Origin of the sequence: Brachybacterium sp., from assembly GCF_052095815.1 — a bacterium.
In the GTDB taxonomy this organism is placed as follows: Bacteria; Actinomycetota; Actinomycetes; order Actinomycetales; family Dermabacteraceae; genus Brachybacterium.
Genome location: NZ_JBQDLF010000001.1, coordinates 112132 through 201690 on the forward strand (window position 1 = coordinate 112132; position 89559 = coordinate 201690).

83 protein-coding genes, 1 tRNA gene and 1 riboswitch (1 of these 85 only partly in view) are annotated in these 89559 nt (G+C 70.1%); of the genes, 57 read left to right on the forward strand and 27 right to left on the reverse strand.

The features are described from left to right. From ACTH43_RS00545 to ACTH43_RS00570, 6 genes are all read left to right on the forward strand, one after another. Window positions 1-2434: the 3' portion of a bifunctional [glutamine synthetase] adenylyltransferase/[glutamine synthetase]-adenylyl-L-tyrosine phosphorylase gene (locus ACTH43_RS00545; RefSeq protein ID WP_441442976.1), read on the forward strand. The gene continues 677 nt to the left of window position 1, outside the view; the window shows 2434 of its 3111 coding nt (coding positions 678-3111); the start codon falls outside the window, past its left edge; it ends in the stop codon at window positions 2432-2434. A 138-nt stretch (window positions 2435-2572) separates the two neighbouring features. Beyond that, window positions 2573-3490 (forward strand): PD-(D/E)XK nuclease family protein, encoded by a 918-nt coding sequence (locus ACTH43_RS00550; RefSeq protein WP_441442977.1) that lies wholly within the window; start codon window positions 2573-2575, stop codon window positions 3488-3490. A 168-nt stretch (window positions 3491-3658) separates the two neighbouring features. Further along, window positions 3659-4321 carry a TetR family transcriptional regulator gene (locus tag ACTH43_RS00555; RefSeq protein ID WP_441442978.1) on the forward strand — a complete coding sequence of 221 codons (663 nt, stop codon included), beginning with the start codon at window positions 3659-3661 and terminating at the stop codon, window positions 4319-4321. Continuing rightward, window positions 4318-5364: an ABC transporter ATP-binding protein gene (locus ACTH43_RS00560; protein ID WP_441442979.1), complete on the forward strand. Its 1047-nt coding sequence runs from the start codon at window positions 4318-4320 to the stop codon at window positions 5362-5364. Before ACTH43_RS00555 ends, ACTH43_RS00560 begins: the two co-directional genes overlap by 4 nt. After that, window positions 5361-7016, forward strand: coding sequence for an ABC transporter permease (locus tag ACTH43_RS00565; protein WP_441442980.1), 1656 nt, complete (start codon window positions 5361-5363; stop codon window positions 7014-7016). The genes ACTH43_RS00560 and ACTH43_RS00565 overlap by 4 nt, the downstream gene beginning before the upstream one ends. Window positions 7017-7105: 89 nt before the next feature. Continuing rightward, a complete protein-coding gene (locus ACTH43_RS00570; RefSeq protein ID WP_441442981.1) occupies window positions 7106-7447 on the forward strand; it encodes a YciI family protein in 342 nt (113 codons plus the stop codon). A 99-nt stretch (window positions 7448-7546) separates the two neighbouring features. Here the strand turns inward: ACTH43_RS00570 and ACTH43_RS00575 are convergent, their stop codons facing one another. Both ACTH43_RS00575 and glnA read right to left on the reverse strand, forming a co-directional pair. Continuing rightward, window positions 7547-7873: a 2Fe-2S iron-sulfur cluster-binding protein gene (locus ACTH43_RS00575; protein ID WP_441442982.1), complete on the reverse strand. Its 327-nt coding sequence runs from the start codon at window positions 7871-7873 to the stop codon at window positions 7547-7549. Between the two features lie 158 nt (window positions 7874-8031). After that, window positions 8032-9462, reverse strand: coding sequence for a type I glutamate--ammonia ligase (gene glnA / locus ACTH43_RS00580; RefSeq protein ID WP_441442983.1), 1431 nt, complete (start codon window positions 9460-9462; stop codon window positions 8032-8034). A gap of 175 nt (window positions 9463-9637) precedes the next feature. Between glnA and ACTH43_RS00585 the strand changes: the two genes are divergently transcribed. Beyond that, window positions 9638-10072 carry an RDD family protein gene (locus ACTH43_RS00585; RefSeq protein ID WP_441442984.1) on the forward strand — a complete coding sequence of 145 codons (435 nt, stop codon included), beginning with the start codon at window positions 9638-9640 and terminating at the stop codon, window positions 10070-10072. Between the two features lie 406 nt (window positions 10073-10478). Here the strand turns inward: ACTH43_RS00585 and ACTH43_RS00590 are convergent, their stop codons facing one another. The 3 genes from ACTH43_RS00590 to lipB all read right to left on the reverse strand — a co-directional run bounded on the left by ACTH43_RS00590 (window position 10479) and on the right by lipB (window position 13038). Then, on the reverse strand, window positions 10479-11222 hold the full coding sequence (locus ACTH43_RS00590; RefSeq protein WP_441442985.1) for a DUF4191 domain-containing protein: 744 nt from the start codon (window positions 11220-11222) through the stop codon (window positions 10479-10481). A 32-nt stretch (window positions 11223-11254) separates the two neighbouring features. Beyond that, the gene (lipA, locus tag ACTH43_RS00595) at window positions 11255-12277 is read right to left on the reverse strand and encodes a lipoyl synthase (RefSeq protein WP_441442986.1); all 1023 of its coding nucleotides are present in this window, start codon (window positions 12275-12277) and stop codon (window positions 11255-11257) included. Between the two features lie 62 nt (window positions 12278-12339). Then, a complete protein-coding gene (gene lipB, locus ACTH43_RS00600; protein ID WP_441442987.1) occupies window positions 12340-13038 on the reverse strand; it encodes a lipoyl(octanoyl) transferase LipB in 699 nt (232 codons plus the stop codon). Window positions 13039-13118: 80 nt separating this feature from the next. On the opposite strand from lipB, the gene ACTH43_RS00605 reads away from it, so the two are divergent. Further along, the gene (locus ACTH43_RS00605) at window positions 13119-14663 is read left to right on the forward strand and encodes a hypothetical protein (RefSeq protein ID WP_441442988.1); all 1545 of its coding nucleotides are present in this window, start codon (window positions 13119-13121) and stop codon (window positions 14661-14663) included. A 124-nt stretch (window positions 14664-14787) separates the two neighbouring features. Here ACTH43_RS00605 and sucB read toward each other — a convergent pair whose 3' ends face one another. The 3 genes from sucB to ACTH43_RS00620 form a co-directional block, all read right to left on the reverse strand. Then, window positions 14788-16623: a 2-oxoglutarate dehydrogenase, E2 component, dihydrolipoamide succinyltransferase gene (gene sucB, locus ACTH43_RS00610; protein ID WP_441442989.1), complete on the reverse strand. Its 1836-nt coding sequence runs from the start codon at window positions 16621-16623 to the stop codon at window positions 14788-14790. A 23-nt stretch (window positions 16624-16646) separates the two neighbouring features. Beyond that, window positions 16647-18050: a dihydrolipoyl dehydrogenase gene (lpdA, locus tag ACTH43_RS00615; protein ID WP_441442990.1), complete on the reverse strand. Its 1404-nt coding sequence runs from the start codon at window positions 18048-18050 to the stop codon at window positions 16647-16649. A 147-nt stretch (window positions 18051-18197) separates the two neighbouring features. Further along, complete coding sequence (locus ACTH43_RS00620) at window positions 18198-19688, reverse strand: leucyl aminopeptidase (protein ID WP_441442991.1); 1491 nt, start codon at window positions 19686-19688, stop codon at window positions 18198-18200. Window positions 19689-19752: 64 nt separating this feature from the next. Between ACTH43_RS00620 and ACTH43_RS00625 the strand changes: the two genes are divergently transcribed. The 13 genes from ACTH43_RS00625 to ACTH43_RS00685 all read left to right on the forward strand — a co-directional run bounded on the left by ACTH43_RS00625 (window position 19753) and on the right by ACTH43_RS00685 (window position 31685). Then, entirely contained in the window at window positions 19753-20115 is a 363-nt protein-coding gene (locus ACTH43_RS00625) for a hypothetical protein (protein WP_441442992.1), read from the forward strand. Then, window positions 20112-20603: a hypothetical protein gene (locus tag ACTH43_RS00630; protein ID WP_441442993.1), complete on the forward strand. Its 492-nt coding sequence runs from the start codon at window positions 20112-20114 to the stop codon at window positions 20601-20603. The genes ACTH43_RS00625 and ACTH43_RS00630 overlap by 4 nt, the downstream gene beginning before the upstream one ends. Before the next feature lie 33 nt (window positions 20604-20636). After that, window positions 20637-21743 (forward strand): quinone-dependent dihydroorotate dehydrogenase, encoded by a 1107-nt coding sequence (locus ACTH43_RS00635; RefSeq protein ID WP_441442994.1) that lies wholly within the window; start codon window positions 20637-20639, stop codon window positions 21741-21743. A gap of 43 nt (window positions 21744-21786) precedes the next feature. Next, window positions 21787-23148 carry a replication-associated recombination protein A gene (locus ACTH43_RS00640; protein ID WP_441442995.1) on the forward strand — a complete coding sequence of 454 codons (1362 nt, stop codon included), beginning with the start codon at window positions 21787-21789 and terminating at the stop codon, window positions 23146-23148. 277 nt (window positions 23149-23425) lie between these two features. Then, window positions 23426-24052 (forward strand): 30S ribosomal protein S4, encoded by a 627-nt coding sequence (rpsD, locus tag ACTH43_RS00645; RefSeq protein ID WP_299305334.1) that lies wholly within the window; start codon window positions 23426-23428, stop codon window positions 24050-24052. A 134-nt stretch (window positions 24053-24186) separates the two neighbouring features. Next, window positions 24187-26895, forward strand: coding sequence for an alanine--tRNA ligase (alaS, locus tag ACTH43_RS00650; protein ID WP_441442996.1), 2709 nt, complete (start codon window positions 24187-24189; stop codon window positions 26893-26895). Next, window positions 26892-27422, forward strand: coding sequence for a Holliday junction resolvase RuvX (gene ruvX / locus ACTH43_RS00655; protein WP_441442997.1), 531 nt, complete (start codon window positions 26892-26894; stop codon window positions 27420-27422). The genes alaS and ruvX overlap by 4 nt, the downstream gene beginning before the upstream one ends. Next, on the forward strand, window positions 27419-28606 hold the full coding sequence (gene mltG / locus ACTH43_RS00660) for an endolytic transglycosylase MltG (RefSeq protein ID WP_441442998.1): 1188 nt from the start codon (window positions 27419-27421) through the stop codon (window positions 28604-28606). The genes ruvX and mltG overlap by 4 nt, the downstream gene beginning before the upstream one ends. After that, window positions 28585-29460 carry a shikimate dehydrogenase gene (locus ACTH43_RS00665; protein WP_441442999.1) on the forward strand — a complete coding sequence of 292 codons (876 nt, stop codon included), beginning with the start codon at window positions 28585-28587 and terminating at the stop codon, window positions 29458-29460. The genes mltG and ACTH43_RS00665 overlap by 22 nt, the downstream gene beginning before the upstream one ends. Before the next feature lie 172 nt (window positions 29461-29632). Beyond that, window positions 29633-30064, forward strand: coding sequence for a hypothetical protein (locus ACTH43_RS00670; RefSeq protein WP_441443000.1), 432 nt, complete (start codon window positions 29633-29635; stop codon window positions 30062-30064). A 92-nt stretch (window positions 30065-30156) separates the two neighbouring features. Then, a tRNA-Leu gene (locus ACTH43_RS00675) sits at window positions 30157-30242 on the forward strand. A 91-nt stretch (window positions 30243-30333) separates the two neighbouring features. Continuing rightward, window positions 30334-30801 (forward strand): tRNA (cytidine(34)-2'-O)-methyltransferase, encoded by a 468-nt coding sequence (locus ACTH43_RS00680; RefSeq protein WP_441443001.1) that lies wholly within the window; start codon window positions 30334-30336, stop codon window positions 30799-30801. After that, on the forward strand, window positions 30798-31685 hold the full coding sequence (locus ACTH43_RS00685) for an RNA methyltransferase (protein ID WP_441443002.1): 888 nt from the start codon (window positions 30798-30800) through the stop codon (window positions 31683-31685). Before ACTH43_RS00680 ends, ACTH43_RS00685 begins: the two co-directional genes overlap by 4 nt. Window positions 31686-31817: 132 nt before the next feature. On the opposite strand, the gene ACTH43_RS00690 is transcribed toward ACTH43_RS00685, so the two are convergent. Then, complete coding sequence (locus ACTH43_RS00690; RefSeq protein ID WP_441443056.1) at window positions 31818-32315, reverse strand: hypothetical protein; 498 nt, start codon at window positions 32313-32315, stop codon at window positions 31818-31820. Window positions 32316-32387: 72 nt separating this feature from the next. Then, complete coding sequence (locus tag ACTH43_RS00695) at window positions 32388-32666, reverse strand: DUF5703 family protein (protein WP_441443003.1); 279 nt, start codon at window positions 32664-32666, stop codon at window positions 32388-32390. Between the two features lie 132 nt (window positions 32667-32798). Here ACTH43_RS00695 and ACTH43_RS00700 point away from each other — a divergent pair, with 132 nt between their 5' ends. From ACTH43_RS00700 to mshC, 3 genes are all read left to right on the forward strand, one after another. Further along, complete coding sequence (locus ACTH43_RS00700; protein WP_441443004.1) at window positions 32799-33140, forward strand: DNA primase; 342 nt, start codon at window positions 32799-32801, stop codon at window positions 33138-33140. A 163-nt stretch (window positions 33141-33303) separates the two neighbouring features. Next, on the forward strand, window positions 33304-34176 hold the full coding sequence (locus tag ACTH43_RS00705; protein WP_441443005.1) for an undecaprenyl-diphosphate phosphatase: 873 nt from the start codon (window positions 33304-33306) through the stop codon (window positions 34174-34176). A 34-nt stretch (window positions 34177-34210) separates the two neighbouring features. Then, window positions 34211-35461, forward strand: a complete 1251-nt coding sequence (gene mshC, locus ACTH43_RS00710) for a cysteine--1-D-myo-inosityl 2-amino-2-deoxy-alpha-D-glucopyranoside ligase (RefSeq protein ID WP_441443006.1) — start codon at window positions 34211-34213, stop codon at window positions 35459-35461. An 81-nt stretch (window positions 35462-35542) separates the two neighbouring features. On the opposite strand, the gene ACTH43_RS00715 is transcribed toward mshC, so the two are convergent. Then, window positions 35543-36352 carry a PAC2 family protein gene (locus tag ACTH43_RS00715; RefSeq protein ID WP_441443007.1) on the reverse strand — a complete coding sequence of 270 codons (810 nt, stop codon included), beginning with the start codon at window positions 36350-36352 and terminating at the stop codon, window positions 35543-35545. 106 nt (window positions 36353-36458) lie between these two features. Here ACTH43_RS00715 and ACTH43_RS00720 point away from each other — a divergent pair, with 106 nt between their 5' ends. From ACTH43_RS00720 to ACTH43_RS00800, 17 genes are all read left to right on the forward strand, one after another. Next, window positions 36459-37574 carry a site-2 protease family protein gene (locus ACTH43_RS00720; RefSeq protein WP_441443008.1) on the forward strand — a complete coding sequence of 372 codons (1116 nt, stop codon included), beginning with the start codon at window positions 36459-36461 and terminating at the stop codon, window positions 37572-37574. Between the two features lie 43 nt (window positions 37575-37617). Further along, a complete protein-coding gene (locus ACTH43_RS00725) occupies window positions 37618-38685 on the forward strand; it encodes a tRNA (adenine-N1)-methyltransferase (RefSeq protein WP_441443009.1) in 1068 nt (355 codons plus the stop codon). A gap of 30 nt (window positions 38686-38715) precedes the next feature. Continuing rightward, the gene (gene arc, locus ACTH43_RS00730; protein WP_441443057.1) at window positions 38716-40302 is read left to right on the forward strand and encodes a proteasome ATPase; all 1587 of its coding nucleotides are present in this window, start codon (window positions 38716-38718) and stop codon (window positions 40300-40302) included. Then, window positions 40299-41996, forward strand: a complete 1698-nt coding sequence (gene dop / locus ACTH43_RS00735; protein WP_441443010.1) for a depupylase/deamidase Dop — start codon at window positions 40299-40301, stop codon at window positions 41994-41996. The genes arc and dop overlap by 4 nt, the downstream gene beginning before the upstream one ends. 12 nt (window positions 41997-42008) lie before the next feature. Continuing rightward, window positions 42009-42200, forward strand: coding sequence for a ubiquitin-like protein Pup (locus ACTH43_RS00740; protein ID WP_441443011.1), 192 nt, complete (start codon window positions 42009-42011; stop codon window positions 42198-42200). A gap of 4 nt (window positions 42201-42204) precedes the next feature. Then, window positions 42205-43647, forward strand: a complete 1443-nt coding sequence (pafA, locus tag ACTH43_RS00745; RefSeq protein ID WP_441443012.1) for a Pup--protein ligase — start codon at window positions 42205-42207, stop codon at window positions 43645-43647. A 93-nt stretch (window positions 43648-43740) separates the two neighbouring features. After that, window positions 43741-44679, forward strand: coding sequence for an FKBP-type peptidyl-prolyl cis-trans isomerase (locus ACTH43_RS00750; RefSeq protein WP_441443013.1), 939 nt, complete (start codon window positions 43741-43743; stop codon window positions 44677-44679). 64 nt (window positions 44680-44743) lie between these two features. Further along, window positions 44744-45127 carry an FKBP-type peptidyl-prolyl cis-trans isomerase gene (locus ACTH43_RS00755; RefSeq protein WP_299305276.1) on the forward strand — a complete coding sequence of 128 codons (384 nt, stop codon included), beginning with the start codon at window positions 44744-44746 and terminating at the stop codon, window positions 45125-45127. Window positions 45128-45297: 170 nt separating this feature from the next. Beyond that, entirely contained in the window at window positions 45298-47283 is a 1986-nt protein-coding gene (locus ACTH43_RS00760) for a primosomal protein N' (protein WP_441443014.1), read from the forward strand. 76 nt (window positions 47284-47359) lie between these two features. Then, on the forward strand, window positions 47360-48985 hold the full coding sequence (locus tag ACTH43_RS00765; protein WP_441443015.1) for an SLC13 family permease: 1626 nt from the start codon (window positions 47360-47362) through the stop codon (window positions 48983-48985). Between the two features lie 58 nt (window positions 48986-49043). Continuing rightward, the gene (gene fmt / locus ACTH43_RS00770) at window positions 49044-49997 is read left to right on the forward strand and encodes a methionyl-tRNA formyltransferase (protein WP_441443016.1); all 954 of its coding nucleotides are present in this window, start codon (window positions 49044-49046) and stop codon (window positions 49995-49997) included. Next, the gene (locus tag ACTH43_RS00775) at window positions 49994-51583 is read left to right on the forward strand and encodes a transcription antitermination factor NusB (protein WP_441443017.1); all 1590 of its coding nucleotides are present in this window, start codon (window positions 49994-49996) and stop codon (window positions 51581-51583) included. Before fmt ends, ACTH43_RS00775 begins: the two co-directional genes overlap by 4 nt. Beyond that, window positions 51580-52266 carry a ribulose-phosphate 3-epimerase gene (gene rpe, locus ACTH43_RS00780; protein WP_441443018.1) on the forward strand — a complete coding sequence of 229 codons (687 nt, stop codon included), beginning with the start codon at window positions 51580-51582 and terminating at the stop codon, window positions 52264-52266. Before ACTH43_RS00775 ends, rpe begins: the two co-directional genes overlap by 4 nt. A 169-nt stretch (window positions 52267-52435) precedes the next feature. Beyond that, window positions 52436-52553: riboswitch (FMN riboswitch) on the forward strand. A 92-nt stretch (window positions 52554-52645) separates the two neighbouring features. Further along, entirely contained in the window at window positions 52646-53353 is a 708-nt protein-coding gene (pnuC, locus tag ACTH43_RS00785) for a nicotinamide riboside transporter PnuC (RefSeq protein WP_441443019.1), read from the forward strand. Window positions 53354-53414: 61 nt separating this feature from the next. Then, complete coding sequence (locus ACTH43_RS00790) at window positions 53415-53678, forward strand: phosphoribosyl-ATP diphosphatase (RefSeq protein ID WP_441443020.1); 264 nt, start codon at window positions 53415-53417, stop codon at window positions 53676-53678. A 190-nt stretch (window positions 53679-53868) separates the two neighbouring features. Then, complete coding sequence (gene hisG / locus ACTH43_RS00795; protein ID WP_441443021.1) at window positions 53869-54726, forward strand: ATP phosphoribosyltransferase; 858 nt, start codon at window positions 53869-53871, stop codon at window positions 54724-54726. 7 nt (window positions 54727-54733) lie between these two features. Beyond that, window positions 54734-55198 carry a PH domain-containing protein gene (locus ACTH43_RS00800; protein WP_441443022.1) on the forward strand — a complete coding sequence of 155 codons (465 nt, stop codon included), beginning with the start codon at window positions 54734-54736 and terminating at the stop codon, window positions 55196-55198. A 103-nt stretch (window positions 55199-55301) separates the two neighbouring features. Here the strand turns inward: ACTH43_RS00800 and ACTH43_RS00805 are convergent, their stop codons facing one another. Further along, the gene (locus ACTH43_RS00805; RefSeq protein WP_441443023.1) at window positions 55302-56417 is read right to left on the reverse strand and encodes a DUF3866 family protein; all 1116 of its coding nucleotides are present in this window, start codon (window positions 56415-56417) and stop codon (window positions 55302-55304) included. Between the two features lie 67 nt (window positions 56418-56484). On the opposite strand from ACTH43_RS00805, the gene ACTH43_RS00810 reads away from it, so the two are divergent. The 9 genes from ACTH43_RS00810 to ACTH43_RS00850 all read left to right on the forward strand — a co-directional run bounded on the left by ACTH43_RS00810 (window position 56485) and on the right by ACTH43_RS00850 (window position 67836). Further along, window positions 56485-58476: a WYL domain-containing protein gene (locus ACTH43_RS00810; RefSeq protein ID WP_441443024.1), complete on the forward strand. Its 1992-nt coding sequence runs from the start codon at window positions 56485-56487 to the stop codon at window positions 58474-58476. A gap of 132 nt (window positions 58477-58608) precedes the next feature. Further along, window positions 58609-58935 carry a Sec-independent protein translocase subunit TatA gene (tatA, locus tag ACTH43_RS00815; protein WP_441443025.1) on the forward strand — a complete coding sequence of 109 codons (327 nt, stop codon included), beginning with the start codon at window positions 58609-58611 and terminating at the stop codon, window positions 58933-58935. A 161-nt stretch (window positions 58936-59096) separates the two neighbouring features. Continuing rightward, on the forward strand, window positions 59097-59930 hold the full coding sequence (gene tatC / locus ACTH43_RS00820; protein WP_441443026.1) for a twin-arginine translocase subunit TatC: 834 nt from the start codon (window positions 59097-59099) through the stop codon (window positions 59928-59930). Continuing rightward, window positions 59927-60892: a diacylglycerol/lipid kinase family protein gene (locus tag ACTH43_RS00825; RefSeq protein ID WP_441443027.1), complete on the forward strand. Its 966-nt coding sequence runs from the start codon at window positions 59927-59929 to the stop codon at window positions 60890-60892. Before tatC ends, ACTH43_RS00825 begins: the two co-directional genes overlap by 4 nt. After that, a complete protein-coding gene (locus ACTH43_RS00830; RefSeq protein WP_441443028.1) occupies window positions 60889-63906 on the forward strand; it encodes a DEAD/DEAH box helicase in 3018 nt (1005 codons plus the stop codon). The genes ACTH43_RS00825 and ACTH43_RS00830 overlap by 4 nt, the downstream gene beginning before the upstream one ends. A gap of 35 nt (window positions 63907-63941) precedes the next feature. Beyond that, complete coding sequence (locus ACTH43_RS00835) at window positions 63942-64718, forward strand: hypothetical protein (protein WP_441443029.1); 777 nt, start codon at window positions 63942-63944, stop codon at window positions 64716-64718. Continuing rightward, a complete protein-coding gene (gene lnt / locus ACTH43_RS00840; RefSeq protein ID WP_441443030.1) occupies window positions 64715-66436 on the forward strand; it encodes an apolipoprotein N-acyltransferase in 1722 nt (573 codons plus the stop codon). Before ACTH43_RS00835 ends, lnt begins: the two co-directional genes overlap by 4 nt. Before the next feature lie 2 nt (window positions 66437-66438). Beyond that, on the forward strand, window positions 66439-67194 hold the full coding sequence (locus ACTH43_RS00845; RefSeq protein WP_441443031.1) for a polyprenol monophosphomannose synthase: 756 nt from the start codon (window positions 66439-66441) through the stop codon (window positions 67192-67194). A 36-nt stretch (window positions 67195-67230) separates the two neighbouring features. Next, entirely contained in the window at window positions 67231-67836 is a 606-nt protein-coding gene (locus ACTH43_RS00850; protein ID WP_441443032.1) for an FxsA family protein, read from the forward strand. Between the two features lie 449 nt (window positions 67837-68285). Here ACTH43_RS00850 and ACTH43_RS00855 read toward each other — a convergent pair whose 3' ends face one another. The 5 genes from ACTH43_RS00855 to ACTH43_RS00875 form a co-directional block, all read right to left on the reverse strand. Next, complete coding sequence (locus ACTH43_RS00855) at window positions 68286-68636, reverse strand: RNA polymerase-binding protein RbpA (RefSeq protein WP_299305221.1); 351 nt, start codon at window positions 68634-68636, stop codon at window positions 68286-68288. Window positions 68637-68792: 156 nt separating this feature from the next. Next, the gene (locus tag ACTH43_RS00860) at window positions 68793-69617 is read right to left on the reverse strand and encodes a glycerophosphodiester phosphodiesterase family protein (RefSeq protein ID WP_441443033.1); all 825 of its coding nucleotides are present in this window, start codon (window positions 69615-69617) and stop codon (window positions 68793-68795) included. Next, the gene (locus ACTH43_RS00865) at window positions 69589-70581 is read right to left on the reverse strand and encodes an SURF1 family cytochrome oxidase biogenesis protein (RefSeq protein WP_441443034.1); all 993 of its coding nucleotides are present in this window, start codon (window positions 70579-70581) and stop codon (window positions 69589-69591) included. Before ACTH43_RS00865 ends, ACTH43_RS00860 begins: the two co-directional genes overlap by 29 nt. Then, the gene (locus ACTH43_RS00870) at window positions 70578-71096 is read right to left on the reverse strand and encodes a hypothetical protein (RefSeq protein ID WP_441443035.1); all 519 of its coding nucleotides are present in this window, start codon (window positions 71094-71096) and stop codon (window positions 70578-70580) included. Before ACTH43_RS00870 ends, ACTH43_RS00865 begins: the two co-directional genes overlap by 4 nt. Then, window positions 71093-73072, reverse strand: a complete 1980-nt coding sequence (locus ACTH43_RS00875) for a hypothetical protein (protein WP_441443036.1) — start codon at window positions 73070-73072, stop codon at window positions 71093-71095. The genes ACTH43_RS00870 and ACTH43_RS00875 overlap by 4 nt, the downstream gene beginning before the upstream one ends. 170 nt (window positions 73073-73242) lie before the next feature. On the opposite strand from ACTH43_RS00875, the gene ACTH43_RS00880 reads away from it, so the two are divergent. After that, the gene (locus ACTH43_RS00880) at window positions 73243-73968 is read left to right on the forward strand and encodes a beta-ketoacyl-ACP reductase (RefSeq protein WP_441443037.1); all 726 of its coding nucleotides are present in this window, start codon (window positions 73243-73245) and stop codon (window positions 73966-73968) included. A 45-nt stretch (window positions 73969-74013) separates the two neighbouring features. Further along, a complete protein-coding gene (locus ACTH43_RS00885) occupies window positions 74014-74541 on the forward strand; it encodes a SixA phosphatase family protein (protein ID WP_441443038.1) in 528 nt (175 codons plus the stop codon). Window positions 74542-74670: 129 nt separating this feature from the next. On the opposite strand, the gene serB is transcribed toward ACTH43_RS00885, so the two are convergent. Together serB and glgC are read right to left on the reverse strand one after the other, a co-directional pair. Then, a complete protein-coding gene (gene serB / locus ACTH43_RS00890; RefSeq protein ID WP_441443039.1) occupies window positions 74671-75363 on the reverse strand; it encodes a phosphoserine phosphatase SerB in 693 nt (230 codons plus the stop codon). Next, a complete protein-coding gene (gene glgC, locus ACTH43_RS00895) occupies window positions 75360-76601 on the reverse strand; it encodes a glucose-1-phosphate adenylyltransferase (protein WP_441443040.1) in 1242 nt (413 codons plus the stop codon). The genes serB and glgC overlap by 4 nt, the downstream gene beginning before the upstream one ends. A 134-nt stretch (window positions 76602-76735) precedes the next feature. Here glgC and glgA point away from each other — a divergent pair, with 134 nt between their 5' ends. Next, window positions 76736-77929, forward strand: coding sequence for a glycogen synthase (gene glgA / locus ACTH43_RS00900; RefSeq protein WP_441443041.1), 1194 nt, complete (start codon window positions 76736-76738; stop codon window positions 77927-77929). A 19-nt stretch (window positions 77930-77948) separates the two neighbouring features. Here glgA and ACTH43_RS00905 read toward each other — a convergent pair whose 3' ends face one another. Both ACTH43_RS00905 and ACTH43_RS00910 read right to left on the reverse strand, forming a co-directional pair. Further along, a complete protein-coding gene (locus ACTH43_RS00905) occupies window positions 77949-78734 on the reverse strand; it encodes a hypothetical protein (RefSeq protein WP_441443042.1) in 786 nt (261 codons plus the stop codon). After that, window positions 78731-80311: an RNB domain-containing ribonuclease gene (locus ACTH43_RS00910; protein WP_441443043.1), complete on the reverse strand. Its 1581-nt coding sequence runs from the start codon at window positions 80309-80311 to the stop codon at window positions 78731-78733. Before ACTH43_RS00910 ends, ACTH43_RS00905 begins: the two co-directional genes overlap by 4 nt. Before the next feature lie 100 nt (window positions 80312-80411). On the opposite strand from ACTH43_RS00910, the gene ACTH43_RS00915 reads away from it, so the two are divergent. Both ACTH43_RS00915 and ACTH43_RS00920 read left to right on the forward strand, forming a co-directional pair. After that, window positions 80412-81206, forward strand: coding sequence for an ABC transporter ATP-binding protein (locus ACTH43_RS00915; RefSeq protein WP_441443044.1), 795 nt, complete (start codon window positions 80412-80414; stop codon window positions 81204-81206). Between the two features lie 73 nt (window positions 81207-81279). Continuing rightward, window positions 81280-82059 (forward strand): TrmH family RNA methyltransferase, encoded by a 780-nt coding sequence (locus ACTH43_RS00920; protein ID WP_441443058.1) that lies wholly within the window; start codon window positions 81280-81282, stop codon window positions 82057-82059. Here the strand turns inward: ACTH43_RS00920 and ACTH43_RS00925 are convergent. The 5 genes from ACTH43_RS00925 to ACTH43_RS00945 form a co-directional block, all read right to left on the reverse strand. Next, entirely contained in the window at window positions 82031-82777 is a 747-nt protein-coding gene (locus tag ACTH43_RS00925; protein ID WP_441443045.1) for a class I SAM-dependent methyltransferase, read from the reverse strand. The genes ACTH43_RS00920 and ACTH43_RS00925 overlap by 29 nt on opposite strands. A 190-nt stretch (window positions 82778-82967) precedes the next feature. After that, a complete protein-coding gene (locus tag ACTH43_RS00930; RefSeq protein WP_441443046.1) occupies window positions 82968-84002 on the reverse strand; it encodes an ATP-grasp domain-containing protein in 1035 nt (344 codons plus the stop codon). Between the two features lie 85 nt (window positions 84003-84087). Beyond that, entirely contained in the window at window positions 84088-84312 is a 225-nt protein-coding gene (locus tag ACTH43_RS00935; protein ID WP_441443047.1) for an HAD-IA family hydrolase, read from the reverse strand. A 253-nt stretch (window positions 84313-84565) separates the two neighbouring features. After that, window positions 84566-84730, reverse strand: coding sequence for a hypothetical protein (locus ACTH43_RS00940; RefSeq protein ID WP_441443048.1), 165 nt, complete (start codon window positions 84728-84730; stop codon window positions 84566-84568). Next, window positions 84730-85761, reverse strand: a complete 1032-nt coding sequence (locus tag ACTH43_RS00945; RefSeq protein WP_441443049.1) for an NAD(P)-dependent alcohol dehydrogenase — start codon at window positions 85759-85761, stop codon at window positions 84730-84732. The genes ACTH43_RS00940 and ACTH43_RS00945 overlap by 1 nt, the downstream gene beginning before the upstream one ends. A 201-nt stretch (window positions 85762-85962) precedes the next feature. Between ACTH43_RS00945 and ACTH43_RS00950 the strand changes: the two genes are divergently transcribed. Then, the gene (locus ACTH43_RS00950; protein ID WP_441443050.1) at window positions 85963-86220 is read left to right on the forward strand and encodes a metal-sensitive transcriptional regulator; all 258 of its coding nucleotides are present in this window, start codon (window positions 85963-85965) and stop codon (window positions 86218-86220) included. Between the two features lie 97 nt (window positions 86221-86317). Then, window positions 86318-87748 carry an MBL fold metallo-hydrolase gene (locus ACTH43_RS00955; RefSeq protein WP_441443051.1) on the forward strand — a complete coding sequence of 477 codons (1431 nt, stop codon included), beginning with the start codon at window positions 86318-86320 and terminating at the stop codon, window positions 87746-87748. Window positions 87749-87767: 19 nt separating this feature from the next. Here ACTH43_RS00955 and ACTH43_RS00960 read toward each other — a convergent pair whose 3' ends face one another. Next, window positions 87768-89009 carry an MFS transporter gene (locus tag ACTH43_RS00960; protein ID WP_441443052.1) on the reverse strand — a complete coding sequence of 414 codons (1242 nt, stop codon included), beginning with the start codon at window positions 89007-89009 and terminating at the stop codon, window positions 87768-87770. Between the last annotated feature and the right edge of the window lie 550 nt (window positions 89010-89559).

Here is an 89559-nt window from a genome sequence, read left to right on the forward strand (position 1 = left end):
CCGCGAGCTCAACTACATCTCCGACGTCGACGTCATGCATGTCGTCGCCCCCGCACAGCGCCCTGAGGACGGTGATGAGGGGGAGGGAGACGTCATCGCGATCGGCGCGGCCCTGGCCCGCGAGCTCGCCCGGGCCTGCTCCGAGCGCACCGGTGAGGGCTCGCTGTGGCAGGTCGATGCGAACCTCCGCCCCGAGGGGAAGGACGGACCCCTCGTGCGCACCGTCCCCTCCTACCGCCGCTATTACACCGAGTGGGCGAAGTCCTGGGAGTTCCAGGCGCTGCTGAAAGCACGCGCGGCCGCCGGGGACCACGCGCTCGGGCTCGAGTTCGAGGCGATGGTCGAGCCCTGGGTGTGGCAGGCCTCCACCCGGGACGGCTTCGTCGAGGATGCCCGCGCGATGCGACGGCGGGTGGTGGCCCACATCCCGCGCGCCGAGGTCGAGCGGAATCTCAAGCTCGGACCGGGCGGATTGCGGGATGTGGAGTTCACCGTGCAGCTGCTGCAGATGGTGCATGGCCGCGCCGACGAGGTGCTCCAGGGCCGCTCCACCCTCGATGCCCTCGCCCGGCTCGGAGAGGGCGGCTACATCTCGCGGGACCACGTCGCGGAGATGGACGAGGCCTACCGCTTCCTGCGCTGCGTCGAGCACCGCCTCCAGCTGCACCGCCTGCGCCGCACCCAGGTGCTACCCACCGCAGCCTCCGATCTGCGCCGTCTCGCCCGCAGCCTGGGCCTGTCCACCGATGAGTTCCATCAGCGCTACCAGCGCACACGGCGCCGGGTGCGGCAGCTGCACGAGGAGATCTTCTACCGGCCGCTGCTGCTGACCGCCTCGCAGCTCAGCGACGGGCAGATCCGACTGAGCCAGGAGGACGCCGCCGCCCGCCTCTCGGCGATCGGCTACCGCGACCCCTCCCGGGCGCTCGACCACATCTCCGCGCTCACCGAGGGCATCTCCCGCCGCGCGAAGATCCAGCGTCAGCTGCTGCCCGCCATGCTCGAATGGTTCGCTGACGGCGTCGACCCGGACCTCGGCCTGCTGGGCTTCCGCCGGCTCTCGGACACGATCGGCTCCGCACATTGGTACCTGGGCCTGCTGCGCGACTCCGGCCTCGCCGCCAAACGACTCACCCGGGTGCTCGCCTCCGGCCGCTACGTCGGCGAGCAGCTCGAGCGGATCCCCGAAGGGGTCCGCTGGCTCGCCCGCGACGAACAGCTGCGCCCCCTCGCCCGCGACGTGCTGGGGCGGGAGTTCCTCGCCGTCATCTCCCGGGTCGATGACGCGGAGGTGGCCCGTGATGTGCTGCGCCGCACCCGCAACCGCGAACTGCTGCGCATCGCCCTCGCCCACCTCACCGGCGTGGCGAGCCCGGCCGTGGTCGCTCGGGCCCTGACCGACCTCGCCGAGGCGGTGCTCGAGGCCGGAATGCTGGTCGCCCTGCACGTCGTGGCCCGGCACCGGGAGGTGGTGGGGGAGGACGCCGAGACCCTCGACAGCGAGCCGGAGGTGGATGTCGAGACCGCACTGCGCCTGCGCGAGAAGCGCTCCGACCCGGCACGGGCGCTGGGGATCGAGATGGCGATCATCGCAATGGGCAGCTTCGGAGCCCGCGAGATGGGGTACTCCTCCGACGCCGATGTCCAGTTCGTCGTGATCGACCGCGGCGCCGGCAAGTCTGCGGTCGAGATCGCCGGTGCGGTCGCCGCCCAGATCCAGAAGATCCTCAACGCCCCGACCGCACGCTCAGACATGCGGGTCAGCGCGGACCTCCGCCCCGAGGGGAAGGTGGGTCCGCTCGCCCGCAGCCTCGACTCCTGGAGCGACTACTACCGCCGCGACGCGGAGACCTGGGAGAAGCAGGCCCTGCTGCGGGCACGGCCCGTGGTCGCCTCCGAAGCGGTCGCCGAGCAGCTGCGCGAGGAGATGGACCGCTACCGCTATCCCGAGGGCGGGCTGCCGGAGTCGGCCCGCCGTGAGATCACCCGGATGAAGGCGCGGGTGGAGTCCGAGCGGCTGCCCCGCAACACGGATCCCTCTCTCCATGTGAAGCTCGGCCGGGGCGGGATGACGGACGTGGAATGGTCCGCCCAGATCCTGGCGCTTGAGCACGGCCACGAGGTCGAGGGGCTGCGCACGCCCCGCACCCTCGACCAGCTCACGGCCGCCGCGGAAGCGGGCCTGCTCACCGCCCGCGAGGCCCAGGAGCTCACCGATGCCTGGACCCTGGCCTGGCAGATCCGGCGCGGACTGTTCCTGTGGAAGGGCCGCGAGGGGGATGTGCTGCCCACTGACCGTCACGACCTGCGCGCCCTGGCGCTGTTGATCGATGGCGAGGATGGTTCCGCCTCCGAGCTCGAAGAGCGCTACTTCCGCCTGACCCGTCGGGCCAGGATCATCGCCGAGCGGCTCATCTTCGGTGAGGAGGAATGAGCGGCTCGCGTGTGATCCGGGGAGCGGCCCGGCGCGTCCGCGCACCGGCTGGGCTCACCTGTGCGCGCCGCGGCGTACGGTGGGCGTCGTCCATCATCCTCGTCGCCCTGGCGACGCCAGTTCCCCTCCTGAGGACTCATGACCACGCCCTCTCTCAGCGCTGACACCCCGCGCGGCCGCATGTACCGACTCGAGCCCGACGGGCCGCTCATGTACCCCTCGATCACCACGGTCGCGGGAGCGCGTGCGAAGGACTTCCTGCAGGGCTGGTACGCGACGATGGCCTCCAAGCGGGCGCTGGACATGTATGCCTGGCTGGACCGGAACCCGCAGCGTGCCTCCGCAGAGATCTCCCGGGTGACCCGTGACCGCTGGGGAACGCAGAAGCGCATCGCGGCGGCCGCCCCGGAGTACACCCGCTCCGCCGCAGACTTCGGCACCCTCGTGCACACCGCCTGCGAGGACTGGGGCACCAGCGGCGCCCGTCCCGATGCCGCCCACCTCGGAGCGCTCATCGACCAGATGCGCACCGCACACGGCAGCTTCGCCGACGAGAAGGATCCCCAGGCCCTCATCTCCCGCGCCGAGGTGCGCCTGGACGGCTATGGCCGCTTCCTCGAGGACTATCAGCCCGAGTTCCTCGAGATCGAGCAGACCGTCGTGAACCACACCGTGGGCTACGCCGGCACCACCGATGCGATCGTGAAGATCGGCAACACCGTGCTCAGCGCAGACATCAAGACCTCGAAGAAGGTGCGCGGAGACTACGCCCTGCAGGGGGTCGCCGTGTGCCGCGCCGAGCTGCTGCTGGACGACGACGGCACCACGCGCGAGATGCCCGAGCTGACCGGCGCGTTCATCATCCACCTGCCCGAAGCCGGTGGCTACAAGGCGGTGCCGCTGCGCACCGGGGACGCCGAGTTCGAGGTGTTCCGCTCCCTGCGCGCGGCCTGGTCCTTCGAGCCCGACGAGTGTGCGCTCGAGCCGGCCGACGGGCCCAAGGATCTGCTGCTCTCGCTGCTGCGCAGCAAGGGCGGGCTCGACACCCTGGGCTGACGCCTTGCGGGAGGCCCTCCCTGCCCGTTCCCCGCGCCAGTCCGCGGCGGGCACGCTGTGCACGTTCTGTGATTCCCCCTTGCTCCGCATTGAACACGCGTATAGGGTGTTGAACGACAGTTCAATGGAGCCTCTGTTCGAGGCTCGAAGCGAGCCGAGGGAGCGCCCATGGAACCCACCCCACCTGCCGAGGAGCGCATCCTTCGCGCCGCTCTGCAGCGCTTCGCCGTCGACGGGCTCAGCGCGCCACTGCGTGCCGTCGCCCAGGACGCCGGGGTCAGCGCGGGTCTGATCATCCACCACTACGGCTCTCGTGAGCGCCTCCTCGAGGCGTGCGACCGACGGGCGCTCGAGGTGACCCACGAGAACAAGCTCGACGTCTTCACCGGCGGCTCCGGGGTGATGCTCGCCCAGCTCGCCGAGACCGAACGCTACGCCCCGGTGGTCGGCTACGTGCTGCGCCGGCTCCAGGCCGGCGGACCCCTGGCACAGCAGCTGGTCGCGGACTTCGTCGTCGACGCCACCGACTACTTCGAGCAGGGCGTGCACGCCGGGCTGATCAGCCCCAGCCGCGATCCTGTGGCCCGCGCCCGCGTGCTCACGGAGATGGCACTCGGCGCGCTGCTGCTCCAGCTGCCCGCCCAGCGGGACCATCTCGATCTCGCCGACCTCCCCACCTGGCTGCGCAGCTACACCGACTCGCTGATGCTCCCGATGCTCGAGCTCTTCACGACGCCCCTGCTGCAGGACAGCTCGCTGCTGGATGCCTATCGCACTGCCGCAGCGAGCGGCGACCACACCCCGACAACCACCGAAGGGAACACCTCATGAACACTGCCCATGCCCCCGACCCCGACCCCGCCGCCGGCCGCACCGGGTCAGCTCCGGCGACCACCGATGCGCCGCCGACCACCGATGCTCCGGCCCCCACCGATGCGCCGCCGACCACCGATGCCGCCGTCGTGGTCCGAGGTCTCACCAAGACCTTCGGCACCACCCGAGCCCTGGACGGTTTCGACCTCACCGTGCCCCGCGGCCAGGTCACCGGCTTCCTCGGACCCAACGGCGCCGGGAAGTCCACCGCCATCCGCGTCCTGCTGGGACTGCTGCGGGCCAGCTCGGGCACCGCCGAGGTGCTCGGCATGGATCCGTGGTCCCATGCCGTGCAGATTCATCACCGACTCGCCTACGTGCCGGGAGATACGAACCTCTGGCCGAACCTCACCGGGGGAGAGGCGATCGACGTGCTCACCCGCGGCGAGAAGGGCGCCGCCCACCAGCGTCGCCGGAGCGAGCTCATCGAGCGCTTCGAGCTCGATCCCACCAAACGCTCCCGCACCTACTCCAAGGGGAACCGGCAGAAGGTCTCCCTGGTCGCAGCGCTGTCGCGGGACGTGGACCTGTACATCATGGACGAGCCCACCTCGGGCCTGGACCCCCTGATGGAGGCGATCTTCACCGACGAGGTCGCCCGCCTGCGGGCCGATGGCCGCACCGTGCTGCTGTCCAGCCACATCCTCGCCGAGGTCGAGAAGCTCTGCGACACGGTGACGATCATCCGCGCCGGCAAGGACGTCGAATCCGGGACCCTCGCCCAGCTGCGGCACCTGACCCGCTCGACCGTCGCGGCCACCTCGAGCGCGGAGCCCGCCCGGCTCGCCGCCCTGGACGGCGTCCACGACCTCGTGGTCGACGGCGATCGGCTCCGCTTCGACGTCGACGACGCCGCTATGCACGACGTCCTGCCGACGCTGACCCGGATGGACGTCACCGCGTTGACGATCACCCCGCCCTCGCTCGAGGACCTCTTCCTGCGCCACTACGGAGATGACCTCACCGCAGGGCCCCGCGGAACCGGGACGGAGGAGTCATGAGCGCCGTGACCGGCACGCCCGCACTGCACACGCATCGGGCCCCACCGGTGGCGGGATCGCCGCTGACGGGTCTGGGCTCCCTGGTGCGGCTCTACGGGCGGATCTCACGCCGCGCGATCATCGTCTGGACGCTCGCCCTGCTCGTCCTCGTGCCCGCCTCGATCTACGCGATGCAGGAAACCTACCCCGATCAAGGGGCGCTCGATGCGCGGGCGATGCTGCTGGACAACCCGTCGGCCGTCATGATGACCGGGCCGTTCTTCGCCACCGAGCAGTACACCTTCTGGGCCATGGTGGCCAATGAGCTCTTCCTCTACATACTGATCCCGGCCGCGATCATGAGCGTGCTGCTGACCGTGCGCCACACCCGCGCAGAGGAGGAGGCCGGGCGCCTGGAGATGATCCGGGCGCTGCCCACCGGCAGGCTCGCCCCCGCCGTGGCCGCGCTCCTCATCGTCACCGCCGCGAACCTCGCACTCGGCGCGGCCATCACTATCGGCACCCTTGCCATGGGCGGAGAGGTCGCGGGGTCTGTTGCGCTCGGCCTCGCGACAGCGCTGACCGGGATGGTCTTCGCCGCGATCACAGCTGTCGCCGCGCAGGTCACCGAGCATGCCGGCACCGCCTCCGGGATGGCGCTCGGGCTGCTGGCCCTCGCGTTCATGGTGCGCGGCATCGGCGACGTGATCGACCGGCAGGGCTCCTGGCTCTCCTGGCTCTCGCCGCTGACCTGGGCTCAGCAGACCCGCGTCTTCGTGGATCTGCGCTGGTGGCCGCTGCTGGTCTCCCTCGCGGCGGTGATCGCCCTGCTGGTGCTCGCCGGGGCGCTGTCCCGCCGCCGTGATGTGGGCGCCGGGCTGCGAGCTGCCTCGGGCGGGCCGCGCCGCGCGTCATCCGCACTGCTGGCTCCCGGCGGTCTCGCCCGGCGTCTGGTGAGCGGGTCGATGCTCGCCTGGGGCATCGGACTGTTCCTGTTCTCCCTCGCCTTCGGCTCCCTCGCCTCCTCGCTCACGGACCTCGTCGAGGAGATGCCGACGATCCAGGAGTTCGCTCCCATCTCGCTGGATGACCTCACCGGCTCGTTCTCCGCCTTCGTGCTGATGATGCTCGCGATCGGGCCCGCCGCCCTCATCGTCTCCGGGGTGCTGCGGATGCGCACCGAGGAGGTCGCCGGCCGTCTGGCCGGGGTGCTGGTGGCGGGGACCTCCCGCGTGCGCCTGGCCGTGATGTGGTTCCTGGTCGTGCTGGTCGAGGTCGCGCTGATGCAGGTGCTGCTCGGCTTCGGGGTGGGGATCGGCGTGTGGGCCGCGACCGATGACATCTCCTGGATCGGGGACATGACCTTCGCCGCTCTCGCGTACCTGCCCGCGATCGCGCTCTACGGTGCCTTCGCCCTCGCCTCTTACGGACTGCATCTGCGCGCCACGGGCCTCGCCTGGCTGCTGGTCGTCTTCACCGCGCTGGTCACCTTCCTCGGCGACATGCTGGGACTGCCCGACGGGGTGAAGGACCTCTCCCCGCTGAGCCACGTCCCGCTGCTGCCGTCGGCGGAGTTCGAGAGCCTGCCGCTGCTGGTGATGGGCGGACTGGCAGCTGTGCTCGTGGTGGCGGGGCTGCTGCTCCTGCGGCGACGGGATCTCGCAGCGGGCTAGCGGCGCTCGCGCGCGGGGAGGAGACTGCCCGGACGCAGGCACGTGACCCCGCGGGACGAATACTCCGCGGCCGACGAGAGGCGGACCCGATGTCGAAGTACCTGATCTCCTTCCCCAGCAGTGCGATGACCGTGCGAGGACCCGACCTGCAGGCAGCCGCAGACGCCTCCCACGCCGTGGTGCGCGAGGCGAAGGCGGCTGGCGTGTGGGTGTTCGGAGGCGGAATCGACGAGAGCGTGCCGCCCGTCATGGTCGACGGCACCGGCACGGTGCTCGAGAGCACCTACGCCGAGACCCGCCACATCGAGGGCGGCTATGCCGTACTCGAGCTGGCCAACCGGGAGGAAGCGCTGGACTGGGCCCAGAAGCTTGCCGTCGCCTGCCGCTGCGCCCAGGAGGTGCGGGTGTTCGGGGACGATCCGGAGAGCTGAACCTCAGTGGCCGTGGTGGGTGCGGACCGGGGCGGGAGCACCCGCGGCCCGGCACCGACGGTGACTCAGAGCCAGCTGAGGTTCACCGGGAGCCAAGGATCAGAACGGGCCGATCCGCACCACTGCACCCGCGAGATCCATGTCCCAGGCGATCTGACAGGTCAGCCGGGAGGTGGGTTCGCGCTCCGCCTCGGTCAGGCTGTCCAGCACATCGGCCTCGTCCTCATCGATCTCGCCTGCGGTCTCGAAGGAGACCTGGTCGAGGAAGGAGTGGCAGGTGGAACAGGAGGCGTTCCCTCCGCAGATCGCGAGGATCGGGAAGCTGTTGCGGACCAGGCATTCCATGAGGGACTCGTCGTCCTCCCATTCGACGCCGGGGTTTTCGACGCCTTCGCGGTCGATGACGGTGATCTCGATACTGCTCATGCCCCTATTCCACACCCTCCGAGGCTCTGGGGCCAGTCGGGTCCAGGAGGGCTGGCCCACGACGCGGTGAACGAGGGCTGTGAACGAGTGCGGTGAACGAGAAGGGCCCCCGGCCCGCGGCGACGCGGAGCAGGGGCCCATCCTCAGACGAGTCGAACTCAGATGTCGTAGTAGAGCTCGAATTCGTGCGGGTGCGGGCGGTAGCGGAACGGATCGATCTCTGTGGTGCGCTTGAGCTCGATCCAGGTCGAGATGAGATCGGCCGGGAAGACGTCACCCTCGGTGAGGTAGTCGTTGTCGGCCTCGAGGGCATCGAGTGCTGCTCCGAGGGACTCGGGCAGCTGCTTGATCTGCTTGTGCTCCTCCGGCGGCAGCTCGTACAGATCCTTGTCGATCGGCTCCGGCGGCTCGATGCGGTTGCGGATGCCGTCGATGCCGGCCATCAGCTGCGCGGCGAAGGCCAGGTACGGGTTCGCCGAGGGGTCCGGCGCACGGAACTCGACGCGCTTGGCCTTGGGCGAGGAACCGGTGACCGGGATGCGGATCGCGGCGGAACGGTTGCGAGCCGAGTAGACCATGTTCACCGGCGCCTCGAAGCCGGGCACCAGGCGCTTGAAGGAGTTCACCGTGGGGTTGGTGAAGGCCGTCAGCGAGGGGGAGTGCTCGATGATCCCGCCGATGTACCAGCGGGCGATGTCGGAGAGTCCGCCGTAGCCGCGCTCGTCGTAGAACAGCGGCTCGCCGTCCTTCCACAGCGACTGGTGGGTATGCATCCCCGAACCGTTGTCGCCGAACAGGGGCTTGGGCATGAAGGTCGCCGTCTTGCCGGCATCCCACACGCAGCTCTTGACGACGTACTTGAACTTCATGACGTCATCCGCTGCCTGCAGCAGGGTGTTGAAGCGGTAGTTGATCTCCTGCTGGCCTGCGGTGCCGACCTCATGATGGGCCCGCTCGACCTGCAGGCCGGTCTCCTCCAGCACAGCGCAGATCTCATCGCGCAGATCCGCCATCTGATCGTTCGGCGGGACCGGGAAGTAGCCGCCCTTCAGGCGCGTCTTGTAGCCCTGGTTGCCGCCGAACTCGGACTCGTCGCGGTCGGTGTTCCAGACCGCCTCGTCGGAGTCGATGCTGTAGAAGCCGGAGTTCACCGTCGTCTTGAAGCGCACATCGTCGAAGATGTAGAACTCGGCCTCCGCGGCGAACAGCGCAGTGTCGGCGATGCCGGTCGACTTCAGGTACTCCTCGGCCTTCGACGCCACGGTGCGGGGGTCGCGGGAGTACGGCTCATCCGTGAACGGGTCCACGATCGAGAAGTTGATGATGAGGGTCTTGCGCTCGCGGAAGGGATCGAGATAGGCGGTCTCCAGATCCGGGACGAGCTTCATGTCGGACTCGTGGATCGCCTGGAATCCGCGGATCGAGGAGCCGTCGAAGAGCTGGCCGGTCGCGATGGCCTCCGCGTCGAAGGTGCTCGCGGGGATGTTGAAGTGCTGCATGACGCCGGGAAGGTCGCAGAACCGGATGTCGATGAACTCGACACCCTCTTCTTCGACGTACTTCACGACCTCGCTGGGATTGTTGAACACATGCCCTCCATTCGCGCCCGTGGCGCGTGTTGTGCTGTCTGACCCCGATGGGCGTCACCTGATGAGCTCCGTCGGCCCCCAAGGGACCTGAGCTCGGGTGCGCCCAATCCTAATGCTGTGTCCCGCAGCACTCCGGGAACCGGCGCTCCCAGATCGGCGCACTATGGTCGTGCTCGTGATCGAACGCAAGGACCTCGGTGCCTGGCTCGAAGGCGCCCCCCACGAGACCGGCTACGTCAAGGGCTCCTCCATCGGGCTGCCCGCGGAAGGGCCCGGTTCCGTGGCGCCGTTCTGGCGCCGGCCGCTGTCGGTGGTGATCGATTGGGGGCTGTGCATGCTGGCCTCGGCGCTCGTGTTCGACGGTGATGCGCTGGCGAACCTGGTGCTCTTCGTGGCGATGAACGTGCTGTTCCTGACGCTTTTCGGGGCAACCGTGGGACAGTTCGTGCTGAAGCTGCGAGTGCGGCCCGTCCGCGGGCGCAGCCCGATGCTGCTGAGGTCCATGATCCGCACGGGGATGATCCTGCTGCTGCTCCCGACGGTGGTCTGGAACAAGGACGCGCAGCCGCTGCACGACGTGGCCGCGGGTACGGCTGTCGTCACCGTCTGAGCTGTCCATCCCCGTCTGAGGCGCGACAGCTGGCCTCCGAGGTGCCCGATCCGCGGCCGCTGTGCGCTCCGACCCTTCATGGACATCGCCCCTCCTCAAGCCGCTGACCTGCGACGATAGTCAATGTCACGAAAAGATCACGGAGGTAACGGGACGGTAACGGCGTGGTGGCCGGCGGGCGGCGCCAGCAGGAGAGCCGCGTCAGCTTGATGGCAGCGCCGACGGGAGGCCCGTGCCGATGGGAGGCCCGCGCCGACAGGAGAGCCGAGCCCGCAGGAGGGTCAGTGCGCGCAGGTGGGGCCGCGCCCGCACGTGGAGCGGCCCAGCAGGAGGCCTCGCCCGACTGGGCACGACGAAGCCCCCGTCTGGAACTCCAGGCGGGGGCTTCACAGCAGGGGAGAGGGGCTCAGCGGCCTCGCATCGCCTTGCGATTGGGGCGGGCGCGCATCGGGTCGACGCCCTTAGGGATTGACTGCCGCAGCGAGCGGCGCAGAGCGTTCAGCCGCTTCGTGACCTGGGCGGCCTCATCCTTGGTGAGCTGCTTCTTCATCCGCTGCATGTGGCTGGGCAGCTTGTGCAGCGGGACCTCGCCATCGCCGTCGCCGACCACGATCTGATGGACCGGGACGTTGTCGTGCTGGAGCACGCGACGGATGCTGCGACGCTCCTTCTCAAGCAGCTTCATGGAGGTCGCAGAGGAGTCCTCAGCGACCACCGCGATACCCGCCCGGCCCGAGGCGCGGAAGAGCATCTTCTGGCTGCGGGGGTCGATCTGGACCGGCTCCTCGTCGATGTTCCAGCCGCGACGGATCGACTGCATCGCCGCGAGCGCCGCCCCCGGCTGACCCTTGATGCGGCCGAAGGCGGCACGCTCCGCCTTGCGGGCCAGGATCATCATCGCGACCAGCACACCGATGGCCAGGCCCATGAAGATGCCGTACCAGGGGCTGTTCAGCACCAGCCAGCTCACCAGGACACCCAGCGCGATCGCACCGAGGATCGCACCGATCATCCACGGCAAGGTGGTGCGATCGATCTCCTGGGTGTACTTGTACACCTCGATGATCTGCTTGATCCGACCCTGCTTCTTGGAGCCGTCGGCGTTCATCTTCGTGCCCTTCTCGGGCTTGGTCTCGGACTTGCGAGCCATGTGCGGTGGGTCCTCTCGGGGCCGGGCGGGCGTCAGCTCGCGACGGCCTGCTGGGTGCGGGCGACGACGCTCGCAGCTTCCTGACGGGCGGGCTGGTTCGAATCGAGGTGGCGGAGGTTCTCCGGGATCTCGCGGCCGAGCTTCCGCATCGACTGCGCCCAGAGCTTGCCGGCGCGGTAGGAGGAGCGGACCATCGGCCCGGCCATCACCGCGAGGAAGCCCATCTCCTCAGCAGCCTGGGACAGCTCGACGAACTGCTGGGGCTTGACCCAGCGGTCGATCGGGTGATGCAGCTTCGACGGGCGCATGTACTGCGTGATGGTGATGATGTCGCAGCCGGCATCGTGAAGACGCTGCAGCGACTCGAGGATCTCCTCATCCGTCTCACCCATCCCGAGGATGAGGTTGGACTTGGTGATCATCCCGGCCTCCTTCCCCATCGAGATCACGTCGAGGGAGCGCTCGTAGCGGAACGCGGGACGGATCTGCTTGAAGATGCGCGGGACGGTTTCGAGGTTGTGCGCGAACACCTCGGGCTTGGCCTCGAAGACCTGCTGCAGGTGCTGGCCGTTGCCCTTGATGTCATCGATCAGCAGCTCGACACCGGTGCCCGGGTTCATCGCATGGATCTGCTCGCAGGTGCGGGCGAACAGACCGGCCGCCCCATCTTCGAGATCATCGCGGGCCACACCCGTGATGGTCGAGTAGCGAAGACCCATCTCCTTGACGGACTGGGCGACCTTGAAGGGCTCCATCGGATCGACGGCCATCGGCTTGCCGGTGGCGATGTTGCAGAAGTCGCAGCGCCGCGTGCAGGTGTCACCGCCGATGAGGAAGGTCGCCTCGCGGTCCTCCCAGCATTCGAAGATGTTCGGACAGCCGGCTTCCTCGCAGACCGTATGGAGACCCTGACCATGCACGCGCTTCTTCATCGCGGTGTACTCCGGGCCCATCACGGCCCGGGTCTTGATCCATTCGGGCTTGCGCTCGATCGGGACCTCGGCGTTGCGAGCCTCGACGCGCAGCATGCGTCGGCCTTCGGGGGCGAATGTCACCCTGATGCCTCCTCATCTCGACGTTCCCTGGAGTCTATCGACCTGGCCAGGTCCCAGGGCACTCAGCCCACGCGGGGCGAGGTGCGGTGCGCCACGAGCTCGGTCATGGCCGTCGCGGCGATGTCCACCACGTCGGCAACCGCGATCCGGTGCCCGGCCTCTCGGCTGAGGCTGGTCACTCCGGCATCATCGATCCCACAGGGGATCACATTCGCGGCCCAGGAGAGATCATTCGCGCAGTTCAGCGCGAAACCGTGCATCGTGGCACGCTTCGAGACCCGCATGCCGATCGCACACACCTTGCGCGACTCCTCGCCCTCCGGCGCGACCCAGACGCCGCTGCGACCGGCCACCGGCATCGTCGCCACGCCGACGGCGGCGCAGACGTCGATCAGGGTCCGCTCGAGATCACGGACGAAGCCCACCACATCGATCGGGATCGGAAGCTTCACCAGCGGGTAGCCGACGAGCTGCTGCGGGCCGTGCCAGGTGAGCTTCCCGCCGCGGTCGATGTCCACGACCTCAGCACCATCACGGGGGCGCTCGTGGTCCTCGGTGAGCTTGCCTGCTGTGTAGACCGCCTGATGCTCGAGCAGCAGCAGCGTGTCGGGACGGCTGCCCGAGACCACCTCGGCGTGGAGTTCGCGCTGCAGCGCCCAGGCGGCTCGGTACTCGACCGGGCCCGGGGGCAGGCCGAACTCCTCATGGCGGTCCCCACCGGGGACGGGTTCGCTGAAACCGAGACGGATCACGTCGAGCATCGACCCAGGCTACTCCGCCTCCCACCTGCGCGTTGTGGATGAATCGCGGAGAGCTCACTGCGATGCGGTTCACTGCTGTCATGGACGAGAACGACGAGGAGAGCTCCCGCCGGGGCCCCGGCACGTTCGGACCGGGCGTGAGCCCGCCTCGCGCCGGAACGGCGCGGCAGGAGAGGCAGCGAGAATCTGCCGGGCACGGCCAGCAGGTGGAGGTCAAGGGGCTGGATGAAGACGCCCGCCACAGCATCCGCGATGAGCTCCAGCTGCTGGCGACGCTCGAGGTCGCGGGGATCACGGCGGCACCGAACGTGCTCGAGATCGAGGACGACGGATACCTTCGCGAAGCCGCACCTCCTCTGCGGCGTCGTTCCGGCCGGCGGGCTGCCGAGGACTGCGCCCCACCTACCGCTGAGCGTCTCGCCCTCGCGCGGGCCCGGGACGATCTCGATGATCTGATCGATGCGGTCCATCAGCGGGGATGGGTGCTGGGAGCGGGACCGGGGCAGGGGCTCGGTGTCCGTCCAGACGGGAGTGTGGTGGCCCTCGACCTGGCCGGGCTGCGGCGGGATGAGACGCTCTCCGCCCGGCAGGCTGACCGCCGCTGGGTCGACTCGGTGCTCGGGGACCAGGAGCGGACCCTGCGCCGACGGATCGATCTCGTGGCCCCCTCCTGGCCGCTTCAGGAACGCTCGCTGCCCGGTCCCGGCCCTGCTGCCGAAGTGCTAATGGAGCCGGCCGCACAAGCGGCGTCCGGACAGGAGGCCGAGGCGGAGCTGGAGGGGCCGGACGGGGTGGAGGGTCCGGAGGTGGAGCACGCGGGTGCGGCTCTGCCGCGACCCCGCCGGCTCCGGCGGCGGGAGCGGGGCGGGTTTGCAGCGGTGGGCGTGCACGGACGCCGCACGCCGCGCCCCGCTGGCCTTCGGACCTTGGTCGGCCCGCTGACGGGGACCGGGAGACGCGGGTTGTCAGCGATCCGTCAGGTGCTGAGTCAGCCTCCGCTGCGACGAGTTGCCGTCGGGAGTGCCCTCGTGGTTCTGCTGCTGGGATCCACTGCGGCGATGGGTGCGTGGTGGGCCAGTGAGCGTCCCGCGCAGGCTCCCGGCCATGAACAGCTTCCCGTCGCGACGCCAGCACCGCCCAGCGGGGCGCCCCGGATCGAGGATCCCTGGGCCCTGGTCGCAGACGTCGCCGGAGCCCGGCACGCCTACATCTCCGGAGTATCCGCGCAGCCGGTGGCTGTGCCGGGGAGTGAGGCGTTCACGGCTGACGAGGAGACCCGCCTCGCATACCAGGGCCATCAGGTCCGAGGCGGTGGGCCGGTGGTCCATGAGGCGGAGCTGCTCGCGGGACCGGACGGCGACGGCACCGTGGTGCTGCGCGCGGTCACCTCGACCGCAGAGCATGAGCTCGAGGACCGCGCCGGGCAGCTCACGCACGTTCCCGCGACTGCCCCGCGCGAAGTCCGGCTGACCCTCCACTGGAATGGCGAGCGATGGCTCGTCGAGGCGGTCGAAGCGGTCGAAGAGGTCGAGGCGGTGGAGCCGGACGAGCCAGTGCAGCCGGGTGAGCCAGTGGAACCGGACCAGCTAGCGGAGCCAGCGCCGGGGGATACCGGAGCGAGCTGATCGTCCCCATGCAGCCGCACCTCCACCGGGCACGCCGAAGGGCCCCGACACCAGAGAACTGATATCGGGGCCCTTCAACATCGCTCAGTGCGCGGGACGCGCCCAGACGAGGAAGCTCAGGACCTCACAGGCCCAGCTCTGCCTCGAACGCGCCCTCCTCGAGCCGCTTCTTCATGAAGGTGAGGAAGCGTGCGGCGTCGCCGCCGTCGACCATGCGGTGGTCGTAGGAGAGGAACAGGTACATCATCGAGCGGATGGCGATGGTGTCGTCACCCTCGGCGTTCTGCACGACCGCCGGACGCTTGGTGATGGTGCCGGTGCCCAGGATGCCGACCTGCGGCGCGGGGACGATGGGGGTGTCCCACAGCGCACCGCCGGAACCGGTGTTGGTGATGGTGAACGTGGCACCGGCGAGATCGTCCGGAACCAGCTTGTTGCCCTTGGCACGGCCACCCAGATCGCCGATCTGACGAGCCAGGCCCGCCAGGTTCAGATCGCCGGCATTGCGGATCACAGGAACCACGAGACCGCGTTCGGTGTCCGCCGCCATGCCGATGTTCTCGGAGCCGTGGTAGACGATCTTGTCGCCCTCGATGCTGGAGTTCAGCTGCGGGTAGGTCTTCAGACCCTCCACCGCTGCCATCATCAGGAACGGGAGGAAGGTGAGCTTCGCACCCTCACGGGCGGCGAAGTCCTCCTTGGCGCGGGCGCGCAGCTTCGCGATACGGGTCAGATCGACCTCGACCGCGGTGGTCAGCTGGGCCATCCCGTGCAGCGACTCCGTCATCCGCTGGCCGATGACCTTGCGGATGCGCGGCATCTTCTCCTCGGTGCCACGCTTCGAGGAGACCTCGACCTTGGGGGCTGCCGGGGCGGCTGCGGGCGCTGCGGCGGCGGCAGGAGCCGAAGCGGCGGCCTTCTGCGCATCGATCGCCTGCTGCACATCCTGCTTGCGGATGCGTCCGCCCAGGCCGGAGCCCTTGACGTTCGACAGGTCGACGCCGGCCTCGGCCGCCATCTTCCGCACCAGCGGAGTGACATAGCCGGAGGACTCCGCACCGGAGACGGCATCGGAGGCCTTCGGCGCCGCCGCAGCTGCCTCTGCCTTGGGGGCCTCAGCCTTCGCGGGCTCTGCCTTCGGAGCCTCAGCCTTCTCAGCCTTGGGTGCCTCGGCAGGCTTCTCCTCGGCCTCGGGAGCCTCAGCAGGCTTCTCCTCAGCCTTGGGCGCCGGGGCGGAGGGCTGCTCTGCGGGAGCAGAGGCCGCAGCACCGGAGCCGACCACTGCCAGCACGGCGCCGACCTCTGCGTCCTCGTCCTCCTGGACCTTGATCTCCAGCAGGGTGCCCGCGACAGGGGAGGGGATCTCGGTGTCGACCTTGTCGGTGGAGACCTCGAGCAGCGGCTCGTCGATCTCGACGGTGTCGCCGACCTCCTTGAGCCAGCGGGTGACGGTGCCCTCGGTGACGGACTCGCCGAGCGCGGGCATCGTCACCTCCTCACCGGAGGCGGCGCCGCCGGAGGTGCCGGAATCGGCATCGCCGGAAGCCTCGGCAGGCTTCTCGTCCTCGCCGGCCGGAGCCTCCTCATCGGTGGACGGGGCGACGGTCTCGTCGGAGGCGAGATCCTCGCCCTCGGCGGGAGCGTCCTCCGACTCGGCGGGGGCCTCCTCCTCGGAAGCGGCCTCAGCACCGGAATCATCCGACCCGGCAGCATCGGAGCCGGAACCATCGCCGATGACGACGAGATCGGCGCCGACCTCGGCGTCCTCGTCCTCCTCGACCAGGATCTTCTCGATGGTACCCGCGACGGGCGAGGGGATCTCGGTGTCGACCTTGTCGGTCGAGACCTCCAGCAGCGGCTCGTCGACCTCGACGGTGTCGCCCACGGCCTTGAGCCAGCGGGTGACGGTGCCCTCGGTGACAGACTCGCCGAGTGCCGGCATCTTCACGGTTTCAGACATGGGGGTTTCTCCTCCTGGAAGATTCAGGCGTGGGCGTGCAGCGGCTTGCCGGCGAGGGCGAGCGCAGCTTCGCCCAGGGCCTCGTGCTGCGAGGGGTGGCCGTGGATGAGGGAGGCGACATCCTCGGGGTAGGCCTCCCAGTTGACGATGAGCAGCGCCTCGCCCATGAGCTCGGAGGTGCGCGAGCCGATCATGTGGACGCCGATGATGGGCCCGTCCTTCTCGCGGACGAGCTTGATGAAGCCGGTGGTGCCGAGGATCTGGGACTTGCCGTTGCCACCGAGGTTGTACTCGTAGACCTCGACGGCGTCCTCGCCCAGCTGCTCCTTGGCCTGCTTCTCGGACAGACCCACGGAACCGAGCTCGGGCTCGCAATAGGTGATCCGCTCGATGCCGGACTCGACGATCGGTGCCGGGTTCAGGCCGCCGATCCGCTCGGCCACGAAGATGCCCTGGGCGAAGCCGCGGTGCGCGAGCTGCAGGCCGGGGACGATGTCACCCACGGCGTAGACGCCGGGGACGTTGGTCTCGAGGGTCTCGTTGTTCGCGAGCACGAAGCCGCGATCCATCTCGATGCCCTGCTCCTCGTAGCCGAGCCCTGAGGTGTTCGGGCCACGACCCACAGCGACCAGCAGGTAGTCGCCCTCGAAGACCTTGCCGTCGGCGAGGGTGACCTTCACCCCGGACTCGGTCTGCTCGGCCTTCTCGGTGAAGATGCCCAGCGAGAACTTGATCCCGCGCTTCTTGTACGCGCGCTCGAGTGCCTTGGACAGCGCCTCGTCCTCGTTGGCGACCAGGTGGGGGAGGCCTTCGATGATGGTCACGGACTCCGCGCCGAGCGACTTCCAGATCGAGGCGAACTCGACCCCGATCACGCCGCCGCCCAGGATGATGGGGTTCTTGGGGATCTCGGGCAGCTGCAACGCGGCCTCGGAGTCGAGGAAGCGGCCGCCGAGGTCGATGCCCGGAAGGGTCTTCGAGTACGAGCCGGAGGCCAGGATGATGTTCTTGCCGGTCAGGGTGCGGGTGCCGGACTCGGTCTCGACCGAGACGGTGTTCGGTCCCGTGAGCGTGCCGAAGCCCTCGACGTACTCGACCTTGCGCGACTTCACCAGGCCCTGCAGGCCCTTGTAGAGCCGGCCGATGATCTTGTCCTTGAAGCCGAGCACCTTCGCGGCATCGATGCCGTTCAGAGTGAGGTCGACGCCGGCATCAGCGGCCTCGGACGGGGCGTCGGCGAGCTCGCCGACGTGCAGCAGCGCCTTGGTCGGGACACAGCCGCGGTGCAGGCAGGTGCCACCGAGCTTGTCCTTCTCCACGAGCGCGATCTTCTGGCCGAGCTGGGCTCCGCGCAGCGCGGCCGCATAGCCGCCGCTGCCACCGCCCAGGATCACGACGTCGAACTGGTCAGTGGTTGTCTCCGCCACCTGTGTGCTCCTCGGTGTATACGTCACTCCGCGACCCGCCCGGACCTGGATGGCCGACGGCGCCGCCTGCGTGTCCCATGCTAGGCCACCAGGCGGCGCCGGGCCGACTGCTTCGCGCGATCTCTCAGTGCTGTGGTGCGGTGCGCATCACGGTGCGGGGCGTGAGGCGACGTCCGCGAGGATCTGCAGCACGGTGCGGGTGCTCATCCCGGTGGCGCCCTTGCCCATGTAGCCCAGGGGCGAGGAGGCGTAGCCCGGTCCCGCGATGTCCAGATGCGCCCACTGGGTATCGCCCACGAACTCGGCCAGGAAGATGCCCGCCGAGAGCGCACCGCCCGGTCGGTCCCCGATGTTGCGCAAATCAGCGACGCGGCCGGTGAGATCGGCACGCAGCTCGCTGGGGAAGGGGAGCGGCCAGAACGGCTCGCCGGTGGTCTCAGAGGCCGCCATCACGAGGTCGCGGCCCTCGGAGGTGCCCATCACGCCGGCGGTGCGCTTGCCCAGCGCCACCACCGCCGCACCGGTGAGGGTGGCGACGTCGACCACCAGATCGGGGTTCTCGGCGACCGCATCGACCAGCGCGTCGGCCATCACCATCCGCCCCTCCGCATCGGTGTTGAGCACCTCGACAGTCCTCCCATTGCGCATGGTGACCACGTCACCGGGGCGCTGAGCCCCACCGCCGGGCATGTTCTCGGCCAGGGCGAGGTAGGTGGTGACCTTGACCTCGAGGCCGAGGCGGGCGGCACCGACAGCTGCCGCCAGCACGGTGGCGGCGCCGGTCATGTCGGAGGTCATGTCGTCCATGCCGGCCGCGGGCTTGAGCGAGATGCCGCCGGTGTCGAAGGTGATGCCCTTGCCGACCAGGGCGACAGAGCTGGTGGCCTTCGCGGGGGCGTACTCCAGGCGCACCAGGCGCGGCGGGCGAGTCGATCCCTGGCCGACGCCGACGATGCCGCCGTAGCCGCCCTCGGCAAGCTGCTTCTCGTCCAGGACGGTCACCGTGATCGGCAGCTCGGCGACGAGCTCCTCGGCGCGGCGGGCGAACTCGGCGGGATGGAGCAGGTTCGGGGGCGTGTTGACGAGGTCGCGCACGATGCCGACGATCTCGGCGAGCACGCCGGAGCGGTCGACCGCGGTCTGGGCGGCGTCGGCGTCGCCCTCGGTGATCAGGGTGAGGGCCGCGAGGGCGGCCTTCGGTGCACCGGCACCGGTGCCGGTCTTGTAGGTGGTGAAGGTGTAGGCGCCGAGCGCGGCGCCCTCGAGGGCTGCGGCGCGCTGCTGCGTGGTGGCGGTGGGCACGGCGATCGCGGCGTTCTCGACCCCGGCGAGCGAGCGGGTGGCCGCGCCGAAGGCGAGCCGGAGGTCCTCGTCCTCGACCTTGGCGAGATCCTCGTCACCGAGGCCGACCAGCAGCAGCGAGGTTGCGGAGGCCAGTCCGTAGGAGGGGATCCGGTGGAGATCGCCTCGGGCGGAGGAGGCATCGAGACCCGAGATGGCCTCGGAGATCTCCGGTGCGCCGGGCACCGTCGCGGGGGCGCCGTCGGCGCCCGCGAGGAGGGGGAGGATGAGGACGTCGGCAGCGACGTCGCGCAGAGATGCATCGGTGATGGTGATGGTGATGGTGATGGTGGGCATGGCTCTATCGTAGGGGCGGGCCGGACACGATGTCGGCGTACCACGGAGGAGGGCGGAGAAGCAGATGACGGTGCTGAGCATCGTGGTCTTGGTGCTGGGCGGGCTGACCGCCCTGCTCGGGATCTACTACACAGCGCGTGACCTGAACGCCGATCTGGTGCTGCTGGGCGCGTGCGCCCTGCTGGCCGCGTCCTGGGCCGTGCTGGGCATCGCCCTGGGGCTCAAGGACCTCGCCGGCGGGAACCCTCCCGAGCGGGTCACGCTCTACGGCTATCTCCTCACGGCTCTGCTGATGGCGGTCGGCGGCGGCTGGATGGGACTGTTCGAACGCAGCCGCTGGGGAAGCCTCGTCATCGCCGTCTGCGCGGCGGTCTCCATGGTGCTGCTGATGCGGTTGGAGCAGATCTGGCCGGGAGGCTTCGCATGAACGTCGAGAACGTCGAGAACGTCAAGAACGTCAAGGGCGCTGAGCACGGCAAGGGCGCGGCGGCGGCGTCGCCGGGTCGCCCCGAGCGCGCCGGGCGCGGCTTCGAGATCGTGCTGATCGCGGTGTACGGCATCTTCGCGCTGTCGGCGACCGCGCGCAGCCTGGTGCAGGTGCTGCGTGACTTCTCCTTCGCACCGGTCGCGTACAGCCTCTCCCTGCTCGCCGCCGTGACCTACATCGCCGTCACCATCGCTCTGGTGCGTCGCGGCCGCGGCTCCCCGGTGGCGAGGGCGCTGTGCATCGCGGAACTCGCGGGGGTGCTCATCGTCGGCACCCTCACCCTGCTCGATCCGGCGCTGTTCCCGGATGGGACGGTCTGGGGCGTCTACGGCAAGGACTACGGCTTCGTCCCCCTGCTGTTGCCCGTGCTCGCCCTGTTCTACCTGTCGCGAGCACCGCGAGTATGCCGTTCGGGACCTGTGGACTGAGATCCGCGACCAGGAACGCGTACGGTATCCCTCGTGACCCCTGACGACGCCCCTCGACGTGGGCCCTATGACGTGCTCTTCCGCCGCGTGCTGAGCCGGCTCGACCCGGAACAGGCTCATCGGCTCACGGTGCGGGCGCTCGCAAACGCTCATCGCCTGCCGGGAGGCCCGCAGCTGCTGCGGGCCCTGTTCGGCGGCACGGACCCGCTGCGGGACACCGGGCCCACCCGCCGGGTGCTCGGCGCCGAGCACCGCAGCCCGGTGGGCTTGGCCGCAGGCTTCGACAAGGACGGCGAGGTGCCGCTGGCACTGCTCGATCTCGGCTTCGGCCATGTCGAGGTGGGCACCGTGACCGCCAAGGCACAGCCCGGGAACCCCCGGCCGCGATCCTTCCGGCTGATCGAGGACCGGGCCCTGATCAACCGTATGGGCTTCAACAACCACGGAGCTCAGGCGCTGGCGCGTCGGCTGGCCAGAGCGCGCCGCACCGAACGTGGCCAGCGCGCCGTGATCGGCGTGAACATCGGCAAGTCCAAGGTGACCGCCCTCGAGGACGCCGCTGAGGACTACCGCTTCTCCGCCCGGCTGCTCGCCCCCTACGCCAGCTATCTCGCCATCAACGTCTCCAGCCCGAACACCCCCGGACTGCGGGATCTCCAGAGCGTCGAGATGCTCCGACCGATCCTCGAGGCGGTGGTCCAGGAAGCTGTTGCGGTACGGACCCGGCTGCGTCGGGAGGTGCCGGTGCTGGTCAAGATCGCCCCTGATCTGCATGACGGCGATGTGCAGGCGGTCGCCCGGCTCGCCGCCGAGGTGGGGCTGGCGGGCGTGATCGCGACCAACACCACCATCGCCCGCCCGGACTCACTGGCGACCGCGCGCTCTCGGGTCGAGCAGATCGGTGCCGGCGGGCTCTCCGGGCCGATTCTCGCCGACCGCTCGATGCAGGTGCTGCAGCTGCTGCGCACCACCCTTCCGCAGGACGCGGTGATCATCAGCTGCGGCGGCGTGACCAGCGCCCAGGACGTGCGCGACCGCCTCGATGCCGGCGCAGATCTGGTCCAGGGCTACACCGCGATGATCTACGAGGGCCCCGCGTGGCCCGGACGGCTCTCCCGTGAGCTCGATCCCCGCCGCTGAGCCCCGGCGCGCCCGCGTCGCCACCTCGGCCTAGGCTGGGGGGATGGACGAGGACCTCTTCTCGCTGAGCGGCGATGAACCCGCACCGCGCACGCTCTCGGATCGCAACCGCGACCACCGCGCACCGCTCGCGGTGCGAATGCGCCCGCGCTCCCTCGAGGAGGTGGTGGGGCAGCGCGACGCGCTCAAGCCGGGCAGCCCCCTGCGGCGCCTGGTCGGAGCCGACGACTCCCGCACCGCGCCCAGCTCCCTGATCCTGTGGGGCCCGCCCGGCACCGGCAAGACCACCCTGGCCTACGTCGTCGCACAGTCCGGCGATCGCGAGTTCGTCGAGGTCTCCGCCGTCCTCGCCGGCGTCAAGGACATCCGTGAGGTCGTGGACCAGGCCCGCTCCCGGCTGCGGACGATCGGTCGCGAGACGGTGCTGTTCGTCGACGAGGTGCACCGCTTCTCCAAATCCCAGCAGGACGCCCTGCTGCCGAGCGTCGAGAACCGCTGGGTCACGCTGATCGCCGCGACCACGGAGAACCCTTACTTCTCGGTCATCTCGCCGCTGCTCTCCCGCTCGATCGTGCTCACTCTCGAGTCGCTGGAGCAGGAGGACCTCGACGCGCTCGTCGATCGTGCGCTCGAGGACGAGCGCGGCCTGGCGGGCTCCGTGACCCTGACCGACGACGCTCGCGAGGCGCTGCTGCGGCTCGGCGGCGGGGACGCCCGCAAGATCCTCACATCCCTCGAGGCGGCCGCGGCGGCGGCGCTGATGAAGGAGACCCCGGAGATCGATGCTGCGGTGCTCTCCCAGGCCGTCAACCGAGCCGCCGTGCGCTACGACCGGGCCGGGGACCAGCATTATGACGTCACCAGCGCCTTCATCAAGTCGATGCGCGGCAGCGATGTCGACGCAGCCCTGCACTACCTGGCGCGGATGATCGAGGTGGGGGAAGACCCCCGCTTCATCGCCCGCCGAGTGGTGATCGCCGCCGGGGAGGAGGTCGGCATGGCCGATCCGAGCGCCCTCCAGGTCGCCGTCGCCGCGATGCAGGCGGTGCAGATGCTCGGCATGCCCGAAGGGAGGATCCCGCTCGCACAGGCCGTGGTCCATATCGCCACCGCGCCCAAGTCCAACGCCTCCTACCAGGCACTCGATGCGGCCATCGCCGATGTCCGGGCGGGGAAGGGCCAGGGCATCCCGGCGCACCTGCGCGATGCGCACTACTCCGGCGCGAAGAAGCTCGGGCACGGCACCGAGTACCGGTACGCGCATGACGCCCCGCACGGGGTGGTGGCCCAGCAGTACGCACCCGATGACCTGGTGGGCGTGGACTACTACCACCCCAAGGGCCACGGGAACGAGGAGCGCACCCGGAGCCGGGTCGAGGCGCTGCGACGGATCCTGCGCTCGTGACCTCGAGCTGAGGTGGCGCTGCGATAGCGGAGGTGGCGCTGCGATGCTGAAATGCACGGACGCCGATGAGCTGCTGCGCGGGGCGATGCGCGGGGGCGCTGAGGCGCCGCACCAGGCACGCCGCCCCGGCCGGGAGCCGGCGTGAGGCACTCCACAGGAAGCAAGGCGTGACCAGCGTCGTCGATCGTGGACCTCGAGGAGTTGCTGCGGTAATGTGGGTCGCTGAATCCGCGGCTGCAAGACTGGATTCAACACACGCGAACAAGAGGTATACCTCGTGACCAACGTCACCCGTGCGCGCCGCCAGGCGCGCCTCTCTCGAGCCCTTGGGCTCCCGCTCACCCCGAAGTCCGTCAAGTACTTCGAGAAGCGCCCGTACCCCCCGGGCGAGCACGGTCGTGCTCGCCGCCGCACCGAGTCGGACTACGCAGTGCGACTCAAGGAGAAGCAGCGTCTGCGCGCGCAGTACGGAATCCGCGAGAAGCAGATGCACCGCGCCTACCTGGACGCCAAGAAGGAGCCCGGTCTGACGGGTGAGAGCATGGTCGAGCTGCTGGAGATGCGCCTGGACGCGCTCGTCCTGCGCTCCGGCTTCGCCCGCACCACCCTCCAGGCCCGCCAGGCCGTGGTGCACCGCCACATCCTGGTCGACGGCAAGCTGGTGGACCGTCCCTCGTACCGCGTCTCCCCGGGCCAGACCATCCAGGTCAAGCCCAAGTCACAGGCGATGGAGTCGTTCCAGATCGCTGCTGAGGGCGGCAACTCCGACGTCCTCGCCAAGACCCCCTCGTACCTCTCGGTCGAGCTTCCCGAGCTGAAGGCCCAGCTCGTCGCGCGCCCCAAGCGCGCTGAGGTCCCCGTGACCTGTGAGGTCCAGATGGTCGTCGAGTACTACGCTCGCTGACCTTTCTTCACCGCGGCGCGACAGGCCCCGGCGGGTGTACTCCGGTTCCCTGACCGGGGCCTTCGTGTCCGCAGAAGCACCTCGCCCGCAGAGCGGGCCCACCCCGGCTGTTCCAGGAAGGACACCTCCCGACCATGCGCACCTCCGAGATCCGTCATCGCTGGCTCGATTTCTTCGCGAAGAAGAACCACGAGATCGTGCCCAGCAGCTCGCTGGTGTCCTCCGACCCGTCGATCCTGTTCACGATCGCCGGGATGGTCCCCTTCATCCCGTACATCGTCGGGACGGAGAAGGCTCCCTACCCCCGCGCGGCGAGCGTCCAGAAGTGCATCCGCACCAATGACATCGAGAACGTCGGCCGCACCACGCGCCACGGCACCTTCTTCCAGATGGCCGGGAACTTCTCCTTCGGCGACTACTTCAAGACCGGAGCGATCGACTTCTCCTGGGAGCTGCTGACCACCTCCCAGGACGATGGCGGCTTCGGGTTCGACCCCGAGCGCCTCTGGTTCACCGTCTGGGAGCAGGACGAGGAGTCCTACCGCCACGTCACGGAGGTCGTGGGCCTGGACCCGCAGCGCGTGGTGCGCCTGCCGCGCGAGGAGATCTTCTGGGACACCGGCCAGCCCGGTCCCGCCGGTCCGTGCGGCGAGTGGCACTACGACCGCGGCCCCGAGTACGGACCCGACGCCGTCACCGGCACCGTCCCCGAATGGCCCGGAGACGAGAAGGGCGAGGACCGCTACATCGAGATCTGGAATCTGGTCTTCGACCAGTACCTGCGCGGCGAGGGCAAGGGCAAGGACTACCCCCTCCTCGGCGAGCTGGACCAGAAGTCCATCGACACCGGTCTCGGCGTCGAGCGCGTCGCCTACCTGCTGCAGGGCAAGCAGAACATGTACGAGATCGACCAGATCTTCCCGGTCATCGAGAAGGCGCAGGAGCTCTCGGGCCGTGCCTACGGCGGGGACGAGGAGGACGACGTCCACCTGCGGATCATCGGCGACCATGTGCGCAGCGCGCTGATGCTGGTCTCCGACGGGGTGCGCCCGGGCAACGAGGGACGCGGCTACGTGCTGCGCCGGCTGATCCGGCGGGCGGTGCGCTCGATGCGGCTGCTCGGCTACGCGCAGCCGTCGATGCCCGCGCTGCTGCCGATCTCGAAGTCCCTGATGGTCGAGTCCTATCCCGAGCTCGAGGCGGACTTCCCGCGGATCAGCGAGATCGTCTACGCCGAGGAGGAGGCGTTCCGTCGCACCCTGGAGACGGGCACCTCCATCTTCGAGCAGCTCGCGGGCGAGGTGAAGAACGGCGGCGGCCGGGTCCTGGCCGGCGACGACGCCTTCCGCCTCCATGACACCTACGGCTTCCCCATCGACCTCACCATGGAGATGGCGCAGGAGGTCGGGCTGCAGGTCGACGCGGACGCCTTCCGCGGAGCGATGCAGGAGCAGCGCGAGCGCGCGCGTGCCGACGCCGCCGCGAAGAAGTCCGGACACACCGACACCGCGATCTACAACCGGCTGCTCACCGAGCGCGGCGGCGAGGTGCCCTTCCTGGGATACACCGAGGACACCGTCGCCACCACGGTCGAGTCGGTGCTGGTGGACGGCAAGCTGGTCACCGCCGTCGAGGCCCCGGCCCAGGTCGAGGTCGTCCTCGCCTCCACCCCCTTCTACGCGGAGTCCGGCGGCCAGCTCGCCGATCAGGGCCGCATCACGCTCACCGGCGGCGGCCTGATCGAGGTCGACGACGTGCAGAAGCCCGTGCGCGGACTGATCGTCCATCGCGGGCGCCTCGTCGAGGGCTCTCTCGCGCAGGGCGCCTCCGCGATCGCGACCATCGACGGCGAACGACGCGGCGCCATCGCCCGCGCCCACACCGCCACCCACATGGTCCACGAGTCCCTGCGCGAGGAACTCGGCCACAGCGCCACCCAGGCCGGCTCCGAGAACTCCCCGGGCAGGATGCGCTTCGACTTCCGCTACGGCCAGGCCGTGCCGAAGTCGGTGCTCGAGCAGATCGAGGGCCGCGTGAACACGCTCCTGCAGGACGAGCTGACCGTCACCGACCAGCAGATGTCCTTGGACGAGGCCAAGTCCCTCGGCGCGCAGGCGCTGTTCGGCGAGAAGTACGGGGAGGTCGTGCGCGTGGTCTCCATCGGCGGTGACTGGTCCCGTGAGCTGTGCGGCGGCACCCATGTCTCCAGCACCGGCGCGATCGGCACCGTGCAGCTGATGGGCGAGGCGTCCATCGGCAGCGGGGTGCGGCGCGTCGACGCGCTAGTGGGGCTCTCCGCCTACCGCCACCAGGCCAAGGAGCACGCACTGGTCTCCCAGCTGTCCGAGCTGCTGAAGGTCGGCGCCGCCGAGGAGCTGCCCGAGCGGGTGCGCGTCCTCACCCAGCGGATGAAGGACATGGAGAAGCAGCTCGCGGCGCTGCGCGGCCAGCAGCTGCAGGCTGAGGCCGGGCGACTCGTGGACTCCACCACCGAGGTCGCCGGCATCCGGGTGCTGACGCACGATGCCGGTGAAGGTGTCGCCGCAGGAGATCTGCGCACCCTCGCCCTCGACCTCCGCTCCCGGCTCGGCGAGGACTCGCCGGTGACGGTCGCGGTCGCCGGCCACGAGAGCGGTCGGGCGGCCCTGGTGATCGCCACCAACGCCGCCGCGCGCGAGCGTGGCCTCGCCGCGGGCTCCCTGCTGCGCATCGCGGCCGAGGCGATGGGTGGCCGTGGCGGTGGCAAGCCGGACATGGCGCAGGGCGGCGGCGGCGAGCCCGCCCAGGTGCCTGCGGCACTGGCCGCTGTGCACGCGGCGATCGAGGCGGCTCAGGACGCATGAGCCCGGGCAACGGCGAGGAGTCCCGACAGCAGCCCCCGTCGCTGCCCCGCGGGGTCAGGCTCGGGGTCGACGTCGGTGATGTGCGGGTCGGTCTGGCACGCAGCGACCTCGACGGGATGATCGCCACTCCGGTCGAGACCCTCGCCCGTGACACGGCGGTGGGGCGAGTGCTGGCAGAGGCTGCGGAGCTCGACGCGCATGTCATCATGGTGGGGCTCCCACGGTCGTTGAACGGCACTGAAGGCGTCGCGGCACAGAAGGCGCGAACCTTCGCCGTGGAGCTCGCCGCAGGCTCTCCGGAGCTCGAGGTCAGGCTCATCGACGAACGGCTGACGACCGTCTCCGCGCACAAGGCGCTCCACAGCTCCGGCAGGAAGGGCCGCAAGCACCGCCAGGTCGTCGACCAGGTGGCCGCAGTGATGATCCTCCAGCAGGCGCTGGACATCGAACGGTCCACCGCGGCGCGCGCTGGTGAGCGGGTGCCCGCCACCGCCATCCCGCCATCGACCGAGGAGGACACCCTGTGAACGACGAGGAGCTCTCCTTCGTCGACCTGGCGGATTCTCAGGGCGGCGAGCCCGCAGCGGCGGGTCGGGATGGCGCACGCGGACGTCGCAGAGGGCCCAAGCGGTCGCGTCGACGCCACGGATTCCTGCGGGGGGTGCTGCCGGTGCTGCTGGTGCTGCTGGTGGTGGGCGGGCTCATCGTCGGCGGGATCCAGGGGTACCGCTGGATCACGTCCAACGTCAGCCTCGAGCAGGAGGCCGCAGACTATCCGGGGCCCGGCAGCGGCGAGGCGGTGGTCGAGGTGGCCGAAGGCGACACCGGTACCGACATCGCCGGCACGCTCGTGGAGATGGGAGTGATCAAGAGCGCCGGCCCATTCGTCAACCTCTTCTCCAACACTCCCGAGGCCGCTCGCATCGAGCCCGGCATCTACCGCCTGAAGCTGGAGATGACCTCCGCGGATGCGCTGGAGGCACTGCTGGATCCGTCGAACCTCGCCGGCCAGAGGGTGATCATCCCCGAGGGGAAGCGGCTGACCCAGATCTGGGAGCAGCTGGCTGCGGAGACGGATATCCCGGTCGAGGATTTCACCGCTGCGGCCGAGGACTACACCAGCTACGGGATCCCCGAGAACGCTGCCGGATCGCTCGAGGGCTACCTCTGGCCCGGCCGCTATGACATCTACGAGGATGCCACCGCCGAGGATGTCATCCAGATGATGTGGGATCGGATGGAGAAGGAGCTGACCGCTCGTGACATCCCGCAGGAGCAGTGGCACGAGTCGCTGACCATCGCCTCCCTCGCGGAGATGGAGGTGCGCAAACCCGAGGACTACGGCAAGGTCGTGCGGACCATCGAGAACCGTCTGGAGGGGGCCGGCGAGGCCAAGGGGAAGCCGATGAAGCTCCAGTTCGACTCCACCGTCCACTACGTGACCGGGAAGTCCGCGAGCGTGGGGACCTCCGATGCGGAGCGCGCCACGGACAGCCCCTACAACACGTACAAGTACCAGGGGCTGCCGCCTGGACCGATCGCCGCGCCCGGGGCCAATGCGCTGGATGCCGTCGACGCGCCGCCTGAAGGTGACTGGCTGTACTTCGTCAGCGTGAACACCGACACCGGGGAGACGAAGTTCGCGGCCACCTGGGCCGAGCACGAGGAGAACGTCAAGGAGTGGCAGGAATGGGCGGACGCGAAGGGATGAGCCCGCGCCGGTTCGCGGTGGTCGGCTCGCCGGTCGAGCACTCCCTCTCGCCCATCCTCCACCGCACCGCCTATGAGGCGCTCGGCATCACGGACGCCGTCTACGAACGTCATCAGGTGCGCGCCGGGGAGCTCGCGCAGTTCCTCCGCCAGGGTCCCGGGCGGGGGCTGCAGGGCCTCAGCGTGACCATGCCGGGGAAGCCCGAGGCTTTCTCGCTGGGTTCCGAGGCCGACGAGACGTCCCGCCAGCTCGGCATCTCCAACACCCTGATCCGCACCGGCCAGGGATGGCGCGCCGAGAACCACGACGTCCACGGCATCGTCGCCGCACTGCAGGACCACGGTGCCGCCGCTCCGGAGACCGGTGCCGTGCTCGGCTCGGGTGCCACCGCCCTGAGCGCCCTCGCCGCCCTGGCGGAGCTCGGTGTGCAGAGGGTGCTGCTCTCGGCCCGCAGCGCGCACAAGCTCGCATCGCTCGAGGAGTATGCCGCCATCCGTGGGGTGGCCGTGGAGCAGATCCCCTGGGAGCGGCATCACGAGGTGCTCGCCGCAGATGTGGTGGTCAGCGCCTTGGCCATCGAGGGGGCCCGTGCGGTCGCCGAGCAATGGCGGGCTCAGTCCGATCTCGCCGTGCCCGGGGTGGTCCTCGACGTGCTCTACGACCCATGGCCCGCGCCGATCGCCGAGGTGATCCAGAGCTGCGGGGGCGAGGTGGCGGACGGACTCGAGATGCTGGCGCACCAGGCCGATATGCAGCTCCGTTCCATGCTCGCGATCCCGGCCGCGCCGGTGCGGGAGATGCTCGCTGCAGCGCGCACGGAACTGGCCCGGCGCAGGTCCGTCACCGAGGTCTGAGCGAGCATCTCGGCTCCGCCCCAGCAGGCCTGGTCACCCGGCAGGCTCCAGCTCTCATCAGGCCTCGTCTTCCAGCTGGTAAAGACCCTTGTCTCCACAGGTAAAGCATGGGTAAAGTCATGGACGACGGACAGGCCCGACGGGCCCGGGGAGAGCACGAGGGAAGTGACTCATGGAGCTGGAGCGCGAAGCGGGCGAACAGATCGATGCGGTGGCCCAGGTCGGCCTCGGCCAGCCTTCCTCGAGGGGAGATCGGCGAGGGGCTGCGGCGGAACCCGACAGGGTCCCCATCGATGCCGACGAGTCGGTCGCGGTGCTGCGGCGCTGCACGGCGCTCGCGGCCCGAGCCCGGGTGGAGCTGCTCACCGAGAGTCGGCGCACCGCGACCGATGAGCTCTCCGCACTGCTGAGCTCCATGGGGGAGTGGTCTGCGCACCTCATGGAGACGCCCGACGCAACGATGACCGTGCTCTGTGCGGCCGCCCTCCAAGACCTCGCCGCACGGCTACCGAACCCCGATGGGCTGCTGGCAGCCCGCGTCGAGGCGGTCCTGGTGCTGCTCCACTCCATGATGGCGGAAGGCCGCGTCGGAGCCCCGGCGTGATTGTCTTCACGTTCGCCCTGGCAGTGCCGCTTTCGGGTGCGAACCATCCGCAGGTGCGTGCTAATCTGCTCTAGTCGCTACGGCGATCACCCGTCCGGGTGGCGGAATTGGTAGACGCGCTAGCTTGAGGTGCTAGTGCCCTTTATCGGGCGTGGGGGTTCAAGTCCCCCTCCGGACACGCGAATAGAGCCCCGCTCCACACTGTGGAGAGGGGCTCTTCGCATTCCCGGATCCATCGCCGTCAACGGTGGCGTGGAAGAATCTGCGGCATGGTCCACGTCTTCCTCCACGAACCCGCGATCGCCGGGAACACCGGCAATGCGATCCGGCTGTCCGCCGTCACTGGCGCGCACCTGCACCTGATCGAGCCGCTCGGCTTCGATCTCGAGGACGCGAAGCTGCGCCGCGCAGGTCTCGACTATCACGACCTCGCCGATGTCAGCATCCATCCCGGCATCGAGCAGGCCTTCGCCGCGGTCCCCGGCGCGCGGGTGTTCGCCTTCACCTCGGGCACGGACGTGAGCTTCGAGAGCATCGAGTACACCCGGGAGGATGTGCTCCTCTTCGGGACCGAGCCGACCGGCCTGCCCCAGGACGTCATGGATCATCCGCGCATCACCTCCCGCGTCCGGATCCCGATGCTCCCTGCCCGGCGCTCGCTGAACCTGGCCAATGCGGTCTCGATCGCGGTCTACGAGGCCTGGCGACAGCTCGGCTACGACGGAGCCGGAGCATGAACCGGCACTCCGCCTCTGCCTCCGCCTCCGCGCCCGGAGCCCGCAGGGGCGCACCGCGCCTGCCCTCCCGACTGGACCGGCGCAACGCACTGTTCCAGCAATGGCAGGCGCTGCTGGGCAACCGCACCAAACGTTCTCGCGCCGGCGAGATGATCATCCAGGGCGTGCGTCCGATCTCGCAGGCCATCGCCCATGGCATCGAGATCCGGACGCTGCTGACCGACGGCAGGGAGCATCCGTCCCAGTGGGCGCAGGAGCTGCTGCAGAGCAGCCCGGCGCCGGTGGTGGTGCTCGCCCCGGAGCTGATGGCAGAGCTGGGGGAGCGCGAGGACGGCACCCCGGAGCTGCTGGCGATCGCGGCGCTGCCCGCAGATGACCTGGAGAGGCTGCGCCCTGGGCGCTCGGACGTGCTGGTCGTCTTCGACCGCCCCGCCGGCCCCGGCAACATCGGCTCACTGGCCCGCTCCGTCGACGCCCTCGGCGGGACCGGCCTGCTGATCACCGGGCACTCCGCCGATGCGTGGGACCCGGCCGCGATACGTGCCAGCACCGGAAGCCTGTTCGCGATGCCGGTGCTGCGCCTGCCCTCCCATCGCGAGGTGATGGCGTGGATCGATGAGCGTCGGGCCCTGGGGGAGCCGTGGACCGTGATCGGGCTCGACGAGGCCGGCGGCCACCAGCTGGCGGACACGGACCTCTCCGGCCCCACGCTCCTGGTCGTCGGGAACGAGACCATCGGGATGAGCGCCGGCTGGCGGGAGGCCTGCGATGTGGTCGCGGAGATCCCGATGACCGGCAGCGCCTCCTCCTTGAACGCGTCGGTCGCCGGATCCATCGCGCTCTACGAGGTCCGGCGCCAGCGGCGGGCCGCGCCCTCCGTCTGAGATATGGAGGTGCCTGACCGGCTCACCGGCCGCTCAGTTCAAGGGGTCAGCCGGTCCGAGCGATCAATCGGTCCGAGGGAGCAGCCGGTCCGCGGGGTCAGCCGGTCCGCGGGGGCAGTCGGTCCGAGGTGGTCAGCCGGTGCCGAGGGCGGCGCGCACCAGCGGAGCCCCCAGCAGGCCCAGGAACGGCCCGGCCAGCAGCACCGGTCCCAGCGCGAACCGCACCCCGGCGCGGCGGGTCACGCCGAGCACCACCATTCCGATCACGCCTCCCACCAGAGCGATCCCGAGGAGCGCCCCGATCAGGACTTCGCCGCCGAGGGCCGCTGACATCAGCACTACCACCGGCAGCGTCTTGGCATCGCCCATGCCCAGCAGCGGGGGAGCCAGCAGCGCCACCAGGATCGCTCCGAGCCCCAGCACCAGAGCGAGCACCGCGGCCGTGGCCAGGCCCGGGCGCATCGTCGGCACCAAGAGGGCGAGGACCGCCAGCGCAAGGGTCACCGCGCCGGTCAGCAGCCCGACCCAGCGGTTAGGCAGTCGGCGCTCTCGCCCGTCGACCCAGGCCAGCGCGAGTGCGGGCGGCAGGTAGATCACCAGCAGCACGGCGCACAGCAGCAGGAAGCTCATGGACACCAGGCCATTGCACCAGATGCTGAGGAGCTCTGCCGCCTGCTCCTGCCGGCTGTGGACAGACCCGGGCTAGAGCGTCGACTCCACCCGGATGATCCGTCGGCGCATCCAGACCTTCTTCCCGCCCCCGAGGTAGAGGCGGGTGCGGGCGTGCTCCCACCGGCCGTACTCCGCCTGCTCGGTCAGCTCAGCGCGCACCTGGCCGAAGGAGGTGCCCCGCGGCACCGTGATGATCTGGAACTCGTAGTCCGCTGCGCGCCGTCCGCGCTCGACGGGCAGGTCGCGCCATCCGCGCGGATCGCTCACGTGCTGAACGCCGGCGACGAGAGGGGTGCGGGGTCGGATCAACGGTTTTCCTCCTGTGGTCGATGACCTGCGACAGCAGTGGTCGATTGCGCTGCTGGGACTGCGGCGGATTCGTGACCAATGCGTGCACGCTTCCACTGTTCATTCTGCCGCTCGAGGATGTACGGTCCAACCATGAACACGGATCCTCGCTCCGCTCTTGCTGCGCTGATCGCTGCCCTCGAACGCCACTACGAAGCCGCCGCCGGCTCGCGGGGGGAAGACGATCCCGCGCTGGAGTCCGCCACCGAGCGGCTCGCCAACGCCTTCGACACCTACGACGATGCACTCTTCGACGCCTATGACGTCGCCACCCCCCTGATCGTGTTCGACGAGGACGACGACGATGAGGACGACGATGACGACTTCGACGATCTCGACGACTTCGAGGACGATGACGAGGACGACGATGACGAGGACGACGACGACGATGACGACTACGAGGACGAAGATGACGAGGACGACGCGCCGCGCTGAGCGCTGAGCGCCTCCGGTCACACGTCCCAGGACCTCTACGTAGTCTTCACCACTGCTCCGCTGCGCGGCGCCGGGCTCACCGCTCGGCGCCGCGTACTCTGTCCGGGTCCGGCACCGATGCTCGCCGGCACCGCAGGCCCGCAGAACCCATCGAGGAGTGTCCATGTCGTTCATCGAGGCGGTGATCCTGGGCCTGGTCCAGGCATTGACCGAGTTCCTCCCCGTCTCCTCGAGCGCCCACGTGCGCGTGGTCGGGGAGCTGATGGACCCCGGTCAGGATCCGGGCGCCGCATTCACGGCGATCATCCAGCTGGGCACCGAGGCTGCGGTGCTGATCTACTTCTGGAAAGACATCACTCGCATCATCGGCAAGTGGTTCAAGGCACTGGCGGGGAAGATCCCGCACTCCGATCCCGACGTGCGCATGGGCTGGCTGGTGATCCTCGGCTCGATCCCGATCGGGGTGCTGGGCCTGCTCTTCGAGAACCAGATCGACCACAGCCTGCGGAACCTCTACATCACTGCGACGATGCTGATCGTCTTCGGTCTGCTGCTGGGGCTCGCGGACCGCATCGCCCCGCAGCGGAAGGAGCTCAAGGAGCTCACCGTGCGCGACGGCATCATCTTCGGCCTGGCGCAGGCTCTCGCGCTGATCCCCGGCGTCTCCCGTTCCGGTGGCACCATCACCGCCGGGCTGCTGATGGGCTACACCCGCCAGGCCGCCGCCCGCTACGCCTTTCTGCTCGCGATCCCGGCCGTGTTCGCCTCGGGGCTGTACAAGGCGGCCAAAGAGGTCCCGGTGCTGCTGACGGCCGACGGTCGCGCCGCCGCCGCAGCCGCCGGTGAGCCGTCACTGCTGGCGATGGTGGTCGCCACCGTCGTGGCCTTCGCCGTGGGCTACGCGGTGATCGTCTGGTTCATGCGCCTGATCGAGAATCGTTCGTATCTGATCTTCGTCATCTACCGGATCGTCGCCGGTCTGGTGCTGCTGGCGCTGCTCGGCACGGGGCTGGTCGACCCCCTGGGCGGGGCCTGAACCGCGGGAGGCCGACGGATCGTATGATCACGTAGTGCAATCCTGGACTTCCCCCTCTCTCAGCCCGCTTCCCGCTTCCGGCAGGCCGCTGCGCCTGTACGACTCGCGCACCGGCAGGGTCGCACCGATCACTCCGCTGGTCTCGGGACGGGCACGGCTGTACGTCTGCGGGATCACCCCCTATGACTCCACCCACCTCGGTCACGCGTCGACCTACCACGCCGCGGATCTGATGCGCCGGGCCCTGCACGATTCGGGGCTCGAGGTCGAGACGGCGCAGAACATCACCGACGTCGACGACCCGCTGCTCGAACGCGCGGACCGCGACGGGGTGGACTGGCAGGAGCTCGCCGCGTCCCAGGTCGAGCTGTTCTCCGAGGACATGGCCGCGCTGCGGATCATCGCCCCGGAGACCTATCGCTCGGTGAGCGAGGCGATGGACGAGATCATCGCCGTGGTCCTCGCTCTGCACGCACGGGGCCGGGCCTATCCGGTCGCGGCGAACGATGCCGAGGGGCCGGACTGGTATCTGGATCTCGCCGTGGACGGCGCCCTGGGCGACGTCTCGGGCTGGTCCGAGTCGCAGATGCTCGAGGTGTTCGCCGAACGCGGGGGAGACCCCGAGCGGGAGGGCAAGCGCGGTCCCTTCGATCCGCTGCTCTGGCGTGCCGAGCGACCGGGCGAGCCTGCCTGGGATGCCGGGGTGCTCGGCCGTGGCCGTCCCGGGTGGCACGTCGAATGCGTCTGTATCGCGCAGGAGGCGTTGGATCTCCCCTTCGACATCCAGGCGGGCGGGAGCGATCTGATCTTCCCCCACCATGACCTCAGCGCCGCCCACTCGGTGGCCCTCGGCCGACCGTTCGCGACGACCTACGCGCACAGCGGGATGGTCGCCTATGACGGCGAGAAGATGAGCAAGTCGCTAGGGAACCTCGTCTTCGTGCACCGCCTGGTGCGGGACGGCGTGGACCCGATGGCCATCCGGCTGGTGCTGATGGCCCACCACTACCGCTCGGACTGGGAGTGGTCCGCGCAGGAGCTCGAGCTGGCCGATACCCGCCTTGCCCGCTATCGCACCGCAGCCCAGCGCGGCGGGCACTGTCCGGCGACGGTCCAGGCCCTGCGCGCGGCGCTGCGCGACGACCTCGACACCGCCTCCGCCCTCGAGGCCCTGGACAGCTGGGCCGACGGTGGGACCTCAGCGCGCTCCGATGATCCGAGCGAGGGCCCCGGAGACGTCGCGGCGGCGGTCGATGCCCTCTTCGGGATCGCGCTCCTGAGCTGAGCTGAGTTGAGAGCCGAGCTGAGCTGAGCCGGGCTGAGCCGGGCTGACTGGCTGGCTGGCCTTGGGTGAGCGGAGCTGAGCTCAGCCCTGCTCGCGCCGGCGGCGCAGGAACTGCTCGAACTCCTCGGCGATCGCCTCGCCGCTGGCCTCCGGCAGGCTGGCGGCGTCCTGGGCACGCTCCAGTCGGCGCACGTAGTCCGCGACGTCCTCATCGGTGCGGGCGAGCTCATCCACACCGCGCTCCCAGGCTTCCGCGTCCTCGACCAGCTCATCGAGCGGGATCGTGGCGCTGACCACCTTCTGCACCTCCCGCATCAGCCCCAGCACGGCCTTCGGGGACGAGTTCTGGGAGACGTAGTGAGGGACCTGCACCCATGCGCTGGTGGTCCGCAGCCCGGCGGCGGCGGTGCGGCGGGCCAGGATCGTGGGCACCCCGACCGGTCCCGAGTAGCGCTCGGCCGAGTCGACGGCCTGGGCGGGAAGCACCTCGACCTCGGCGCTGACCGGCAGCGGGCGGCTGTGCGGTGAATCCGCGAGCAGAGCGCCCAGCGACACCACTTCGCTGACGTCCAGGATCTGGAGCTGCTCGAGCACCTCGTCGCAGAACCGCTTCCAGTGCAGGGACGGTTCGGGGCCCATGACGGTGACCAGCTCGGGACCGCTCGGAGGCGTCACCAGCCGCAGCTGGGTGTCCGGCCAGTCGATGACCCTCAGCCCGTCCTCGTCCGTGCGGATCTCGGGACGGTTGACCTGGAAGTCGATGAACTCCTCGGCATCCACCGCACCGACGGGCCGAGAGGGCCAGACCTCGAGCAGATGCTCGATCACCCCGGTGGCGGCATCGCCGGCATCGTTCCATCCGCTGAAAGCCGTGATGGCGATTCGACTCATCCCTCCATCATAGGCACCGGGGGACTCCGAGCTGGGGCGCAGGGGGAACGGTTATCCTCAGCCTGCCCAGAGGGAGCCGCCGCCCCGGTGGCGGAGGAGATGGATCATGAGAAGCCCCACGCTGCGCCTCGGCGCGCTGCCTCCGATCAAGGTGAGCCCCGGAACGCTCGTCACCGTGCTGCTGCTCGCGGTGCTGATGTACCCGGCGCTGAGCCGGGGCGGTGCGGAGCCGGGCGCGGTGGTGCTGCTGGCCATCGGGATCGGACTGTTCATGATCGTCTCGGTCCTCGCGCACGAGGCGGCGCACGCCGTGATCGCCCGCGCTTTCGGGGCCACCGTCGACCACATCGCACTGACCCTCTGGGGCGGGCACACGCAATATCGCGCCCGGCAGATGTCCGCATTCGGCTCAGTGCTCGTCTCCCTCTCCGGCCCGGCCGCGAACGCGGTGCTGGCCGCGCTCATGTCGGTCGCCGCGCAGGTGGCGGGCGAGGGCACCACGCTCGCGGTGTTCTTCTCCGTCAGCGCCTGGTTGAACCTGGTGCTGGCCCTGTTCAACCTGCTGCCCGGACTGCCGATGGACGGCGGGAGGGCGCTCGAATCGCTGCTGGGCGCGGTGCTGAAGAACCCGGTGCTCGCCACCAGGATCACCGCCTGGCTGGGCCGCGGCATCGCCGTGGCGGTGGTGGCCTACCCGCTGGTCCAGATCATGCGCACCGGCGGGGCCGGGAGCCTCTCCCTGCTCACCCTGGTGTGGGCGATGCTGATCGCGGGGATGCTGTGGCAGGGCGCCACCCGCGCCCTGGACGGCGCAGCCCTGCAGCACCGTATCCGCACCCTCGATGCCGGGACCCTCGCCGTCCCGCTGCGCATCGTCCCCCCGCACGCCGCGCTCGCCGCGCTCGGCACTCCCGAGGAGCTCGACCAGGTGCTGCTCCTCGAGCGTGACAGCACGCTCCCCGGCGGTGTCGGTCGGGGATACCGGATCGACCCCGATGCCGCCGCGTCGGTGCCAGCCGAGCACCGGGGCTCCACCCCGGCCCGCGCCGTGGCCTCCTCCGTCGGGCCCCTCGGCACGCTCCCTCTCTCCCTGCAGGGAGATGCGCTGATCGAGGCGATGCTGTCCCAACCCGCCCCCGCGTACCTGGTCCTCGACGAGGACCGCACCGTCCACGGGGTGCTCATGAGCGCAGAGGTCAACGCACTCCTGCGCCGGCGGTGAACATCACGGCCAGGGCCCCCACCCGAGCCATATGCTGGAACCCATGACTGATCAGCCGCAGCCCGCCGCCCACCCCGGGGCGCAGGAGCCCGCCCCCCGGGCCCCCAAGCGCGGTCTGGACCGCACCGGACCCTTCGCCCTGGGCGACAAGGTGCAGCTCGCGGACTCCAAGAACCGCCTGCACACCATCACCCTGAAGCCCGGCGGAGAGTTCCACTCCCATCGCGGCGTGCTCCACCACGATCAGCTGATCGGCGCGGAGGATGGGACGGTCGTGGAGAACACTCACGGCATCCGGTACCAGGCGCTGCGTCCGCTGTACGCGGACTACATGCTCGCGATGCCGCGCGGCGCCGCGATCATCTACCCCAAGGACTCCGCCCAGATCCTGATGTGGGGGGACATCTTCCCCGGCGCCCGGGTGCTCGAGGCCGGCGTGGGCTCCGGCGGTCTGACCACCGCGCTGCTGCGCGCCGTCGGCCCCGAGGGCTCCGTGCACTCCATCGAGCGCCGCGAGGACTTCGCCGAGGTGGCCCGCGAGAACGTCGAGACGTTCTTCGGCGGCCCGCACCCCGCCTGGGAGCTGTCCATCGGCGACTTCCAGGATGTCGCCCCGACCCTCGCCCCCGACGAGCCCGCCGTGGACCGCGTGGTGCTGGACATGCTCGCCCCCTGGGAGTGCGTGGACTCCGCCGCGGAGGTGCTCGTCTCCGGCGGCGTCTTCCTCTGCTACGTCGCCACCGTCACCCAGCTCTCCCGCACCGCCGAGGCCCTGCGCGACCACGGCGAGTTCACCGAGCCCTACGCCTGGGAGTCCTTCGTACGGCCCTGGCACCTCGAGGGCCTCGCCGTGCGGCCCGAGCACCGGATGAACGCCCACACCGGGTTCCTGCTCACCGCCCGCCGCACCGCGCACGGCCAGCAGGCGCTCACCCGCGTGACCCGCCCGGCGCCCGGATCCCGGCTCGAGGAGGAGCTGAACCACCCCGACAACGAGGGCTTCGGCGGCTCGGGCGGCGAATGGGGACCGCAGGACATCGGGGAGCGCGGCGTGGCTCCGCGCAAGCTCAAGCGGGCCCTGCGCGATATCCGACAGGGCCGCGATCGCTGATCGCGCCCGGGAAGGGGATGTGTGATGACGATGAAGACGTACGCCGAGATGACCGCAGAGCTCGAGAAGCTCGCGACCCACAACGAGCGACTGGTCGGCGGGCTCCGCGCCGCCCGTGAACAGATCGTCCAGCTCAAAAGCGATCTGGAGCGGGTGGGCGATCCGCCGAACTCCTACGCCACCTTCCTGCGCCGCTGCGAGGGCAGCACCATCGACGTGCTGCACAACGGCCGTCGGCTGCGAGTCGCGACCGCTGCGAGCCTCGACCTGGACGCGCTGCTGCCGGGCACCGAGCTGCGGCTGAACGAAGCCCTGGCCGCCGTCGACGCGGTCCCCGCGAGCGATGCCGGCAACGTGGTGCCCGTCGTGGAATCCCTCGCCGATTCCCGCATCCTCGTCGCCGTCGCGCCCGACGACACCCGGGTGCTGCGTCGTGCCGGCACCCTCACCGACGAGCAGCTGCACCCCGGCGATCACGTGCTGGTGGACCTCAAGAGCCAGCTGGTGCTCGAGCGCATCGACCGAGCGGAGATCACGGACCTCGTGCTCGAGCAGGTGCCGGAGGTGTCCTTCGAGCAGATCGGCGGGCTGGGCGAGCAGATCGAGGCGATCCGTGACGCCGTCGAGCTGCCCTTCCTCCAGCAGGACCTCTACCGCACCTACGGGCTGCGGCCCCCGCAGGGCGTGCTGCTCTACGGACCTCCCGGCTGCGGCAAGACGATGATCGCAAAAGCGGTGGCTCACGAACTGGTGCTGCGCAGCGCCGAGGTGCGCGGGGTGAGCGTGGCCGAGGCGCTCGAGAACTCCGCCTTCCTCAACGTCAAGGGCCCGGAGCTGCTGAACAAGTACGTCGGCGAGACGGAGCGCTCCATCCGCCTGGTCTTCGAGCGGGCTCGCGAGAAGGCCGCCGCGGACCACCCGGTCGTGATCTTCTTCGACGAGATGGAGGCGCTGTTCCGCACCCGCGGCACCGGCCTGTCGAGCGACGTCGAGACCACGATCGTGCCGCAGCTGCTCGCCGAGATCGACGGCGTCGAGGGGCTCGACAACGTGATCGTGATCGGCGCCTCGAACCGCGAGGACATGATCGATCCCGCGATCCTGCGCCCCGGCCGCCTGGACGTGAAGATCCGCGTGCGCCGCCCCGGTGCGCGCGCAGGACGGGAGATCCTCGGCCTCTATCTCGACGAGTCGGTCCCGCTGCGTGAGGACCGCGAGCAGCTGCTGGACCTCGCGATGCACGAGATCTACGACGAGAGCCCGGCCTCGGCCTTCGTGCGGGTCGAGTACTCCGACGGCGGCCAGGACACCCTCCACTTCCGCGACTTCGTCTCCGGCGCGACCCTGCGCAACATCGTGGATCGGGCGAAGAAGCTCGCCGTCAAGGACCAGCTCGCCACCGGGCAGATCGGCGTCGGCGCCCAGCACCTGCAGGACGCGATCACCGCTGAGTTCGTCGAGAACGAGGACATGCCCTCCGCCGCCCACCCCGAGGACTGGGCCCGGGTCTCGGGCCTGCCCGGCAGCGGCCGCCGCCGGGTCGACGCGGTCATCCCGCTGCAGGGACGCACCCGCGGCGTCCCGGCCGCCGCGATCGCGGAGGAGGTGCCCTCATGAGCAGCACGAAGAGCGGGACCACCGGGCAGCATCCGGGGGCCGGGCTCACCACTGAGCGGGTGATGGGCATCGAGACCGAGTTCGGGGTGACCCACGCCGATCTCGAGGACCGCACCCGCGCCGGCGCCGGCAGCTCGATCCTGCTCTCCCACCTCGTGGTCGGCGCCTACGCCCTGCTCGACCCGCAAGAGGGCGAGCGCGGGCGCCGGGTGCGCTGGGACTACGGGGACGAGACCCCGCTGCGGGATGCCCGCGGCTTCGAGCTGCAGCGCGCCGCCGCCCACCCCTCCCAGCTCACCGACGAGGTGCGCGACGCCCACGTGCCGAGCGTCGAGATGGACATCCCGCTCAGCGGCCCCGAGATCGCCCCCGAGGGGGATGACGCCGAGGTGCTGACCTGGGCGACCCAGCGCTCGATCGGGAACGCGGTGCTCAGCAACGGCGCCCGCTGGTACGTGGACCACGCCCATCCCGAGTACGCCGCCCCCGAGGTGCTGCGCGCCCGCGAAGCCGTGGTCGCCGATCGGGCCGGCGAGGAGATCGCCCGCCGCGCCATGGCGCTCCTGGCCGCGGCCGACGGCATCCCCGAGGTCGCGCTCTACAAGAACAACACCGACGGCAAGGGCGCCTCCTATGGCACCCACGAGAACTACCTGGTGGACCGCGCCGTCCCCTTCGAGCGCGTGGTCGCCGCGATGCTCCCCTTCCTGGCGACCCGCCAGGTGATCGTCGGCGCCGGACGCGTGGGGCGGGGCACCCGCGGCCAGGAACCCGGCTACCAGCTCTCCTCCCGGGCCGACTTCATGGAGGCCGAGGTGGGTCTCGAGACCACCCTGAACCGGCCCATCGTCAACACCCGCGACGAACCGCACTCCGACCCCACCCGCTTCCGGCGCCTGCACGTGATCATCGGGGACGCAAACCTGCTCGAGGAGTCCACCTTCCTCAAGCTCGGCTCCACCTCTCTGGTGCTCGCCGCGCTCGAGGCCGAGCATCGCACCGGGACCGCGATCCTGCCGGACCTCCGCCTCGCGGATCCGGTGGCAGCGGTGCGCGCCATCAGCCATGACCCGTCGCTGCGCACCACGGTGCCGCTGGCTGACGGCCGTGAGCTCACCGCGCTGCAGATCCAGCGCGCCCACCTCGACGCCCTGGCCGCGGTCGCCGACCCCTCGGACGAGGAGACGACCACGCTGCTGCGCTCCTGGAGCGAGATCCTCACGCTGCTCGAGCAGGGTCCGATGCTCGCCGCCGAACGGGTGGAGTGGGTCGCCAAGCTCCAGCTGCTGGAGCGCTACCGCGCACGGCACGGCCTGGAGTGGGACGATGCACGGCTGGTCATGATCGACCTGCAGTACTCCGATCTGCGCCCGGGTCGGGGGTTGTTCGGCAAGCTCCGTGCCGCCGGCGCAGTGCCCGCGCTGGTGAGCCAGGACGAGGTCGACGCCGCGATGCGCATCGCCCCCACCAGCACCCGCGCCCACCTGCGTGGCGGGCTGATCACCGCGCACCGCGGGAACGTACCCTCCGCCGGCTGGGATGCGATCACCCTGGCCGATCCCGAGGGCGGCCACCGGCTGCGCCTGGCCGATCCGCGCCTGGGCTCCGCCGCCTGGTGCGCGCTGCACGGCGTGAACCCCACCGATGACACCGCGACGATCCTCGACGCCCTGCGCCGAGCCGTCACCGACTGAGAAGGAGCACCCATGTCCCAGCAGTCCCTGAATGCGCCCGGCAACGGCCCCGAGGAGCCCGGCGACGGCTCCGAGATCGTGACCGGCGGCCAGACCTTCGCCTCGACGCAGGCGGCCGATGATCTGCTCGACGAGATCGACTCGGTGCTCGAGTCCAACGCCGAGACCTTCGTGCGCGCCTTCGTCCAGAAGGGCGGCCAGTGACCCGATGAAGCGTCGAGTCGGAGGTCTGGAGACCGAATTCGGGCTGGTGTGCGTGCGAGCCGACGGCTCTCGGGCGCTCGAGCCCGAGGCCGCCGCGCGTGAGCTGTTCCGCCCGGTGGTGGCCATGGGCCGCTCCTCGAACGTGTTCCTCAGCAACGCCGCACGCCTGTACCTGGACGTCGGCTCGCACCCGGAGTACGCCACCGCCGAATGCGACGACTGGTGGGAGCTGGTCGCCCAGGACCGCGCCGGTGAGCGGATCTTCGCGGACCTCACCGCCCAGGCCAATGAGCGCCTCGCCGCTGACGGCCAGGACGCCCGCATCCACCTGCTGAAGAACAACGTCGATTCCGCCGGCAACGCCTTCGGCTCGCACGAGAACTTCCTGGTGGACCGCCGCGGCGAGTTCACCCGCCTGCCCCGCTACCTGCTCCCGTTCCTGGTCACCCGCCAGATCATCACCGGGGCCGGGGGAGTGGTGCGCCCGCAGCCCGGGGGCGCCGCGCCTGCCGCCGCCGACACGGCACCGGAGCCAGCGCAGTTCGTCTTCTCGCGCCGCAGCGATCACATGTGGGAGGCCGTCTCCTCGGCCACCACCCGCACCCGCCCCATCATCAACACCCGCGATGAGCCCCACGGCGATCCCACGCGGTTCCGGCGCCTGCATGTCATCGTCGGCGACTCCACGATGAGCGAGGTCTCCACCCACCTCCGCTTCGCCACCACCGATCTGGTGCTGCGGGCGATCGAATCCGGGCGCGCCCTGCCCGAGCTCAGCCTCCACGACGACATCTCTGCGATCCGGGCTGTCGCCCGGGACCTCAGCGGTGCGGTACCGATCCCGCTCGCGCATGGTGGGACCACGACCGCGATAGAGGTGCAGCAGCGCTGGCTCGACCACGTCACGCAGTTCGCCGACGAGAGCGAGCAGCAGGTGCTCGAGACCTGGCAGAAGGGGATCGACGCGGTCCGCACGGGAGACCGGAGCTGGGCCGCCACGCACCTGGACTGGGCGATCAAGGAGCGATTGTTCCAGCAGGTCACGGAGCGTCGCGGAATCGATCTGGGGGACCCCGCGATCGAACGGCTCGACCTCGCGTATCACGACATCGACCCGGCCCACGGGATCTTCCACACCCTGCAGCGCCGAGGCCTGGCCCCGTCGACGCTGCCCGAGGAGCGGATCGAAGCGGCCAGGACCACCGCCCCCACCACCACCCGCGCGCACCTGCGTGGGCAGGTGGTCACCACCGCCCAGCAGCACGGCGTGGACCACGTGGTGGACTGGACCACGATGCGGCTCACCCGCCCCGGCTCGATGCCGGTGCAGGTCCTGGACCCCTTCACCACCACGCTGCCCGCGGTCGACGATCTGCTCGCCCAGATCCGCGAGCTGGGCACCGGGCCCGGCACCGGCAGAGGCCCCGATCCGGCTCCCTTCGCCTGAGCGCTGGACCACACCCCAGCTCGCTGTCATCCGCCGGCCCGTACCCTGGTGCCTGCCCCCTCCCGCGGGGCCGCCGATCCGAAAGGTCCTGACTTGATCCGCCGCCGCACGCTGCTCACCACCGCCCTCGCCGCGACCGCCGCCATCGGCCTCGCCGCCTGCACCGACGAGGGCTCCAACGGTGCGTCCGACGGTGGCGGCTCCGACGGCGGCGGCGACGTCCTGGCCGGGGTCACCGTGAGCGACGATCTGGGCGCCGAGCCCGTCGTCGAGTTCACCGCCCCGCTCGAGATCACCGCCGCCGATGCGGAGATCATCACCCCCGGGGACGGCGCCATGATCGCTGAGGGGGACACCGTGATCTGGCGCAGCCACTTCGTCGACGCGAGCACCGGGGAGACCCTCTCGTCCTGGTGGCAGGGCGCCCCCGCCGGAGGCATGCAGGTGACCCCCGACGGAGCGGGCGAGGTCGCGTTCTCGTTCCTCACCACCGTGCCCGTCGGCTCCCGCTTCGTGATGGCGGGCTGGCAGCAGGGAAACGACGGCCAGGCCTATTCGCTGCTCCAGGTCGCGGACGTCGACCGCGTCGTCTCCCCGCTGCGCGCCGAGGGCGAGCCCGCAGATCCCTCCGGCAGCTTCCCCACCGTCACCCTGGCCGAGAACGGTGCTCCCGCGCTGGACGCCCCGCCCGAGGGCGAGCCGCCCGCTCAGACCACCCGCGAGGAGCTCATCGTCGGGACCGGGGACACCACCCGCGCCAGCGACTACCTCACCATGCACTACACCGGCTGGAAGTGGTCCGACGGCTCCCAGTTCGACTCCTCCTGGGATCGCGGGGCCCCTTTCGCCTTCATCCAGGGCCAGGGCATGGTGATCCAGGGCTGGGACGAGAACCTGCTGGACCTGCCGGTCGGCAGCCAGGTGATGCTGGTGATCCCTGCCGCGGAGGCCTACCGCGACCAGGGCGAGCTCGCCGGTGAGACCCTGGTCTTCGTGATCGACATCCTCGATGCCGCCCACACCAACGCCTGACACAGGCGCCTGTCCTGACCATCCAGACTGTCCTTGACCATCCATCACCACAGGAGGAAACCGCATGACCGATCGCACCAAGCCCGAGGTCGAGTTCCCCGAGGGCGACGCCCCCACCGAGCTGATAAGCACCGACGAGATCATCGGTGACGGTGAGGAGGCCGGCCGCGGCGACGTCGTCGACGTGCACTACGTGGGCGTCTCCCACTCCACCGGCGAGCAGTTCGACGCCTCCTGGGACCGCGGCGAGCCGCTGCGCTTCCAGCTCGGCGTGGGACAGGTCATCTCCGGCTGGGACCAGGGCGTCCAGGGCATGAAGGTCGGCGGCCGCCGCCGTCTCGACATCCCCGCCTCCCTCGGCTACGGCGCCCAGGGCGCTCCGCCGGTGATCGCCCCGAACGAGTCGCTCATCTTCGTCTGCGACCTGGTCGCGGTGCACAAGCGCTGAGCAGCACCGCCGACGGTGCGGCGGGGGAGCATGCGGGAGGGCAGGAGTCCCTCTTCGCGGCCCCCGCCGTTCCTGTTCCCGATCCCTCGCCGCCGGCCGCCGCGCCGAGCGACCCGGGCCGCCCCGCCGCGGCCCGGGCTTCGGGGCTGCGCACCACGGCAGGGTTCGAGGTGGCCTCGGAGCTCCCGGTGGCGAGCGTGCGCCTGGTGGGGGTGCTTCCCCATCTGGACCGGCCCTTCGAGTACGCGGTCACCCCGGCGACGGCGGCCGCGCGGCCGGGCATGCGCGTGCGGGTGCGGTTCTCCGGCAAGGACACCGAGGGGATCGTGCTCGGCCGCCACCCCGCGCCGACCACCGATCGGGCACTGGCGCCCGTGCACCGCCTGGTCTCCGAGGACGTGGTGGTCCCGCCCGCGCTGATGCGCGTCTGCGAGGAGGTCGCCGAGCGCTGCGCCGGCACCGTCGGCGATGTGCTGCGCCTGGCCCTGCCGCCGCGCCATGCCCGCGCCGAGAAGGCCGATCGCGCCGCGGAGGAGAAGGAGCGCGAGACGCTCCCGGCTCCGGACTCCGGAGCCGCACCGCCCGAGGAGCCCATGCGCGCCCGGCCCGGCGACCGCTATCCGGGACTGGCCGCGCTGCTCGCCCGGTCAGGCAGTCCCGAGGGTCCGGTGCCCCGTGCGAGCCTCACCCTCGATGCCGTCGACAGCTGGACCGACGTCGCCGCCGACGCGATCGGGGACCTCGATCCGGCCAAGGGGGCGCTTGTGATCGCCCCCGATCAGCGAGATGTCGCACGGCTCTCCCGGGTGCTCACCGAGCGCGGCATCGAGCACGAGATCCTCGCCGGCACCGAAGGACCGGAGAAGCGCTACCGCACCTTCCGGCGCATCCTGCGGGGCGCCACCAGGGTGGTGCTCGGGAACCGCTCCGCGGCGTTCGCCCCGGTGCAGGATCTCGCTCTGGTGATCTGCTGGGATGAGGCGGACGATCTGCTCGAGGAGCCGCGGGCCCCGTATCCCCACACCCGCACCGTGCTCCAGTGCCGCTCCGCCGAGGAGCGCTGCGCGCTGCTGTTCCTCAGCCCGAGCGAGTCCGTGACCCTGCGGGCGCTCGCGGATCTCAGCTATCTCGCGCGCCTGGAGCCGCTGCCCGGCCCGGTCACGGCCGTCCGCCCGCGGATCGTGGCGATGGATGAGTACTTGCGGGAACGTGAAGGCCCCTCCGGCCGTTCTCGCCTGCCGCAGGAAGCGATGCGCGTGATCCGGCGCGGGCTGGAGCGGGGCTCGGTGCTGGTGCAGGTGCCGCGTTCCGGCTATGCCCCGGCGATCGCGTGCACCTTCTGCCGCACCCGCGCCCAGTGCCCGCACTGCTCGGCGCCGCTGTCCCAGAGCGGTCGCGGCGGACCCCTGCACTGCCGCGTCTGCGGCCGTCGGGAGGACGGCTACCGCTGTCCCGAATGCGACCGCACCCAAGTGCGGGCCATGGTCATCGGCTCGACCCGCACCGCAGAGGAGCTGCACCGTGCCTTCCCCGAGGCGACGTTGAAGGTGGCGGGCGGCGCGCACGGAGCGCTCGCGGACGATGCCGTCCCGGACCACGCGATCATCGTCGCCACCCCCGGGGCGGAGCCGGCCCCCCGGTCCCGGTACGCCGCCTGCCTGCTGCTGGATGCGGACGCACTGCTGGGCCGCGCCGCCTTCGATGCGGACGTCGAGGCGGTGCGGCGCTGGCGGGGCGCCATCGCACTGGTGCGCTGCGCCGACGACGGGGGAGAGGTGCTGATCGTCGGCACCTCCACCCTCCCCGCGATCCGCGACCTGGTCGCCCACCGCTCCTCGTTCTTCCTGGACCGGGTGCTCGAGGACCGTCACGAGCTGGACCTGCCTCCCTTCCGTCGGGTCGCCGAGATCGTGGGCGACCGGGAGGCGTGCCGTGGATTCCTCGAGACCGTCGAGCTCCCGGACGGCACCGATGTCTTCGGCCCGGTCGATCTCGAGGGACCCGACGCCGCCGGCCGGGCCCGCGCGGTGGTGCGCATCGAGCCGGGCCGCTCCCGTGAGCTCGCCCTCGCCCTGCGTGCCGGCATCGCCGCCCGGAGTGCCCGCAAGGCCCGGGGCTCCCTGCGCGTGCGACTGGATCCGCCTGACGTGTTCTGAGTGTTCCTCCCCGGCGGAGAACACGCTCGCCGTAGGGTGATCGGCGTCACTGGATTGCCGAGACGGAAGGACGACGATGACCTCCGCCCCTGATCAGGACTCGACCGCCACCGCGGAGGAGGACCGGCCCGACCTCTCCGAGGGGGAACGGGCCCCCGCCGCCAGCGCCCGCAGCCTGCGGGTGCGTCGCCTCGGCCTGGTCCTCGGCCTCCTCGTCGCAGTGCTCATCTACTTCCTGATGCCCGCCGACGTTCCCCACGGTGCGAAGCTCACCGCCGCGACCGCGGTGCTGATGGCCGCGTGGTGGATGACCGAGGCGCTGCCGATCCCCGCCACCGCTCTGGTCCCGCTGGTCGTCTTCCCGGTGCTCAACAGCGAGGTCGGCGTCGACGACGTCGGCGCGTCCTACGGCAACAACGTCATCTTCCTGTTCATGGGCGGGTTCATGCTGGCGCTCGGCATGCAGCGCTGGAACCTGCACAAGCGCATCGCCCTCGCGATCGTCGGGACGATCGGCACCAGCCCCTCGCTGCTGATCCTCGGCTTCATGGTCGCCACCGGATTCATCTCCATGTGGGTCTCCAACACCGCGACCGCGGTGATGATGCTGCCCATCGGCCTGTCGGTGCTGATGCTCGTGAACAAGCTGCGGCTCGAGGACGCCGTCGCGAAGGGGGAGGAACCCGGCGAAGGAGTGGATCCCGATCCCGAGGGCGGCTCACGTGACGGCGAGGTCGCCCCCGTCACCTCGAAGTTCGGCACCGCGATGATGCTCGGCATCGCCTACGCCGCCTCCATCGGCTCCCTGGCCACGATCATCGGCACCCCTCCCAACGCCCTGCTCGCGGCGCACATGAGCCAGGAATTCGGGGTCACGATCGGCTTCGGACGCTGGATGATGGTGGGCGGGCCGCTCGCGATCGTCTTCATGGTCATCGCCTGGCTGCTGCTGACGAAAGTCCTGTACAAGCCCGAGATCACCGAGATCCCCGGCGGCACCGAGCTGATCCGTCAGGAACGCAGCAAGCTCGGCCGCATCTCCGCGGGGGAGACCAGGGTGCTGGCAGTCTTCGTGCTGGCCGCACTCTCGTGGGTGTTCATCCCGCTGCTCTCCGATGCGCTCGGCCGGGAGGATCCGTGGATCTCGGACGCCGGCATCGCGATGGTGGTGGGACTGGTGCTGTTCCTCCTGCCAGCCGGTGCGGCACGGGGCGTGAGGCTGCTCGACTGGGAATCCGCCGCGAAGCTGCCCTGGGGCGTGCTGCTGCTGTTCGGCGGCGGCCTCGCCCTGTCCGCACAGTTCAGCTCCTCAGGCCTGACCGAATGGATCGGCGAGGTCACCGAGGGCGTCGGCGGACTGCCCGTGGTGCTGATCGTGGCGGTCGTCGCCGCCGGCGTCCTCTTCCTGACCGAGCTGACCTCGAACACTGCCACCGCCGCGACCTTCCTGCCGCTCGCCACGGCCGTGGCCGTCGGCACCGGGATCGACCCGATGCTGCTCGCGATCCCCGTCGCGATCGCCGCGACCTGCGCCTTCATGCTCCCTGTCGCGACGCCCCCGAACGCGATCGCCTACGGCTCCGGTTATGTCACGATCCCGCAGATGGCCAAGGCCGGGCTGTGGCTGAACCTGATCGGGATCGTGCTGGTGACCGCCACCACGATGGGCCTGGCGGTATGGGTGTTCGGGCTCGTCTACTGACGCCCCCGGAGAGCTCTCGCGACAGCCATCAGCGGTGCCACCGTAGACTCGACCCATCATGCGACTGCTCTTCGCCGGCACCCCAGAGGCCGCACTTCCTTCCCTGCGCACCCTGCTCGACTCGCACCATGAGGTCGTCGGGGTGCTCACCCGACCCGACGCACCCTCCGGTCGCGGCCGCAGGCTCACCCCCTCACCGGTGAAGACCCTCGCCCTCGAGGCGGGCGTCCCAGTGCTCGAGCCGACCACGCTGCGCGACGAGACGGTCCAGCAGCAGATCCGCGAGCTCGCCCCTGACGCCGCGCCCGTGGTCGCCTACGGGAACCTGGTCCCGCAGGCCGCTCTCGACATCCCCCGCCACGGGTGGGTGAACCTCCACTTCTCATTGTTGCCGTCCTGGCGCGGCGCGGCGCCCGCCCAGCGCGCGGTGCTCTCCGGCCGGCAGGAGACCGGCATGAGCGTGTTCCGCCTCGAGAAGGGACTGGACACGGGGGATCTGATCGCCACGGCACCCACCCTGATCGGTGAGTTCGAGACCTCCGGCGAGCTGCTGGAGCGGATGGCGATCGACGGCGCCCCCGTGCTGCTGAGCGCACTGGACGCGCTCGAGGCCGGCACCGCGGTGCTCACACCCCAGGACCATGCACTGGCCACCCACGCCGCGAAGCTCACCACCGCCGAAGCCGAGATCGACTGGACGGTCCCCGCCGAACGAGTCGAGGCCCACATCCGGGGGATGAGCCCGCAGCCCGGCGCATGGACGTTGCTGGACGGCGCCCGCACGAAGATCCTGGGCGTCGAACGCGCCCCGGAGCACCCTCCGCTGCCACCCGGACAGATCGCGGCCACCAAGCGCCAGATGCTTGTGGGCACCGGCACCGGGGTGATCGCCCTGGCGACCCTCGCCCCGGCCGGCAAGCGGCCGATGCGGGCCGCGGACTGGGCCCGCGGTGCGGGCCTCGCCCCCGATGCCCGATTCACCAGCCAGTCGCAGGACGGAGTCACCGCATGAACCAGGACCGACGCAGCAATCAGGACCGCGGCCGACGCGACGAGAACCCGCAGCGAGACCAGCGCGACCAGCACGGCCGTTCCCGCTCCGGCTCGCGCGGGCAGGGAGGCCCCCGCCGCGGCTATTCCGAGTCACGGCCGGCCGAGCGGGCACGCCGCTCCACCCCCTCCCGCCAGGTCGCCTTCGAAGGGCTGCGGATGGTGCGCGAGGAGGACTCCTACGCGAACCTGGTGCTGCCCCGGCTGCTGCGCAGCCACCACGTCTCCGGCCGCGACGCCGCCTTCACCACCGAGCTGTTCTACGGCTCCCTGCGCGCACAGGGACGGCTCGACGCGGTCATCACCGCCTGCGTGGATCGCCCACTGGCCAAGATCGACCCGCCGCTGCTGGACGTCATCCGGCTCGGCGCCTACCAGCTGCTGGACATGAGCGTCGCCCCACACGCGGCGACCTCCGAGACCGTGGCCCTGGCCCGTTCCGTGGTCGGCGCCGGTGCGGCGAGCTTCGCCAACGCCGTGCTGCGCCGGGTGGGGGAGAAGGACCTCGAGCAGTGGCTGCTCGAGGTCGCCCCCGACCGCGAGCAGGATCCCACCGGGCACCTCGCCGTGGTGCACTCCCATCCGCGCTGGGTGGTCCGCGCCCTGAGCGACGCGCTGGCCGGCCACGGCCGCTCGCGCGACGAGATCGATGAACTGCTGGCCGCCCAGAACGCGGCGCCGGCGGTCTCCCTCGTGATGCGACCGGGCCTCACCGATCTCGACGAGCTGATCGACCACGGCGCGAGCCAGGGCCGGCTGAGCATCTTCGCGGCCTCCTGGCCCTCCGGCGACCCCGGCGGCATGGACCCGGTCAAGGAGGGCCGCGTCGCCGTGCAGGACGAGGGCAGCCAGCTCGCCGCCCTCGCCCTCGCGCTCGGCGCCGACGACCTGGTCCTCGCCGAGGACCACCACTGGCTGGACCTCTGCGCAGGCCCCGGCGGCAAGGCCGCGCTGCTGGGCGGGCTGACCGTCGGCCATGACGCGGACCTGCTGGCGGTCGAGCTCCAGGAGCATCGCACCGAGCTCGTCAACCGGGCCGTGGCGACGCTGCAGGAGGCCGGCTGCGAGATCACCACCCGCACCGCCGACGGCACCACCATCGGCAGCGAGCTGCCCGGCCGCTTCTCCCGCGTCCTCGCCGACGTCCCCTGCTCCGGGCTCGGTGCCCTGCGGCGCCGCCCCGAAGCCCGCTGGCGCCGCACCCCCGCCGACATCGGCCAGCTGGGCGGGATCCAGCGCGGGCTGCTCACCTCGGCCCTGGACGCCGCCGCGCCCGGGGGAGTGGTGGCCTATGTGACCTGCTCCCCGCACCTGGCCGAGACCCGCCTGATCGTCGCCGACGTGCTCAAGCGGCGCGACGACATCGAGCAGCTCGACGCGCGCGACGCGGTGCGCGCCGGGATGCTCCCCGCAGTCCGGCAGGACGTCGAGCTGGGCGAGGGCCCCGCGGTCCAGCTGTGGCCCCACGTCCACGGCACCGATGCGATGTACATCCACCTGCTGCGCAAGCAGCCCGCCCCCACCGAGGAAGGACTCCCGACGGCATGATCACCCCGTACTCGACCGACGGCCACTACATCCACCCCAGCATCCTCAACGCCGACTTCATGAGCATCGGCAGCGAGCTCGACAAGATCTCCAGCGCCGACAGCGTCCACGTCGATGTGATGGACAACCATTTCGTGCCGAACCTGACCTTCGGTCCCTCGATGGTCGAGCAGATCGTCGAGCGCAGCACGATCCCGGTCGATGCGCACCTGATGATCGCCGACGCCGACACCGAGGCTCCCGCCTATGCGGAGGCCGGTGCCGCGTCCGTCACCTTCCACCTGGAGGCCGCCCGGGCCCCGGTCAAGCTCGCCCGTGACCTGCGCAGGAAGAACGTGCAGGTCGGCGTCGGCCTTCGACCTGCTTCCGCGGTCGAGCCGATCCTCGACATCATCGGCGAGTTCGACATGCTGCTGATCATGACCGTCGAGCCCGGCTTCGGCGGCCAGAGCTTCCTGGACACCATGCTCCCCAAGATCCGTCGGGCGCGCGCGGCGATCAGCGGGGCCAACCTCGAGGTGTCGATCCAGGTCGACGGCGGGGTCAGCCGGGAGACCATCGAGCGCTGCGCGGAGGCCGGGGCGAACGTCTTCGTGGCGGGGTCTGCGATCTATCGGGCCCAGGATGCGGCCGCTGAGATCTCTGCCCTGCGCGAACTTGCCCGGGGCCACGCCGCCCATTGACCTGCGGCTGCGCCGCCCCCTGACCTGCGCCACGCCGCCCACTGACCTGCGGCTGCGCCTCCTGCTGATCAGCGCGGTCGCCTCCACCGTGTCCCCCGCCCCGTCACCTGCGTTCATGCGCTCTCCGGTGGCGGGGCCGACGGTCTAGGATGATCTGGTCACGACCAGTGACGTGCTCCGGGGTCGGTGAAATTCCGAGCCGGCGGTGATAGTCCGCGACCCGCTTCGGCGGTGGAGCCGGTGAAATTCCGGCGCCGACAGTACAGCCTGGATGAGAGGCGCACGTCCTGCATGTCCCAGGGCGCCCTCGGCGCGCGCTGGCGCCATGCCGGAACCCTTTTCCCCCGGAGCCACTGCATCCGACGGCGAAAGGACCGACATGGATTTTCTGCAGTGGCTCTTCGACGCGCGAATCGATTTCGCGGGCGGACAGTTCCTACTCCTGCGAGAGGTGCTCGGCAACGTCTTCGGACTGCTCAGCGCCCTCGGCGGCATGCGACGGAAGGTATGGGCCTGGCCCATCGGCATCGTCGGCAATGTGCTGCTGCTGACGGTGTTCATGGGCTCGGTGTTCGGCAACCCGAACTCCGTGGACCTGCTGGGGCAGGCCGGACGCCAGGTGATGTTCATCGCCACCAGCATCTACGGCTGGCAGCGGTGGCGGCAGGCGAAGCACGACGGCGGCACCGCAGTGGAGCCCGAGTGGGCCTCCTGGGGGACTCGCGTCCTGCTGCTGGTCGCGCTGGTGGGCGGCACCGCAGCGCTGACCCCCCTGTTCCGGATGCTCGGCTCCTATGAGCCGGTCTGGGCTGACGCCTGGATCTTCATGGGCAGCCTGCTGGCGACCTTCGGGATGGCCAAGGGCTGGGTCGAGTTCTGGCTGATCTGGGTCGCGGTCGACATCGTCGGCGTCCCGCTGCTGCTCGATGCCGGGTACTACGCGAGCGCATTCATGTATCTCTTCTACGGAGCCTTCACCCTGACGGGGTTCTTCGTCTGGTGGGGTGTGCGCAGCCGCCGCCAGGTGGAGGAGACGCGGGTGACGGTGGAGACCGCCCATCTCGATCCCACGGTGCGCAAGGAGTGACTCGCCTTCCAGCAGGTGGTCCTCTGAACGGGCCACCTGCCGGAACGCGTATCCTGTCGGCGTGAAGGATTTCGAGGCACTGTTCGCCGAGCTGACTGAGAAGGCCCGTACCCGACCTGAGGGGTCGGGCACCGTCCGCGAACTCGATGGCGGGGTCCATCAGATCGGCAAGAAGATCGTCGAAGAGGCCGCCGAGGTGTGGATGGCCTGCGAGCACGAGACCCATGAGGACGCCGCCATGGAGATCAGCCAGCTGCTCTATCACGTGCAGGTGATGATGATCGCCAAGGGCATCTCGCTCGAAGACGTCTACCGACAGCTCTGACCCGCCAGCTCTGACCCACCAGCTCCGACCCGCGCCGGTCTGCGGTCGAAGGTTCGCACCCGGTCCCGCGGTCTCCGGCTCTTCCGCCGTTGCCTCCGCATCCTCCGGGCTTGCAGCGTCTCGCCGCCTCCATCCTGTTCCTCTCCGTCCCACCCCCACTCGTGGCCGCCGCGGCGGCCGAGGAGGATCCGTGCTCCGCATCGCCGTCCCCAACAAGGGCGCCCTGTCCGATCCCGCCGCCGATCTGCTCCAGGAGGCCGGCTACCGGCGCCGCGGCACGGCCAAGGAGCTCGTCGTGGTCGACGAGGAGAACGGCGTCGAGCTGTTCCACCTGCGCCCGCGGGACATCGCGGTGTACGTGGGCTCCGGCACGGTGGACGTCGGCATCACCGGCCAGGACATGCTGCTGGACTCCCGCACCCCGGCCGATGAGATCCTGCCGCTGGGCTTCGCGCGGTCGACCTTCCGCTTCGCCGCGCCAGCGGGAACCCGCCGCGACGCCTCGGAGCTGCAGGGCGCCCGCATCGCCACCAGCTACGAGAACCTCGTCGAGGACTACCTCGCCGAGCGCGGCGTCACCGCCGAGGTGGTGCACCTCGACGGGGCCGTCGAATCCTCGATCCGGCTCGGGGTCGCGGATGTGATCGCCGATGTCGTCGAGACCGGCAGCACGCTCCGCCAGGCGGGCCTCGAGCCCTTCGGCGAGGCGATCATGACCAGCGAAGCGGTCCTCTTCTCCCGCCCCGGGCTCGAGCTCGACGAGGACGGCACCCACTCCCTCGAGGTCCTCGCGCGACGCATCCGCGGGGTGCTGGTGGCGCGCGAGTACGTGATGCTCGACTACGACATCCCCACGGCCCTGCTCGAGCGCGCCGTCGAGATCACCCCCGGCCTGCAGTCTCCGACGGTCTCCCCGCTGCACGGCGGGGAGTGGTCCGCGGTGCGCGCGATGGTGGACACCCGCTCCGCCCACCGCATGATGGATGACCTCTACGACGCCGGGGCCCGCGCGATCCTGGTCACCGCGATCCAGGCCTGCCGCATCTGAGACGCCGATGAGCACCCCCGCAGCGGATCAGCAGCCGGGGGAGAGCCGTGCCTCGATCGTGCTGCGTCCCCGGGCGGTACGGGTGGCCGCCTACCTCAGCGCCACCATCGTGATGGCGGGGATGATCGGCGGCGCGGTGATGATCACCAGCTTCCAATGGGGTGGACGGCTCGGACTGGTCGCCGTCGGCGTGCTGGTCTTCATCTTCTGCCATCTCGAGGCCTCGGTGACGGTCACCGCCCGCCCCGAGGTGCTGGTCGTGCGCAACCTGATGAGCACCCGCACCCTGGAGTGGGCCGAGGTGATCGGGATCAGCTTCCCGATGGGCGACCCCTGGGCGCACCTGGACCTGGCCGACGGCTCGACCCTCGCCCTGCACGCGATACAGCGCTACGACGGCGATCGGGCGATCGCCGCTGCGCATCTGCTGCTGGGGCTGGTGCAGGAACGGGGCGAAGCGGTCGGCGACTGAGCTCGATCGTCGTCACGAGGCTCTCGGGGCCTGAGATCGGTCCTCGCAACGAGGCTCTCAGGGCCTGAGCTCGGTCGTCGGGCTGGGGGCTCAGGGACCGGCGTCAGGCCCGCGGCGCGAGGGACGCGGCGCAGCGTCCCGCGAGCGCCGCGTACTGGAACGCCCAGGGATCCTCCGCCAGAGTGCGACCCATCGTGGTCATCCGCACCGGCATGTCCTCCAGCGCATCCCGCAGGCCCTTGGCATCGACCTCGGTGAGCTGGTGCCGCACTCCGCGCTTCTCCGCCGGCTTGAGGATCGTGGTTTTCACCTGTTTCCGTACAGACTCATGAAATGCGTTGTACCGGCTGTCGTTGCGGGGGAGCACGGGCAGGTGGACAGGGGCGAGCAGCGCACGGCCATAGGTGGTCGAAGAATGATGGGACAGGCCCCGATGTCGCTTGCGCTCATCGGCACCGGAGACCCGCAGCGTCGCGACGGGGCGGCCGCCGAGCACCGAGGCGGCATGGACCGCCTCGGCCGCCTGCACTCCGGAGAATCCCCAGCCGGTTCCGGTGCCCAGATTGCCGGGCCCCTGGATCACGATCGCGACGTCGGCGCCGACCACGTGCTTCGCCCCGAGCAGCGCCGAGTGCACGGTCACTGCTTCGAGGTCGCCGCCGAAGGACTGCCCGGCGCTGATCACCGAGGCCAACAGATCCGCTTCCCGCAGCCGGGCCGCGATGCGGGAGTAGGCCGCCGGCAGCGCGGCGGCGTCGGTGTGCACGTAGGCGATCTTCGCGGTGCGCCGCTCGGCCCGGATGCCCGCAATGATGGCGGGCAGCGAGGAGTGGAGATCCGCGACCACCACCGGCATCCCGTCGATGCTCTTCGCGGCGCGGACCGTCTCGTAGTGCTCCCCGTCGGGATCGTCGAGCGCGTCGACCATGGTCTGCATCGGGGTGTACCTGGCCTTGACCATGTGGCCGCTGGTCTCCGTCGCCTCGGGAAGCACATCGAGGCGGGCCACCACCATGGCGTCCCCGCCGGTGCCCAGCTCGCGGCGCAGGGCATTGGTGTTCAGCAGCACCCGTTCGCCCAGCTGGGGCTGACCGGTCAGCTCTCGGAAGGCGATCGCGGTGATCGTCCCCGCATCGTCATCGAGCTCGATCTCGAACCGATCCACACCGTGCCAGGAGCTCAGTGCGTCCTTCACGGTTCCCCGTTCCCATCGCAGCATGAGCACAGCCTAGAGCCGCGGCGCGGAAGCGGCCCATTCGGCCGGTCCGGACGGATAGTCTGACCGGGTGGCTTCGAAGAATGTGGAGAGACTCCTCAACGTCATCATGACGATCGGCTCACGGCGACGGATCGATCGCGCCAAGCTCTTCTCCGTCATCCCCGATTACGCGAATGCGGTCTCCGACCAGGCCGCGGAGCGGATGTTCGAGCGCGACAAGGCCGCCATCCTCGAGCTCGGCCTGCCCCTGGCGACCGAGCGCGATGTGCTCGACGAGAACACGGTGTACTACCGGATCGAGACGGCACGCTCCGGAGCGGTGCTGGATCTCACCACGGAGGAGTACACGGTGCTGCTCGCGGCGAGCCGTGCCTGGGATGCGGCAGCAGCCGGCGGAGCGGCCCGCCGGGTCCGCTCCAAGCTGCTGAGCCTCGGGCATGACGCCGACCCCGATCTGCTGCGACGCACCCCGCGCGGTGCGGTCGAGTCGCTGCCCGTGCTCTCGCCGCTGCTGGACTCGGTCGTGGGCGGCAGGTCCGTCCGCTTCACCTATCGCGCCACCCACGGAGCCCCGGCGGAGCGCCGGGTCGAGCCCTGGGTCGTCGGGGTGCACGAGGGCCACTGGTACATCTACGGCTGGGACCTGGATCGTTCTGCGCCACGCCTCTTCCGTGCCTCGCGCATCGAATCCTTCCCGGCTGACCTCGCTGCGGCTCAGCAGCCCCGGCCCGAGGACACGGATCTCTCCGGAGTCCTCGGGCGCATGCTCGACAGTGACGACCGGGATTCCGCGGTGCTGCGCGCAGCACCGTACAAGGCACTGTCGCTGCGCGACCGGGCGGGGGCGCCGCTCGAGGCTGAGCGCCTCACGCTGCCGAGCCTCCCGCGTCCCGCCGCTCGTCGCCTGCTGCTGGGCGATATCCGCTGGGTCGAGCTGCTCGAGCCGCAGCCCTGGCGGGAGGAGCTCGCCCAGGTGCTGAGCTCGATCGCGGACCTGCATGCGCAGGAGCCGCAGCTCTCGGAGCTCCAGGAGGCGACCGGCCGCCCGACGCCCAGGATCCGGCTCACCCCGCAGAGCGGCGACCACCTCTCACGGCTGATCTCCGCCGCGTCCTATGTGCTCAGCCGTGGCGAGGCTGATCTGGCGGAGCTGGCCGAAGCCCTCGACATCACTGAGAAGCAGCTGGTGACAGATCTGCAGGTGCTGTTCGTCTGCGGCGATATGGGTGACGGCTGGGAGGACCTGATCGAGGCGGAGTGGGAGCACGGAACGGTGCGGGTGCGCAACGCCGAGCCGCTCCGTCGTGCCCTGAGCCTCAGCGCAGTGGAGATCACCGCGCTGCTAGCAGGGCTGGCAGCTCTCGAGCCCGTCGCAGGCCAGGCCGAGCAGACAGTGGCCGCGGCACGAGCGAAGCTGCTGGCCGGTGTGACCGGCAGCCCCGACGACTCCGCGCAGGTGCCCACTCGATCCGACCTGGCCGACGCGATCACCGCCGACGAGATGGCCGCCCGCACCGCGGACCGCGCGGAGACGGTCCTCGCCGCTGTGCATGGCGCGCTGCGCGCGCAGCCCGGCGCGGAGGACGGACAGCTCGTGATCCGCTATTCCTCCTCCGACCGGCCCGGCACCAGCGTGCGCAGGATCCGGCCGCTGCGCATCGAGAGCGATGGCGTGCGCTCCTACCTGCTCGCCGACTGCGAGCTCGCCGGGGCCCAGCGCCGGTTCCGCCTGGACCGCGTGGTCGAGATCCTGCCCGCCGGCACCGCCATTAGCCGCGCCGACGCGGGGGAGCAGCAGGCCCTGGCCGGGCGCGTCGAGGGGGAGGTCTGGCTCCGGCTCGAACCTGCCGGGCATTGGATCGCCGAGTCGTTCGGGGCCGCCGAGATGCGGGACGGCGGGGACGGCGAGGCCTTCGCCCGGCTGGACTCGCCGCTGCTGGCGCCGCTGGTGGATGCGGTGCTGGAATCCGCCGGTGCGGCCGAGGTGCTCTCGCCGTGTGATCTCAGAGACACGATCGTGACCGTTGCAAGAGATGGCGCGGTACGTCACACCTCGTAGGAGCCGTTACGCTGGGACGACCCGCCGTGCGGTGGGCCGAGTCGCCACCGTGGCGACCCGTCCGGCGCCCAGTCCGCTGTGGGATGATAGGTGCGCCCGCGCCGTCTCGTGGCGCTGTTGAAAGGGACTTCCATGAACTTCTTCCGCAACCCCTGGGCGATCGTCCTGCTGATCGTGCTGGTGATCCTTCTGTTCGGGGCCAACAAGCTCCCGGGTCTCGCCCGCAACATGGGCAAGTCGATGCGCATCTTCAAGAGTGAGGTCGAGGAGCTCCGCGGCGAGGAGAAGCCCGCCGACGAGGACGAGGAGGACGATCGTCCGGCCCGCTCCACGCGCCCGCGTGAGGACCGCGACAGCCGTTCCCACGACGACCGCGAGTACAACCCTCGCGATGACGCGGACCGCGGCCGCGAGCCGATCCGCGCCCACGACGACGACGATTCCTACCGTCGCGACTGAGCATCTCGGCGCAGAGCGCGCCGTCGACAGCGGGCCCGGGTGGGAGACCGTCCGGACCCGGAGCGCTGGGAGGAAGCAGACCCGTGGCGAGTGATACGCAGGGACGCGAGCAGACCGAATCGGAGCCCGCGAATAAGTCACGCAGGGACCCCGAAGGACGGATGTCGCTCGGCGAGCATCTCGTCGAGCTGCGCAACAGGCTGATGATCAGCGCGATCACCGTCCTGCTGCTCTCCATCGTGGGCTGGTTCCTGTTCCCGTGGGTCTTCGACGCCGTCAAGGCGCCGATCGAGGCAGCCAGCGAGGACTCCGAGCTCCAGTCGCTGATCAACTTCCAGGGCGTGGGCCAGGGCCTGAACGTCAAGCTGCAGATGGCCGCGTACATCGGCCTGATCCTGTCCTCACCGATGATCATCGCCCAGATCTGGCTGTTCGTGATGCCGGGCCTGCACAAGAACGAGCGCAAGTACGCCATCGGCTTCTTCGGCAGCGCGATCCCGCTGTTCTTCGTCGGCTGCGTGGCCGGTTACTGGGCCGTCAGCCAGCTGGTGCCGGTGCTGATGAGCTTCACGCCCACCGAGGGCTCGGTCTCGCAGATCATCCCCTACGACCAGTACCTCGCGCTGCTGATCAAGACCATGCTCGCCTTCGGCATCGCCTTCGTGATGCCGGTGGTGATGGTCCTGCTGAACTTCATGGGGCTGGTCAGCGGCAAGGCGATGCTCAAGGCGTGGCGCTGGATCATCTTCCTGAGCTTCGCCTTCACCGCCGTCATGGTCCCCACCCCGGAGCCGATCACGCTGATCGCGATGTCCGCAGCGATCGCCAGCCTCTTCTTCGGTGCGATCGTCATCTCGCTGATCCACGATCGGCGCAAGGCGCGCAGGTCCGGTGACGAGGACCTCGACGATGACCAGGCCAGCAGCATCGACGACGAGGTGGAGAAGATCGACGGCCCGTCCCGCCTGGACGACGCCGACGGGGACGGGCGGTGAGCAGGCTCCGTGTGGGTCTGCTCGCGAATCCCACCGCTGCACAGGGAGCCGCTCACCGGGTCGGCCGCCAGGTCGGCCATCTGCTGCGGCTGGCCGGGATCTCCGTGGTGGACCTCTCCGCCACCTCCGCCCACCTCGCCCGGGCCCGCGCCGAGGAGATCCGCGACTCCCTGACCGCATTGGTGGTCGTCGGCGGTGACGGCACCGTCTCGCTCGGCGCCGAGATCGTGGCCGGCTCCCCGGTGCGGCTCGGGATCGTCCCTGCCGGCAGCGGCAATGACTTCGCGCGCGCCCTCGGGCTGACGATCAACGATCCGGAGGAGTCCACCCGGGCCCTCCTCCACGCCCTGTCGCGCCCGGTGGTGACGATCGACGCGATCGAGATCATCGCCGCCGGCGAGCATGCGCTGCCGCATCGCTCGCTCGCCCTGGGCAACGTGAACCTGGGCTTCGATGCCCTGGTCAACGCACGTGCCAACAGCTCTCGGGCCCGCCACACGGTCCGCTATACGACGGCCCTGATGCGCGAGCTGCCCGCCTTCACCCCCCTGCCCTACTGGCTCGAGATCGACGGGGGCGAGCGGATCGAGCTGGACGCCACGATCCTGACCCTGTGCAGCTCCGGGATCTTCGGCGGCGGGATGAAGATCGTCCCCGAGTCGCGGATCGATGACGGCATGCTCGAGCTGGTCACCGTCGCCGGGCTGGGCCGCAGCCAGCTGCTGCGCTTCTTCCCGCGCGTCTACCGGGGCACGCACACCACCCTGGACGCGGTGAAGATCCAGCCCGTGCGCGAGGTGACCGTCGGCCTGCGCCACGGCCGGGCACTGCGCGCCTACGCGGATGGCGAGCCCCGCTCGCTGCTGCCGCTGACAGCACGGGTGCTGCCCGGAGCGGTGCGGCTGCTCGCCGAGCTGCCCGCCGCGGCGGAGACCGCCGACGGCAGCGAGGGAGCCCAGTGACCTCTCCCTCCGAGCGCTACGCCCAGTGGAAGCAGGAGCAGCAGCAGGAGCAGTCCTCCCGCGAGCTCACCGCCTTCACCGCCCGCTACCCCTTCGATCTCGACGAGTTCCAGCTGGCGGGCGGGCGGGCGCTCGAGGGCGGCAGCTCGGTCCTGGTCGCCGCCCCCACCGGCGCCGGCAAGACCGTGGTGGGGGAGTTCGCGGTGCATCTCGCACTGGCCCGGGGCCACAAGGTCTTCTACACCGCGCCGATCAAGGCGCTGTCCAATCAGAAGTTCGGCGAGCTGGTGGACTGGCTGGGCGCCGAACGTGTGGGTCTGCTGACCGGCGACACCTCGATCCGCCCCGATGCCGAGGTGGTCGTGATGACCACCGAGGTGCTGCGCAACATGCTGTACGCGGACTCCGACCTCCTGCAGGGACTGGGGTTCGTGGTGATGGACGAGGTGCACTATCTCGCCGATCGCCTGCGCGGGCCGGTGTGGGAAGAGGTCATCATCCACCTCGACCGCTCGGTGCAGCTGGTCTCGCTCTCGGCGACGGTCTCCAATGCGGAAGAGTTCGGTGCCTGGCTGCAGGAGGTCCGCGGGAGCACCGAGATCATCGTCTCCGAGACTCGCCCGGTGCCGCTGTGGCAGCACGTGATCGTGGGCGATGAACTCCTGGACCTCTTCGTCGATGCCGACGGGGAAGCTGTGGTGTCACAGGGTCCGGGCGCCCGCAGCGACCGTCAGGTGAACCCCGAGATCGAACGCATCACCTCGTTCTCCCTTCCCGTCGACGAGCGGACCGGCGGCGCGCGCGGCAAGGACTACCGGGGGAGGAAGGGCACCGGCGGGCGCCACCGGCCCCGCGGCTCCGGACAGCACCGCCCTCCCCACAAGCGCAGGGGGCGTGGCCCCGGCGCCTACGACGGCAGCGGCTACGGCGGCAACCGGAGCGGTGACAGCAGGAGCAGCGACAGTAGGAGCCACGGCGGTCAGGCCCCCGGACTGCCGCAGCGCACGATGCGGCGTCCCGAGGTCGTAGCCCTGCTGGACCAGGCAGAATTGCTGCCCGCGATCGTGTTCATCTTCTCCCGCGCCGGGTGCGAGGGCGCCGTGCAGCAGTGTGCACGGGCGCGCCTGCACCTCACCGATGACCGGGAGCGACGTGAGATCCGCGCAGTGCTCGACGAGCAGCTTGCCGGGATCGGCGCCGAGGACGAGGAGGTCCTCGGCATCGCCTCCTTCCGCCGCGCGGTGCTCGACGGCTTTGCCGCCCACCACGCCGGGATGCTGCCGCTGCTGAAGACGGTGGTCGAGCAGCTCTTCGCCCGGGGGCTGATCAAGGTCGTCTTCGCCACCGAGACCCTCGCGCTGGGCATCAACATGCCAGCCCGGTCGGTGGTGCTCGAGAAGCTCGTGAAGTTCAACGGTGTCGAGCACGCGGACCTCACACCGGGAGAGTTCACTCAGCTCACGGGACGCGCAGGCCGCCGCGGTATCGACACCGAGGGCCATGCTGTGGTCGTCGCGGGGCCCCGGTTCGATGCCCCCGCCGTGGCCTCCCTCGCCTCGAAGCGCACCTACCCGCTGCGCTCGGCGTTCCGACCCACCCCGAACATGGCCGTGAACCTCCTGGACCGTTTCGATCTGGCACGTGCCCGGGAGACCCTCGAGACCAGCTTCGCGCAGTTCCAGGCAGACCGTTCCGTGGTGGGGCTCGCCCGCCGCGCCCGGGAGCTCGAGGACACGGTGACGTCCTACCAGGAGGCGGTGACCTGCGACCGCGGCGATCTCCTCGAGTACGCGCAGCTCCAGGAAGCCGTCTCCGAGCGCGAGAAGACCCTCGCCCAGGCTCGCGCTGCTGCGGACCGGGACCGGACCCGCTCGGTCCTCGGTGACCTCCGCCGTGGTGAGGTGATCGCGCTTCCCGGCGGGAAGCGCCGGGGGTACGCGGTGGTGCTGGACGTGGACCGCGCGGTACTCGGCGGCCCACAGGTGGACCTGCTGGACACCGAGGGCCGACGTCGCAGCCTGCGCCCGGGCGATGTCCCCTCCCCGCCCGCCGTGATCGACAGCCTCCGCCTCCCGCGGCAGGATGCCCTGGGCAGTGGGAAGGTGCGCAAGGACACCGCGGCCGCGCTGCGCCAGCGACTGGCCGGACAGGACGACGCCGATCGCCGCGAGGTGCGGCGCCGCACCGGCCGCACCCCCTCGACCGTCGCCACCGATGAGCAGCTGCTCGGCCTGCGCGAACAGCTGAGCGCGCATCCGTGCGGCGAGTGTCCGGACCTGGAGTCGCATCTGCGCTGGGTGGGCCGCTGGCGGAAGAGCCGCGCGGAGCTCGAGGGAGTGCAGCGCAGGATCCGGGGGCGCACCAGTTCCCTGGCCCGTCAGTTCGACCTGCTCACCGGCCTGCTCATCGAGCTCGGCTATCTCGAACGGGTCAGCACCTCGTCCGCCGTCGGCATCCCCGACGCGGTGACGGATGCTGGCTCCGCGGAGCTGCGACCGACCCCCACCCCGGAACTGCGACCGACGGCGAGCGGCCTGCGGCTGCGACGGCTGTTCAGCGACCGGGACCTGTTGATCGCCGAGTGCCTGGAGCACGGCGCCTGGTCGGGACTCTCCGCCGCCGGGCTGGCCGCGGTGGTCTCCGCCGCGGTGCATGAGTCTCGCCGCGACGATCGTGCCCCGGAGCTGATCCCCGAGCCCGCCGTGGGTGCCGCGCTCGAGGCCTCCGCCCGGGTCGCCGCGCGCCTGCAGGCCGCTGAGAGCCGATATGGCATCACGCCCACCAGTGCCCCCGATCCCGCGATCTCTGCGATCGTGCACCGCTGGGCGCAGGGTCTGCACCTGGCCGCAGCGCTCGAGGGCAACGATCTGCCGCCCGGGGACTTCGTGCGGCACTGCCGCCAGGTGATCGACCTGCTCGATCAGCTCACTGCGGACCCCGAGCTCGGACACATCGCACGCGAGTCGATCAGGGCCGTGCGACGAGGTCTGGTGGCCCAGGAGATCGACCGATGAGCTTTTTCCCAGGCGGACGGGAGAAGCTTGGCCCCGTGAGCGAGAACGACCGTCATCAGACCCCCGCGACCGGGCAGGCCGCCGCCCCGATGCTCTACACCGGGATCGTGCTGTACAGCGCCGGCGATCCGGAGGCCTCCGCGATGCTGGTCGCGGACGGGCTCATCGCGTGGACCGGCCCGGAGGACACCGCGCGCGTGCTCCACGGCGATGTTCAGCAGGTCGATGCGACCGGCTGCCTGATCACTCCGGGCTTCGTGGACGCCGCCGCGACCGCCGACGGCTCTGCCCCTGATCCTGCGGATGATGCCGCAGCGGCCGCGCTCGGCATCGTGCTGCGGCTGCCCGGCCCCACCGGGATCCGAGAGGGAGTGCGCATCGTCGCCCCGGTCAGCGAGAGCGCCGACTATCTCGACCTGCTCGCTGAGGGCACCCCGCTCGCCTTCGCCTCCGCGGGCGAGCCGGCGGCGGCCGATCCCTGGGACTGGGTGCGCGGCGCCGCCCGTACCAGCCCCGCCGAGCAGCGCATCAGCGACCGCGCGGCCTTCCTCGCCGCCTCCCGTGGCGGGCAGCGGGTGGCCGGGAACCGCCACCCCGGGTCCCTGCAGACGGGGATCCCGGCGACCTTCGTGGTGTGGGAGCCGTGGGACCTCACTGTCCGCTCCCATGCCCAGCGGGTGGACAGCTGGTCCACCGACCCGCGCTCCCGCACCCCGCTCCTGCCCGACCTGGACCAGGGGACCCCGCGCGCCCTGCGCACGGTGGTGGACGGACACATCCTCCACGACCGGCTCGGTCAGGACGGCGGATGACGGCGACCACACGGTCGAGACCGTCGCGCGAGCGCAGCCGTAAGTCTCGTGACGAGTTCACACCCACACCCTGGCCGGTTGCTGTGCTGTGCGGCGGCTTCGGCGGCTTCTGCGCACTGCTGGCCTTTCCTCCCTACGGCATGTGGATGCTGCTGCCGGTGGCGATCGCCCTGCTCGGGGCGGGCCTGCTCGTCCGCTCCTCACGGCTCGCGATGTTCGTCTCACTGGTCTGGGGGCTCGCGTTCTTCGTCCCGCTGACGCATTGGGCGAGTACCTACGCCGGTACGATGCCCTGGATCGCACTGGGCGTGTTCGAGGCCCTCTACATCGTGCTCTTCGGCCTGGTCGCTCGGACCGTGATGGTGCGTCGAGGCCTGTGCATCTCCAGCGCACTGATCGTCGCGGCGCTCTGGGTGGGAGTCGAGACGCTGCGCAGCACCGCCCCCTGGGGTGGCCTGTCCTGGGGTGCCAGTGCCTTCGCACTGGCCGAGTCCCCGCTGCTGAACCTCGGTCCCTGGATCGGGATGGCCGGGCTCTCGCTGGTGACCGCCCTGCTGGGACAGCTGCTGCTGTTCGGCGTGCTCGCGCTGCTGGGCAGGCGCCGCCGCGGGCTGATCGGCTTCTCCGGCGTATGGCCCTGCGCGATCGCGGTGTCCCTCGTGCTGGTGACCGTGGTGGTCCCCTATCCGCACAACCGCGCACCGGTGGACCGGCCGTCCATGACGATCGCCGCCATCCAGGGCTCGATGGGCGAGATCGATCCGATCTCCTTCACCATGCCCGATGACGTCTTCGAGAACCACCTCGCCGTGACCCGGGAGATCATCGAGCAGACGGCGGCCGACGGCACCCAGCTGGGCCTGATCGTCTGGCCCGAGGATTCCACCGGCTGGGATCCGCGGCAGGATCCGGTGCTCGCGGACCAGCTGACCTCCGCGGCCGAGGACGCCGGTGCCCCGATCCTGATCGGCACCCAGACGCGGGTGGGCGAGACCGAGAGGCTGAACCAGTCGGTGCTGTTCACCCCCGAGGCGACCACGCCCTACCAGTACTCCAAGCGTCATCCGGTGCCGTTCGGCGAGTTCATCCCGATGCGCGGGCTGTTCCGCCAGCTCACCGACAAGGTCGACCTGGTCTCCCTGGACATGATCCCGGGGCAGGACGTCGGAGTGATGGATCTGGGCGCCCTCGATCAGGGAGAGGGGAAAGTGGGGATCCTGATCTGCTTCGAGATCGCCTACGACTCCCTCGTCCATGATGTGGTCGATGGAGGCGCCGAGGTCATCGTCGTGCAGTCCAACAACGCGCTGTTCGGAGACTCCCATGAGGCGATCCAGCAGCTCGCCCAGGCGAAGGTGATGGCGGTGATGTCCGGCCGCAGCGTCGTCCACATCTCCACCGTGGGAGATTCTGCGATCTTCAGCCCGGAAGGTCGCCAGATCGACCTGGTCGGTCATTGGGACCGAGGCTCGCTGCTGGCCGACGTTCCCCTCCGCACCGGCATCACCCCGGCGGTCGCGGCAGGTCCGTGGATCGCAGTCGTGATCTCCGCCCTGGGACTGGTGGGGCTGTTGTCCGCGCTGACCACCGACCGTCGCGCCCTCGCCCGCTCCGCGACCGCCAGCACCGGCTCTACCCGCAGTGCCTCTGCCCGCGGCGGCTCTGCCCGCAGCGGTTCTGCCGGTACCGCACCATCCCGCACCCGCCGAGGACAGTGACCATGCATCCCTCCAATGCCCCGCTGCCGCCGACCCTCATCGTCATCCCCACCTACGATGAGCGAGAGGCGCTGCCGGGCACTCTGGCCCGTCTGCGCGCCGCTGTGCCCGAGGCGGATGTCCTCGTGGTCGACGACTCCTCCCCGGATGGCACCGGTGCGTGGGCTGAGCAGATGGCAGCCCAGGATCCGGCGGTGCACGTGCTGCACCGGGCCGGCAAGCAGGGTCTGGGACCCGCCTATCTCGCCGGCTTCGCCTGGGGGATCAAACGCGGCTACCAGCAGCTGGGGGAGATGGACGCCGATGCCTCGCACCGACCCGAGCAGCTGCCCGGGCTGCTTGAGGCGGTGCGACGCGGCGCCGACCTCGCGATCGGCTCCCGCTGGATCCCCGGCGGGGCGGTGCATGACTGGCCGCTGCGCCGCCAGGTGCTCTCCCGGGGCGCGAACGTCTACGTGCGGGCCCTGATGGGACTCGGTGTCTCGGACGCGACCGCCGGCTTCCGGGTGTTCCGCGCTGAACTGCTCGAGCGAGTGATCGCCGAGGACGTCGCCTCCCAGGGCTACTGCTTCCAGGTGGACATGACCCGACGTGCCCGCGACCTGGGGGCGGTGATCGCCGAGGTGCCGATCGACTTCGACGAGCGCACCGAGGGGGCCAGCAAGATGTCCTCGGGAATCGTGCGGGAAGCGCTCGTGAAGGTCACTGTCTGGGGACTGTCACGTCGTGCCCAGGCGGTTCGCAAGGCCCTGAGTTAGGCTGAACTGGTTCGCCACCGCAGGAAGGGAGCCTTCATGGCCGCACAGCAGCGCAGCACTTCGGGGGCGTCCGCACGCGCTTCAGCCGCCGACGGCGCGCAGAACCCGCGCTCCGGCTCGACCTCACGCTCCGGCTCGACTTCGCGCTGGGGGGTCCTGATCCCGCTGGGGGTCGTCCTGCTGGGGCTCGTGGAGCTCACCATCCTGGTCCTGATCGGGATCAACACCAGCCTCTGGTGGTCCGTGCTCGCGATCGCCGTGGGCTGGGTCGTCGGCATCGCGTTGCTGGTCGCCGCCGGTCAGCAGTCCTTCGTGCGCCTGCGCTCTCTAGTTCGCGCTGTGCGCGGTCGCGGAGACGTGCAGGAGCATCTTTCCCGCCCGGCGTTCACGCTGCTCTCCGCGCTGTTCTTCTTCTTCCCAGGAATCCTCACCGATCTGATCGGGTTGGTCCTGCTGCTCACCCCGGTGCAGCGCCGCTCGGTCAAGGCGATGGGGCTGAGCAGCGGCTCCGAGGGGGCGCGCAAGGTGCTCTACCGCCGCTCCGGCACCGGCGTCATCGACGGCGAGATCATCCTCGACAGCCGCTCGTCGGGCCCGTCACGCGGTGACGGCAGCACGCCGCCCATCATCACCCAAGACTGAGCCTCCCCACCGCTCCGTGCCACTCCAGGGCCAGGACATCCAGGGCCAGAGCGCTCGATGTCTCGTGCGCGAGCCCGCTCGCGTCACCCATCCCCTCTGAACTGTCGCTCTCGGGCCGCCCATCCGGTCTGGGTGGTCGCTCTCGCATCGCCCGTCCTCTCTGAGCTGTCGCTCTCGCGTCGCCCATCCCCTCTGAACTGTCGCCTGGGGGCTTCGTGGGCGACAGTTCAGAGGGGATGGAGCCGCACCTTCAGAGGGGATGGAGCTACAACTTCAGAGGGGTGGAGCCACACACCACCCATCGTGCGCTGGCTCTCGGAGACCATGACGAGCTCGGGGACCACGACGCGCTCGGGGGACACGACGAGCGCGGGGGACATGACGAGGGGGCACCCACCGCATGGTGGATGCCCCCTCGTCGCTCTGCTCAGGTGAGCAGTGCGGATGTCTCAGAGGTTGCGGCGCTGGTGAAGCTTCCCGGCGCGCAGCAGCGCGAGGCGCTGGTCGAGGAGGACCTGGAGGTCCTCTTCGCTGCGACGCTCGAGCAGCATGTCCCAGTGGGTGCGCACGGGCTTGCCCGGCTTCACCTCGGGACGCTCATGGTCACGGAGCAGCGCGGAGGCGCCGCAGCGGCACTCCCACACGGCGGGCACGTCGGCCTCGACCGAGAAGGGGAGGACGATGGTGTGGCCGTTGGGGCAGTCGTAGACGGACTCCTGGCGCGGTGCGGCGAGGACGCCCTCGTCGGTCTCCATGGAGAGGGAGCCCAGTCGGGTGCCTCGGAGGCTGCGGCTGTTCATGCGGTTCTCGCTTCCTGCCGGGGATGGCGGCCGGACGGTGTGCCGTCCGGAGAGGTCTGTGGTGTGGTGGCACTCGAAGGTGGTGTGGTGGCACTCGAAGGTGCCAACGCGCACGGAGCCGGATCTGTTCCCAGACCCGGGTGGGGTCCTCGCGTCTCAGATGCTGCTGGGACTATTCGAGAGCAGCTCGGAGAGCAGATCGACCCGATTGGTGATAATACCATCCACGCCCATGACCAGCATTTCCCGCATGGTCCTGGGGTCATCGATCGTCCACACGTGCACCTCGCACCCGGCGCGGTGGGCAGCAGCGACATTCGCCGTGGTGACCACCGGGATCCCCTGATAGGTGGGAGGGACCTGCAGCGCGCCGTAGGGAGCGAGGATCCGGCGGATGACGGGGGCGGGGGCCTCCACCGCACGGGCTGCGAGGAAGCTCCCGATCACGCCGCGGGCGGGGCTGCGCACCGGGGTTGTCCCGGTGGCTGCGTGGATCGTGGCGACGGCCTTGCGGACCACGTCGCCGTCGAAGCCCGCCACGCAGACCCGGTCGGCGCTGCGGGTGCGCGCAATTGCGGCGACCGCGGGCCCGATCGCCGCGGCGTCCTTGATGTCCACGTTGAGCGGGACGTCGCGGAAGGTGCCCAGCACATCCTCGAGCATCGCCAGCGGCTCGTCTCCGGCGAGCCGCACCGTACCGGCCTCATGGGCGCTGAGCTGATCGATCCGGCGCTCGTCACCGGCGACGCGGAGCAGGTCCTCATCATGGAAGGCCAGCGCCAGCCCGTCGCGGGTGGCGCGGGTGTCTGTCTCGAGCATGCCGGCACCGGCCGCCAGGGCGTCCTCGAAGGCACGCATCGTGTTCTCGGCCCCGTCGAGGGCGAGGCCGCGGTGGGCGATGCGTCGCGGCCTCGGGCCCGGCAGGAACCTGGACCTCGGGTCGCTGCTACGCTCAGGGCGTCTGCTGATCGATGAGGGCATCTTCTTCCTCCTCGTCCTGGCCCCGGCGCCGAGCGCGGACCGCACGGCGGGGACGGTGATCGGTGGGCTGTCGGGAGGGGCGCGGCGTGGCCGCAGATGCCGCTTCGCCTCGCCCCGTCTCGTCGTCATGGTCCAGGGTGGTCCGGGAAGCTGCGGGCGCGGCGTCGGAGTGCTCGGAGCCGACGGCGTCCCGCTCCTCCTCGTCCGCTGCGAGATCCTGGAAGAGCCGGCGCGTGCGGTAGATCAGAGCGGCCGGGAAGAACAGCGCGAAGACCCACCACTGGACGGCGTAGGACAGGTGCGGGCCCAGGGAGGTGTCGGGGTAGGGGAGCGCCGTCGGCCGTTCTGCTGCCGGATCTTCTGCGGCCAGCTCTCCATACGCCTGGGAGACGAGGCCCCCATCCTCCAGTCCCATCAGCCCGGCGGACTGCTCGGGGTTGACCGAATGGGTCTGGCCCGGGGGCGGCTCCCGGTCCAGTACGGGCTCGGCGGGCCGCAGGCGCACCGTGACGGTGAGCTCTCCTTCGGGTGCAGGAGCGAGCTGCGCCGGGTCGGAGGAATCCGCCTGCTGCGGCACCCAGCCCCGAACGACCAGCAGACTCGTGCCGTCGTCGGCCTGGAACGGAACCAGCTGCCAATACCCGACCTGGCCCGAGAGCTGGCGATTGCGCACATAGAGCACGCAGTCGCCTTCGGTGCAGTAGCTGCCGTGCAGGGTCACCGGGGTCCAGACGTCTGCGGTGCTCAGCGGCGACTGCGGATCAGGGAGCACCTGGTCCAGGGAGACCGGTGCGGATTCGTAGTTGGTGCGGACCACGGCCGCCTCGTCACGGCGGTTCTCGTAGCGTCCGTACTGCCACATGCCCAGCAGCACGCAGAGCGCCGCCAGGAGCAGCACAGCCACCAGCCCCAGCAGGGTCTCTCGGCTGAAGAGGATGCGTCGACGGGCGGTGCTGTCGGTCATTCGGCGACCGGTGCCGCGGCACCCGCCTCGGTCACCGGGGCGACGGCCTGCAGGTGCCCCGCGGCCTCCGCCATCATCCCGGGCAGGTCTTCGATCGCGAAGTCGACCAGCAGCACGAACATGACTGCGGTGAGCGCAGCGACCACGAATCCCAGAGCGGTGACCGAGATCGTCACCCCGAGCCGCAGCCGCGGCCGCTGCTTGCGGGGCTTCGCCGGAGGGAACCCATAGTCCTCGGACTGCAGGTGGTTCTCCGTCCACATCCCGGGGTTCAGCACGGCGACCGGGTACTGGTCCACCCGAGACCGCGGGCGGGCACCGCTGGCAGGGACATCCTCGGAGTCCTGCAACGGTGCCTCGCCCTGCCCTGAGGGCTGGTCCTTCAGCCAGAGCCTCCAACCCGCCGGCACCGGACCCCAGGAGTACTGGGGTCGGAAGTCCGCCGGCGGGATCCATCCGTCATGCGGAGGCTCCGGCCAGTGGGGCGGCGGGTTGAAGCGCTGGCGCTGGGTCACGCAGGGACGTCCCAGGAGTACTGGTCGGCACGGGAGTCGAAGACCAGCTTGTTGCCACCGGCACGCTTCACGTCGAAGAGGAGCGTGAGCGTGTATTCCTCTCCTGCCTGGTGTTCGTTCGGGCCGTCGGTCCCGGAGCCCTTGAGGCCGAAGCTCGCGGTGGCCGGCTCCACGGCGCCGCCGTAGGGGGTCTGGATATCGAACCGGAACGGGTTCATGGACAGCTCGCCCTCGGTCACCGTCATCTTGGCGGTGAGCACGACGTAGTCGCCCTGCTGCGCGTCTTCGACGGCACCTCCGTAGCTTCGCTCCAGCTCCGCGCCGGGGGTGTAGACCATGTGGACCGCCATGGTGCCCGTGCCATCGGGTCCCACGATGTTGATCGCCTCAGCCTCGGCGGCCGGGTCGATCGTGTTGAGATCGGTCGGGATCGGGATCTCGTCCTCGGTGGTCTCCTCCTCGGTCGGCTCTTCCTCGGTGGTCTCCTCGTCGGTGGGTTCGTCCGTCGTCGGATCCTCCTCCTGAGTGGTGGTAGAACCGCCACCACCGGCCTCCGTGCCGCCCGAGCGGCTGAACAGGAAGATGCCGCCGATGGCGATCAGCGCGAGCACGAGCACGATCGCGATCAGGCAGCCGATCCACCAGAAGCGCTGGATGATGCCCTTCTTCGGCGGTTCACCGGCGCCGGTCGACGCGGTCCAGCCGGACCCGGTGTCGATTCCGGGGGAGTTCTGGCCGTAGCCCGGTGCGGGATAGTCCGAGGCGGAGCCCTGTCCCGGGTAGTCCGGTGCGGAACCCTGGCCGTAGCCCGCGGCGGGCGAGGCCTGACCGTAGCCCTGGGCCGGCGAGGGCTGGCCATAGCCCTGGGCAGGTGATGCCTGGCCATAGGCGGGAGCGGAGGAGCCGTCGCCGTAGCCCTGAGCGGGCGAACCCTGGCCATAGCCCTGGTCCGCGGGCTGCTGGCCGTAGCCCTGGCTGGGGGATGCCTGCCCGTAGCCCTGACCGGAGGGATCCTGCTGGCCGGACGCGGCTGCCGCGCCAGCAGCCCCGCCGGCGGCTGCGGCACCGGCCGCCATGCCGTAGCCGGCGCCCTGAGAGCCCTCACCGGAGTGGTTGCTGTCATCGGCGGCGACGGGCTCTGCGGACTCGTACGGCGCGGACTCGTAGGGTGCCTGCTGTGCGAGGTCGGCCTCGAGATCGGGGCCCCCATATTCGGCAGTCTCAGCGGCGCCTTCCGCCTGCGTTGCGTGGGAACCGGCGGCATCGGGAGCGGCGCTGTCGCGCTGCCCGGAGTCCGCGACATGGGTGGCGTCATCATGGACGGCCGTTGCGGACGCATCTTGCGGCGCGGCGGCAAGGCCGGACTCCTCAGCGGTCCCAGCCGGCTCGGCTGCGACGGCGGGCTCCGGAGCGGCAACGGGCTCCGCGGCGGCGGCGGGCTCCGCAGCGTGGCGACCGACGGACTCCGCCGGGGCTGAGCTGCTCTGGTCGTCGGCCAGCGGCATGGAGCCGCCGCCAGCGGACTGGTCGACATCCTGCTCGGGCGCACCCTGCACGGGCGCATCCTGGGCGGCGGGAGCCTGCCCGTAGGGGTTCAGCGACCCGTACTGCCCGGCGGATGCCTGCTGATCGCCGGCTGCCTGTTCAACGTCGGGAGCCTGCTCAACGACGGGAGCCTGCTCGGCGGCAGGCGTCTGCTCGCCGGTGGAGGCCACCCGGGTGGCGTCGTCGGCGTCAGGTGCGGGAGCGGTCGGTCCCTGCTCACTGGTTGATGCGACGCGAGTGGCATCGTCGTCGTCGGCCGCACCAGCCTGTTCGGAGGTCGCCTGCGGGGCCGGGGCCTGCTCGGACGCGGTCCAGAAGTTCCAGCCGTCGGGAGCGGGGCCCCACGAGGGATCCGGCTGCCAGCCGGGAGGCGGGCTCCAGTTGGCATCGTCGATCGGCCAGTTCGGCGGAGGATTGAATCGATATGCCATCGGGCAGCACCTTCCGGGGCGATGTTCGTGGACGGGTACCCCCCATGGATCCCGACACTCTCTCGCCCCGTATCGTAGAGCACGAGCACATGCCGAGGCGTTTCCCTCACCGCATGACATCGTCCTTTATGAGGGCATCCGCCCCGCCCACCTCTCACCCAGGAGTCTGAATGTCCGACGCCACCACCGAGCCGCGCAGTGTCCTGATCACCGGAGGGAACCGGGGGATCGGTCGCGCGATCGCCGAGGAGTTCCTCCGTCGCGGGGACAAGGTTGCTGTGACCAGCAGATCTGGGCAGGGCGGGCCGGACGGCGCGCTGACCGTCGCCGCTGACGTCACCGACGGGGAGAGCCTGGATGCGGCCATCCAGACGGTCGAGCAGGCCCATGGCCCGATCGAGGTGCTGGTGGCCAACGCAGGGATCACCGACGATCAGCTGCTGCTGCGGATGGGCGACGAGTCGTTCGAATCCGTCATCGACACCAACCTCACCGGTGCCTTCCGCACCGTCAAGCGGGTCATCAAGTCGATGATGCGGAAGAAGAAGGGGCGCATCGTGCTGATCAGCTCGGTGGTGGGCCTCTACGGCTCGCCGGGCCAGGTGAACTACGCCGCGTCGAAGTCGGGGCTGATCGGGATCGCTCGCGCGCTCACCCGTGAGCTCGGCTCCCGCGGGATCACCGCGAACGTGGTCGCGCCCGGCTACATCGACACCGAGATGACGCAGGCGCTCTCCGAGGATCTCCAGGCCTCCTACCGCAAGGCGATCCCGGCGGGCCGTTTCGCGGATCCGTCGGAAGTGGCGAAGGCGGTCACGTTCCTAGCGAGTGACGATGCGGCGTACATCTCGGGGGCCGTGATCCCCGTCGACGGCGGCCTCGGCATGGGACACTGAGCCCGAACCTGCACCACCGATCCCGTAAGGCGTGAACGCATCTCCATGTCATCTTCCGACCCCGACAGTCGTCTGCTGCTCCTGATGCGTCATGGCAAGGCGGAGAGCGGATCCGGCCAGCCGGATCACGCTCGCGCCCTGGCCGAGAAGGGGGAGGCTCAGGCCCGCCTCGTCGGGGAGTACCTTGCCGCGCAGAGCGTGCAGGTCTCCCGGGTGCTGGTCTCCGATTCGCTGCGGACCACCCAGACCTGGGAGGCGGCGGCCTCGATGATGCCCGGCTTCGACGGCAAGGTCTCCTTCCACGAGGAGATCTACACCGGTGGGGCTGCCGAGCTCCTCGCACTGGTGCACGGCATCGGAGACCAGCACCCGGTCACGCTGGTCATCGGCCATGAGCCGACGATCTCTACCCTCAGCGCGCTGCTGGCCGACGATGATTCCGATCCCGGCGCAGTCGCCCAGGCCCGCATCGGCATGCCGACCGGCGGGCTGGCCGTGCTCTCCGGCGTGGCGAGCAGCTGGGACGAGCTGCAGGAGGAGTCGTTGACCCTGCACACGATCGTCCGTCCCTGACCGGAAGAGCCCTGACGCACGGCTCTCCGTCGACCCGACGGAGCAGATCAGCATGACGGACCCTCGTCACCCAGGCCCTGCGGCCGGGTGACGATGGTCCGTCAGTTGTTGTGGGTCAGCTGCCTGGGGTCACCGATCGGTGACGGTGCTCGCAGCGCTCTCGAGGTGGGGCCAGGCGTCCAGCAGCGACTCCCCGTCGATCTCCACGTCGGCGATCTCGCGCAGCGCGGGCTTGGCCCGGAAGGCGATTCCGGTGCCGGCCGCGGCCAGCATCTCCCGGTCATTGGCCCCGTCGCCCAGGGCGATGATCCGCGAGGTGGGCACCCGATGCTGCGCGGCGAACTCCTCGAGGGCACGGCGCTTGGCGGCGCCGTCGATGATCGGTCCGGACACCCTTCCGGTGAAACGGCCATCCGTGATCTCGAAACGGTTGGCGCGTACATGATCGATGCCGATCTCCGCGGCGAGCTCATCGATGACCTCGTGGAATCCGCCGGAGACCAGTGCTGTCACCCAGCCGGCCGCCTTCGCGCGCCGCACCAGCTCGAGCGCGCCCGGGGTGGGCACCAGCACCGCCCGGACCTCGGCGAGCACCGACTCGTCGAGCCCCTCGAGCAGCGCCACCCGGGCGCGCAGGGACTGGGCGAAGTCGAGCTCGCCGCGCATCGCCGCGGTGGTGATCTCCTCGACCTGGTCCCGCACCCCGGCATGCTCCGCGACGAGCTCGATCACCTCCTGGGTGAGGAAGGTCGAGTCGACGTCGGAGACCAGCAGGCCGGTCGCCGTGCGTGCGGTGAGTTCGGTCGCCGCCGCAGCGGTCACGGGGTGATGACCGTGCCCTTGCCGAGCACCGTGATGCCCGACTCGGTGACCACCCAGCCGCGCGCACGATCCTTCGCGGCATCCAGACCGATCTGGGTGCGCGGGGGCACCACGATCCCCTTGTCGATGATCGCGCGGTGGATCTGGCAGTGGCGGCCCACGATCACGTCATCCATCAGCACCGAGTCGGAGACGTTGGACCACGAGTTCACGCGCACGCCGGGGGACAGGACCGAGCTGGAGACCTGTGCGCCGGAGACGACCACGCCGGGGGAGATCACCGAGTCCACGGCGGAGCCGACGCGACCGGGTCCGGCATGGACGAACTTCGCCGGCGGCTCGTTGCGGTGACCGGTGAAGGTGGGCCACTCGGAGTTGTAGAGGTTGAAGACGGGATGGATCGAGATCAGATCCATGTGCGCGTCGTAGAAGGCATCCAGCGTGCCGACGTCCCGCCAGTAGTCGCGGTCCCGGTCGGTGGAGCCGGGCACGTCGTTGCGGATGAAGTCGTACACCGCAGCGTCGTTCTTCGCGACGAAGGAGGGGACGATGTCCCCGCCCATGTCGTGCTTGGAGTTCTCGTCCTCGGCATCCCGGGTGACGGACTCGACCAGCGCGTCGGCGTTGAAGATGTAGTTGCCCATCGAGGCGAGGATCGAGCCGGGATCGTCGGCCAGCCCCTCGGTCTCGCTCGGCTTCTCGACGAAGGCCTTGATGGTGGTGGGATCGGACGAATCGGTCTCGATCACGCCGAACTGGTCGGACATCTCGATCGGCTGCCGGATCGCTGCGACGGTGCAGGACTTCCCGGACTCGATGTGCGCATCGAGCATCTGCGAGAAGTCCATGCGGTAGATGTTGTCGGCGCCGACCACGACGACGTAGTCGGGCTTCTCGTCGTGGATGAGGTTGAGCGACTGAGCGATCGCGTCGGCGCTGCCGCGGAACCAGTGCTTGCCCATGCGCTGCTGCGCCGGGACGGGGGCGACGTAGTTGCCCAGCAGCGAGCTCATGCGCCAGGTCTGGGCGATGTGCTTGTCGAGCGAGTGCGACTTGTACTGCGTGAGCACCACGATGCGCAGATAGCCGGAGTTGGCGATATTCGACAGGGCGAAATCGATGAGGCGGTAGATGCCGCCGAACGGCACCGCGGGCTTGGCCCGATCAAGGGTCAGCGGCATCAGCCGCTTCCCCTCGCCGCCGGCGAGAACGATGGCGAGAACCTTTTTGGACGACATGGTGCGAGGATAGTCCAGAAGTGGCACCCATCACGCCGGACTTCGTCCCTCGGACCGCAGCGCGGCCCAGGCGCTGTCCGATGATCTGACTCTGCCCATGAGAAACCGTTCGAGCCCATGAGAAGGAGCCTGACATGCGTGTCGATCTGCTCACCAAGGAGTATCCGCCCGAGGTCTATGGCGGCGCCGGCGTCCATGTCGCCGAGCTGACGAAGGTGCTCCGCCCGCACATCGACGTGCGGGTGCGGGCCTTCGGCGCCCCGAGGGATGAGGAGGGGACATTCTCCTACTCGACTCCCGCCGAGCTCGAGGGCGCCAATGCCGCCCTCTCGACGTTGGGGACGGACCTGCTGATCGCGGCGGACTGCGCGGGGGCGGATCTCCTCCACTCCCACACCTGGTATGCGAACTTCGCCGGCCATATGGCGTCGCTGCTGCATGGTGCCCCGCACGTGCTCTCCGCCCACTCGCTGGAGCCGCTGAGGCCGTGGAAGGCCGAGCAGCTCGGCGGCGGGTACGCGGTGAGCTCCTTCGCCGAGCGCACCGCCTACGAGGGCGCGGCCGGCGTCATCGCCGTCTCGGCAGGCATGCGCGAGGACATCCTGCGGTCCTACCCGACGGTCGACCCGGCCAAGGTCCACGTGGTCCACAACGGCATCGACATCGAGTCGTGGTCCCCGAATCCGGAGACCTCGGCGCTGACCTCCCGAGGGATCGACCCCGAGGCGCCGACGATCGTCTTCGTGGGCCGGATCACCCGCCAGAAGGGCCTGCCGTACTTCCTGCGCGCGGTACGGGATCTTCCCCGCGACTACCAGGTGGTGCTGTGCGCCGGCGCCCCGGACACCCCGGAGATCGCGCAGGAGGTGAGCTCGCTGGTCGAAGAGCTCGCCAAGGAGCGCGGCAACGTCCACCTGATCACCGAGATGCTGCCCCGGCACGAGCTCACCCAGATCCTCACCCACGCCACCACCTTCGCGTGCCCCAGCATCTACGAGCCGCTCGGGATCGTAAACCTCGAGGCGATGGCCTGCGGCATCCCCGTGGTCGCCTCCGCGACCGGCGGCATCCCCGAGGTCGTGGTCGACGGAGAGACCGGCTATCTCGTCCAGCTCGAGCAGGTCACCGACGGGACCGGCACCCCGGTGGACCCCGAGAAGCTCATCGCGGACACCCGCGACGCGCTGGTGCGGATGGTCTCCGATCCTGCTCGGGCGAAGCAGATGGGCGAGGCCTCCCGGCGCCGGGCGGCCGAGCACTTCTCCTGGACCTCGATCGCCGAGCGCACCCTGGAGGTGTACCGGACCGTGCTCGCGCAGAGCTCCTGACGCACAGGGGGTCCGGGGCTCAGCCGGTCTGCTCGGCGAGGATCCGCTCGACGGCTTCGACGAGCGCACTGCGGGCCGCCTCATGCAGCTCGTCGAGCAGCCCGCGCCGGGCCAGGGCCTCGGCGAGGTGCACGGTGTGGCCGTGCCCCTCGTCGATCTCCGCGCGGGTGAGCAGCACGGTGCGCGCGGCGAGCACCAGCAGATGCGCCGCGGAGCTGTCGATGTGGCGAGGCAGAGCGGTGGAGACCCACCCGGGCGGGATCCGGGCCGGCTCCACCGGCTCATCCGGCACCAGATCCAGCTCGACGCTCCCGTTCGCGGCCCGCTGCAGCGCCTGCAGCAGATCCTGGCGTGCGCTGCCCGAGGTGGCGGCCGGCGGCACCTGGGCGCCCACCGGCGCGGCCGCGCGTGCCCAGGAGACCGCGCTGACCGGGCCTCCCTCATGCTCGACGGACGAGAGGACGGGGATCAGCGTGTGGTCGGCGATGCCCGCGGCGGTGACCACGATCGCCTGCTCCGCGGCGAGCGCGAGCGGGATCGCAGAGGGAGGGCCGACGAGACCGGCCAGGCGGCCGGGGACAGGCAGGACCAGTCGCAGCTGCGCGAGCGGCAGCCGTCGCAGACCCGTCATCCAGCTGAAGAGGTCCTCTCCCTCGCCACTGGGGCCGCTGCGCCCCACGCCGTAGCTCATCTGTGCCGCGTCGTCGGGCCCCATGTCACCGCGCAGGTAGGCGGAGACCCACAGCATCAGCACCGCCGCGCGAGGAAGAGCGACTAGGTCCCTGCCCGCGGCGGCCTCGCTCACGCCGTGTTCCCGTCGGCGGCGTCGGCCCGATCGGCGGCGTCGGTTCCGGCTGCGACGAAGACGGCGCGGCGCTTCGCTGGGTCGACGGACTCGAGCCGGACCCGCACCACCTCGCCGGGCGCGGCGTCCATCGGCACCCAGGTCGTGATCGGCGGATCCGTCAGCTGCACCTCGACGCGGGTGGGGGCACCGCTATTCCCATTGCCGTTCCCATGACGGTTTCCTTGTCCGTTCCCCCCACCGTTCCCGTTGCTGGACTGCGTCGCCTCCCGGCGCTCGAGGACGGTCCCCTCGAACTCCTCGCCCTCCCAGGCGGCGAGGGCGGCGGTCTCCACCAGCCCGATCGCCTTGCGCTCCAGATCACCGGCACGAGCTCCGGCCGCGCGCATCGCCTCCGGGATCTCCGCCATCGCCGCCAGCAGCTCCGGTGAGGGGGTGCGGCCGGAGACATGGTCGTAGCAGACCAGCAGCACGAACCGATCCACCAGGCGGCGCAGCGGCGCGGTGGTGTGCGCGTAAGGGGCGGCGATCGCGGACTGCTCCGGGTCCTCGGGAACCTCCGCAGCGCTGGCGAACGCCGCATAGCCGGCACCCCGGAACAGGAAGGTGGCCAGGTTCAGCAGAGCCAGGTGCGTCGGCTCGTGCCAGTCCAGCGAGCGCAGGAACTCCCCGTAGCTCTGCTCGGTGGTCCAGGGGATCCCGAGCACCTGGCTCTGGCGGCGGAAGCGGTCCACCGCCTGCTGCTCGGCTGGGGGCATGGTGCGCAGGATGCCGGCACCGTGCTCGAGCATCAGCGAGGCCGCCGCCATGCCCGTCATCAGCGAGATCTGCGCATTGGCGTCCTCGATCGGATTGGGGCGGCGCCAGCTGAGCTGCACCACGTCCCCCTCGGCGACGATCTCCTGCTCGGGCACATTCAAGCTCGCACCGCCGCGCTGGGCCTCCAGCTGGGTCCGCAGCGCCCCGATCTCCTGGAGCAGCAGCATCATCGGCTGGCCCGCGCCCTGATCGAGCTCCTCCTGCACCCTGTCGTAGGCGAGCTTCTGCACGGAGCGGATCATCGCGCGCTCGAGGCCGATGCTGCGCACCTCGCCCGCCCCGTCGAGGTCGAGCACCCAGACGAACGCCGGGGTGTCCTGGTCCGGGAGCAGGGAGGCGGCGCCCCCGGAGAGCACCTCGGGGTGCAGGGGGATCCGCCGGTCCGGCAGATAGAGCGTCTCGCCGCGGTCGCGGGCCGCATGGTCCAGCGGGCCGTCGAGCGCGACGAACCACGGCACATCGGCGATCGCGTACAGCACCCGGAACCCGTCGCTCGTGCGCTCGAGGTGCATCGCCTGGTCGAGGTCGGTGGAGCTGGCGGGATCCAGGGTCATGAACGGGATCTCGGTGCGGTCGATGCGCTGCGCGGCCGAAGGATCCTGGGCGGCGGCCCGTTCCGCCTCCGCGAGCACCTCCGGAGAGAACTGGAGCGGGACGTCGCCATCCTGGTCCGCGAGCAGGGCGTCGATGCCCTCACGGATCACGTCGGCGGCGATGGACCCTCGGGGGGCGTGCAGGGAGACGGGCCGATGCGGCACGAGCACCTCCTGGAGCGGCGAGTCGGGCTCGGTCAGTCTATGGGTGGGATGTCGGCCACGTGAGCAGGTGAGGGGCCGCTCACCCGATAGGCTCAGAGGCATGTCCGTCGCAGCAGCTTCCTTGAACGATGTCACCGTCCGCCGCAGCGGGGCGCCGATCCTCGATGCGGTCTCCCTCGAGGTCAACGAGGGGGAGCGCTGGGCGGTCCTCGGCCCCAACGGCGCCGGGAAGTCCACCCTCGTGCGGCTGCTCTCCGCCCGGATGCATCCCAGCACCGGAAGCGTCGAGATCTTCGGCGAGCGGCTCGGCAAGGTCGACGTGTTCGAGCTGCGCCCCCTGATCGGGCTGGCCAGCCAGGAGCTCGCCGACACCATCCCGGTCGAGGAGACCGCGGAGAACGTCGTGGTCACCGCCGGTTACGGTGTGGTGGGCCGCTGGCGTGAGGAGTACGACCAGATCGATCTGGACCGTGCCCGCACCCTGCTGGCCGCCTTCGGCGTCGGAGATCTCGCCGCGCGAATGTTCGGCACCCTCTCCACCGGCGAGCGCAAGCGCGTGCTCGCCGCCCGGGCGCTGATGACCGATCCCGAGCTGCTGCTGCTGGATGAGCCCGCCGCAGGCCTGGACCTCGGTGGCCGCGAGTCCCTCGTGCGCACCCTGGGACGGCTCGCGAAGGACCCTGCGACTCCGGTGACCGTGCTGGTCACCCACCACGTCGAGGAGATCCCGCCCGGCTACACCCATGTGGCGCTGCTGCGCGAGGGCGCCGTGGTCGCCGCCGGCCCCATCGGCGAGACCCTCACCTCCCAGAACCTCACCCGCACGTTCGGCCTGCCGCTGATCGTCGAGCAGCGCGGCGAGCGGTACACCGCCCGCTCGCTCTCCCTGAACTGACCCGGTGGTGGAGCACCCTCAGCTGCAGCAGGTCACCGACCTCGCAGATCCGGCGCTGGACGACTACCTGCGCATGACCGACGTCCGCCTGCGCTCCCGCGTCGAGGTGGAGCGGGGCCTGTTCATGGCCGAGAGCTACGAAGTGATCTCCCGGGCGATCGAGGCCGGGATGGCGCCGCGCTCCTTCCTCATGAACGAGAAGTGGCTCGCGAAGTTCGCCCCGCTCTACGAGCAGTTCCCTGACGTGCCCGTCTACGCCGGGGAGGAATCGCTGGTCGAGCAGCTCACCGGCTTCAACCTGCACCGTGGGGCGCTCGCCTCGATGCAGCGGCCCGAGCTGCCGACGGCTCGCGAGCTGCTGCGCACCGCGCGTACTGTCGCGGTGATCGAAGACATCGTGGACCACACGAACGTCGGCGCCATGTTCCGCTCCGCCGCCGCGCTCGGAGTCGATGCGGTGCTGGTGACCCCGCAGTGCGCGGACCCCCTGTACCGCCGCTCGATCCGAGTCTCGATGGGCACCGTCTTCCAGGTGCCGTGGACGCGCATGGACGCCTGGCCGCGCGAAGGCGTGGACCTGCTGCACGAGGCCGGCTTCGATGTGCTCGCGATGGCCCTCACCGAGGGCGCCATCCCGCTCGACGAGGTGGATCTGGGCCCGGACCGCAAGGTCGCCTTCGTGCTCGGCGCCGAGGGCCACGGGCTGAAGCCCGCCACGCTGGATGCAGTCGATGCGCACGTGGTGATCCCGATGGCCGGGGGAGTGGACTCCCTGAACGTCGCCGCGGCCAGCGCCGTCGTGTTCTGGCAGCGCCGGGCGGCGCTCAGCTCCTCCGACGCGCCAGCAGGCTGAGGGCGTTCGGCAGCCGACCGTCCCAGGCGGCGGCCGCATCCTCGTCCTCGGGCATCCAGAACGGCTGGGGATGCTCTGCGAGATGCAGCAGCTCGAAGCCGGCGCCCTGCACCGTCATGACCATCTCGGCCAAAGTCCGCTGATGCTCCGTCGCCCCGCGGGCCGGGAAGGTGTCGTTGACGTGGTGCGCGGCGAAGTAGCTGCGGTCCTCTCGCACCCGCGCCTCGTCGTGGTCCCAGGCCCACAGCGGCACCAGAGGATGCGCCTCGTAGACGAACAGATGCCCGCCGGGACGCAGCAGTCGATGCATCTCCGCCGCCCAGGCGTCGAGGTCCTCCATCCAGATCAGGGCGCCTTTGCCGGTGTAGACCAGATCCGCGATCTGCCCGGGCAGCCCGGTGTCCGGCAGCTCGGCGACCTCGTAGCGGCACGGGACGCCCAGCTCGTCGGCCCGGCGCTGCGCAGCGGAGACCGCCGTCAGGCTGTAGTCCAGGCCGCGCACGCTGCGAGCTCCGAGTCGGAGGAGCGCGTGGTCGTCGAGCCCGTGACCGCTCTGCGGATGCAGCACCTCGGCGTCGCCGATCAGGGGCCGCAGCAGCTCGTCCTCGACCGGCAGCAGCCGGGCGATGCGGGCCTGCTCGAGGAGTTCCGCGTACTCCCGCACATGCTTGGAGGACGCGTCGTCCCAGGCTCGCCGGGTGTCGTCGTAGGAGCTCATCGCTTGAGGCTAGCTCTCCATGACGCACCCCAGTATGCGCATTTAGACAACAGTTGAACGCTGTTACTCATCGGACAACCTCTAAATGCTGTCAAAGGAGTCGGCCTGAACCGGATCGTCGCGTCCGCAGACGGCTCGTGCGCCGCCGACGCCGGCCGAGGGACGATCTCCCACCATCCACGTCCCGGGATCAGTTCTCGTCTGCCTCTCGTTCTTCGTTCAGCAGGGAACCCAGGTAGCGGGCGATGTGCCGGGCGGCAGAGACTTCCAGAGATGCCTCGACCTCGGGGTTGTAGTTGGTGTTGGTATTGACGTCGTAGGTGACGGTACGGCCGTCTACCGTCGTCATGTACTCGATCCCGGCGATCTCGATACCCAGCTCGGTCAGCAGCGCCTGGTACCGGCGGATCAGAGGCGTACTTGCGGTCACCTCAGGGCGGATCCGGAACATCGGCTCCGCCGCGTCGTCCTGGCCGGGGATGGCGCAGGCCTCAGCGGGGCACAGCTCGAAGGCCCCACCGGAGGTGTCCACCCGCACCGCGTAGACGAATTCACCGCCGACGAACTCGGCACGGGTGATGGCGGGCTCGTCGGCGACCAGCAGCTCCTGCAGCAAGGTGATCCCGTCGGCGGCGTCCTCGAATTCGTCGCCGTGCACGTAGTCGGCGAAAGTGGCGTGGTCGTCGAAACGACGCACTCCGAGCCCCTTACCGCCCTGGTTGTGCTTGGTCAGGAACGGAGCGCGGAAGCCTTCGGCCACGTCGATCAGTCTGTCGCTCCCGAAGACTGCGAGGGTGCGAGGTACGTCGAAGCCGGCGCGACGCAGCTGGGCGTGCTGGAGGATCTTGGAGACCTCGAGGTCCGCGACGTGCTGGCCGTTGACCACGCGGCGACCCCAGGAGGCGGCCCAGGCAGTGATCGAGCGGGCGGCGTCCTTGGCGAGCGGGGCGTTGCGGGTGTGCGAGGAGGCGCTCAGGCGCGACCAGATCACTCCGCGGGGCGGTTCGGAGTCCAGGTCGAGGTGACCTTCGCCGAGTCGCCATTCGACCAGCGGCACGCCCTCGGCCTCGAAGGCCCGGCGGAACGGTGGCAGCCACTCGGGATTGTCGTGCAGCACGTGCACGGCGTACTGAACCGGGGACTGGTCCGGCGTCGTGGCGGCGGCGGGGGCGTCGGGTGCCAGACGCACGGCGGGCACGACGGTGACGGGAGAGGCGGACATCATCAGCTCCTATGGGGGTGCAAATCAGCTCTTGAGACTATCCCTTCCTGGCGCCTCCGGAGAGAGGCGTCCGCGGAGCACTCCCACGTCATGCGGCAAGGGTCCACAGGATCTCCCTGGTTGTCGATGCGCTCAACGTCGGCTCCCAGGGGTGCGGCCAGATTTCCCCATGACTGACCCAGCCAGTCAAGAACTCGGCCGCGCGGCCACCCGCGATATCGGCCGACGGATGATCGCCCACCATCCACGTCTCGATGCCGTTCTCGAGCCCGTCGACAGCGAGCGCGAAGATCCTCGGATCCGGCTTCTTCATCCCCCACCGCCTCGGAGATCACCACTCGACCCAGGAGCGGGCTGAGCCCAGTGCGCTCGATCTTCGCGCTCTGCTGGAGAACGGTCCCGTTGGTGACCAGGATGAGCTCAGCACCCCCGTCGCGCAGAACGCGCAGCGCATCGAGCACCCCGGGGTAGCAGGTGATGCTTTCGATCACCTCGAGCTGCAGGCGCTGCTCGATCTCGGATGCCTGGGAAGAGGGGCACAGCCGCTCGACGATCGCCGCGGCGAGCTAGGGTCGCGGGCGGTACCCGTTCTCGTCGGCCGCCCGCAGCCACTCCAGCTCCGCCGCCGGGGCTCGGACTTCCACGAGGAAGAACCGCGCCCAGTCCTCGAAGGCACGCTGGCGGTCCACCAGCGTGCCGTCGAGGTCCAGCAGCACCCGCAGGCGGGGCATCAGAGTGTGATCTGCAGCTTCACATCCGTCGGCCGGCCCTCGAGGAAGCGCTCGAAGGCCTGCACGGAGTTCTCGAAGGTGAAAGTCTCCGAGACGAAGCGGGAGAGGTCCACGGCATCGGTCGCGGCGAGGTCGATCGCCTTCTGGTAGACGTTCGCGTAGCGGAACACCGTCTCCAGGGAGATGCCGCGGCTCTGCGCGGTGGCGATGTCGAAGGGCACCGGATCCACCGGCATGCCCACCAGCACGATGCGGCCGCCCGGCGCGGGCAGCTCCCAGAGCTTCTTGTAGGCGGGGGTGGCGCCGGTGGCCTCGAACACCACCTGCGGGCCCCAGCCGCCGGTCTCCGCGCGGACCCGTTCGCCCAGGTCCTCCGTGGTGGCGTCGACCGTGACGATGCCCTCGAGCCCGTCGAGCAGCGCGAGCTTCTGCGGCAGCACGTCGGAGATGAAGACGGTGCTCGCGCCGCCCGCGCGGGCGGCGATCGCGGTCATGATCCCGATGGTCCCGGCGCCGACGACGGCGGCGACATCGCCGGGCTTGATCCCGGCCTTCGTCGCGGCGTACATGCCCACGGAGAACGGCTCGATCAGCGCACCCTCGGCGAAGCTGAGGCTGTCGGGAAGCTTGAAGGTAAAGGCGGCGGAATGGATGACCTCGTCGACGAGGCAGCCGTGCACGGGCGGGGTGGCCCAGAACTGCACGCCGGGATCCACGTTGTAGTTGCCCTCGCGCACCGCACGGGAGCTGGGATCGGGCACGCCGGGCTCCATCGCGACCCGGTCACCGGGGGAGAGGTGGGTGACGCCCTCGCCCACCTCGACGACGGTGCCGGCGCCTTCATGCCCCAGGATCATCGGCGCCTCGACCACGAAGGGGCCGATCTTGCCGTCGGTCCAGTAGTGCACGTCCGAGGCGCAGATGCCGACGGTGTGCATCTTGATCCGAACCTGTCCTGGGCCGGGAGCGCCGACGGGCTCGACCTCCTCGATCGACATCCGGTTCTTCTCGTGCAGCATCAGTGCGCGCATGCGGAGGCTCCTTCGCTCAGGCGGGACGGGCTGTTCATGGCCCTGCAGGAAACTCTGCCACACCGCTGCGCAGCGGCCCCTGCCTGTCTGCGGTGGCTCCGCCGTGGGCCGTCCGGCCGCCGCTCGCCAGTCCTCGACAGGGGGTTGAGCGTGATACCCCCTGGGGTATACGGTCGAGATACCCGACCATCAGGAGCTTCCGTGCAGCTGAATCTCGATGAGCTCACCCCCACCGTTCATCGTCTCAAGCGCGCCGAGGGGCAGCTGGCTGCCGTCGTGCGCATGCTCGAGGAGGGGCGCGACTGCAAGGATGTGGTCACCCAGCTCGCCGCGGTGTCCAAGGCACTGGACCGTGCAGGGTTCGCGATCATCGCCAGCGGCCTCGAGCAGTGCTTGAAGAACCCGGAGGAGAGCCTGGACAAGAAGGACTTGGAGAAGATGTTCCTGTCCCTGGCCTGATCACCGGCAGTTCCAGTCAATGCCGCCGCCGTTCACCGCAGTCACCGCAGTCACCGACCCGCGCAGCACCGTCCATTTCTGAACCGCAGGAGGAATCATGCTTCTCGAGCGCATCTACGATGAGGACCTCTCCCAGGCCAGCTACATGATCGGCTGTCAGGCCAGCGGAGAGGCGCTCGTCGTCGATCCCCGCCGCGACGTCCAGCGGTACCTGGACCTCGCTGCCCGCCACGGCCTGCGGATCACCGCCGTGACCGAGACCCACGTGCACGCCGACTTCCTCTCCGGCACCCGCGAGCTCGTCGCCGCGACCGGCGCGACCGGTTACGTCTCCGGTGAAGGCGGAGAGGACTGGACCTACCGTTTCGACGCCGAGGTCCTGCACGATCTGGACACCCTCACGCTCGGGAACCTCACCATCACCGCGCGCCATACCCCGGGCCACACCCCGGAGCACCTGTCCTTCCTGGTGACCGACGGTGCCGTCACGGACGAGCCCGGCTACTACCTCACGGGCGATTTCGTCTTCTCCGGCGACGTGGGCCGGCCGGACCTGCTGGATGAGGCCGCCGGCTTCCAGGACACCCGCTTCACCGGCGCGAAGCAGCTGTTCGCCTCGCTGAAGGACTCCTTCCTCACCGTCCCCGATCATGTGCAGGTCTTCCCGGGACATGGTGCGGGCTCCGCGTGCGGCAAGGCCCTGGGGGCACTGCCCTCGACCACCGTCGGGTATGAACGCAGATTCGCCTGGTGGGCGCCCTATCTGGCCAACGACGATGAGCAGGGCTTCATCGATGAGCTGCTCGACGGTCAGCCCGACGCCCACGCCTACTTCGCCCGCATGAAGCGCCAGAACGTCCAGGGCCCGGCCCCGCTCGGCGAGCGGCCGCCGCTGGCGAAGCTCGAGACCGCGCAGATCGCACAGGGCCTGGACGACGGCAGCATGGTGCTCCTGGACGTCCGCCCGCAGGCTGAGATCCATCGAGGTACGGTCGCCGGCGCGCTGACCGTGCCCGGCGCCGCCAAGGCCGCGAGCTTCGGGGCCTGGGCCTATGATCCTGAGGCCGAGGACACGCCCCTGGTGCTGCTCGCCCCGGACGCCGACGCGGCCGGCGAGATCCGTGACCATCTGGTGCGCGTGGGCATCGACCACATCGCCGGATACACCCCGACGCTCGAGGGCCTGCCGCGCGCCGTCCCGGAGACGGTCACTCCGGCGGACCTGGGGGGCTTCCTCGCCCAGCACGAGAACGCCCTGCTGCTGGACGTGCGCAACCGCACCGAGCACGCGAACGGCCACCTCCCCGGCTCACAGCAGCTCAACGCCGGCAAGGTCCTCTTCCAGCAGGATGCCCTGCCCGCCCCGGAGGCCGGCCCTCTGGTCACCTACTGCCAGTCCGGCGTGCGCAACGCCGTGGCTGCAGCCGCCCTGCGCCGGGCCGGCTTCGAGGTGGTCGAGCTCGAGGGCAGCTATGCGGGCTGGGCGGCATGGGCAGCTCAGCACGCCCCGGAGCAGCTCACCTCCTGACCTCGCCGTATCCGGACGGTCACGCATCGATCGTGCCGGGAGGATCCTGTGGGTCCGCGCCGTTGCTCACAGCGCGGATGAGGAGCGCCAGGAGGATCGTCGCCGCTGCGAGGATCCACCATCCCCACCCGCCGCTGAGGGCGATCGCGGCGCCGAGGATCGCTGGCGCCACGGAGGAGACCAGCCCGTTGCTGATCCCGTAGAACGCACCGTACTGACCCTGCTGCTGCGCAGGCGCCAGCCGGAAGAGCAGCTCCATCGTGCCGGCGCTGTACAGCACCTCTCCTGCGGTGTGCGCAGCGAGGAAGAGGATCAGCACGAGCACCAGCACACCCGGCGATGATGACCAGCCGGAGAGGAAGAACAGGTAGGAGATCGCCAGGCAGAGCGCGCCGATGACCAGGGGCCTGCTCGCCGCACCGACGCTCACGATCCCCGCACTGGCCGGCACCTGGAAGGCGGCGGTGAACAGAGCGTTCAGCGCGACCAGGACGCCGACGACCCAGATCAGCTCCGGGTGATGGATCACCGCCCACAGAGGGAGCGCGAAGGACAGCACGTGCAGGTAGATCCCGATCGCACCATTGGCGAGCGAGAACACGGCGAACCGTCGATCGGGAAGCACCGGGCGCGGCCGCCCCGCAGCCCCGGCAGGGGCGGGCGGCACCGTGATGCGCAGCAGCATGACGGCGGCGATGACGAAGGTGAGCGCATTGCCGAGGATCGCGATCCGGAACGCCGTCGCACTGCTGCTTGCCAGGACCAGCCCGGCCAGCAGGGCGCCGGCGGAGATCCCGAGGGTGAGCAGTGACCTCAACGAAGCTCGGGCGAGCGCCGGATTCTCGCGGGCGATGCGCCGGATCAGGGTGGTGTTCGAGGACATGCACAGTCCCTGCCCGAGACTGATCAGACACAGCACGAGGGTGAAGCTCGCCTCATCCCAGACCACCAGCAGCAGTGCGGTGGCGAGCGCGGAGAGTGCGAGCCCGGCCAGGAGCACCGGCTTCGGGCTCGCGGAATCGGAGAATCTGCCGCTGACGAGGTCACCCCCGATCGCGAGCACGGTCGCAAGGACCAGGATCCCCGAGACAAAGCCGATCGAGAAGCCGAGATGCTGGGTGTAGAACAGGATGCTGATCGTCGCGAAGAGCCCATTGCCCAGCGCGTTGACCCCCGTCAGGAGCGCGAGCGTGCGCATCGCGGACGAAGCCCGCAGCGTCGAGGCCGCGGAGGCGTAGGGAGCGATGAGATTCGCTCCCATAGACGGACTTCGAGGACCTCGCGAATTCTTCTGCATTTGCAGAGAGTAGCGCTGTATCTGTGTTGTGCGCATTCTTTGCGTCACCCCTCGGGCATCCCTGTGATGTGTGTTATCGTCCCGATCGCTTCTTCGAAAGTGTGGGGTCGCGATATTCCATTGGCAGGTTCTCGATGAGGTTCTCCAGGGAGGGGCCTCGAGGGGGATCGGAGGATCGGGGCGGGGGCGGAGGGCCATGCAGGAGCGGCCTGAGGGTGCCGCATGGGTGGCCGGCGTCCTGCGCAGCCTCGGCGTACTTCGGTAGGCGGAGAGGTTGTCCTCCACCGTCGGCTCATCCACGACATGTGGCGGATTCTCTCCTCCCCACCGCGAGTTATCCACATTTTCGGAGAACCTCTTGCTGCAGCAATGAGCCTCGATAAAATAATGGGACGGCATTTCATTGAGTCGCAGCACTGTCCCGCAGATCTCTTTCTCTGGTCGGGACTGCTGTCGCCATATCGGGCTCTTCCCGGTTCGTGGTGATGGGGAGCGTCGCGTCGTTGACGTAGAA

Excerpts from the sequence above, each read along its gene's own strand:
- ACTH43_RS00715 (WP_441443007.1), bottom strand. The coding sequence starts at position 36,352 with ATGAGTCGAATCGCCATCACGGCTTTCAGCGGATGGAACGATGCCGGC.
- ACTH43_RS00915 (WP_441443044.1), top strand. The coding sequence starts at position 80,412 with ATGTCCGTCGCAGCAGCTTCCTTGAACGATGTCACCGTCCGCCGCAGC.
- arc (WP_441443057.1), top strand. The coding sequence starts at position 38,716 with ATGAAGACGTACGCCGAGATGACCGCAGAGCTCGAGAAGCTCGCGACC.
- ACTH43_RS00845 (WP_441443031.1), top strand. The coding sequence starts at position 66,439 with ATGCATCCCTCCAATGCCCCGCTGCCGCCGACCCTCATCGTCATCCCC.
- ACTH43_RS00570 (WP_441442981.1), top strand. The coding sequence starts at position 7,106 with ATGTCGAAGTACCTGATCTCCTTCCCCAGCAGTGCGATGACCGTGCGA.
- ACTH43_RS00775 (WP_441443017.1), top strand. The coding sequence starts at position 49,994 with ATGAACCAGGACCGACGCAGCAATCAGGACCGCGGCCGACGCGACGAG.
- ACTH43_RS00740 (WP_441443011.1), top strand. The coding sequence starts at position 42,009 with ATGTCCCAGCAGTCCCTGAATGCGCCCGGCAACGGCCCCGAGGAGCCC.
- ACTH43_RS00565 (WP_441442980.1), top strand. The coding sequence starts at position 5,361 with ATGAGCGCCGTGACCGGCACGCCCGCACTGCACACGCATCGGGCCCCA.
- ACTH43_RS00930 (WP_441443046.1), bottom strand. The coding sequence starts at position 84,002 with ATGATGTCCGCCTCTCCCGTCACCGTCGTGCCCGCCGTGCGTCTGGCA.
- ACTH43_RS00850 (WP_441443032.1), top strand. The coding sequence starts at position 67,231 with ATGGCCGCACAGCAGCGCAGCACTTCGGGGGCGTCCGCACGCGCTTCA.
- glgA (WP_441443041.1), top strand. The coding sequence starts at position 76,736 with ATGCGTGTCGATCTGCTCACCAAGGAGTATCCGCCCGAGGTCTATGGC.
- ACTH43_RS00955 (WP_441443051.1), top strand. The coding sequence starts at position 86,318 with ATGCTTCTCGAGCGCATCTACGATGAGGACCTCTCCCAGGCCAGCTAC.
- ACTH43_RS00855 (WP_299305221.1), bottom strand. The coding sequence starts at position 68,636 with ATGAACAGCCGCAGCCTCCGAGGCACCCGACTGGGCTCCCTCTCCATG.
- ACTH43_RS00620 (WP_441442991.1), bottom strand. The coding sequence starts at position 19,688 with ATGCCCACCATCACCATCACCATCACCATCACCGATGCATCTCTGCGC.
- ACTH43_RS00550 (WP_441442977.1), top strand. The coding sequence starts at position 2,573 with ATGACCACGCCCTCTCTCAGCGCTGACACCCCGCGCGGCCGCATGTAC.
- sucB (WP_441442989.1), bottom strand. The coding sequence starts at position 16,623 with ATGTCTGAAACCGTGAAGATGCCGGCACTCGGCGAGTCTGTCACCGAG.
- ACTH43_RS00575 (WP_441442982.1), bottom strand. The coding sequence starts at position 7,873 with ATGAGCAGTATCGAGATCACCGTCATCGACCGCGAAGGCGTCGAAAAC.
- ACTH43_RS00885 (WP_441443038.1), top strand. The coding sequence starts at position 74,014 with ATGTCATCTTCCGACCCCGACAGTCGTCTGCTGCTCCTGATGCGTCAT.
- pafA (WP_441443012.1), top strand. The coding sequence starts at position 42,205 with ATGAAGCGTCGAGTCGGAGGTCTGGAGACCGAATTCGGGCTGGTGTGC.
- ACTH43_RS00800 (WP_441443022.1), top strand. The coding sequence starts at position 54,734 with ATGAGCACCCCCGCAGCGGATCAGCAGCCGGGGGAGAGCCGTGCCTCG.
- ACTH43_RS00690 (WP_441443056.1), bottom strand. The coding sequence starts at position 32,315 with ATGAGCTTCCTGCTGCTGTGCGCCGTGCTGCTGGTGATCTACCTGCCG.
- ACTH43_RS00935 (WP_441443047.1), bottom strand. The coding sequence starts at position 84,312 with ATGAAGAAGCCGGATCCGAGGATCTTCGCGCTCGCTGTCGACGGGCTC.
- pnuC (WP_441443019.1), top strand. The coding sequence starts at position 52,646 with ATGGATTTTCTGCAGTGGCTCTTCGACGCGCGAATCGATTTCGCGGGC.
- rpe (WP_441443018.1), top strand. The coding sequence starts at position 51,580 with ATGATCACCCCGTACTCGACCGACGGCCACTACATCCACCCCAGCATC.
- ACTH43_RS00680 (WP_441443001.1), top strand. The coding sequence starts at position 30,334 with ATGGTCCACGTCTTCCTCCACGAACCCGCGATCGCCGGGAACACCGGC.
- lipB (WP_441442987.1), bottom strand. The coding sequence starts at position 13,038 with ATGCTCGACGTGATCCGTCTCGGTTTCAGCGAACCCGTCCCCGGTGGG.
- ACTH43_RS00805 (WP_441443023.1), bottom strand. The coding sequence starts at position 56,417 with ATGCTGCGATGGGAACGGGGAACCGTGAAGGACGCACTGAGCTCCTGG.
- ACTH43_RS00640 (WP_441442995.1), top strand. The coding sequence starts at position 21,787 with ATGGACGAGGACCTCTTCTCGCTGAGCGGCGATGAACCCGCACCGCGC.
- ACTH43_RS00665 (WP_441442999.1), top strand. The coding sequence starts at position 28,585 with ATGGGCGGACGCGAAGGGATGAGCCCGCGCCGGTTCGCGGTGGTCGGC.
- ACTH43_RS00940 (WP_441443048.1), bottom strand. The coding sequence starts at position 84,730 with ATGCCCCGCCTGCGGGTGCTGCTGGACCTCGACGGCACGCTGGTGGAC.
- ACTH43_RS00705 (WP_441443005.1), top strand. The coding sequence starts at position 33,304 with ATGTCGTTCATCGAGGCGGTGATCCTGGGCCTGGTCCAGGCATTGACC.
- glgC (WP_441443040.1), bottom strand. The coding sequence starts at position 76,601 with ATGTCGTCCAAAAAGGTTCTCGCCATCGTTCTCGCCGGCGGCGAGGGG.
- ACTH43_RS00560 (WP_441442979.1), top strand. The coding sequence starts at position 4,318 with ATGAACACTGCCCATGCCCCCGACCCCGACCCCGCCGCCGGCCGCACC.
- ACTH43_RS00630 (WP_441442993.1), top strand. The coding sequence starts at position 20,112 with ATGAACGTCGAGAACGTCGAGAACGTCAAGAACGTCAAGGGCGCTGAG.
- ACTH43_RS00700 (WP_441443004.1), top strand. The coding sequence starts at position 32,799 with ATGAACACGGATCCTCGCTCCGCTCTTGCTGCGCTGATCGCTGCCCTC.
- alaS (WP_441442996.1), top strand. The coding sequence starts at position 24,187 with ATGCGCACCTCCGAGATCCGTCATCGCTGGCTCGATTTCTTCGCGAAG.
- ACTH43_RS00685 (WP_441443002.1), top strand. The coding sequence starts at position 30,798 with ATGAACCGGCACTCCGCCTCTGCCTCCGCCTCCGCGCCCGGAGCCCGC.
- ACTH43_RS00945 (WP_441443049.1), bottom strand. The coding sequence starts at position 85,761 with ATGCGCGCACTGATGCTGCACGAGAAGAACCGGATGTCGATCGAGGAG.
- ACTH43_RS00765 (WP_441443015.1), top strand. The coding sequence starts at position 47,360 with ATGACCTCCGCCCCTGATCAGGACTCGACCGCCACCGCGGAGGAGGAC.
- ACTH43_RS00725 (WP_441443009.1), top strand. The coding sequence starts at position 37,618 with ATGACTGATCAGCCGCAGCCCGCCGCCCACCCCGGGGCGCAGGAGCCC.
- ACTH43_RS00605 (WP_441442988.1), top strand. The coding sequence starts at position 13,119 with ATGGACGAGAACGACGAGGAGAGCTCCCGCCGGGGCCCCGGCACGTTC.
- ACTH43_RS00555 (WP_441442978.1), top strand. The coding sequence starts at position 3,659 with ATGGAACCCACCCCACCTGCCGAGGAGCGCATCCTTCGCGCCGCTCTG.
- tatC (WP_441443026.1), top strand. The coding sequence starts at position 59,097 with ATGTCGCTCGGCGAGCATCTCGTCGAGCTGCGCAACAGGCTGATGATC.
- ruvX (WP_441442997.1), top strand. The coding sequence starts at position 26,892 with ATGAGCCCGGGCAACGGCGAGGAGTCCCGACAGCAGCCCCCGTCGCTG.
- ACTH43_RS00720 (WP_441443008.1), top strand. The coding sequence starts at position 36,459 with ATGAGAAGCCCCACGCTGCGCCTCGGCGCGCTGCCTCCGATCAAGGTG.
- dop (WP_441443010.1), top strand. The coding sequence starts at position 40,299 with ATGAGCAGCACGAAGAGCGGGACCACCGGGCAGCATCCGGGGGCCGGG.
- ACTH43_RS00755 (WP_299305276.1), top strand. The coding sequence starts at position 44,744 with ATGACCGATCGCACCAAGCCCGAGGTCGAGTTCCCCGAGGGCGACGCC.
- ACTH43_RS00865 (WP_441443034.1), bottom strand. The coding sequence starts at position 70,581 with ATGACCGACAGCACCGCCCGTCGACGCATCCTCTTCAGCCGAGAGACC.
- fmt (WP_441443016.1), top strand. The coding sequence starts at position 49,044 with ATGCGACTGCTCTTCGCCGGCACCCCAGAGGCCGCACTTCCTTCCCTG.
- ACTH43_RS00590 (WP_441442985.1), bottom strand. The coding sequence starts at position 11,222 with ATGGCTCGCAAGTCCGAGACCAAGCCCGAGAAGGGCACGAAGATGAAC.
- ACTH43_RS00920 (WP_441443058.1), top strand. The coding sequence starts at position 81,280 with ATGACCGACGTCCGCCTGCGCTCCCGCGTCGAGGTGGAGCGGGGCCTG.
- ACTH43_RS00880 (WP_441443037.1), top strand. The coding sequence starts at position 73,243 with ATGTCCGACGCCACCACCGAGCCGCGCAGTGTCCTGATCACCGGAGGG.
- ACTH43_RS00670 (WP_441443000.1), top strand. The coding sequence starts at position 29,633 with ATGGAGCTGGAGCGCGAAGCGGGCGAACAGATCGATGCGGTGGCCCAG.
- ACTH43_RS00875 (WP_441443036.1), bottom strand. The coding sequence starts at position 73,072 with ATGGCATATCGATTCAATCCTCCGCCGAACTGGCCGATCGACGATGCC.
- ACTH43_RS00925 (WP_441443045.1), bottom strand. The coding sequence starts at position 82,777 with ATGAGCTCCTACGACGACACCCGGCGAGCCTGGGACGACGCGTCCTCC.
- ACTH43_RS00860 (WP_441443033.1), bottom strand. The coding sequence starts at position 69,617 with ATGCCCTCATCGATCAGCAGACGCCCTGAGCGTAGCAGCGACCCGAGG.
- ACTH43_RS00960 (WP_441443052.1), bottom strand. The coding sequence starts at position 89,009 with ATGGGAGCGAATCTCATCGCTCCCTACGCCTCCGCGGCCTCGACGCTG.
- lnt (WP_441443030.1), top strand. The coding sequence starts at position 64,715 with ATGACGGCGACCACACGGTCGAGACCGTCGCGCGAGCGCAGCCGTAAG.
- ACTH43_RS00625 (WP_441442992.1), top strand. The coding sequence starts at position 19,753 with ATGACGGTGCTGAGCATCGTGGTCTTGGTGCTGGGCGGGCTGACCGCC.
- tatA (WP_441443025.1), top strand. The coding sequence starts at position 58,609 with ATGAACTTCTTCCGCAACCCCTGGGCGATCGTCCTGCTGATCGTGCTG.